Below are 111,967 nucleotides of genomic sequence, written 5' to 3'. Positions count from 1 at the left end.
GCGCGCAGTTCCAGCGGTTGGCGCCGGGCGGAGCCGCGTCGGGATGGGTCAGCCCGTAGCCGAAAGCGGCCAGATACGCCGACATCTCCGGACCTTCGCCGGACGCGTCGGACGCGACGCTGGTCGCCCATCCCGACGAACTGCCGGTGTCCACGATCGCGCGCGGCTGCCTGCCGTCCGGGGCGGGGGTGAGGCCCGCGCTGATGTAATCGGCGAGGGCCTGCTGGGTCGGTTCGATCTCCTCTTGTGCCTGCGCCATCCCGCCGCCGAGCGCGGTCGCCATTGTCACCCCTGCGATCACCGCGGCCCCGAGAATCGCCTGCCGAGCGTTGTGCATCATTGCCAACATCGAGTTCACTTTCATTCGCACCGAACGAACGCGACTCGGCGGTGCGTCGAGCACCGCCTCCGAATGTATCCCGCGCCACATTCGGAGGGAGATGTGATCGGGGCCATATCTATGAGCCGCTTTTCGAATGTAGGGCGCTCTCCGGGCCGGTGTCACTGCACCTAGAGGAGAAGATTCCCTCCGGAATATTGGCGCGCGAGCCAAAATTCGGGCGACCACGCCCATGGCCTTGCCGCTGTTTGTGTGGTCGGAAACAATCGGCCCATGTCCGTCGTGTTGTCCCCGGTGGCCGGAGACGCCCCGCTCGTCGCCCGGTTGCTGGCTCGCTGGCCCCAGATCGCCGAGCGCATGCTCGCCGCAGGTCTCGGCACCACCCCGCCGGCCGCCGACCTGCCGGAGGGCCACTTCACGGCCGAGGTGCTTCCGGCGATCTACGCCTGCGGCCGCGCGGTGCTCCAGGCGATCGGCGAACAGCGCAGCTTCACCCAGGCCGAGGTCGCGACGTTCGTCGCTCCGGTGGCCGAGCGGCACGCCGAGGACCGGCTCCCGTTGCCCGTGCTGATCGAGGCCATCCACGGCTCCGCGCAGACGGTGCTCCATGAGGCGGCCGCGCTGGCCTCCCGCGAAGAACTCGACGAACTCGTCCTGGTCGGCAGCAGACTGCTCGAGCTGCTCATGCGGATCAACATCACCGTCGTCGAGGCCTACACCGAGGTCGAGCAGTCCATCTACAACGCCGAACGAGAGGCGCGTCGCGCCCTGTGCTCGGCGCTGCTGCACGGGTTGCCCGCCGCCGAGCTGGCGGCGCGGGCGGACACCGCACTCGCCGAGCAATACACGGTGCTCGCGATCCACATCCGCCACCACGACCAGCCGAGCACGGTCGCCACGCTCGTCGGGCGGCGGCGCATCCGGCTGCTGCACCGCGCCTTGGACGCTCTCGCGGGCACCACCACACTGGTCACTTTCGACGGCTGGACCGGAATCGCGTTGCTGCCCAGCGCTTCCGACGCCGAACTCGACGACACCCGCTACCACCGGCTCGCCGAGGAACTGACCGAACACCTCGGGGCGCCGGTGTTCCTCGCCGAATACGCGTCCGTGCCGCAGGACGCCATCGCCCAGACGGCGAAGGAAGCCACCGACCTCGCCGAACTCGCGCGGCTGCTCGGCAAGCCCGCGGGCGTCTACCGGCTCGACGACCTGCTGCTGGAATACCAGCTCACCAGACCGGGTACCGCGCGCGCACGGCTGGCCGAGCGCATCTCCCCCATTCTGGACAGTCCGCACCTGCTCGAGGCGCTCGACGCGCACCTGCGCCACGGCTCCGACCGCAAAGCCGCGGCGGCCGAGATCCACGTGCACCCCAATACCTTCAGCTATCGCTTGCGCCGCGTCGCCGAACTCACCGGCGTCGATCCCACCGATCCGCGCGATTCACGGTTACTGGCGGCCGCGCTGACGATTCAGCGCCTGTATCCCGTCCGGCCGGCCGGTGAGGGCAGGTCCTAGCCGGGAACTCGCTCGCGCCGCGCGCCGGTCATGGCTACCGTCCGACGCATGGGAGACGAGCACGGGTCGATCGAAGGGGGCGGCTATCTGCTGACCGGTCGATCGCTGAGCGAATACCGGGCCATGTTCGCGCTCACCGACGACGACCTGCGTGGCGAGATCCTCGACTGCCCCGGAGGCGCCGCGAGCTTCGCGGTGGAGGCGGCGGCGCTCGGCGCGCGGGTGGTCGCTGTGGATCCGGTCTATCGACTGCCCGCCGCGGAGCTGATCGCTCTGGCGGCTGAGGAACTCGAGCACAGCACGTCCCACACGACAGCCGCCGCCGACCGCTACGTCTGGGATTTCTACGGGGATCTGGACGGCCATCGGCTTGTGCGAGAAGCCGCCGCGGCCCGGTTCGCCGAGGATCTGCGCGCCAACCCGGAGCGCTACCGCTTCGGCCTCCTGCCCGCGCTCGATTTTCCCGATCGCGCCTTCGACCTGGTGCTGAGTTCGCATCTGCTGTTCACCTACGCCGACCGCCTCGATTTCGACTTCCACTTGGCGACGCTGCGGGAACTGGCGCGATCGAGCCGTGGCGAGGTACGGGTGTTCCCACTCGTCGACCACGCGGGCGGGCCGCTGGACGACCTGCTCGATCGCCTCCGAAAGGCGTTGCACGCCGGAGGAATTCGAACGGATATCGCCGAAGTGGACTTCGAGTTCCAGCGCGGGGCGCGCTCGATGCTGCGATTGATCGCGACCTGACCGGGCCCGAGCAAGCCAGGATCGCCGACGCGCTCGCGGGCGTCGGCCGCAGCGCCGCCATCGCAGTCCTCACCGGCGCCGGGCTCATACGCGGGGCTGCGCCGTCGCCGCGTTCGCGATCCCACGTGAGCGCCACCCGACCTGGCCCGAGAGGGCGAACCTGTGTTAACTTCACTGTGAATCGCAGTTAACTTAACTGATCGGAGAGGGCTATGAGGTCCGCCGTCATCGTCGATGTCGTCCGTACACCGTCCGGTAAGGGCAAGGCAGGCGGCGGCCTGTCGGAAGTGCATCCGGCCACCCTGCTGGCGGGCGTGCTCGCCGAACTCGTCGCCCGCAACGACCTCGATCCCGCGCTGGTGGACGATGTGGTCGGCGGATGCGTCACGCAGAGCGGGGAGCAGGCGTTCAACATCAGCAGGACCGCCGCGCTGGCCGCCGGGTTCCCGGAGTCGGTGCCCGCCACCACGGTGGACCGGCAGTGCGGGTCCAGCCAGCAGGCGGCGCACTTCGCGGCGCAGGGTGTCATCGCGGGCGCCTACGACATCGCGATCGCCTGCGGTGTGGAGTCGATGAGCCGCGCGCCGATGTTCTCCAACGGCCAGGGCAAGGACGCCAACCGCGGCCCGCTCGCGCACCGGTACCCGGAGGGCTTGATCCAGCAGGGCATCGCGGCCGAGGTGATCAGCGCCCGATGGAAGTTCGATCGCGCCGCGCTCGACGAGTTCGCGGCCCGCTCACATCGGCTCGCCGCCGAGACCGCGGCGGCGGGCGGCTTCGACAACGAACTGGTGGCCGCGGGCACGCTGACGGCCGACGAGACCATCCGGCCCGCCACCACCGGCGAAAGCCTCGCGAAGCTGCGGCCCGCCTTCGTCGACGATCAGTACACAGCGCGCTTCCCCGAGATCGAGTGGTCGATCACCCCGGGCAACTCCTCGCCGCTGACCGACGGCGCCTCCGCCGCGCTGATCATGAGCGAGGAGGCGGCGGCGAAGCTCGGGTTGCGCCCGCGCGCCCGCTTCCACTCGTTCGCCGTGGTGGGCGACGATCCGCTGCTCATGCTCACGGCCGTCATCCCGGCCACGCGCAAGGTGCTGGATCGCGCCGGACTGAGCATCGACGACATCGACGCCTACGAGGTGAACGAAGCGTTCGCGCCCGTGCCGCTGGTCTGGCAGCAGGAGGTGAACGCCGATCCGGACAAGCTCAACCCCCGTGGCGGCGCCATCGCCCTCGGCCACCCGCTGGGCGCCTCCGGCACCCGCATCCTGTCGACCCTGGTCAACCACCTGGAGCAGACCGGCGGCCGCTTCGGCCTGCAGACGATGTGCGAGGCGGGCGGTCTGGCCAACGCGACGATCATCGAACGCCTCGGATGAGCGACCGCACGGCACTGGTAACCGGCGGGTCGCGCGGTATCGGCGCGGAGGTGGCGCGCCGCCTGGCGGGCGAGGGGTATCACCTGACCCTGGCCGCGCGAACGCCCGAAACCCTCGAGCAGACCGCGGCCCGCCTGCGCGAGGAGACGGGCGCCGAGGTGCACACCGTGGTCGCGCAGATGACCGACCTCGATCAGGTGCGCGCTCTGGCACAGGCACACGAGGAACGCTTCGGTGGGATGAACGTGCTGGTCCTGAGCGCGGGCACCGGCACGGCGGGCGCCGTGGCCGACCTGCCCGCGAAGGCGAACGAGCGCATGCTCGACGTGAATTTCCGCGCGCCGTTGACCCTGATCCAGGCGGCGCTTCCGCTGCTGCGCAAGAGCGCGAGCACCGACCGCGAGCGCGGCGCGAAGATCGTCGCGCTCGCGTCGATCACCGGCGTCGCGGGGGAAGCGGGCCTAGCCGCGTACGGCGCGACAAAGGCGGCGCTCATCTCGCTGTGCGAGACGGTTTCGCTGGAGGAGTCCGGGAACGGCGTCAGTGCGACGGCGGTGTCTCCCGGTTACGTCGACACCGATATGACCGCGTGGAAGCGGGAGGTGCTCGACCGGTCCGCCATGCTCACCACCGGTGACATCGCCGAAATGGTACTGGCGATCACCCGGTTGTCCCGCAACGCGGTGGTGCCGAACATCGTGCTGTCCCGTGCCGGTGACCAGCTGTGGCGCGCTTGAGCACCGTTACCGGACAGCGACCGAAGCGCGGGTCCGTCGCCGGAAGTAGCGCGCGAATCCGAGTTCGGTGAATTCCGATTCGGGTCGGACAATTCGACGCTGAATTGCCCGACTCGATTGTGGCGATTACGCGTAATCGCCGCCCGGCATTTACCGCCGAGAATTAGCCCGGCGCCTACCGAAACTCGGCGGTAGGCGCCGGTGGCGCATCAGAGGTAGGCGCCGCACACGGGCCAGGCGCCCGGACCCTGGGTCGCGAGCACGTTCTCGGCGACGCGGATCTGCTCTTCGCGGCTGGCGCTGGAGGGGCTGCCGGAGCCGCCGTTGGCCTCCCAGGTGCTCTGGGTGAACTGCAGGCCGCCGGCGAAGCCGTTACCGGTGTTGGTGGACCAGTTGCCACTGCTCTCGCACTGCGCGACGGCGTCCCAGTTATGGGCCGACGCGGTGGCGGTCGAGAGACCGAACGGCACGGCGACGAAAGCGCCGATGGCCGCGGTGAAGCCGAGAACACGAGTGGTGAATTTACGGTTATGCGACATGAGATTTCCCGCCTGCGCCCACCGGCTCGACGTATATCGCCGCGCCCCTGTCCCCAGGAAGGTTGTGGACACTCGAACCGCGGGACAGGGTTTCCGGCGTTCTGCGATTCGAGCTCGATCTCGGTGTTGCCCCGAGCCGTCACCGACGTTAGCGGAGATGTCGCGGCAGATCACGTTCGAATAACGCGCCGCGACATTTGACCCCTGGTCGAGACTCGCAGCCATTCCCGCAGGTCGATCGGTGGAAAATCCGCCATATAGAACGTGCGTAATGCTTCCGTTATGTGTTCGAGATCACGATTAGATCGTGAAACGAGTCGCATTTTCCCAGGTCCACGACTTGCGGTAGTAGGTAGACAACCGCCCTGCGGGGCGCGCGGGCGACTCCAGCGACCGACTCGTTATCTTCGATATCGACCACTTTCCCCGCCGCGCGCCCGATGCGACGACGGCGCGGCGCGGAAGCGATCCGTGACCTGGATACGGGCCTCCGCGCATGCGTCGCACGACCGCGGGCGCGCTCACGCCGACCTGGTAAAACGGCGCGGACCAGGCGTTATAGCGGTGGACCGCGGAGATGAGAGCGTCTTCGCCTCCGCGGCCCCCGCCTATCGACACACCAACGGTTCGCCACCCCGGCCACGACAGCGGCCGCAACCACTGCCGTGGGTAACGACTCGGACTACTTCCCGTGCGCCCGCAACTGGTAGAGCCCCTCGGTTTCCGCGACGACCACACCGTCGGCGTCGGTCACCACCGCACGCAATGTGAAGTCGGATTTGCCGTTCGCGGCCGCCTCTTCGCCGATGCGCGCGATCTCCTCCTCCGACAGCGTCGCCTCCGCGCGCACGTCGGTCTTGGCCGGCTTGCGGAAGAAGATGCGCAGGTCCTTCACCAGCGGATAGAACGCCGAGTTGTCGAAGGTCGCGACCGCGATCGCGCCGCCGAGGATCTCGGCGACGGTGAACAGCACACCGGCGTACATCACGCCGAAGTGGTTGCCGTTGCCCTCGGCGGGCACCGAGGTCGCCGCGAAACCGCGGCGCACCTCCACCGCCTGCACGCCCATCTTGTGCGCGATCGGGATGGTGAATTCCAGTGCCCCGTTGACGATGTCCTTGAACGGAGGAGTTTCGACGTCGCTCATCGCAATCGTCCCTTCACGCCGGAGGTGGCCAGCACCTCGTTGTCTCTGCCACGGCCACCTGGGTGGACCTCACCGAAGCGTAGGCCCCCGGGTCCGCGCACCGACAAGGTGTTGGCACTGCGCCAACACCGCCGGTCACCCGATCAGAGGCTGCGGGCGATGATCTCCTTCATGATCTCGTTGGTGCCGCCGTAGATCTTCTGCACCCGGCTGTCGGTCCACATCCGGGAGATCGGATATTCGGTCATGTAGCCGTAGCCGCCGTGCAGCTGGAGGCAGTCGTCGGCCACCGACATGGCGCGGTCGGTGGTCCACCACTTGGCCATGGCGACGGTCGGGATGTCCAGTTCCCCGCGCAGATGCCGCGCGATGCAGTCGTCCAAGAAGACGCGGGCCACCCTGGTCTCGGTGGCCGCCTCGGCGAGGGTGAACTTGGTGTTCTGGAACGCGAACAGCGGTTTGCCGAAGGCGTGCCGCTCCTTCGTGTAGCGCAGCGTCACCTCCAGCGCGGCCTCCATCCCGGCCACCGACCCGACGGCGATGATCAACCGCTCCTGCGGGAGCTGCTGCATCAACTGGACGAAGCCCTGGCCTTCCTGCGTGCCGAGCAGGTTCGACACCGGAACCCGGACGTCCTCGAAGAACAGTTCGGAGGTGTCCTGCCCCTTCTGACCGACCTTGTCCAGCACCCGGCCGCGCCGGAAGCCCGGCCGGTCGGCCTCGACCAGAACCAACGAGATGCCGCCCGCGCCCTCGCTGGTGTCGGTCTTGGCGACCACGATGATGAGGTCGGCCTGGCTGCCGTTGGTGATGAAGGTCTTGGACCCGTTCACCACGTACTCGTCGCCATCGCGGATCGCCTTGGTCTTCACGTTCTGCAGGTCCGACCCCGTGCCGGGCTCGGTCATGGCGATCGCGCCGACGACCTCACCGCTGGCCATCTTCGGCAGCCACTGCCGCTTCTGCTCTTCGGTGCCGTAGTGCAGCAAGTAGTGCGCGACGATGCCGCTGTGCAGCGTGGCGCCCCACGAGGTGTCGAACGCCTTGGCCTGCTCTTCGATGAGTACGGCCTCGTGCGCGAAGGTGCCGCCGCCCCCGCCGTACTCCTCCGGGATCGACGCGCACAGCAGGCCGAGCGCGCCCGCCTTGGTCCAGAAGTCACGGTCGACGTGGTGCTGCTCGATGAACTTGTCGATGTTCGGCGTCAACTCCTTCGCGAAGAACGAGCGGGCGAGCTCGCGCAGGGCGTCCAGGTCGTCGTCGAGCCAGGCGGACCGGTAGGTCGTCATCGGGTGTGTCCTTGCGAAAGTCTGATACCGACAGTTACGGGTACAGTGTGTACCAATCGACTGCCGGGTACAAGGTGTACCACCTGATCGGCCGACGGATACGCTGAGCCGCGTGGCACGACAACCCTGGGTGGACACCGCCGACGCGCGACGGTCCACCAGCAACCGGCCAGGCCGGGACGAGCGTCGCCGCGCCATCGTGCAAGCCGCGATCGCGGCGATCGAGGAGGACGGCCCGCACGCGCTCACCGGCCGGATCGCCGATCGGGCCGGATTGGCCCGCACGCACGTCTACCGGCACTTCGCCAGCAAAGAGGAACTCGACCTGGCGGTCGCTCGGCACGCGCACCGGGATCTCACCGAACGGATTCGCGCGCAACTGGCCGTGGACGGCACCCCGCTGGACATCATCCGCGCGCCGTTGGCCCAGCACGTGCGGTGGGCCGCCGAGCATCCCAATCTGTATCGCTTCCTGGTCGGACGCGACTACCGGCGCGGCCGCAACGAGCCGCGCGTCGGCGGAAGCGCTTTCGCCGCCGAGATCTCCGCGGCGGCGGCACGCTACCTGCCGGATTTCGGGGCCGACCCCTTGGCCGCGGACCGGGTGGTGGTCGCGCTGCTCGGCTTGGTCGACGCCTCGGTGCGCTGGTGGCTGGAGCACCACGACACCACCGAGACCGCCCTCGTCGACCGCCTGACCACCGAGTGCTGGTTGCTCATCGACAACCGCCTGCGCGACCTCGGCATCGCGATCGACCCGCGAAAACCACTGCCGGGCAACTGAACCGGCACGTCGCGCGAGATCGCCTGGTCACCGTGCGGCAGGGACCACTTCGCGCGTGATGGCGTGCACGAAATCGGGGAGATCACCGGGGTTGCGCGAGGTGAGCAGCGTCCACCCGTCCTCGGTGGAGCGCACCGCCGCTTCGTCGACCCAATCGCCGCCCGCGTTGACGATGTCGGCGCGAAGCGAGAAGTACGAGGTCAGTGTCTTACCCCGCACCAGCTCGGCGTTCACCAGCAGCCACGGGCCGTGACAGATCGCGGCGATCGGCTTGCCCGCGCGCGCGAACTCCTTGGCCAATTCGATCGCCCGGTCGGTGACCCGCAACTTGTCCGCGTTCACCGTGCCGCCGGGCACGACGAGTACGTCGAAATCGTCCACCGACACTTCGTGCAGCGACGTATCCGGTTGCACGACGGCGTCTTTCTCCGTGTCGTGCTGATACGTCTGCACCTCTTCCCGCTTCGGCGCGGCGTGGGTGACCCGCGCGCCGCGCTTGCGCAGTTCGTCGCGCGGCACCAACAGCTCGTCCCGCTCCACCCCCGTGTTCGACGTGATGATCAGCACGCGCGTTCCATCCAACTGATCGGTCATGAGCGACTCTCCTTTCGCCTCGGGTTGGTCCTCTTTCGGCATGCCGCGCGAAGGCCGGGCTAAACCTCGCCGGCGGCGCGGTCCGCGTCGTCTTCCGGCGGCAACAGCGTGCTGGAGAGATGCTCCTGCGCCAGCCTGCGCAGCGCGGCGAGCAGGGTGTCGCCCAGAATCGTTCCGACGATGGCGGTTTCGGTCATCCGCTCCAGGCCGGGTTGGTCGCGGACCAGGGCGATGTCGGTGGCGGCGATGGCTTCGCTCGCGCCCGCGTAGTCGTCCATCGCGGCGACCACGTCGTCGTGGCCGAGCAGGCGCAGGGCGGCACAGACGTCCACGAGGGTGCCACGCGCCGGGCTGTCGTCGTGGATCCGCCAGCCACGCCGGTCCAGCAGTGCCGCGACGTTCTGCGCGGCGGCCTCCCGCTGCTCGTCACCGACCTGCGATCTCCGCCCGCCCAGCGCATACTGCACATGGCCGAGCGACTCCCGCGCCGACAGGCTGCCGCTGTCGAGCGCCGCGAGCAGTTCCTTCGCCGCTTCGATGGACACACCGCCGATGTCAACCAGCGCCCGGATCAGCCGCAGCCTGCTGACGTGGACATCGCTGTATTCGGCCTGATTGCGATGGGTGCGCACACCGGAGGGCAACAGCCCCTCGCGCACGTAGTACTTGATCGTCGCGGAGGGGACGCCGCTTACGCGGCTGAGCTCGGCGATCCGCATCGGACTCCTCGGACTGGTTCGGCTTCTTGACAGTAGATAGTACAGCTATCCATAATCAGAACTGATAGTGCAACTATCGATAGTCTGAGTTCCTGAAAGGCCGACGTGTCGTGACCGCCCTCTTCCAGCGTTTCCCCGCTCTCTCCTGGCATCGGCCGCTGATGCTGCTGGCCGTGGCGATGGCCCTGCTGGTCGCCTGGTCGATCGGGGGGATGATCGTCGACGACCGCGCCCTGACCGGGCTGCCGATCTGGGCCAAATCCGCCAAGTTCGCCCTTTCGGTGCTGATCTATGCCGTGACCTGGGCGTGGTTGCTCGCCCAGCTCACTCGATGGCAGCGCATCGCCTGGTGGGCGGGGACGGTGGCGGCGCTCGGCTTGGCGGTGGAACTGATCGTCATCACCACCCAGATCGTGCGGGGGACGACCAGCCACTTCAATTTCACGACGCCGTTGAACGCGGCGCTGTGGAACGTCATGGGTTCATCCATCGTGGTGGTCTGGATCGCCACCCTCATCGCGTCGGCGGCGTTGTTCGCCGACCCGGCGGCCGACCCGGCCCGCAACACGGCGATCCGGTACGGCGCCGCGCTCTCGCTCGCGGGCGCCGCACTGGGGATGCTGATGGTGCGGGCAACGCCCGAGCAGCGAGCGGCGGGCGGTTCGATCAGCGGCGCCCACACCGTGGGGCTTGCCGACGGCGGCCCCGGACTACCCCTGCTCGGCTGGAGCACGGCGGGCGGCGATCTGCGTGTCCCGCATTTTCTCGGAATGCACGCCTTGCAGGCGATTCCGCTGGTGCTGCTCGCGCTCGAATTCGGATCGCGGCGGATCCCGGCCTTGCGCTCCGCGCAGACCAGGCGAACGCTCGTCGTAACCGCCGCGGCGACCTACGCGGCGCTGCTCACCGTGCTGACCTGGCAGGCGCTGCGCGGGCAGTCGGTGGTCCATCCCGACGCGGCCACCCTGGCGGCTTTCGCTGCGATCGCGCTCGGCGCGACGGCGTTCACGGCCACCGCGCTGCGACCGAAACACATTGCGGCGCAGCACTTCCCGGCAGGAGCGAGCCGATGACGGAACTGCTCTTCGACCTCACCTTCTGGTTCACGGCGCCGTTCTGGGCACTGATGATCCTCGCGCCGACATGGCGGAGGACCGCCGCGCTCGTCGCCTCGCCGCTCATCTGCCTCCCGCCGCTGATCATCTACGCGGCCCTGGTCGTGCCCGAGTTCGGCGCGTTCGCCGCGGCGCTGATCCGTCCTGAGCTGTCCGGCCTGCGGGCGGTACTCGGGGAAAGTTCCGGGGCAGCGGCGGCATGGGCGCACTTCGTGGCCTTCGACCTGTTCCTCGGGCGCTGGATCTTCTCCGACAGCCGCACCCGCGGCCTGCCATCGCTACTGATCAGCCCGCTGCTCGTGCTCACCATCCTCTTCGCGCCGCTCGGCGTCCTGCTCTACCTGCTCATCCGATTCACCACGACCCCGGCGCCCGGCCGGACCGTCCCCATGGAGGCATGATGGAAACCCTCATCGTTCTGCTGACCACCCTGCTCGCGCTGCGCACGGCGGGGGCCCTCGGCGCGCGCCGGTTCGCCGCCTGGCCCACCTGCGCCGCCTACTCCCTCGGCGTGATGCTGATCATGACCGGCACAACGCATTTCCTGCCGGAGGCGTTCGCCGACTCCCCGGTGCCCACCCACGGCGATCTGCTCCCGATGGTGCCGCCGGTCGTCCCGTTCCCCGGCGTGATGGTCTACCTGACCGGCGTCCTGGAACTGCTCGGCGCGGTGGGCCTGTTCCGCACCCGCACCCGCCGGGCCGCGGGGCTAGGGCTCACCGCCCTGTTCGTGGTGATGCTGCCCGCCAACATCTACGCGGCCGTCTCCGGCATCCCGTTCAACGGCGCACCCGCGACACCGCTGTGGGCACGTATTCCGGAGCAGGCGCTGTACATCGGCGCGGCGCTGTGGGCGGCCGGTGTCCTGCGGTCCACCCGACGAGGTGACCGCGGCCTTTCAGCAGGGAGCGCTCCGGAGCACACGGTGGCCTGACGGCACAGCGCCGAACCGGGAGACACAATCGATTGACGCGTCATCGAAAAGCGTTGCCTTTATGATGTTTCGACTCACAGTCGGCCGAGAAACGTTCCGGCGCAATGAGTGCCGTGTCCGCGGATGGGTACAACGGAATAGTGAGTGCTTCTAAATATTTGGGCGTGCTCGTCAGCGCGCTGGCGACCGCCGTCGCAGTGTCCGTCTTCGCCGTACAACCCGCCGCCGCCGAGGCGGCGCGCGCGCACGTGGTCGGGCAGGTTCCGCTCGGCGGCTCGGTATCGCAGATCGATGTCTATTCGCCGTCGATGGATCGGGTGGTCACCAATCGGGTGATCCGTGCGGCGGGGGGCGGTCCGGCGCCCACGCTGTATCTGCTCACCGGAATCGGCGGTGGCGTGGACGGGATCTCGTGGTGGGACGACACGGACGTGCGTGAGTTCTTCGCCGACAAGCGAGTCAATGTGGTGATGCCGGTCGGTGGCGCGTACAGCATGTACACCGACTGGCGCGCCGACGATCCGGCGGTCGGACGAAACCGGTGGCAGACCTATCTGACCCGGGAACTTCCGCCGACCCTCGACGCCGAACTCGGGACGACCGGACGCAACGCGATCGCCGGGGTGTCGATGAGCGCGGGCTCCGCGATCGACCTCGCGATCCAGGCGCCCGAGGTGTACGACGCCGTGGCGGCCTACAGCGGGTGCCCGTGGGCCGCGGACGCCGCGGGCGCGGCGATGGTCACCGCGCAGGTCATCCGTGGCGGGGGCAACCCGGGCAACATGTGGGGATCGCCGGGCGACGCGCTCTGGCGGGCACACGACGCCTTCGCCAATGCGAGTGCGCTGGCCGGGAAAACCATCTTCTTGTCCGCCGCTTCGGGCACTCCGGGAGCGATAGATCGCGGCCTGCCCTTCCCCCCGATCGAGGCGATCGCGGGTTCCTGCACGGCGGCCTTCGCCGACCGTCTCGAGGAACTCGGGCTACCGGCGATTCACGTCAACCGCTCGGAGGGCTCGCACACTTGGGGGCAATTCGAGACCGACCTGCACGAGTCCTGGCCGCACCTGGCCCCCACACTGGGCGCATAAGGGTTCTTTCAAGCCGTCGGGCGCTCCCCCCGCTACCCGCAGGGCGGAGCCCCGACGACCCCCGTCTTGCCGGACAGCACGCGAGGCCGAACCCCGTCAGGCCCCAGATCCGAGGGCGGGCGCCGTTGTCCGACAGCGTTATTCGCGGCGGTCTCGATGCCCGCCATCGAGCTTTCCGGCGTCCGATGGCCGGCGCGGACGAGAGCTGCGCACTCGTACCGCCAGAACCATCACCAGACCGCAGGTGACGAGAAGCGCTGCGACGGCGAAGGTCCACTGCGCACCACGTGCCACCTGCTCCGGTGCGGCGACGGTGACATCGCTCGCGCCGACCGCGAAGGCGAAGACCGCTCCCATGACCGAGGCTCCGGTGATGAGGCCCAGGTTGCGGGAAAGGTTCAGCATGCCCGACACCAGCCCGCGCTGGTGCGGTGCGACGTCGTTCATGACCATCGTGTTGTTGGCCGCCTGGAACAGTGCGTAGCCGCAGGTCGTGATCATCAGCGGCAGCACGTATCCGATGACACCGGCGGTGGTGGGCAGCATCGCGAGCGAGGTCGTGCCGCCGATCACGGCGCCGAGCCCGACCACCACCATCGGCCCGGCGCCGAAGCGATCGGTGGCGCGCCCCGCGGGCACACCGGTGAGGGCGGACACCGCCGGACCCGCCGACATCACCAACCCGACAACGGCGGGCGCGAGATGCAGAGCACGGGCGAGATGGAAGGGGCCCACGACAAGGGTGGTCATGACGACTGTCGAGACCAAGGCGCTCGTCGCCAGACCGGCGGCGAGGACAGGGTCGCGGAATATGCCGAAGGTGAGCAGCGGGGCCTCGACCCGGCGCTCGGCCACGACGAACAGACCGAGACACACCGCGCACGCGCCGAGCAACCCGATACCGAGCGGGCCGAACCTCCCCTCGATCGTCATGGCCGCGGCGTAAGCGCCCAAAGTGAGAGCCAGCAACAACGTGCCCAGGACGTCGAAACGCGACCGCCCGGGCTTCTTCTCCGGCGCGGACGCGGGCAGCGCGCGCATCGACAGGACGATCGTGAGCAGCCCGAGCGGCACGATGACCAGGAAGATGGCGCGCCAGCCGAAGGCGACGACGAGGACTCCGCCGAGCGAGGGACCCAGCGCGGTGCCCACCGCCGACATTGTCCCGAGCAGACCCATGGCGCTGCCGGTGCGGTTCTTCGGGACGGTTTCGCCGACGAGGGCTATCGTCAGCGCCATCATGGACGCGGCGCCGGCTCCTTGCAGCGCCCGAGCGGCGACCAGGACGGCCGGATTCGGGGCGAGACCGCACAGCAGCGTCGCGCCGGTGAACACGCCGATGCCGACGAGCAGCAGCCGTCGTCTACCTGTGATGTCACCGAGCCTGCCCGCGCCGACGATCAGCGACGTGGTGGCCAGCAGATAGGCGATCACCACCCACTGCACCTGGTGGAAGGAAGCGGCGAACGCCACCGCCATGGTGGGCAGCGCGACATTGGCGATGCTGATACTCAGCGACGGCAGCAGCATCGACAGCGAAAGCGCGAGCAGCGGCCGGGCCGAGGGTGCAGGGTGAACGGGCGATGTCCGCACGAGTGGTTGCGCTGGTTTCACGACGATGACCTCTTCGATCGGGGGTGTCTCCCTGGACGCTAGGTCCCGCCCCCACCTGGCGGAAGGCGCACAAATGGAAAGCCGATTGTGCACCGAACGCCATGTCACGAACGAGCTTGTGCGATCGTGTGCGCATGGCTCGGCCCGATCTGAACTTGCTGATCACTCTGGATGTCCTGCTCGAGGAGGGCAGCGTCACCCGGGCGGGCGAACGGCTCGCGCTCAGCCCATCGGCGATGAGCCGCCAGCTGGCGCGGCTGCGCCGAGCCACCGGTGACCCGCTGCTCGTGCGGTCGGGCCGCGGGCTCACGCCCACACCGCGCGCGGTGGAACTGCGCGACCGCGTACGCGACCTGGTCCGGGAGGCCGAAGAGGTGCTGCGGCCGGCCGGCACGCTGGACCTGGCCGGGCTGGCCAGGAACTTCACGGTGCGGAGCAGTGACGGCTTCGTGGAGCGGTTCGGCCCCGAATTGGTGGCCGAGGTCGGCCGCGCCGCCCCGGGCGTTCGGCTGCGCTTCGTGCAGAAGACGAAGAAGGACACCGGTCCCTTGCGCGATGGCAGCGTCGACCTGGAGGTCGGAGTGATCGAGCGCGCGCTGCCTCCGGATATCGCGAGCACGTCCCTGTTCGCCGACCGGTTCATCGGGGTGGTGCGCAGCGAGCATCCGCTGCGCACCGGGATGATCACGACGGCCCGCTATGCCTCCGCGCGGCACGTGCACGTCTCACGGCGCGGCCTGGACGAGGGCTTGGTCGACGAGGCTCTGCACCCCACCGGCCACCGGCGGGAGGTCGTGACGGTCGTGGACGGTTTCGGCGCCGCCTTGGCGCTGGCGAGATCCTCGGATCTGGTCGCGACGGTTCCGGAGCGCCACACCACGGTCCTGCGGCGCGGGATGCACTCGTTCGCCCTGCCCTTTCGCGCTCCCGAGGTGACGGTGTCGTTGCTGTGGCACGTCCGGTTCGAGGCGGACGCGGCGCACCGCTGGCTGCGCGGCCGTGTGCTCGAGGTGTGCCGGCGACCGGACGGCACGGGAGCGGAGAACGCAGTGCGCGAGGAAGCCTCGTCCTGATCGTCGTCACAGACCTTCGTCGCGGGGGTATCGCGGGGCGAGCGCGGCCCGGTCGCCGAGACCGAAGTTCATGACGAGATCGTCGGCGACCCGGACCAGCACGTCGCGTCCCTCGACCGCGGCCGCCCACTCCATCGGCAGTCCCGAGACGCCGTGCACGGCGCCGATCAGATTGCCCGCCACAGCACCGGTGGAATCGGAGTCGCCGGAGTGGTTCACCGACAGCAGCAGCGCCGCGCGCACATCGCCGGTCCTGGCCGCGTGCAGAGCGCAATAGACCGCGATGGCCAGGCACTCCTCCGCGACCCACCCCTCACCGACCTGCTCCACCTGTTCGGCGGAGACCGCCCCCTCGGACAACTCGACCGCCCGGGACAGTGCTTCCACGGTTTCCGCGCTCGCGGGATGGGCCCGAAGCTGATCGACCGTCTCGCGCACCGCGATCGGCAACTCGATACCGGTCACCACGCGATCGATCAGTGCAGCGAACGCGCCCGCGGCCAGATATCCGGTGGGATGTCCGTGGGTCAGCTGCGCGGCCCGTGCCGCTGTGGTGAACGCCTGGTCCGGCCCCACACCGGCCAGCCCGAACGGCGCGGACCGCATCACCGTGCCGCAGCCTTTCGAATGCGCGTTCACCGGACCGGGTTCGCCCAGCGGCGCCGGCGCGAGGTATCCCCGCGCTTGCTGGTTCAGACCGGACATACACGCGTTCCCCGGGGCGCGCGTCGCGTACAGGAAGGGCAGACTCGCCAGCCACCCGTCGACGTGTGGCGCGGGCTCCTCTTGACGCTGGGTCTGCAACCAGCGCAGATACGCTCGGCGCAGCGCGGGCACCGGATCGGCGCCCGGCTGCGACCGCAGCAATCCCTCCGCGGTGAACAGCGTCATCTGGGTGTCGTCGGTGATCTGCTGCGGTGCGTCCACGGCGTGCTGCGGCAGGAAGCCCGTCACCCCGTCGTCGCCGTAGCGCTGCCGAATCTGCTCCAGCCGCAGGAATTCGATGGGCCACCCCAGCGCGTCCCCCACCGCTCCGCCCAGCAGAGAACCGCGGACCCGATCGAAGATCGTCGTGTAATCCACCACGAGACATCATCTTCGCGCATGCGGCGCGCGGTCCACCACGGTGCGGGCCATGTCGGTCCGGCGCCGGGAAGGCGCGGACGGCCGGGACGCGCTGGTTGAAGAGCGGCATCCGCGACCGGCGCTCGCGTGCCTCCCCGAGAACCGCTCGGCCGCAACGAAATCCAGTCTTGACGGCACGGAACTCGACCTTTCGGTCGCCGTGGGTTCGCCGATCAAGCGCTCATCGAATCCGCGCGACGCGCCGCGAAGATCCGCCGTCCGAGCACGCCTTGCCGGGGCGCGAACAGATACACGGCCGTGAAGAACAGTCCCTGGACCACGACGACCATGCCGCCGGGAGCCGTGTCCAGGTGGTAGCTCAGGTACAGACCCGCCACCGCGCAGGTCACCGAGACGGTGGGGGCGATGACCAGCATCCGGCCGAAGCGGTCGGTGAGCAGGTAGGCCGTCGCGCCCGGGATGATGAGCATGGCGACCACGAGGACCACGCCGACCGCTTGCAGGGCGACCACGGCGGTGAGGGCCAGCAGGCCGAGCAGTGCCGTGCCGAGCAACCGGGGGCTGAGGCCGATGGCGTGCGCGTGCGTGGGGTCGAAGGCGTACAGGGTGAAGTCACGACGTTTGAGGACGAGCGCGGCGAGGGTGATCGCGGCCAGGATCACCACCTGGATCAGCTCGGCGCGGCTCACACCCAGCAGGTTGCCGAACACGATGTGGTTCAGGTCGGTTTGGCTCGGCGTCACCGAGACGAGCACCAGGCCGAACGCGAACAGTGTCGTGAAGACGATGCCGATGGCGGCGTCCTCCTTGATCCGGCTGGTGTCGCGCACCACGCCGATCAACGCCACCGCCAGGAACCCGAACACGATCGCGCCCACCGCGAACGGCAGCCCGAGGATGTAGGCCAGCACCACGCCGGGCAGCACGGCGTGCGAGACGGCGTCCCCCATCAGCGACCACCCGATCAGCACCAGCCAGCAGGACAGCACCGCGCACACCAGCGCCGCGGTCACGGTGGTGGCCAGCGCGCGCACCATGAACTCGTAACGCAAGGGGTCGGTCAAGATTTCGGTGAAGCTCATACGTCCGTCCCACACTCGGCCGGGCTCACACCCGGTTCATCACATCCAGGCCGAACGCCCTGGCCAGGTTCTCCGGGCGCAGCACCGCGTCGGGGCTGCCCTGGGCGAGCACCGTCCGCATCAGCAGCACCGCCTCGTCGGCGAGGCCGGGCAGGGCGTGCAGATCGTGCGTCGACACCAGGATGGTGGCCCCGCCGGCGGCGAGCTCGCGCAGCAGCGCGGTGATCGTGGCCTCCGAACGCTTGTCGACGCCCGCGAACGGCTCGTCGAGCAGCAGAACGGTCGCGCCCTGCGCCAGCCCGCGCGCCACGAAGGCGCGCTTGCGCTGCCCGCCGGACAACCGGCCGATCTGCCGGTCGGCGAGATCGGTCAGTTCCACCCGCTCCAGCGCCTGCGCGACGGCTTCCCGATCGGCCCTGCGCGCCCGGCGGGTGATACCGAGCCGCCCGTATCGCCCGGTCATCACCACATCCCGCACCGAAAGCGGGAAAGTCCAGTCGACGTCCTCGCTCTGCGGGACGTAACCGAGGATCCCCGCCCGGCGCGCCGTCACGGGGGCGCCGCCGTCGATCCGCACCGTCCCCCGGTCGGGCCGGGCGAGACCCATGATCGTCTTGAACAAGGTGGATTTGCCGGAGCCGTTCATCCCGATCAGACCGCACACCCGCCCCGCATCGACGGTCAGGTCGACATTCTCGAGCGCGGGGACCTCGCCGTAGCGGACAGTGACGCCGCGCACCTCGATCGCGGGCGTGCTCATGGGCGGTGCCCCGTCAGGGCGGAACCGATGGTTTGCGCGTCGTGCCTGATCAGCGCGAGGTAGGTCGGCACGGGCCCGTCTGCCTCCGACAGCGAATCGACGTACAGCACGCCCCCGAACGCCGCGCCGGTGGCTTCGACCACCCGGCGCATCGGCGCGTCCGACACCGTGGACTCACAGAACACCGCAGGCACCCGCTGCCCTCGGACGAAGTCGATGGCCGACGCGATCTGCTGGGGTGTGGCCTGCTGCTCGGCATTGACCGCCCAGATGTACTTCTCGGTGAGTCCGGCGTCGCGGGCCAGGTAGGAGAAGGCGCCCTCGCACGTGACCAGAGCGCGCTCGTTCGGCGGTAGGGCGTTCAAGGTGCCGGTCAATTCGTCGTGCACCTTGCGCAGCTCGGACTTGTACCGCTCCGCGTTGGCGCGGAAATCGGCCGCGTGGGCAGGTGCGAGTTCATCGAACGCGCGCACCATGTTGTCGACGTAGATCTGGGCGTTGTGCGGCGACATCCACGCGTGCGGGTTCGGTTTGCCCTGGTAGGCGTCCTCGCGGATCGGCAGCGCGTCGACGCCCTCGCTCACCACGACATGCTTCACCCGCAGGTCGGAGACGAACTGGGCGAACCACGCCTCCAGATTCAGCCCGTTGTCCAGGATGAGATCCGCTTTGGACGCCTTCTTGATGTCGCCCGGTGTCGGCTCGTAGCCGTGGATCTCCGCACCCGCTTTGGTGATCGACTCCACGGTCAAGTGCTCGCCCGCCACGTTCCGGGCGATGTCCGCGAGCACCGTGAACGTGGTGAGCACCACCGGCCGGTCGTCGGCGCCCGCCTCGGTCGCGGCGCAGGCGGTGAGGGCGCATGCCATGGCGCCCACCGCCATTGCCGCCACCCATCGACGCGGAGACCGAGCGAACACGCGGTGGAGCCGAACCTTCATGCACAGAGATGATAAGTTCGGCGAGCCTAACTTACAAGTTCGAGCGAATGAAACACCTCGCGCTTGTTCGCGTCCAGTGGTTGCCCGTGGCTCACAGCAGCGGCAAGGGCGGAGACTCCGGGAAGACGATCGGCAGAGCGGTCAGCGCTCGGTGGAACGGGCCCGGCCGCCAGGTCAGTTCACCGGGCTCTACCGCGAGGCGGATCTCCGGCAGGGCGTCGAGCAGTTGATCGATCGCGTCCTGGGCGATCAGATAGGCCAGCGAATTCGCCGGACACGCGTGCGGACCCCCGCCGAACGCGAGATGGGCACGATTGCCCGCGAATTGTCCGGCGCGGATCGCGGGATCGGTGTTGCAGGCGGCGATGCTGATCACGACCGGTTGATGAGCGGGCAACCAGACGTCGTCGATGAGGATCGGCTGCTTCGGGAAGCTGAAGCAGAAGTTCGCCATCGGCGGATCGTTGAACAGCACCTCGTCCAGAGCGTCCCGGGTGGACAGGCTGCCGCCGAGCACACTGCCGCCGAACCGCTCGTCGGTGAGGATCAGCAGCAGCGTGTTGACGATCAGATTCTGCTGGGGCTCGATGCCGGCGCCGTACAGCGTGCCCAGCTGGTGCACCATTTCGGTGTCGCTCAGCTCGGCCGGGTGCCGCAGCATGCGCGTGGTGATGTCGTCCCCGGGTTCGGCCCGTTTCAGCAGGGTCAGCTCCCCCAGCGAATCGATGAGCATCTTGTTCCCGCGCTCGGCCTCGACACCCTCGAAGATCGCGGCCATGCCGGTGGCGGCGCGCTGGGCGATCTCGGCCGGGCAACCCAGCATGGCGTTCAGCACCGCGAAGGAAAGCGGAAACGCGTACTGGCGCACCACATCCGCGGACCCGTCCGCGCAGAACGAGTTGATCAGCGGCGTCGCCAGCTGCGCGACCGTGTCGCGCAAGCCGTACAGGTCGATCTTCTCCAGCCCCGCGACGTTGGCCTGCCGGTAGCGGGCGTGCTCGGCCCCGGCATTCCGCAACGCGTTGGGCCGCCACTGCATCATCGGCAACACCGGGCAGTCGGCGGCGATGTCCTGCTGCCACGCGCGGGGGTCGGCCGGAAAGTGCTCCGGGTCGTTCACGATCCGCACGGCGGCGTGATAGCCGATCACCAACGTCGCCGGTATATCCGGCGCCAGTTCCACCGGCGCCAGCGAGCCGTACCGCGCCCGCATCTCGCGATAGGCAGCGTGCGGGTCCGCGGCGAATTCGGCGGAGTACAAAGGGATCCGCGGTCCGTCGGTATCGATCGGCGAACCATGCGGCGCGTGGCTGTGCGCGGAGGACGGGGACATCGTCATCGAAAGGGCTCCAGGCGGTCGGACAACAAGATCCGAAGCGTAGGCAGCTTGCCGAGCGTCCGTACGGCAAATGGCGAGAGATGACCGCCCAGTGCAATTTGCTATAGAATTGCCCGAGATTCGACGCGTAGACCTGATCGAAGGCGAATGCACCCGCTGTGCTGATAGCTCCGGTCGAGCGCAGGTGACACGGCGGCCGTGCGCGCTACTGCGACACGAGGACGGCACGCCATGACTGACGTCGACTTTTGCGTAATCGGCGGGGGATTCGCGGGAATGACGGCCGCGCTGCGGCTGAAACAAACGGGCCGATCGGTGGCGCTGCTGGAAGCGCGCGACCGGCTCGGGGGGCGCACATTCACCCGAGTGCGCGACGACGGGTCGTGGATCGATCTCGGCGGCGCCTGGATCGGGCCGGGTCAAGACCGCGTCCGGGCGCTGATGACCGAGTACGGGGTACCGAGCTACAAGCAGTACACCGACGGCGAGGCGATGATGGTCGTCGACGGCAAGCAGCACCGGTACACCGGCACCATCCCGTGGACCATGAGTCCGTGGGCGGCGATGAACCTCGGGGCGGTGTTCCTCGAGCTGGGGCATATGTGCAAGTCGGTTCCCCTGGAAGCGCCGTGGTCGGCGAAGAAGGCCGACAAGTGGGATCAGGTCAGCTTGGCGCACTGGCTGGAAGGCAATGTGCTGTCCAAGCCCGCGCACGATCTGCTCGAGACGGCCATAGCCGGCTGCTACACGTCAGCGGCCTCGGAGGTGTCATTGCTTTTCGTGCTGTACCAGATGGCGTCGGGCGGGGGGCCCAGCTTCGTCCTCGGCGTCAAGGACGCGGCGCAGGACGCGCGGCCGGTCGGTGGCATGGGCGCGATCTACCGGCCGATGGCGGCCGAACTCGGCGATTCGATCCACCTGTCGCAGCCGGTGCGCTGCATCCATCAGGACGACGAGGGGGTCATGGTCCGCGCGACCGATCTGACGGTGCGCGCGCGCCGGGCGATCGTGGCCGTCCCCCTCGCGATCGCAGGCCAGATCTCCTACCGGCCGATGTTGCCGGTAGACCGATCGTTCCTGCATCAGCGCATGCCGAGCGGCTCGATCATCAAGGTCTCCGCCGTGTACGACGAACCGTTCTGGCGCGACGACGGCCTGTCGGGACAGTCGGTAGCCCCGGGCTCGCCCGCCACGGTCACCATCGACGCGTGCACCGACACCGGACGCCCCGGGGTGCTGTGCGTGATCATCGAGGGGCCCATCGCACGACAGGTGGGCCGACTCGACGAGACCGAACGAAGAAGCGCGGTACTCGGCGCACTCGTCGAGCGGTTCGGCCGTAAGGCGGGCTCACCCGTCGACTACATCGAACAGGACTGGAGCGCCGAGCGGTACTCCGGCGGCGGGATGCTCAGCCACGCGCCGACCGGCGTGCTCACGCAATTCGGCCACGCGCTGCGCGAGCCGTGCGGGCGCATCCACTGGGCGGGCACGGAGAGTTCCGCGGTGATGTGCGGCTGGATCGACGGGGCCATCCGCTCCGGCGAACGCGCGGCCAGCGAAGTCATGGAACACGAGACCGCCGTGGTGGGCTGACGGGAAGTGGGTGCGGTATGCGAACCGATGGAGACGTCTGGGACATCGTCAGTAGCGTCGGGCTCACCGCGTTGGGTGTGGCGACGTTCCGTGCGCTGGAGGCGGCCTCTCCCGATCCCTTGATCCAGGACAATTACGCACCGCTGTTCGTGGCGGCCGCGGGTCATCCGCATTTCACCGGGCTGCTGGCCGATCCCTCCCCGCTCGCGGACACGCCGCTGGTCCCCGGCTTCATGGGCTTCCGTACCAAGTTCTTCGACGAGTTCTTCCTGTCGGCCGTCGCGGACGGCGTTCGGCAAGCCGTGATCGTCGCGGCGGGATTGGACGCGCGAGCGTATCGTCTCGACTGGCCCTCGGCGACCACGTTGTTCGAGATCGATCAGCCCAAAGTCCTGGAGTTCAAGGAGAAGGTGCTCACCGAGAACGGCGCACGACCGAAGGCCCGGCGGCGCACGGTGCCGGTGGACCTGCGCGAGGACTGGCCGGCCGCCCTGCGCGGCGCGGGCTTCCACCCCGATGAGCCCACCGCATGGTCGGCCGAGGGGCTGCTGCCCTATCTGCCCGGCGCGGCGCAGGACAGATTGTTCGAGCACATCGACGAGCTGTCCGCACCCGGCAGCCACCTCGCCGTGGAGAGCTTCGTGACGGGCGTCGACGTCAAACGCTTCGCGAGCATCGAGACGAAGTACTTCGACCGCTACAACCCGTTCGGGGACATCGACCCGGCCGAACTGTTCTACGACGACGAGCGGGCCGATCCCGCGCAGTGGCTGTCCGGCCACGGCTGGTCGGTGCGCTGCTTCAGCCCGAGCGAGCTGGCCGCGTCCTACGGGCGATCGGTGCCGGACCTCCCCGAGGAACTCGACAACCTGTGGCGGCAGCCCCGGCTGCTGACCGCGGTGCGTTGACCGGCCCTACATCTTGGCGCTACGGGCCATGACGAAGCTGTAGAGCCCGTAGGTGATGATGCCCAGCCCGGCGATGAGAAGCAGGGCCACGCCGAAGGGTTGCGCGCCGAGCGTCTTCAAGGCTCCGTCCAGTCCGGCGGACTTGTTCGGATCGTCTTTCGTCGCGGCGAGGATGACCAGCAACCCGACCGCGGCGACGGCAAGCCCCTTCGCGATGTACCCCACGGTGCCGAGCCGCCGCACGAAGGCGCCCTGGGTCCCCCGGAGGTCGTCGAGGAAGTTCCGGCTCGCTCCCTTGTACACGTGGTAGCCGCCCACCCCGATGATGATCAACCCGCCCACGACCAGCGCGACCGTGCCCGCCGTGTGCTGCATCAGCCGCGCGGTGAGCCCGACGCTCTGACTGCTGCTCGACTGTCCGCCGCCCCGCGCGAAGCGGAAAGCGGTGATCGCGAACGCGAGGTAGACCACCGACAGCGAGAGCGCCTTGACCCGGTCGAACGCCTCGGACTTCAAGCTGCCGGAGCCCGGCTCGGACGCTTTACCGAAGACCGCCTCCGCCAGCCGCCACAGCGCCATCAGCACGAACGCGACCACGCCGATCCACAGGGTGACCACCCCACCCGGTTTAGCGGCCAGTTCGGCCATCGCCCCCGACTGATCGGCGCTACCCCCGCCACCGAGCGCGAGCCGGATGGCGATGTAGCCGATCAGCAGATGAACCAGGCCGGACATGACGTAGCCCGCCCGGGCGAACCGCGCGAACATGTCGTTCTGGGCGATCCGACCGGCAGTGTCGGAAAGACCGGTGTGGGTCATATTGCTCCTCCATCCAGATACCACGGCGCGAAGCCCCGCAGGACATCGAGCGGATACCCAAGTCTTCGGAGAAAGCACCTCTCCACCTCGATGCCCTGGGACCAGAAGCGGCGGTCTCATTCGCCGTAGCGGTTGCGCACCGGGGGTCACCGGCCCGGTGTTCGTCGAGCGAACGCCGGTGCGCGCTTCGGGCGAATGCCCTCGCCGCGGAGGCAGGCGGATCGACCACCCGAGCACTGGCGGAGACGGCACGGACGCTGTGTCTTGCAGGTGGCCTCCGGGCGGAGGTCGTCGGATGCTGTCAAGGTTCGATGCTTCGGAGCGCGTTCTTGTGAACTTTCCCGGACGCTGTAGCTGACCAGTAGGGACTGCACCAGTCAACGTAGCCCGCTCCGTTTCAGGAGCGGGCTGCTGGGCGTTGCGGAGACTTCGGTTTGTACCCGTCGGCGCGGCCGATTCGACTGTGTGGTGAGCTCTCGCGGTAGCGCGCCAGAACCTGCTTCACGGCATCCGTGACCGGTGGCTCTTCGGCCAGGCTGGTCCAGGTGTACGCGTCGTGTTCGGTCAGTTCCACGGGCTCGGCATGGCCGACCTCGACGGTGAAGTTGAACTGTCGGCTCTTCTTGCCGCTGCCGGACTGGTAATCGAACTCGCCGAGGTAGTTCGTGATGGCGGTGACCTCGAGGCCGGTCTCTTCCTTGACTTCCCGAATGAGGGCTTGGTCGATGGCTTCGCCGGGATCGACTTTGCCACTCGGAAGTTCCCAGATCCCACCCATGAAGTCGTCGGCGGGGCGTTGCAGTAGAAGGACTTTGCCGCCGTGGTGGACGACGGCACCGACGACGAGTTGTTGCACTTCGTCCCGGTCGGCTTCCCACGTCAACTTCTTCAGCAGTGTGGTCTCGATCATCGAGTTCTATCCTTTCAGGTCGGCGCGGTGGGTGATCACTTTGTGCAGTGCTTCGATGTAGCGGTCGACGAGCGGCAGGTCCTCGTCTCGATGCCAAACGGGGAGCTTGAGCGTGGCGTGGTGCAGCGCTTCCGCCCGCGGGTAGTCACCGGGGGCGTAGGCCAGTTTGCCGGTGAAGGCCGGGAACAGTGAACCTGGATCTTGGAACAGCGGCAGGAGATTGAGGGGGCAGGTTGATCCGGGTCGGTCGAACTCGCTGCAGCCCTCGGCCTGCAATGCGGCGTGGAAGCGCTCCACCGGCACGTCATCGAAGAATTCATCGTGGTAGACGATCGTGAGTCCGTACCAGGCTGGTCGGGTGTGCGGTTCGTGCCAGGTGATGGTCAGGCCGGGCTCGCGCTGGAGTTGGTCGTGGATGTGCTTGAACCGTCACGAGTTGGGGACCGCTTCTTCCTAGAGGAAGATGGTTCCCATCCTGTCGAAGCGTTACCCGCCCGAGGTTCGTGAGAAGGCTGTGCGTCTGGCTCTCGAGCGCCTCGATGAGTACGGCACCTCATCCGACTAATAATGCGGTATTCGTGGGATCAAAACTGGGTACGGATGGCGATCGCTACGGCTGGGACGTGGAGAACCCGGCAAATTCGCTCAGGATTGCGGGCGAGTTCCTCGAGCTCGAGATCCAGGTTCTCGAAGGCGCTAGTGTCGAATTCGCCTCCCGGATCGAGGTCTTGATTACCGAGTGCCGCTGATCTGCGGGCTGATCTTGTGAACGTCCTATATTGCCGCGTGCCGCGCTGTTCGAACCGGCCAGGAGTGGACCCGGTCTGGGCGTGCACTTTCGGCTGATTCGAGGGGTTTCCCCCTCGTTAGAGCGAATAGTGCACGCCCAGGCCGGATCACACCGCGACAGCACCTCAGCGCACGAGTATCCGCTCTTGCCGAGGACCGTGCTGGAACTAGATCAAGGCTGGGTGCAGGCATGTTCGCGATTGAACGAGCCGACGCTTCCGGTGCCGGTGGGGAGGTTGCGGGTGGCGTCTGCGTATGCCTCCCCCGGCGTCGCCCCCTTGCCGAAGCCCACGATCGGGAACCCTGCGACGATCGCGAGCGGACTCGTCACGACTGCACCGCAGCCGTTCGCGAACGTCACCATCATCCGGCAGTCGATGATGCCTTGACCCTTGCACGCTCGGTCGGCGGCTCGAATGGCGTCGGCTTCCGTCGGGTGGTTGACCGAAAACGCGTAGACGTTGCCCCACACGCTGAGGGAAACGGCGCCCCAGTTGACCGGGTCGGCGGCGGCGGGCGGTGCCGAAAGAACGGCAGCGGCGCTCACCGAGAGCGCGGCGGCCGCAAAGGATTTTTTGAACATGTGGCGTGCTTCCTCTGCGCGCCGACCAGGGTGCGGCGATCGCATGGAAGATACCGCAGCGCATGGACTCAAGATCGCCCCAAGTCTTGGGGGCACGGCTAAGACCATCACGGACTGCGGTGTTCGTGACGGATCTGCCGAAACCGATCTGGTCGCCCTTGGCTGCGGGAGCGCCCTCGTCGGCGGCCATCGCCTCGCGCAGCGACGGACGCGGTCAACTATGACGACGTGTGACTCCGGCGAGAGCCGTGGCTGCGGCGGATTCGGTCCTTGCCGATCTCCGGGTACACACCGACGCGACAGTCGATGTGTATTGGACCGAGTCCGGGCGACCACTGCGGATTTCCGTCAGCTCCGCCGGTGCAGAAGAGGTTTCGGAGGCCCTCGACGAGGTCGCCTGCCGAACACACTCTTCTGCCGCGTATCGCGCGGCTACAAGCGGCCGCACAGCGCCCAATAGACCAACACTCCGAGATCACCTCGGACTGTTGCCATGAGTGCTGTCGGTCAGCCTCGACAAGGACTCGCGGTTCACCGCCGGCAACCAATGGCGTGAGTCCGGGCTGGTTTTTACGACGAAACTCGGGCGTCCCATCGAGCCGCGCAATGTCAATCGCATGTTCAAGCGGCTGCGCGAGAAGGCATGTGTTCCACAGGTCCGGGTGCAGGATCTTCGCCATTCGTGCGCGACGCTGCTGTTCACGAAGGGTGTGGAGGCCGCGACGGTGCGGAAGATCCTCCGACACAGCTCGATCACCGTGACGACCGGCATCTACTTGGAGGCGATCGAGGCGGTGAGGCGCGACGCGCTGGATTCGATGGCAACCCTGTTCGACTCCTCCGACGACACCGCGATCTGAACTGTCGTCAGTCGTGTCGTAAGCCCGAGATTCGAGAGCTGCCGGAACAACAAAGACCAGGCCCGGAAACTCGCCGGACCTGGTCTTTTGTTCGAGTGGAGCTAAGGGGACTCGAACCCCTGACCCCCACACTGCCAGTGTGGTGCGCTACCAGCTGCGCCATAGCCCCTGGTTGGTTGCGCTCCGGCTTCCCGGCCGCGCTTGAATGAAGTTACACCAACGGTATGTCGGCGACCAAATCGCCTCGATTCGGGGGGTGACAGAGGGGGCGAATGGGCTTAGTATCGAACACGTGTTCGAATCGAATTTCGATCAGGGCGTAGGGCGATAGCCGGTTGGACGCTCGGAACGGCCAGAGCAGATGGGGTTGCTGGTTTGTTCGTCTCGAGTGTCCAGCTCCCCGACGGGAGTCGGAGCGGATGTGAGACACCTCGAGGTGCGGTCTAGGGACAGGGGGCCGGATCGCGCCGTCGAGTGCGCGGGCCGGGCAGCGGCAGGTGGAGCCACTGCCCGGCCCCAGGCCAACTGAAAACTCGGCGAGCGGCGACCTCGGGGGCTGGGGATGTCGGGTCGTGCCGTCGAGTGGGCCGGGGCGTCGATTTGGTGGAGTCGGCGTTCCGGCCCTTCCGTTCGCCGGAAAAGCTGCCGGATCACAAGGAACTCGACTACATTGCCGGGTCGGCATCCGGCCATGGAGCCCGCCGGAAGGACAAGATCACCGGCCTTGCCTGGTACGAGCTGGGCCTGAGTCGGTTACCGCGCCCATCCCCTCTCCCCATGAGCGGCCGAGGATGCCGCCAGCACCCGTTGATGCAGCTAGTGAAGGTCCGCTGTGTCTGAGGTCGGGACGTGCTCGGCGGATGTCGGCCCTACACTCGCCCGCAGCGACTACGGTCCCACTCAACCGGCGAGCGAAACCACCCAGTTCTCGTCGTTGGTGTCGACCTTGGTCGTGCCGTCGAACACCGCGGGGGTGGCCGCGGAGCCGCCCAGCGCTTCGCCGAGCGCCGCGGTCTGCGCCATCGCGGTGCTGCGCGCGGAGTCGACCTCGGCACCGGTCGCGATGCATTGCCGCACGGGCTCGGCGGCTCCGGCGTCGCCCGCGATCGCGGCGAGTTCCTCGTTGCTCAGGTCGGCGCCGCCTTCACTAGGACGCTTCGTGGTGAACAGTTCGGTGTGGAACTTGGAGTAGACCGGCCCCGAACCCGCTTCGGCCACACACTGGTTCGCGGCGACGGCGCGAGTCGAGTAGTCCTTGCTCCGGGAGCGGGCGTCGAGGAAGTTCACCAGGCGATAGCGCACGGCCAGCGCGCCCGCATCGATCTGCTGCGCGATCTCTTGGCCGTAGATGCGCTCCAGGCTGCCGCAGCCGGGGCACAGCGGGTCCTCGAAGATGTCGATGGTCTTCTTCGCGTCCGGGCGGCCGAGCAGGATCGAGCCGTTCTGCTCGAGCACCGAGTGCACCGCGGGGTCCCGCACCGAACCGTAGCCGTCGTTGCGGACGGCCACGTCGTCCCGCCCCCAGCGGATCGCCGCGATGACGATGAGCACGATCAGCACGAGCGCGACCGCACCGAGCGCGTAGGTGGTCGCACTGGACATCGGCCGCGGAGTGTAGTTCGAACGCGATTCGCTCACATTGACACTTTGCCGCAACGAACCACCGTTCCCCCCGCCGGGCCACTGATCCGACGGCCGCCTACCGCGCAGCTACTAGAATGCTCGCCGGGAATCCGGTGCCGCTTCCGGGTAGCTCAGCGCTTGCGGCGGGCACGCCGCTCCGGTCGCCGACGTTTGCCGCGGGACATCGGGCGCCCCGGCGGATATTCCGCCTCGTCCGAGTCGACAACCGCGGTGCCCGGCGCGGTCCGCACGGGTCTGTCGGCTACCGCACCGCGGCGATCGCCGATCCCGGCCGGGGGACAGCTCGTCGGTCCGTCGGACTCCGCCACCGTCCGGACACCGTCCGCCGCCGACTCGCGCCGATCGACCACGGTCTGCGGATCTGCCGAGCCCTCTCCCGGAACCGCCGCGGATTCGGCCACCACGGGCACCGGACTGTCGGCGACCGGCGCGCCGGACACTTCGTTCAGCGCACGGTCGATCCGCGCCGATTGCCGCTCGGCGTCGTCCGCTCCCGCGGAGCGTTCGGACGGCATCTCCGAGTGAGCGGGAGACCCCCGCCGCAGCGGCTCGGGCACGACAGTCCAGACGAGGGCCGCAACCGCGAGCAGGGCGCCGGTCACACCGAGCGCGAGCCCGTAGGACATCTGCTGGGCGAGGGCTCCGACGGCGACCGGCCCGATGACGGTGCCGAGGTCGGCGGCCATCTGGAAACCGGCCAGCACCGGCCCACCGCGCGCCTTGGGGCCGATGATGTCGGCGACGGCCGCCTGCTGGGTGGGGGTGAACATGCCGGAACCGAGCCCGGCCAGGAACGAGGTGGCGAGCAGCCAGGGAAGGTCGGTGGCCAGGCCGAGGCCCGCCGTGCCGACCGCGCACACCAGCGAGCCGCTGATCACGAACGGTTTCCGTCCCCACCGGTCGGACAGCCGCCCCGCGGCGAACAGCACCGTGACGTTGCCCGCGGCGAATACCGTCAACGCGACACCGGCCATACCCGGCGCTTGGTGCAGCACCTCGACGACGAGCAGCGGCACCAGAGCCATCCGGACACCGAACACGGCGGCTCCGTTGGCGAAGTTCGACAGCAGCACCGCCCGGTACTCCGGCCGCGCCCAACCCTCGCGGAAGGACATCATGCGGGCGCCGCCGACCGGCTCCGGCGCGGCCAACTCCGAATTGCGCAGGCTGAAGTACACCACGACGCTGACGACGAACAACGCCACGGCGTAGATGACGAACGGCCAGCGCAGCCCGAGCCCGGACAACCCGCCGCCCACCAGCGGCCCGCTCACCGAGCCGACCAGGAAGCTGGTCGACCACAGTCCCGAGACCCGGCCGCGCTGTTCGGGCGGCGACATCCGGATGACCAGCGCCAGCGACGACACGGTGAACATGGTCGAGCCGATGCCGCCGAGCGACCGCAGCACCATGAGCTGCCAATAGCTCTGGGCCAGGGCGCTCGCGCCGGTGGACGCCGCGACGATCAGCAGCCCGCCGAGGTAGACCGAGCGCTCCCCCAGCCGCTGCACCAGCCGCCCGCTCACCGGTGCGAACAGCAACCGCATCAGCGCGAACGCGGAGACGATGGCCGAGGCGGCCGCCACGCCGACGCCGAATCCGCGCGCGAACTGCGGCAGCACCGGGGCGACCAGGCCGAACCCGATGGCGATGACGAACGCGCCCCCGACCAGCACCCAGATCTCGCTGGGCAGGGGCTTGGATCTACCGGTCACCGGACAGCGCCTGCCCCACCAATTCCTCCGCGGCCGTCTGCACCTCGGCGAGGTGATCGGGTCCGTGGAACGACTCCGCGTAGATCTTGTACTTGTCCTCGGTGCCGGAGGGGCGCGCGGCGAACCACGCGTTCTCGGTGGTCACCTTCAGGCCGCCCAGTGGCGCGCCGTTGCCCCGCGCCCTGGTGAGCACGGCGGTGACGGGCTCCCCGGCGATCTCCTTCGTCGTGATCATGTCCGGAGTCAACTTCGCGAGCAGCTCTTTCTGTTCCACGGTGGCGGGTGCGTCGATCCGCGCGTAGGCGGGGCTGCCGTAGCGGCGCTCGAGTTCGACGTAGCGCGCCGACGGGCTCTGGCCGGTGACCGCGGCGATCTCGCCGGCCAGCAGCGCGAGCAGGATGCCGTCCTTGTCGGTGGTCCAGACCGTGCCGTCCATCCGCAGGAACGACGCGCCCGCGCTCTCCTCCCCGCCGAATGCCAAGCTGCCGCTGAACAATCCGGGAACGAAGAACTTGAATCCGACGGGCACCTCGTGCACGTCGCGCCCGAGTACGGAGACGACGCGGTCGATCATCGACGAGGTCACCGCGGTCTTGCCGATCTTGGTCAGCGCGTCCCACCCCATCCGGTTGGCGACCAGGTATTCGATGGCCACCGCGAGGAAGTGGTTCGGATTCATCAACCCGCCGTCGGGCGTGACGATGCCGTGCCGGTCGGCGTCGGCGTCGTTGCCGGTGGAGATGTCGTAGTCGTCCTTGATCCCGATCAGCGAAGCCATCGCGTAGCGGGAGGACGGGTCCATCCGGATCTTGCCGTCGCTGTCGAGGGTCATGAACCGCCAGGTGGGATCCACGAACGGGTTGACCACCTCGAGCTCGAGATCGTAGCGCTGACCGATCTCCTCCCAGTAGTCGACGCTGGCGCCGCCCATCGGGTCGGCGCCGAGCCGGATGCCCGCACCGCGGATCGCGTCCAGGTTCAGCACGTTGGGCAGGTCATCGATGTAGTTGTCGAGGTAGTCGTAGCGTTCCACGCCCTCGGCCAGCGCGCGCTGCAATGTGGTGCGCTTGACCCCGGTGAGCCCGTCACGCAGCAGTTCGTTCGCGCGCGCGGCGATGGCGTCGGTGGCCGTGTTGTCCGCCGGGCCGCCGTGCGGCGGGTTGTATTTGAAGCCGCCGTCGCGAGGTGGGTTGTGCGACGGGGTGACCACGATGCCGTCGGCCTGATGCTTGGCGCCGCCCCGATTGTGGCGCAGCACTGCGTGACTCAGCGCGGGCGTGGGGGTGTAGCGGTCGCGCGCATCGATCACCGCGGTGACGTCGTTGGCGGCGAGCACCTCGAGCGCGGTGGTCCATGCGGGCTCGGACAGAGCGTGGGTATCCCTGGCGAGATAGACCGGGCCGGTGATGCCCCGGGTGGCGCGGTACTCCACGATCGACTGCGTGATCGCGAGGATGTGCGCCTCGTTGAAGGCGCCGTCCAAGCTGGAGCCGCGATGTCCCGACGTTCCGAACGCCACCCGCTGGGCCGGATCCGCCGCGTCCGGAACACGGCTGTAGTACGCCGTCACCAGGTGCGCGATGTCTTCCAGATCGGTGGGACGTGCGGAACGCCCGGCTCGATCGTGGGCCATGCTCGGGTCTCCCTTCCGTATCGGCTGCGCCCGGCTCGTCATGAGGATCATGTCCACGACCGCCCGACCACCGCCGACCCCACGGCCACGTCGTTCACGACGGCCACCCGCCGGAACATCTCGTAGCCGTACATGTTGAACGTGGTCGGCACGGTGCGGAAGCCTGCTTCCGCGGCGGCGAGCGGCCGATGGCCCCCCGACGCGCCGCTCAGATCGCCGAGCCGCGCCGAACCGACAATGGTAACGGCCGCCGCGTGTGACAGCGGCGGCGAGGTGAAACCCGCTGCGGCCACAGGGGCTACGGCGGAGCCGGCGGGCTTGCCGCGTCTGGTCATCGCTCACCTTCCTGCCACTGGTCCACCGGCACCAAGGTGACGTTGACCGAAGCGAACAGCTCGGCATTCCGCTCGACGAAGGCGCGCAAGCGTCCCGGCTCGTCGACCAGCATCAGCATTAGCGGAAGGTGGCCGGCGACGTCGAGGATCCGGGTGGTGTGCACGTGCGAGGACGCACCGTAGCCCTCGATGCCACGCCACACGCTGGCTCCCGCCAGGCCGGTATCCCTGGCCCGGCGCACGATCTCGTGATACAGGGGCGTGTGCCGCCACTTGTCGTCCTCGTCGAGCAGCACGGTGAGCCGTGCGGCGGGCCGCCATCGTCCCGCCGTGGCAGCGCCCGTTTGCGAACCACTCATTGCCTGCCCCCTTCCGTCGTGCCGTTCCCGTCGATCGCCGAAGCCGAACCAGGTACCCACCGTGCCATGCCCGCCGGGCTCCGCCGTCCCGGCCGCACCACCGCCACTCCCCGAGGCGGCCGAGCGCGGGGAGTGCCGCGCCCGGTCCGAGGAGTCTACGAACCCCGCGGGTGGGGTGGAGAGGGTGGTGCGACCGCCGGGTGCGCCGATGCCGAGAAGGGTGCGCAGCAGTCTCTTGGCTACCCATGCGTGAGCGGCCGGAATCCTCGCGGATTCCGATGCGCAAAGCATCCCATGATATTTACCGCGTAGGTCGGAAAGGGGACCGCTCACGGCACAGCCCGCCGCATTTACTTACCTTGTATTTTGCACCGATAACGGTGATTCTGGAGCACCTTGCCTGCCCGGCGGACGGGTGGCGCGGGTCCGCGCGACACCGAGCGGCACCGCGGACAACCCTGATTCGGATGGCGGCGGCGGACGGAAGGGTTCATCATCGCCACGGCACTCGCACGCCGGGAGCGGCCGATTGGCAATCGCGGAGCACAGATTCGGCTCGGGTACGACGCGTGCACCTCCGCGCTCACCGACGAAGCGGATCGCGCGCCGTGCGGTCCGACGACGACGGCCGCCGCCCCTGCGACGATGTCGCGGGAGCGGCGGCTGTGCGGTACGGAACCGGATAGGCGGTGGCGCACTCGGCTCAGTGCGCGAGTACCGGTTCTCCCTCGGCGGGCACCGGCACCGTGCTCGGCATCAGCACCGCGGTGAGGATGCCGCCCGCCACGAAGATCGCCGTGGCCCACCAGAAACTGGTGGTGTAGCTCTCGATCGCGGCCTGGGCGACGGACAGCGGGTCCGGTGTACGGGTGGACAGGTAGTCGGTGGCCGCGGACGCCGCGATCGTGCTCAGCAACGCCGTGCCGATCGACCCGCCGACCTGCTGGCTGGTGTTGATCATGGCCGAGGCCACGCCCGCGTCCTCGTGCTGCACGCCCGAGGTGGCGCCCTGGAAGGCGGTCGACATCGCGCCGCCGAGGCCGAGACCGAGCAGGATCAGGGCGGGCAGGATGTGGCTGGCGTAGCCGGTGTCCAAGCCGATCCGGGTCAGCCAGGCCATGCCCGCCGCCGCGATCAGGAAGCCGCCGCTGACCACGATCTTCGGGCCGAGCTTCGGCAGCAGCAGCGACGGCGCGGTGGTCGAGGAGGCCACCATGGCGGCGACCATCGGCAGGAACGCGACGCCGGTCATGATCGGCGAGTAGCCCAGGGTGAGCTGCATGTAGTACGTGAGGAACAGGAAGATCGCGAACATCCCGATGCCCATGACGAACACCGTCAGGTAGGAGGTGCCGCGCATCCGGTCGAGCACGATCCGCATCGGAAGCAGCGGGTGCGCGACCCGGGTCTCCAGCCAGGCGAACACCGCGATCAGCGCCGCGCCGCCGAGCAGGAACGCGAGGGTGACGCCGTTGGTCCACCCGTCCGACTCCGCGTGCGAGAACCCGTAGACGATGCCGAACAGACCGGCGGTGACCACGAGCGTGCCGGGGATGTCGAGCTTGGGCCGCTCGGTGCTCGCGTGCTTGGCCAGCAGCAGCACCGCGCCGACCAGAGCGACCGCCGCGAAGGCGAGGTTGACGAACATCACCCAGCGCCACGAGGCCCATTCGGTGAGCGCGCCGCCGAGCAGCAGCCCGATCGCGCCGCCGGTGCCTGCGACGGCACCGAAGATGCCGAACGCCTTCGCCCGCTCGGACGGCTCGGTGAAGGTCACCGTGAGCAGCGAGAGAGCGGCGGGCGCCAGCAGCGCGCCGAAGACACCCTGCCCCACCCGGGCGGCGACCAGCATCTCGAAGCTGGTGGCCGCGCCACCGATGGCGGAGGCGACCGCGAAGCCGACCAGGCCGATGATGAAGGTGTTGCGCCTGCCGAACAGGTCGCTGAGACGCCCGCCGAGCAGCAGCAGGCTGCCGAACGCCAGCGCGTAGCCGGTGACCACCCAGGAGCGGTCGCCGTCGCTGAAGCCGAGATCCGCCTGCGCGGCGGGCAGCGCGATGTTCACCACGGTCGCGTCGAGCACGACCATCAGCTGGGCGACACCGAGGACGGCGAGCACCCACCAGCGCAGGGCGTGCGAGCCGCGCCGCTCGCTTCCCGTCTGCTCAGGGGCGGGGGCCCCACGGTCGATGACGGTAGTCATGTGTCCCCTTTGTCTCTAACCTTGATCCGGAGGAAACTCCTCCGCTTGCCTGAAGAAGCTATCACGATAACGGAGACAACGCCTCCGGTTAATCCCCGAGGTTGGTAGAATGGCGGTGTGAATCACGCCACGGTCGCCTCTCCACCCCGGCGTCTGCGGGCCGATGCCGCACGCAATCAGCAGCGCATCATCGCCGCGGCGCGGGAACTGTTCGCCGACCACGGACTCGAGATCACACTCGACGACGTGGCCGAACGCGCGGGCGTGGGTGTCGGTACGGTCTATCGCCGCTTCGCGAACAAGAAGGAACTGATCGTCGAGGTCTTCGACCAGAACCTGAACGATTTCGCCGACGCGGCCGACGCCGCCTACCGACATCCCGACCCCTGGTTCGGACTCGTGGAATTCTTCGAGTACGCGTGCAGACACATGGCCACCAACCGAGGCTTCAGCGAGGTCATGCTCGAACTCGAGGACGACGAGACCGACCGGTTCGCGGTCGTGCGCGATCGCATCAAGCCCACCGTGACCGCCATCTGCGCTCGCGCGCGCGACGCGGGCGTGCTCGCCGACGGCATCGAGCCCTCGGACTTCTTCGCACTCGTGCACATGGTCGACGGGCTCGCCGAGTTCGCCAAGCCGGTCAATCCCGATGTCTGGCAGCGATATATGGCCATCATGTTGAACGGCCTGCGGGGCGACGGCACGCCGCGCAGGCATCTCGACGTCCCCCCGCTGACCGACGCCGAGGTCGAGCACGCCAAGCAGCATCTGACCTGCGGCTGGCGCAAGCGGTAGCGAAATCGCACCGTAAGTAGCGCGCGTCACGTTCGCTCCCGTAAAGTTGGTCACATGACCAACTCGTGGGTGAACTGGGCAGGCGATCAACAGTGTGCGCCCGCGATCATCGCCACACCGCGCTCCGTCGAGGAAGTGGTCGGCCTGCTCGCCGACGCCGAAGCCGCCGGCCGGACCGTGCGCGTCGCCGGCACCGGTCATTCGTTCACCGACGCCGTCCTGACCGATGGCACGCTGCTGAGCCTGGCGAAGCTGAACCGCGTCCTCGATGTCGACCGGGCGAGCGGCCTGGTGCGGGTGGAAGCGGGCATCAGCCTGAACGCGGCCAGCACCGCCGTGCACGAGCACGGCCTCGCCTTCCCGAACCTGGGCGACATCGATGTGCAGACCGTCGCGGGCGCCATCGCCACCGCCACCCACGGCACGGGCGCCACCTTGCAGAACCTCTCCGCCGCGGTGCATTCGCTGGAATTGACGCAGGCGGACGGCACCCGGGTGGAACTGAACGAGCACACCGATCCCGACGGCTGGCGGGCGGCGCGGGTCGGCATCGGAGCACTGGGTGTCGTCACCGCCGTGACCCTGCGGATGGCGCCGTCGTTCGTGCTGGAGGGCGTCGAACGGCCGATCCCGGTGGAGGAGGTGCTGGCGGACCTGGATTCGTTCGTCGACGGCAACGACCATTTCGAGTTCTACATGTTCGCGCACAGTCCGCTGGCCATGACCAAGCGCAACAATCGCGTGACCCTGCCCGAGCAGCCGCGCCCCAAGGCGGTGGACTGGTTCGCCGACATCCTGATGTCCAATCACCTGTTCGACGCGCTGTGCAGACTGAGCCGCAGGCGACCGCGCCTGGTCCCCTTCATCCAGCGCAGCGCCGCCTACGCGGGCAGCTACCGGCGTCAGGTGGACCGCTCCTACCGGGTGTTCGCCTCGCCCCGCCTGATCCGCTTCACCGAGATGGAGTACGCCATCCCGCGCGCGCATTCCGTCGACGCGATCCGCGAGATCAAGGAACTGACCACTCGTTTCGACACCCCGATGCCCATCGAGGTGCGATGGGTCGCAGCCGACGACGCATTCCTGTCCCCGGCGGCCGGTCGCGACACCTGCTACATCGCGGTGCACCAATACCGGGGCATGGACTTCGAGCCGTACTTCCGCGCCTGCGAAGCGGTGTTCGACCGCTACCAGGGCCGCCCGCACTGGGGCAAACGCCACTTCCAGACCGCGGCGACCCTGCGGGATCGCTATCCCGACTGGGATCGGTTCGCCGAGGTGCGGCGGCGCTTCGACCCGAAGGGGCGTTTCGCCAATCCCTACCTCGACCGGGTGCTCGGGCCGGTCGGCTGAACCCGGCTCACCGCACGCCCGCCGCCGCGGTCACGCGGCGAGAATCTCCGCGACCAGGCGGGGCACGGCCGTGCCGATGGGTTCGCGGATGATCTCGGTGGCCATGTCGTCGTAGGGCGTCGGCTCGGCGTTCACGATGACCAGATCCGCGCCGTTCTCCACCGCGACGGAGCACATCGACGCGGCGGGCTCGACCTGCAACGACGTTCCGATCGCCAGGAATACGTCGCTCGTCTGCGCGGTGAGCGCGGCCTTGGTCATGGTGCGGCGGTCCATCTGCTGACCGAACATCACGGTGGCCGACTTGAGGATGCCGCCGCAGCCGGGGCACGGCGGGTCGGGCTCACCCGCGGCCACCCGTTCCAAGGTGGCGGACATCGAGGTCTGGTAGTCGCACTCGATGCAGACCACCTCGAACATGTTGCCGTGGATCTCGATCACCCGCTCCGGCGAAGACCCTGCTCGCTGATGCAGGCGATCGATGTTCTGGGTGATGATGGTGACCGCCCGCCCGGCCCGCTCCAGGTCGGCGAGGGCGTTGTGCGCGGCGTTGGGTACGGCCTGCCAGGCCGGATTGTCCCGTCTGGCGAGCCACGCGCGTTCCCGCAAGCCGGGGTCGGCCACATAGTTCTGATAGGTCGACAGCAATTCGGCGATCGGATCCTTCGTCCACACCCCGCGCGGGCCGCGGAAATCCGGGATGCCGGAATCGGTGGAGATGCCCGCGCCCGTGAGCACCCCGATCCGGCCGCCACGACTGCGCCACTCGGTCGTCATATCCGCACAGCCTAGGGGCAGCGCGGAGATCGCCGATCATGGATAGACGATGAGAGACTTGTAGGGTTATCATCTCATTGTATTGAGTTCGGCCGATCAAGGGAGATCACGATGACCGCGTCCGTCGCACGCGAATCCACCGGCGCGCGAACGCTGCCGCCCCGCCGCCCGATCGAACCGGGGACACAGATGTGGGAGCAGACCGGTCTGGTCACCTTCTCCCTCACGGCGGGCTCGGCCTTCCTGCTGCAAACCATGGAGCCGACCATCTCCGCGGTGGTGGACGAGTACTCCACCTTCCGCACCGATCCCATGGGCCGCGCGATGCGCAGCCTGGCGTCGGTGATGATGTGGGTCTACGGCGGCGAGGAAGCGCTCGCCGAGGCCGACCGCCTGCGCGAACTGCACGCGTCGCTGAACACCACCGACGCCAACGGCGTCCGGCACACCGCGCTGTCCAGCGCCCCGTGGGCCTGGGTGCTGCACACCGGAACCTTCGCCTTCACCGAGAGCGCCAAGTACTTCGCCAAGCGACCGCTCACCGCGGCGGACAAAGAGGCGTACTTCCAGGAGACGTTGCAGCTGTTGCGCAATTTCTCGGTGGCGCCCAAGGAGATCCCCGCGAACTACACCGAGTTCGAGAAGTTCTTCGAAGACACCGTCGCCAACCACCTGGTCGCCACCGACACCGCGCGCGACTACCTGCGGGTGATCCGCTCCGTCGCTCCGCCGAAGCAGCTGCCGCGCGCGCTGCATCCCGCCTGGAAGGCGGCGGTGGGGCCGATCGGCTGGCTCCAGTACTTCGTGACGGTCGGCACCACGCCCGAGGTCGCGCGGCGCAAGCTCGGGCTGACCTGGACCGCGGCCGACGAACGCAAGCTGCGCGTGCTCGGCTGGCTGATCGCGCGACTGGTCCCGCTGCTGCCGGAGCGCCTGCGCTACTTCCCGATCGCCTACGAAGCACGCCGCCTGGAACGCGACCGGCAGCGGCTGCGCAAGATGATCGACCTGCGTCCGATCTGACCCGTGCCCGGAAACCGCTTCCGGGTGACCACGGTCGGTGGGGCGGGGTGACCCGATCCCATTCGCCGACACTGCCCGTACCCCGGTCGACCCGCGTCGACCGGGGTACGCGTGTTGGAGGCGCGAACTCGGAGCCGGTCTTTCGCGACGCGACATAGCGGTCGAACCGCGCCGCACCGACCGCGCCGAACGCGCCGCGTATTCCTCAGCAGCGCAGCGCGGCGCATCGATGCGAGGCGTTGCCCTGCGAGTGGCGGAAAGTCCGCGTACGACAGCCGCTGCGACCCGCGGATCGTGGCGGCGCGCTTTCCGGTCGCGCCTTGCCGTACGCCCTCGTCGCACAACCGTCCAGTCCGCTCCCGTGCTCCGGCAGCCCGAGGCGTCGCAAAAGCTGCGTGATAACGGATTCGGGCCTGTGACCTGCGGTCGCCGTACGCGCGCACCCGCGAGAGCACGTCGCGCCGTAACGCTTCGCGGCGCGCTGGTATACGTATCTCGTACGCTAGGAAAGCGTTTCGGTTCACCGCGGCCGGACGGCCAGCACACTTATGCTCCACCTTGCACATCGAAAGGCGTTCCCATGTCCCACAAGCCCAGTGTGCTGTTCGTCTGCGAGCACAACGCGGGCCGCTCGCAGATGGCTGCCGGATTCCTCACCGCCCTCGCGGGTGACCGGTTCGACGTGCGATCGGCGGGCAGCGCGCCGGCCGAGGCCCTGAACGCCACGGTGGTGGACGCCATGGCCGAGATCGGCATCGATATCTCCGGCCACGCCCCCAAGCCGCTCACGATGGACGCGATCGGCATCTCCGACGTGGTGGTCACCATGGGCGCGGGCGACGCCTGCCCGTTCTTCCCCGGCATCAGCTACCGCGACTGGATGCTGCCGGACCCCGCGGACCAGTCCCTCGACGTGGTGCGCACCATCCGCGACCACATCCGCATCCTGGTGGAGAACCTCATCGCCGAATTGGTCCCCGCGCCCGCACGCTAGGCGCTGTCCGATTCGTTCAAGACGCGCCCCCGCGCCGCTGCCTACGCTGCCGGTATGACACCACAACTCGACGTCATCGGCATCGTCGTCAGCGATATGGCCGCCTCGGTGGCCTTCTACCGCCGCCTCGGGCTCGCCTTCCCGGAGGGCTCCGAGCAGGAAGGGCATGCCGAGGCGGCGCTGCCCAACGGCATGCGGCTCACACTGGACACCGAAGCCGTCATCGAGTCGTTCCACACCGGGTGGCGGCCCCCGACCGGCGCGGGCCGTCTCGCAGTCGCTTTTCGCTGCGCCGATCCCACGGAAGTCGACGCCGTGTACGCAGAACTCGTGGATGCCGGGTACCACGGCGAGCTGAAACCGTGGGACGCGTTCTGGGGGCAGCGCTACGCGGTGGTGCAGGATCCGGATGGCAACGGCGTCGACCTGTACGCCGCTCTTCCGGCCGCAAGCAGCTGAACCATATCCACCCGCACGGCGCGAGACGGAGCCGGACACGCTGCCCGACGGAATCCGCCGCGTACGCCGTCGCGACCGGTCGGATGCGTCCCGGGACAGCGACCAGCCCGCGCGCATCGACGTGGTCAAGACTTGGCGAGCAGGCCGCCCAACGGAAGTCCCGCCAGCGCGCGCACCTCGCGGGAGAGGTGCGCTTGGTCGGCGAATCCGGCCCGCATCGCGGTGTCGGCCAGCGGCACGCCGCTGCGTGCCGCTGCCAGCGCGCGTTGCAGACGCAATACCCTCGCAAGGGTTTTCGGGCCGTAGCCGAAGGCGTCCAGGGAACGGCGGTGCAAGGTCCGTTCCCCCAGTCCGGCCGCGTCGGCGACCGCCGCCACCGGCCATCCGGCGTCGAGCGCGCCGACCACCTTCCGGATGAGCGGATCGGCCGGCTCGGTCTCGGCCGCGCGCCACCGCACGACGCGTTCCAGCGCTGCCGCCTGATCGTCGGCGGCCGCGATCCGATCGACCAGCGGCCGGACCACAGCCGATGGCCACAGCTGAGCCAACTCGACCCGCCGGTTCCGCAACTCGCGCGCCGGAACGCCCAGCCACGCCGGCGCGGTACCCGGAAAGAACCGGATGCCGACGTACCGATCACCCGGGATTCCACCGGGGTGGTGGGCGCGGGTGTCCGGCCCCGCGACGACCAACCGGCCGTCCATCCAGATCAGATCCATGCAGCCGTCGGGTAGCACCGGCAGCGCCGCGCCACCGCCGTCGACGGTCTTGATCCACAGCACGGCGCCGTCGTACCGCGATGGCCGCTCACGGTAGGCGGCATCGTTCATGACACCGACGCTACCCTCCGGACCGCCGACCACACGCGCGGCGTCTCAAAAATATCGTCTCAAAATAAGCCGTTATTTGAGATAGCGATAGAGCGTCGCCCGGGAGACACCCAGCTCCCTGGCGATTTCGGCGACGCCGCGTCCCTGCACGTCGTGCCGCCGCCTAGCGAGTTCGACCTGCTGCGGGGTCAGTGCCACCGGCCGCCCCCTGGACGCGGCTGCGGGCGGCGTCCAGTCCGTGGGCGCCAGCAACAGACGCACACCTTCCAGCACCTCCGTACGCAACTGGTCGACCGGAGCCTCGGCGTACAGCACCACCGGGTCACTGAGCCCCGCCACCGCCTGGGTGGCGCGAACGCGCTCGGCGAAGCTGGCATCCGGGCCCGCGACCAGGATGTTCGCCTGCATCATGACCTTGCTGAACCGCTCGAAGATGCTACCGGGAGCGGCCAGCGCCAGATCGCGGACGTTGAGCCGCAGCAGGTAGCGATGGTCGAGGAAGACGTCGAGCAATCCTTCGATCACCCGGCGGCGCGACTCGCACGGATCGGGATCACCCGCCTCGGCGACCGTGCGCTCCATCGCCGCGAGGAACGGCTCCGCCAAGCCCGCGAGGATGTCGTACTTGCTCGGATAGTGATAGAGCACGCCCGCCTTGGAAATGCCCAGTTGCTCGGCGATCGCGCGCACCGAGGTGCGGTGATAACCATGCGCCCCGAACAGGTCCATGGCCACCTCGAGGATGCGCGCACGGGTCGTCGTCTCGTCGCTCACGCCTCGGATCCTACCCGTTGACTGACCGTTGGTCAGTGTCTTACATTCGTGACTGACCAACGGTCAGTCGATACAACGGAGGCATCCATGGCCAACGATCCCCGCATTCTCATCTCCGGCGCGAGCATCGCCGGACCGACGCTCGCGTACTGGCTGGTGCGCAACGGCTTCCAGCCCACCGTGGTCGAGCGCAGCCCGGCGCTGCGCCCAGGCGGCAACGGCGTCGACATCCGGGGGTCCTCGGTACGGATCGCGGAGCGAATGGGCGTACTGCCGCGGTTGCGCGAACGGGCCACCGACATCCGGGAGCTGACGTTCGTCGACGCGGCCGATCGCCGCGTCGCTGGGATGAGCACGCGCGTCTTCAACGCCGACGATGACATCGAGATCATGCGCGGCGACCTTGCCCAGGTGCTGTACGAGGCGACCGCCGACGACGTCGAGTTCACCTTCGGCGATTCGATCGCCGCGATCACCCAGCGCCCGGACGCCGTGGAGGTGACCTTCGACAGCGGCGAGCAGGCCGAGTTCGACCTGGTCATCGGCGCCGACGGATTGCATTCGCGGACCAGGAATCTGGCCGTCACACCGGAGGCCGACGCGCTGCATCACCTCGGCGTGTACTTCGCCACCGCCCGCGTCGACGCCGGTCTCGGACGCCCGCACGCGGTGACGCTCTACAACACGCCGGGAAAGGTGGCGGGCGTCTACCGATCGGGGGCGCACGACGGCGCCACGGCGTTCTTCGCCTTCCGGGAGGCTCGCGTGCTGGATGTCGACCACCGCGACGAGAACGCCCAGAAAGCCCTGCTGAGCGCGTATTTCGACGACCGAGCCTGGCAGGTGCCCGCGTTGCTCGATCAGGCCACCGCCGACGACGGCTTCTACTTCGACGCGGTGAGCCAGGTCCGCTTGCCGGCCTGGTCGAGCGGACGGGTCGCCCTGGTCGGTGACGCCGGGTACTGCGCGACCCTGCTGTCCGGCGCGGGCGCGGCACTGGCCATCGAAGGCGCACACCTGCTCGCGACGGAACTCGCCGCAGCGGGCGGCGACCATCGGACCGCCTTCCACCGCTATGAACAAGCCCTGCGGCCCACGGTACTGCGGGCACAGCGCTCGGTACGGGCGAGCAGTTCCATGCTGATCCCGGCCACGGGCGGCCACATCTGGTTGCGCAACCAGCTGACCCGCCTGATGGTGCTCCAGACCCTGGCGTCCCGGGTCTACCGGCCGGTCGCGGTGCGCGCCGCCTGAGGGGGCGGCCCGCGGGATCAGCGCTGCGGCGGAGCGATCGGGACGATCACGCGCGGCACGACGCGCAGGTACGGCTCACGATGGTCCGCGGCGATCTTCGATTCCGGGTCCCGGCAGCCCACGGTGACGTCGCTGTTCGGCACGGAGGAGAACGTCCACACCGTCACCCACTCCTTCCCGCCGAACGTCTCGGTCTTCTTCGCGTCGGAAGAGCGCAGATCTTCATTCCGACCGGAACTGTCGGTCACCGTGCAGCGAATCCCGTTGGCAGCCTGCCCCCATGCGACAGGCGCTCGAATATCGAGCACCATATCGGGCGGCACCGGAACTTTCTTCGATTCGCCCAGCAATATCCGGATACCGCCGTCCGCCACCTCCTCGTCGCGCGCCCCGGTCGTCGTCGCCGGAACACTCGGGGCGGCGACGGTACTCGTCGCGGTCGCCGCCTCACTCGCCGAAGTATCGTCGGAACATCCGGACACAGCGGCGACCAGCGCGGGAATCACCATCCAGCTCAGTTTCACAGTCGGACCTCTCGTCGCGCCCACTCATCAGGCGGTTGGTTCGGAGCAGCCAGGCACTGAGCATGACAACGGGAAAGAGGAAAAGCTCGGATACACGCCGGTAAATCGGCAATTAGACCGCAAATGTCCGAAAGCGCCCGCCGGAGAAAGAAATAGGGTTGAATTTCAGATTCCCCGCCATGAGCCTATGCCGACATTCGGGCAATCGGCGCGCATCCGAGGACGTGCTCGAAGTTCGTCGCACTCGCACCACTGGCCGCGATCGGCGACCGCAGCGGCGGACCGCTCGCACTGCGGACCGCTCGCACTGCGGACCGCGGCGATCTCCGGCGGTCGGATCGTCGCGGCGGCGATCCGACCGCCCGCGTCCCCGCGACGGGCATCGCCGCGGAACCGTTCCACGCCGCCGATCAGGACGCGTCCCGGTCGCGCATCGGATCGCACGGCCCGAAGCCGCCGGCTACCCGGGTCTCTCCAAGTCCGTGAGCTACGGCACGCAGCACGGCTTCCCCATCTGCGAATCGACCCTCTCGCACAACGACGCCGACGCGTGACTCCTCCGCGACCGTTCGCGCTCCCGGCCCGATCACTTCGGCGACGAAGGAATAAGACAAGATTCGTCCGATGTTTGCCGTAGGGCGCCGTTGGTCTGTGACGCCTTGGTTCGTGCCGCCTACCGGCTGGTTTCGAAAAGGTGTTTCCCCTGGACCAGGGGGGCCGCATAGTGTGTTCGGTAGGCGATCATGTGGAGGACCACCATGGCGAAGCTGTCGTGGGTGACGGAGCGCGAGGGTAGGGCGGAGCTCGATCGTGCCTGACGGTCAGCGAACCTCCAGCTCGCGCACGCTGCGCGCCACCACACTCGGCGGCTACCGGGCAGCCGCCTTCACCACCACTCCCGGCACGCGCGCCGCACTGATCACGATGGCACTGCTGATCGCGGTGATCCTGGCCTACGAGTCGAACACGACCTCGCGAGAGGGCGCCGACCACGGGTGGTTCGTCGGGGTCGCGCTGTCCGGAGTGTTCGTCGCGCGCGGACTGCACCTGCGCAGGCCGATCACGCTTCCGCACGTCACCGCCGCGGTGCTGGTGCTCGCCGTCGCGCATCTCGCCTACCGCGCCGAGCACACCGACGCCGGATTCGTCCTGCTGGCCGCCACCGGATTCGTCGTGGTGCTGCCGCGCACCGGTAGACCGCAGCCAGGCGAGGTGTATCGGGTGGCCGAACTGGTCGGCCGCACCGAGGGCGACCCGCTGGCTCCTTTCGCCCTGCACTCGTCCAAAGCCTATTTCTTCAACACGTCCTCGACCGCCGCCATCGGCTACCGCACCCGCTTCGGCATCGCCGTCGTCGCGGGCGATCCGATCGGCGATCGCGCGGCATTCCCCGAACTGGTCGCGGCGTTCTCCGACTTCGCGGTCAACCATGGCTGGCGCGTCGCCGTGCTGGGCGCGAGCCCGGAACTGGCCGAGCTGTGGCAGGTGTGGGCACTGGAGCATCGCGGGCTGCGCGCGGTGCCAATCGGCCGCGACGTGGCGATCGACGTGGAGGAGTTCAACCTCGTCGGACGCAAGTACCGCAACCTGCGCCAAGCCGTGAGCCGCACCAGGAATTTCGGGGTCACCACCGAGGTGGTGTACGAGTCCGCCCTCACCCCTGCGCGGCGCGAGGAATTGCTGGCCATCGTCGACGAATGGCGCCGCGGCAGGCAGACCCGTGGCTATTCGATGATCCTGGACCATCTGCTCGACGGGCGGAATCCGAACATGCTGGTGGTCATCGCCAACGACGCGGACGGCAGTCCCGTCGGCTTCCAGCGCTACGGCATTTCCGGGCGCGGGCGGGAACTGAGCCTGGACGTCCCGTGGCGGCGCAAGGACGCGCCCAACGGCCTGGATGAACGCATGATCGTCGACTTGGTCGACTACGCCGCGACGCATGACATCCAGCGGATCTCCCTGGCCTTCGCGCCGTTCCCGGAGTTGTTCGCCGAAAAGGACAAATCGCGCACGGCCACCCTGTTCTATGTGCTGGCACACCTGGCCGATCCGCTGATCCGGCTGGAATCGCTCTACCGCTTCCTGCGGAAGTTCCACGCGCTGTCCGATCAGCGCTACGTCCTGGTCCGCTGGCGGGAGGTGGTGATCGCGGCCGCCGCCCTGCTCACCCTGGAGTTCGTCCCGCATCGCCGCGAGTACTGAGCGGCGGCGCACGACCATGCCCCGAGGAGCCACGTGGAACTGACCCATAGCGACGTGAAGGCCGCCGCCGCACGCGTGAGCGGACTGGTCAGGCCGGTGGCGGTGGCGCAGGCCGACCAGACGGGCGAACTGTGGTTCGCACTGGAGTTCCTCCAGCACACCGGGAGCTTCAAGGCCCGCGGCGCGCTCAACTTCTTGCTCGCGCATCGCGAGAGCGGCACGCTCCCGCGGGTGGGCGTGACGATCGCCTCGGGCGGCAACGCCGGACTCGCCTGTGCGTGGGCGGCCCGCAGTCAGGGGATTCCGGCCACGGTGTTCCTGCCGACCACCGCCCCGCGGGTCAAGGTGGACCGGCTCAACTCCTACGGCGCCGACGTCCATCTGGTGGGGACGCAATACGCCGACGCGCTCGCGGCCAGTCGCGAATTCGCCGACACCACCGGCGCCCTGCTCTCCCATGCCTACGACCACCCGCTCATCGCCGCAGGCGCGGGCACGCTCATGACGGAGATCCGCGAGCGGATCCCGGATCTGGGGGCCGTCGTGGTCGCCGTCGGCGGCGGCGGGCTGTTCTCGGGTGTGGCCACCGCCGCCGATCACTACGGTGTCCGGACCGTCGCCGTGGAGCCCGCCCGTTGCCGCGCGCTGCATGCCGCGATCGCGGCCGGGAAGGTCGTCGACGTGGCGGTCGACTCGGTGGCCGCCGACTCGCTCGGCGCCCGGCGGGCCTCGGAACTGGCGCTGGCGGCCGCGCGACACTACGACGTGGCGTCGGTGCTCGTGGAGGACGCCGCGATCGTCGCAGCGCGCCGCGAGCTGTGGGAGGAGCGCCGCATCGCCGTCGAGCACGGTGCGGCGACCGCCGTGGCGGCGATCCTCGGCGACGAGCCCGCGTTCCGGCCTCGCCCGGGCCAACGCGTATGCGTGGTGCTGTGCGGAGCGAACACCGATCCGTCCGATCTGACCGGTTCGGACGGCCGCCACGCCGACTGACGGCTCAGCGGCGTATTTCCGACGAATCGGACGACTCGGGGTTAGGCTCCCGCTGTCCTCTGCGATCCCGACGGAAGGCACACCATGGCGCATACCTCAAACATGGTCCCCATCGGCACAGCGCTACCCGACTTCTCGCTTCCCGACCTCGACCAGCGGATCTACTCCCGGGACGATTTCGCGGACGGCCCCGGACTGCTGGTCGTCTTCGCGTGCAACCACTGCCCCTACGTCAAGCACATCGAGGCGGCGCTCGGCGAACTGGTCGATTCCCTGCCGTCCATACCCACCGTGGCGATCTGCACCAACGACGCGTCCGCCTATCCGGACGACGCACCGCTTCGGCTGCGCGACCAAGCGATCCGCGCGGGCTGGACCTTCCCCTATCTCGTCGACGAGCAGCAGCACGTGGGCCGGGCCTTTCGCGCCGCGTGCACTCCCGACTTCTTCCTCTACGACGCGAACCTCCGGCTCGCCTACCGCGGCGCCTTCGACGAATCGACGCCCGGAAACGGGAAGCCGCTGACCGGAAACGACCTGCGCACGGCCGTCGAAGCCGTGCTGGCAGGCAGGCCCGCCCCCGAACCGCACCGACCGAGCATGGGTTGCTCGATCAAGTGGCGGGACGCCTGAGCACCTTCCCGCGTGCGCGCACCCGACGGATCGCACTGCGCCACGCCAGCTGCGGCACGGCGGCCGACAATCTGGCGAATTCTCCGAAGTTCCCCGGTTCCACCACGGTCCGGGCCTGCTGGGCGGTGGCGGCCAGCCGCACGGCGCGCGATGCTTTGCCGACGTGACCCGCGTCGTATGGCGGTTGCGGGTCGTACTCGATGATCAATTGGGCGGTTTGCGCCTGCTCGGCACCGAAGACTTCCCCGACCAGCCACAGCGCCAGATCGATACCCGCGGAGACCCCCGCGGCGGTGGTGATTCTCCCGTCCCGCACGATCCGTTCGTCCGGCCGAGCGTCCGCTCCGAGTGCGCGCAGTGCCGGCTGCGCCAGCCAATGGGTCGTGGCGGGCCGTCCGTCCAGCAGCCCGGCCGCGGCCAGCACCAGCGCACCCGTGCAGACCGAGGTCGTCCACACGGTGTTTTGGTGCGCTCGGCGCAGCCAGGCCAGCAGCGCGTCATCGACGGCGGCTGCCGCCGAACCGGGGCCACCGGGAACGAGCAGGATCTCGGGTGCGGGCGTCTCGTCGAACGAATGCGTGGCGCCCAGCACCAGCACCCCGCTGTCGGTCATGATCGGCCCCGGCTCGTGCCAGACGAAGCGAATCTCCGCGCCCGGCGCGAAACGCAGCACCTCGTATGGGCCGATCGCGTCGAGCGCCGTCATCCCCGGATAGGTCACGATCGCGATCCGCACAGTCGTCCCCGGTCCGCACCCCTCGGATCTGGTCATCGTCGCCCCATTTCCGACTATGAGTCAAAGAAAGAATCAGCGTTTCATTGCACTGACCGGGTGTCAATCGTCGCCGGGAGCGCCATGGTGTGCGCAGTGGAACGACCCTGCTTCCCGCTCGGCCGGCAGTTCGGGATCAATCCCCCACGTCTTTCGATTCCCGGGCCGCCGAACTCGAGCCGTTCGGTCTCGCCAATTCGATTGCGCCACTCGACAAGCGATTCACACGCGGCGCCGCCCGAAGGAAGACCCGTGCTGACGATCAGGCCGCGATGAGGGACACTGTTCGGCGACACCGGGGATCGGAAGGGGTGGGGACATTGGCGACGATCGTCCTTGTACACGGCATCGCGCAGGAACAGGAATCGGCCGACACCTTGGAGGCGCGCTGGTTACCCGGACTCGCGGGAGGCGTCCGCAACCACGGCGCCCCGGAGCTGGCGGACCGCTTGTGGCGCAACGGTTCTCCGGGCGACTTGTCGACCCGGATGGCCTTCTACGGCAATCGTTTCCTGGTCGAGGGCGCTCAGGGCGCGGGGATCGAACCCGACGACGCCCAGCTCGACCTGATGGAACAGCTCGCCGCCGAGTGGCTGGCGACGGCCGCCGCGCACGCGGGCGACGAGCGTGATCGGGCGACGGCCCGTCGCCTCGGCACTCCCCCGCCGCCGGACGCGGTGGCGCAAGGAGCGCAGGCGAGACTGCGGCCCGCGCTCAACGCGCTGATGCGGTTGCGTTGGTTCGCGCCGTTCGGTTTCGGATTGGCGCAGAAGTTCGTCATCCGCGCCCTGTCCCAGGTCGCCCGGTATTTCACCGACGACGACGTGCGGGAATATGCCCAGCGGCAGGTGCTCGACCAGGTCGGTCCCGACACCCGCCTGGTCGTCGCGCACTCGCTGGGCAGCGTGGTGGCCTACGAGGCGCTGCACCGCACCGACCATCCGGTGACCCTGCTGACCATGGGCTCGCCGCTCGGGTTGCGCTCGGTGGTGTACGACCGGCTGCGCCCCCAGCCGAGCACCGTGCCGAAATCGGTGACGGAATGGCACAACTTGGTCGACGAGGACGACCTCGTGGCGGCACACCTCGACCTCACTTCGTTCTTTCCGCCGTACCCCGGCAGCGCCGTCATCCCGGTCACCGAACAGCATTTCGACAACGGCGCGTCGCCACACGACTCGACCAGCTATCTCATCAAAGCAGTCACGGGGGGAATCGTCGCGAAAGCGCTGGGGCACTAGGGGCTTCACCACGACGGTCCGACCGGACGGCGACGACGCCTACTGAACGCTCTGCGACAGATGGGCTTTCGCGTCGTCGTAGGACGCGGTGGACGCGGCCTCGTCGCGGGTGTAGACTAGATGCAGCACGCCGGTGGGGAAGGTCTCCGAGGACAGCAGGCGCAGCGGGACCGTGGCCGCGCCGTCCTGGAACAGGCGATCGCCCTTCCCGACCGCGATCGGATGCACCAGCAGGTGCAACTCGTCCAGCAGACCGGCGGCCAGGAGCTGACGAACCACCGAGACCGAGCCGCTCATGCCGATGTCGCCGCCGGGCTCGTTCTTCAGCGCCGTCACCGCGTCGATCAGATCGCCGTCGATCACTTCGGAGTTGCGCCAGGTGAAGTCGAGATCCTGCCGGGTAACCACGATCTTGCGCGCGTCGCCCAATTTCTTCGCGAACGCCGCGTCCGTGCCGCCCGCCGCTTCGCGCTCCGGCCAGGCGCCCGCGAAGCTGTCATAGGTCTTGCGGCCGAGCAACAGGGTGTCGGCGGCGCCGAGCTGGGCGTCGACCGCCGCGCCCATGGCGTCGTCGAAGTAGGGGAAGTGCCAGTCCTGCGGGTCCTCGATGACGCCGTCGAGGGCGATGAAAAGGCCGGCGGTGATTTTCCTCATGTGCGTTGCTCCTGGATCGGCGTTGCGATGTCGCTTGATCCGACGGGACGGCGCGCGAGAACTCATCGGTCGGCGCGGCCGCCGTCACCGCGCCCCATCCGGCACGGCCCCGCGCTAGCCGGACAGGTTCGCATCGGAGCCGTGAAATGCCGCGCGATAGTTGTGCGGACTCGTCCCGACCACTCGCTTGAAGCGGTCGCGGAACGCGGTGGGCGAGCCGAAACCGACCTGGCCCGCGATCCGGTCGACCGGGTGGCTTGTGGCTTCGAGCAGATGCTGGGCCTGCCGGATTCGCGCGCGCAGCAGCCACTGAAGGGGCGTGGTCCCGGTGTGCTCGCGGAACCGCCGGTTGAGCGTGCGGGTGCTCATCCCGGCCTGGGCGGCGATGTCGTCGAGGGTGAGATCCCGCGCGGAGTTGTCCTGGATCCACCGCAGCACCGGCTCCAGCGCCGAGCCGCGCGGCGTCGGCGGCTGGTCGTGCACGATGAACTGCGCCTGCCCCCCTTCCCGCTCCAGCGGGACGACCGACTTCCTGGCCGCGTCGGCCGCGACCGCCGAGCCGTAGTCCCGGCGGATCATGTGCAGGCACAGATCGATTCCGGCCGCGGCGCCCGCCGAGGTGAGCAGCGAGCCGTTGTCCACGTACAGCACGTCGGGATCCACGTCGATGTCCGGGTAGCGGGCCGCGAGGTCCGCGGCGGCGAGCCAGTGCGTGGTCGCGCGGTGCCCGTTCAGCAATCCGGTCGCCGCCAGGATGAAGGCGCCGGAACAGATCGACGCGAGACGGGTGCCCGCGGCCGCGGCGCGGCGCAGCGCCTCGAGCACCTCGTCCGGCACCGGAAGGGCCGGATCGGCGCAGCCGGGCAGCACGATCGTGTCGGCTTCGCCCAGCGCGTCGAGCCCGCGCGGGGCCCGCATCGTGAACAGCCCCGCGTCGACCGTCGGGGTGCCCGCGCAGACCAGCACGCGATAGGCGGGCCTGCCATCGGGGAGGCAGGTACGCCCGAACACTTCCACCGGCGTGGCCAGATCGAACGCGATCACCTGGTCCAGCGCGAGGACGACCACGGTGTGCATGGCGATAGTTTAGGCGTCCGGCTGATTCCAGCCAATGCGCCGAACTGGCTTCTGCTGAATATCCGCATTTCACGGCCCTTGGCGAGAAACGAGCGGTATATGGCACTTTCGCCAATTTCGCCCGCGCCAGATCCTGGCTAGTGTCGACCGCCGTGACGAAGTTCCTGCTCTCGGTCCACGTGCTCGCCGTGATCATCGCCGTCGGCCCGGTGACGGTGGCGGCCAGCATGTTTCCCGCCACCACCCGCCGCGCCCTCGCCGCCACCGCGACCGGGCACGACCCGGCCGTCCTCGGCACGCTGCATCGCATCTGCCGCGTCTATGCCCTGCTCGGCGTGGCGGTCCCGGCTTTCGGCGTACTCACCGCGCTCGCTCTCGGCGTGCTCGGCGACACCTGGCTGGTGGTGTCGATCGGATTGACCGCGGCCGCGGCGGGCGTGCTCGCACTGCTCGTGCTGCCCGGGCAGCAGAAGGTCCTCGCCGACCTCACCGGCACCACTCCGGCGCTGATCCGCCGTCTCGCCATGGACACGGGAGTGTTCAACCTGCTGTGGGCGGCGGTCACCGTTCTGATGATCGTGCGGCCGGGCTCGACGACCGGAGTGTGAGGCTCAGTCGGGCAGGTAGCGGACCGCCATCGAGACATCGCGAACGATCATGATGGGGCACGCCACCGACAGCAGCAGTGCCTGACTGGTCGAACCGAACAGCATGCCGGCGAACCCGCCTCGACCGCGGCTGCCCACCACCAGCAACTGGGCCTGCCCGGAACGTTCCAGCAGGCAGCGCTCGGGCCGGTCGGTCACGATCTCGCGCCGGATCTCGACATCGGGAAAACGCTCCTGCCACCCGGCGAGGCTTTCCGCCAGCACGATCTGCTTCTCGGTATCCACCGCGAGTTCAGCACTCACCGACGGCAGTTCGACGCCCGTCCACACATGCAGGGCCAGCAGGGGCACACCCCGCGCCGAGGCCTCGTGCAGCGCCGCTTCGATAGCGGGTTCGCTGATCTCGGTGCCGTCTACGCCGACGACGATCAGCTTCTTCCTGGCACCCCCGGTGAGCGGGGCGCCCTCCCGGACCACGACCACCGGGCAGCGCGCCCGTCGCGCCAGCGCCGCGCTGACCGATCCCAGCAGAGCACGCTGTACGGTCCCGCGACCGCGGGTGCCGACCACCATCATCCGCGCGCCGCCGGTGCGGTCGAGCAGCGCCGGACCGACCGGCTCGTGCACCAGCTCGGTGCTGATCTCGATGTCGTGCAGCGCCCGGACCGCGATGCGCGCCTCCTCGGCCGCGGTGTCCAGCACCCAGCGACCGTGCCCCTCCAATCGGGCGTAGTCGGTGCTGGTGAGCGGTTCGGTGACACCGGGCCCGTAGTCGGCGACCGGATCCACCACGTGCGCCAGACGCAACGGCGCCCGATGCTGCGCGGCGGCCTGTGCTCCCCACGCGACCGCCACCGCCGACCCGGCGGACCCGTCCACACCGACGATGATCGGCCCGTTGCTTCGCATGCTCATTCCTTCCCGCCGAAGAGATCGAGCTCGGACCGCCGATCACCGGTGCGGCGGACGTCGCCGTCAACCGCCGCGGACGACGCACGCGTTGCCCAGGCGGATGCCTTCGCCGACCGGGAGGTCGATACTCGCCACATACGGCGCGTCCGGCTCCTGCACGGCACTGATGGTGTGCGGTCCCTGCGTGGCGGGCACCCAGTCGATCAGCGCGACGCCGCCGGACGGCCGGACCACACCGAACGGAATGCCGTTGTCGTAGAACACCACCGGTGCGACGACGTCGGTCACGGTGGCTCGCGCGGTATACGTGCAGCCCGTCCCGTAATTGGTCACCAACCCGAAATTGAGGCCGGGATACATCCCCACCTGGGTCACCGTGGCCCCGGCCGAGGCCGGGTCGGCCATCGTGACCGCCGCGACGGCTCCGAGCGCCGCCGCTGTCGCACCGATTCGTCTCCGCATTCGGGTGGTCCTATCGGTCGTGAGTCGCTCCTCGTCGAACGGACGCCGGCCGCGCGCACCGACGCGATAACTAGATCCTCACTCCCGCACGGCTTCGACGGGGTGCGAACCGCGGAAATCGGCTCGCACCGGCGCACCGAGATCCGTCGGCGCACGTGCTCCTCGGTGGCTCGCTCGAACGGGTCCGTTCCGTCGTGTCGACGCGGCGCGACAACGACCGCACCACAGCCGCTCACCTCACCGGCGGCGTGCGGCGCGGCCCGGCCCGGCCCGGCCCGGCGAGGGGATCTCGTGCCGCCTGACGATCGTGTCGTCCCCTCGTGGTTGTGTATCCGAGGGTCTTCCCGGGGAGCGACGGAGGTGCTGGTGTGGTAGCGATCGACTTCGAGCGGATGGTGCGCGGCGCGAGGCCGTTGTCGGTACGACGCAGGGTCGCCGCGCAGGGGCTCGGTGGTGTGCCGCCGACGGCGCTGGTGCTGGCGGGCATCGTCAGCGTGCAGGTGGGCGCGGCGGTGGCCACCCAGCTGTTCGCGGCGACCGGCGCGGCCGGAGCGGTCATGCTGCGGCTGGTCTTCGCCGGGATCGTCCTGCTGGTGATCTGGCGTTCGTCGCTACGGGTGGGGCGTGGTGCGCTGCCGGTCGTGCTCGGGTACGGGGCGGTGCTCGCGCTGATGAACCTCTCGTTCTACGAGGCGATCGACCGGATCCCCCTCGGCATGGCGGTGACCATCGAGTTCCTGGGACCGCTCACCGTCGCGCTGGCCGGATCGCGGCGCTGGATCGACCCGCTGTGGGCGGTGCTGGCCGGGGCCGGGGTGCTGCTGCTGACCCGGGCGGACGGGGACGTGGACTGGGTGGGGGTGATGTTCGCGCTGGCCGCGGCGGCGTGCTGGGCGGGTTACATCTTGCTCAGCGCCGCGCTGGGCGAACGGACGAGCGGCGGGGGCGGGTTGGCGCTCGCCATGGCATTCGGCGGACTTGTGATGCTGCCGGTCGGCGTGATCGATGCGGGCGCCGCGCTGTTGCAGCCCGCCGTGCTCGCCGCCGGATTCGCGGTCGCGATGCTGTCATCGGTGTTGCCGTATTCGGTGGAGCTGGAAGCGCTGCGGCGCATTCCGCCCCGCGTTTTCGGCGTGCTGATGAGCTTGGAGCCCGCGGTCGCGGCGATCGCGGGCTTGGTCGTCCTCGGTCAGGTCATGAACCTCGGACAGTGGGCGGGCGTCGGGTGTGTGGTGGCGGCGTCGGCGGGGGCGACCCGGACCGAAACGATGGATTGACTCGGCCGATCGGCGCCGGACTCGCTCAGCGCTGCGGCCGAGACGTACCGGCGTCGCGGCGCTCGGCACCGGTCGTTTTCCCGTCGTCCGCGATCAAACTGCCGAGCAGGGCCAGCGATCGCTCCGAGGACGATCCCGGTTCCGCGTGGTAGGCGATGAGTATCTGGCCCGGTGCGCCGTTGACGCTGAACGTCTCGTAGGACAACGTGAGGTCCCCGACCATGGGGTTGCGGAAGTGTTTGACGCCCGCGGTCTTCACCCGGACGTCGTGGCGCGCCCACAGTTGCCGGAATTCCTCGCTCTTCAGCGAAAGCTCCCCGACCAGCTCGGTCAATCGCGGATCGTCCAGGTCCGCGCCCGCGGTCGCCCGCAGGCTGGCGACCGTATCGGCCGCGATGGTCGGCCAGTCGCCGTAGAGATCGCGCGCCTCGGGATCGAGAAAGACCATCCGCACCTGATTGACGCCCGGCACCGAGCACGAATTGACGGCCGCGGCCAGCGGATTCGCCGCCAGGACGTCCAGGTATCTGCCGAGCACCACCGCGGGCGTATGCGGCCACGCCTCCATCAGGCGCAGTAGCCCCGGCGCCACCCGTTCGGGCCGTCGCGGCGCCCGCGATCGCGCGGCCGTCGGCCGCGCCAACGCCCGCAGATGCGCCGTGCCCTCTTCGTCCAGCGCGAACACCCGCGCCAGCGCGGCGATCACCTGTTCGGAGGGATGCCGGTCGCGTCCCTGCTCCAGCCGTACGTAATAGTCGGCGCTCACCCCCGCGAGCAGGGCGATCTCCTCCCGGCGCAGTCCGGCGACCCGCCGCTGACCACCACCGGACATCCCGAAATCCTCCGGTCGCACCAGCTCGCGGCGCGCACGCAGGAAAGCGCCCAGTCGATTGTCGGAGTCCATGATCCGAGCCTAGGTGAGCCGACGTGAGCCTGGGTGGTCCCGCGACTACCAGGAGGACCGCAGCCTGTCAGGCGGCCGCGCGGGCGCGCAACGTTGTGGACATGACGAACAACATCACCGGCCGCGTGGCGGTCGTCACCGGAGCATCCAGTGGAATCGGCGCAGCGACCGCGCGGCAGCTCGCGCGGGGCGGCGCGAAGGTCGCCCTGCTCGGCAGGCGCAAGGATCGCATCGAGGAACTCGCCGCCGAGATCGGCGGGGACGCGCTCGCGGTGGTCGCCGACGTCGCCGACCAGCAGTCCATGCGAGACGCCGCGGCCACCGTGCGGGCGGCATTCGGTTCCGTCGACCTGGTCGTCGCGAACGCGGGCGTCATGCTCGCCGCACCGTTCGAGTCCGCGCTCACCGACGAGTGGGACCAGATGGTCGGCACCAACATCACCGGCCTGCTCTATACCGCGAGAGCGTTCATCGACGACCTGCTCGCGGCCGCGGAACGGGGCGCGCGAGCGGATCTGGTGCTGGTCGGCTCGATCGGCGGCCACACGGTGTTCCCCAACTACGCCGTCTACACCGCCACCAAGGCCGCGGTCGCGCACCTGACCCGCAACCTGCGCGCCGAATTCGGGCCGCGCGGCGTGCGGGTCAAGAACATCGAACCCGGCTTCGTCGGCACCGAACTCGGCGCGGGGATGCAGGACGAACAACAGCGCGCCGGGCTGGAGCAGTGGCGCACCGCGATCGAGATCCTGCGACCCCGCGACATCGCCGACGCGATCGCCTACGCGGTCGGCCTGCCCGAGCACGTCAATATCGCCGAACTCGTCGTCGTCCCGACTCAGCAGGGCTGATCACCCGCTTGCCGGCCGGCGGAGAAGACACCTTCGGTTGCGGCGTCGTGGGCGGACTAGTCGAGGTCCGCCCACTCGGGCCACGGCCGCATGCCCTCGTCGCCGCGGATGTAGGCGAGGCGGCGCAGCGCCTGCCGCTGATAGGTGGAGTCGACGGTGGCGGCGCGCATCGACTGCAAGGCCATCCGGAACTCCTGGATGTCGCGCAGCAGGTAGAAGCCGTCCCAGCGCATCACGTCGCGGCCGTAACCGGCGCAGAATTCCGCGTACTGCGAAGCGGTGAGCTCGCCCGCGGTCCAGCACTCGATCGCCGTGTGCACCAGGTCCCACTCCGGCGGGCCGATCATCGCCTGCCCCAAGCCGGCCAGGATGACGTCGCCGTCGTCGCCGACCACCACGCCGTCCTCCCAACCGCCACCCTGGACCACCGACCAGGGCAGGCCCTTCGGCAGCGCCTTCCAGCGGCCGCGCAGTTCCTCCAAGTGTTTGCCCAGCCAGCGCCGGTCGTCCTCGGTCACCGTGTGCGCGGCGGCGATCTCCTCCTCCACCCCGGCCAGGGGCGACATCCGGCGTAGTTCGAAGCCCGGCAGTGGTAGCCGGTGCAGCTGTCCCAGCGCCCTGGCGACCTCACCGGGCGTGCCCGGGTGATGCGGCGGCAGCTCCTGCCAGAAGGTCACCGGGCGTCCGTCGACCACTACCGGCTGCGGAATGTCCGCGACGACGCGCGCCGCGGACACCCCGCAGGTCTCCAGCCATCGAGCGACCGCGACTTCCCGCCCGGTCGCGAGTTTCTGTCCCCGCTCGCCGATCCGCACGACGAGCCCGCCGCGCAACCGGTAGACCCCTTGCGACCCCACCGGTTCGGCATCGCTCGCATCTATCCCGGCGCTCACACAGGCGGCACGCAGGATCGACCGCATCCCGTTACCCGCGATTCCCGCAGTCATGTCAGCCTCCCAAGCCCCCCGCTCCCGTCTCGGGAGAAGTTGCGAATCTCGGCTTCGAGCTTCATGGCAGCCATCCAGATACCGGGGGGCAAACACCCCATTTTCCCTGCTCAGTGGACATTACCCCGGCAATTCCACCACAGTCAGCAACCAAACAGAATCCGCCCGTTTTCCCCGCTTTGCCGTTTTCGGCCCACGGAAGGCGGGTGCGAGACCCCGGCTGAGAGGAAGTAGCCGGTCACCGATGAGTTCCGCGAGCGGGCGGGGTCTACACCTACAGCCCTCGAGCTATGAACCCGGACAGGGAGGACCCTATGAGCACCCAAGCACTGCCGCCCGTCGTCGACGCCGATACCTGGCAGCGCGAACTCGACGCGCTGCGCGTCCGGGAGAAGGCCGCGACCAGGGAACTGGACGCGATCGCCGCTCAGCGCCGCCGCCTGCCGATGGTCGCGATGCCCGGCTACACCCTCGAGGGCGAGGAGGGACCGGTCCAGCTCGCCGACCTCTTCGGCGGAATGTCGCAACTGATCGTCTACAACCACATGTGGTTTCCGGGCGAGCAGTGGCAGTGCGGGGGCTGCACCGGATTCACCTCGCAGTTCACCCGGCTGGAGTTCCTGAGCAATTACGACGCCCGGTTCGTCATCGTCACCCAAGGCCCGATCCGAGAGGCACTCGCCTACAAGCGGCGAGTCGGCAACAAGATGGCTTGGTATTCCACCGCGAACAGTTCCTTCGGCGCCGATGTCGGCGCACCGCCCGGCGCAGGGTTCGCGGTCAACGTATTCCTCCGCGACGGCGACACCGTCTACCGCACCTGGCACACCAACGGCCGCGGCACAGAACAGCTCAGCCACTCCTTCGCCCTGATCGACCTACTGCCCTACGGCAGGCAGGAGGACTGGCAGGACTCCCCCGACGGCTGGCCACAGTCGCCCACCTACAGCCGGTGGAGCAGTTCCCAGGACATCGCCGCAACCTACGGCGAGCCGAATGCGTGAACCCAGGGGTTGATCAACCGCCCCACCGCCTCGTCAACAGTTCCAGCAGGAGCGGGTCGCAGCTCCGCAACTCCCACGGCAGTAGCCGCACCGTCGAAGGGGTGGGCGACGATCGTCCGAGCGAGCCCTTCGCCGACCCGACCACGCTGCCGTAACGCGCATGGCCTGCGCCGATGCCCGCCCCAGGAAAGAGAAAGGCGGTCCTACCGTCCCCGAGGTCCTTGTGGACTCCGGTTCGAGTAAGACCGCCGTCGTGGAGCTGCCGGGAATCGAACCCGGGTCCTCCGCCGCGTCTCCAGGGCTTCTCCGTGTGCAGTCCGCTGTGCCTCTACTCGGATCTCCGGGTCCCGCGAACAAGCCCGGATGACGATCCCAGTCGCTGTTCGATGTCCCGTCCTACTCCGCGACCGAGTAGGACGGTTAGCCCTCTAGCTGATGCCGGCACCGGAGCCGAGGGCATGCCCCGGGCCGACAGAGACGCTTCGCTGGTTAGGCAGCGAGAGCGTACTCGCGCTGATGAGAATCGGCGCTTAATTGGTTGCAACGACGCTTACGGTGGTCTCTTGCCTGCACCGACACGCTTCCCCTAGATCTACGTACGCAGTCGAAACCGTTCAGCCCCGTACGCCCCGGCGCCTTGCCGGGCTGTTCATGTTAACACCGGCGAGAGGCCGGATCATCCCGATATCGGGTCGCGGTGGACCCCACGCCCGGCAGCGTCGGCCGGGCCGCTGACGCGGGTGAGGTAGGTGGGCACCGCGGGTCGGAGGAAGCCTTCGAAGTGGCCGTGTTCCCGGACCGGAACCTCCGAACTCCCCACTCTCGGGCGGTGTCGAGAACGCACCGTGTTCTCTGTTCCTCCGATATGGTCCGGGGGTTACGGCACGCAGCTCAACCGGATCCCCGTCACCGCCCGCTCGAACACCCCATCCTTCCCGGATGCTGGTAGCCGGTTCTCCGGGCCCGGCGAGGAACCCGACTTACACTGCACGAGCCGTACGATCGGCTCTGAGCAGCGGATCTCGATTTCAGACTAAGGAAACACTTTGGCAGTTCGCACCATTCGGGACAGGTTGCTGCGCCTGTCCGCCCTCACCGCCATCGCCGGACTCGTCCTGACCGGGTGCTCTGTGCTGGGTGACAAGTCGGCCGCCGCGTCCGAACCCGGGGTCACCTCCGACCCGTGTCCGAACGCGGTCGACTCCCGCAAGGGGTGTATCTACCTGGGCGTGCTGTCCGATCTCACCAGCGGGCCGTTCGCCGCGCTGGGCAAGGACATTCACAACGGCCAGCTGGCGTTCTGGAAGGCGGTGAACGAAGCGGGCGGCATCGGCGGCAAATACGAGGTGGACATCGCCACCTACACCGAGGACACGAACTACGATCTGCAGAAGCACGCCGAGGCGTACCGGCGAATCGAGCCGCACGTCCTCGCGCTCTCCATGAGTTTCGGCACCGTGCAGACGCAGAAGGTACTTCCCGAGATGGACGCGGCGAACATGATCGCCATTGCCGGAACCCTCTGGTCGGGTTGGCAATTCGAGAACAGCGACAAGGGTCTGTTGCTGGAGTCCGGCTACTCCTATTGTTCCGAGGCGATCATCGCCCTGGACTGGATCGCCGAGCGCCAAGCGAAGCCGTCTTCGATCGCCACGGTCAGCTATCAGGGTGACTACGGCGGCGACTACGCCACCGGCGCCAAAAAATGGGCCTCCGCCAACCGCGTCGACATGGTGGCGCAGATCGACACCGAGCCGAACACTCAAATCGGCAACCAGGACGCCGCCGTCGCCAAGATCCTCAATGCCAGAGCGGATCTCGTGCTCTTGGCCACCGGCCCCGCGGAGGCGGGCGAGATCATGGGCAAGGCGGCGCTGGCCGGCTATCCGGGCAGGTTTCTCGGCTCGGGCCCGACCTGGAACGGCGGCATGTTGAAAAGCCCTGCGGCATCCGCGATCACGACGCGCTACAACATGACCTCGCCGCTGGACGGCTGGGACGGCATCAGCGCCGGCGCCAAGAAGGCCAGGGCCTCGGCGACTCGCGAGCCCTCCACCTGGGGCTACAGCGCCGGGTGGATGTTCTCCTATCCGATGAAGGCGCTGCTCACCCGAGCGGTCAACGAAGGCAAGCTGACCCGCAAGGGCGTCCGCCAAGCCGTACACGGCCTGCGCGTCGACTACGAGGGCGCGATACCCGAATACACCTACGGCGCGGCGAAACCCGACCTCACCCGGCAGCGAGCGGTCATCGAAGCGCCGGATCAGACCGCGCCGCTGGGCGCGAAAACCCTGGCGACCGATTATCACGGCCCGACCCAGGACCGCGTCACCCTCACCGAGCCCTGCGTGCAGCCGTAAGCGAGCAAGACATGCCTTTCCACCGTAATCTCCGTCGGCTGCTGCGTCTCGTGGCCGCCCCCCTCGCGCTCGGGCTCGTCCTGACCGGCGGCTGTTCGGCTTCCGAGTCCGCCGCTGCCCCGGGCGTCACCCGAGAAGCGTGCCCGCACGCGATCCACCGCGACAAGGGCTGTATCTATCTGGGTGTTCTGTCGGACCTGAACAACGGCCCCTTCGCTCCGCTCGGAAAGTCGCTGCAGGACGGGCAACTCGCGTTCTGGAACGAGGTGAACAAGCAGGGCGGTATCGGCGGCTACGAGATCGACATCGCGACTTACACGCGTGACACCGCCTACGATCCGCGCAGGCACGTCACGGAATTCGAGAACATAGCCCCCCATGTGCTGGCCCTCGCGATGAGCTTCGGGACCGCGCAGACCCTGGCCGTCCTGGGCGAGATGGACGACGCGGACCTGGTCACCGGGGCGGGCACCCTCTGGTCCGGCTGGCAGTACCGCTCCACCGACCGAGACCTGGTGCTGGACGACGGCTTCTCGTACTGCACGGAAGCCGTGCTGGGTCTGGACTGGTTCGCGCAGAACCACTACCAGCCGCGCACGCTCGGCGTGGTCGCCTACCGCGGCAACTACGGCGGTGACTACGCCAGCGGGGCGCTCAAGTGGGCACTGGACAACGGCGCGAGCATCACCGCTCGGATCGACACCGGGCCCAACCCCGAAGTCGGCAACCAGGATTACCCGGTCGCCGAGATCATGGCCGATCCGCCCGACGTGGTCCTGCTGGCCACCGGACCGGCCGAAGCCGCCGAGATCGTCGGCAAACTGGCGAAATCCGGTTACACGGGCCGGTTCCTCGGATCGACACCGACCTGGAACAGCGCACTGCTCAAGACCCCGGCCGCGCCCGCGCTGATGTCGCTCTACAACTACACCTCGCCGTTCGACGGTTGGGACGGCGTGAGCCTCGGCGCCCAGCGGGCCAGGAACGCCGCGCCGAGCGAACCGACGAATTTCGGCTACAACCTGGGCTGGGCGATCTCCTATCCGATGAAGGCGCTGCTGACCAAGGCAGCCGAGACCGGCGGACTGGACCGGCCGACCCTGCGCAAGACCCTTGCCGGGCTCACCGTCGACTCCGAGGGAATGGCGGCGCAGCAGATCTACGGGCGGGACGAACCCGACGTCGCGGCGCAGCGCGCGGTGGTCAACGTGCCCGATCCGTCCACGTCATTGGGGTCGCGCACCGTGGTCGCCGACTACCGCAGTCCGACCTTGAAACGGATATCGCTGCGCGAACCGTGCACGCGATGAGCCGCGCGATCGGCCGGAGTCGGCCTGGGCGGTCGAACCTGCGCAGCCGCTCGGTGGACTCAGGCCGCGGCGATGAGGGCGACCGAAGCCAACGCCAGGACCAGGCCTGCCTGCTGCTGCCGGTGGACCCGCTCGCCGAGCAGAACCATCGCCAGCAGCACGGTCACGGCCGGATAGAGCGAGCCGATGACGCTCACCAGCGACAGCAGCGAGCCGTGGAAGGCATACAGCAGCGCGGCGTTGCTGATGACGTCCAGCACGCTGATATAGCAGGCCAGTCGTAGGGGCTCGCCCCGCAGCCGCCCGAAATCGCGGGCGGTCAGCGCGGTGAGCCACACCACCGCGGTGGCCGCGAGGCGCTGCATGAGCAGCGGCCACAGTCCGGACTGGGCCGATGTCTCGTGCAAGAAGACGAAGGCGAATCCGTACGCGACGCCTGATCCGATGGTCAGCGCGGCGACCTTGCGGGTGAACCGCAGTTCGCGTCCCCCGGTGATCTCCTCCGTCACCTCGTCCGGCGACTCCCGGCTCACCAGAAGTACCGCGACCAGCGCGAACACGATGCCCGCGAAGGCGAGCGGGCCGGGGCGCTCGCCGGTCGCCAGCCCGGCGAGTACCGGAATGCCCGCGACCAGCACCGCCGTCAGCGGTGAGACCACTGCCATCGGACCGCCTGCCAGCGCGGCGTAGAACCACCACACCGCGACACCGCTGGCGACACCCGCCGCCGCGCCCCACCACAGGGAGGCGGCGTCCGCGCTCCCGGACACGAACGGAAGCAGCGCGAGCACCAGCAGCACCGAGAACGGATAGGAATAGATGACGACGCGCAGTGCGGTCACCCGCCGCGACGCCACGCCGCCGTAGAAATCGCTCACGCCGTAACCCACCGCGGCTACCAGCGCGAGCAAGACGGCAGTCACCGCATGCCTTTGACCCGCCGTCCTAGTTCACGGGTGACCTCTCGCTCGGCCGTGCGCCGGGCCAAGTCCTGGCGCTTGTCGTAGTCCTGCTTACCCTTGGCCAGCGCCAACTCGACCTTCACCTTGCCGTCGGAGAAGTACATCGACAGCGGGACCAGCGTCTGGTTGCCCTCCCGCGACTTGCCGACCAACCGCTCGATCTCACGCTTGTGCAGCAGCAGCTTGCGCACCCGGCGCGGCGCGTGATTGGTCCAGGTACCGTGGCTGAACTCGGGGATGTGCAGCCCACGCAGCCACACTTCGCCGTTGTCCACCGTCGCGAACGCGTCCACCAGCGAGGCCTTGCCCTCGCGCAGGCTCTTCACCTCGGTGCCGACCAGCGCGATTCCGGCCTCGTAGATGTCCAGAATCGTGTAGTTGTGCCGCGCCCGGCGGTTGGTCGCGATGACCTTGCGCCCCTTCTCCTTCATAACGGTCCACTCTAAGTGACCCGGCAACCGGTTTATTCCCGCAGGTCGCGCAGGCCCTAACCACCCTGATGCAGCACCACGTAGAGCGTGAGGACGGCGAGGAACGCGGCGAGCAGCGCCACCGTCGACATTCGCGGCAGGCCGGGGCGCGGTGGCGGTGGTTGACGCCGCAGCCATACGTTCTCCACCGCCGGATCGGTTCTGCTGCGGACGTACGGCGGCGCGTCCGGAGTCTCGCCGCCCACCGAGCCGGTAGAGATGTCATCGCCCGCGTCACTGGAACCCTCACCCGGTGCCATAGCCAGAACGGTAGCCGCCACGACGGCGACCCGCCGCAATTCCCGCGCGGCGCAACCCAGTTGGAACTCAGGCCAGGCGCCGCCGGAACGCCTCGGCGGACGCGCCGGTCGTCAGGTCGACGGTGTGGACGCCCAGTTCGACTCCGTCCTCGTTGAGCTCGAGCACCATGAAGCCCAGCTCGTGATAGTTCTCGTACAGCGCGCTGTGGCCCGCGCTCGCGGTGAGCCGCGGCTCGGACCCGACCGTCTTGGCGGCCGCGCCGGACACGATCTGCCTGGTTCCCTTCGTCGCCGCCGTGGGTTCGAGCACCTGGAGCGAATGGTCGTGCCCGGACAGGATGAACTGGCAGCGGCCGATCACATGGTCTTCGATGAACCTCTTCACGTGCACGCCGTTGATCGGCTCCAGCGACAAGCCCTCGTAGCGGCCCGCGTCCCCGTGCGGGCCGTTGTTCAGATACGGGTGGTGGGTGCAGGCGATTTTCCACGTGGCGGGCGATTCGGTGAGGGCGTGATCGAGCCAGTCGCGCTGCTCGTTCATGAACTGTCCGTCGACCGCCCAATAGGGTGTGAAGGCCGGCGGCAGGTAGGCGGCGAGCGGGTTGACGTCGAGGACGAAGAATTCGACGACAGGGTTCTGCGCGGGAATGCGCACCGAGTAGTAGCGGCTCGGCATCCACCAGCGCCTGGAGCCGGCATAGTATTCCACCTCGGCGTTGCCGCGCAGCAGCCACCCGCCGTCACCGCCGAGCACCGAGCTGTTGTCGTGGTTGCCCAACACCATCAGCCAAGGGAAATCCAAACCGATATTGGGATTTTCGAACTTGTCGGCGAACTGTTGGTCGGCGGCGCCGTCGGGTCCGTGTTCGTAGATGTTGTCGCCGAGGCCGAGTGCCAGCGAGACGGGTTCGCGGCCGTGCAGCGCGCGTATGGCGTCGGCGACCGCCCACTGGGTGCGGGTACCGGTGCCCGCGTCGCCGGTCACCAGCACCCGCACCCGGCGCTCGGCCGGGAAGGGAAACTTCGTGACCCCCTCGGCGACGGGTACCGCGTGCGCCGGAGTGCGGCCGACCACAGTGGCCCCGGCCGCGAGAGTGGCCGCACCGGCCAGGAACTCCCGGCGCCCGATCGTCTCGCTCCGACTCACGCTGTCCTCCACAGTCCTCGACGGTCTCGCCCGGTGGCCATCCTCACCCCTCGTATCCCGCGTGACGGTAGCGGCTCATTCGGCGCCGAGCACTTCGAGCACCTGTTCGCCGTATTTGGCGAGTTTGTTCTCGCCGACGCCGTTGACGCCGCCGAGCTGCGCGAGGCTGGCGGGTTTGCGTGCCGCTATCTCGCGCAAGGTGGCGTCGTGGAAGACGACGTAGGCGGGCACGCCCTGCTCCTTCGCGGTGGCCGCGCGCCATTCGCGCAGCTTCTCGAACAGCGGCAGGTCTGTGGGCGGCAGCTCGGCCGAGGCCGCTTTGGCGGCCTTCGCGGCCCGCGCGGGCTTCGTGGCGCGTTCGGGCTCGCGGCGCAGCAGTACTCGCCGTCCGTCGAACAGCACCTCGCTGCTGGCCTCGGTCAGCGTCAGCACCCCGTAGTCTCCGTGGACGGCCAGCAGCCCGTGGGCCAGCAACTGCCGCACCACGCCGCGCCACTCCGTATCGCGCAGGTCGGTGCCGACACCGAACACCTTCAGCTCGTGGTGGTCGTACTGCAGAACCTTCGGATTCTTCTTGCCGAGCAGGATGTCGACGATGTGACCGGCGCCGAAGCTCTGGCCACGTTCCCGCTTGAGCCGCAGCACCGTGGACAGCAGCTTCTGCGCGGCCACCGTGCCGTCCCAGGATTGCGGTGGGGACAGGCAGGTATCGCAGTTGCCGCAGGGCAATCCGGGCTCGCCGAAGTAGGCCAGCAATTGGGTGCGCCTGCAGCCCACCGTCTCACACAGCGCGAGCATCGCGTCCAGGTGCAGCTGGAGTTGGCGACGGTGGGCGGCGTCGCCCTCGGAGGAGTCGATCAGCTTGCGCTGCTGCACCACGTCGTTGAGACCGTAGACCATCCACGCCGTGGAGGGCAGCCCGTCGCGGCCGGCGCGCCCGGTCTCCTGGTAGTACCCCTCGACCGATTTCGGCAGGTCGAGATGGGCGACGAAGCGCACATCGGGCTTGTCGATGCCCATGCCGAAGGCGATGGTCGCCACGACGACCAGTCCGTCCTCGCGCAGGAAGCGCGACTGGTTCGCCGCGCGGGTGCGATTGTCCAAGCCCGCGTGGTAGGGCACCGCGGTGACGCCGTTCTCGGTGAGGAAGGCCGCGGTCTTCTCCACCGAGTTGCGGGACAGGCAGTAGACGATGCCCGCGTCTCCCGCATGCTCGTTGCGGACGAATTCCAGCAACTGACGCTCGGGGCGGTTCTTCGGCTCGATCCGGTACTGGATGTTGGGACGGTCGAAGCTGGACACGAACCGGCGGGCGGTGCCGAGGTCGAGACGCTGGATGATCTCGTCGCGCGTCTTCTCGGTGGCGGTCGCGGTCAGCGCGATCCGGGGTACGTCCGGCCAGCGCTCGTGCAGCATGGAAAGACCCAGGTAGTCGGGGCGGAAGTCGTGACCCCACTGGGAGACACAGTGCGCCTCGTCGATGGCGAACAGCGCGACCTTGCCGCGATCCAGCAGCTGCCCGGTGGAGTCGAGGCGCAACCGCTCCGGCGCCAGGTACAGCAGATCGAGTTCGCCCGCGACGAATTGCGCCTCGACGGTCCGGCGCTCGTCGGGGTACTGCGTGGAGTTGAGGAAGCCGGCACGCACGCCCAATGCGCTGAGCGCGTCCACCTGATCCTGCATGAGGGCGATCAGCGGGGAGACCACCACCCCGACGCCGGGACGCACCAGTGCGGGGACCTGATAGCAAAGCGACTTGCCTCCGCCGGTCGGCATGAGCACCAGCGCGTCGCCACCGTCGATCACGTGCTGGACGATCGCCTGCTGATCGCCGCGGAAGCTGTCGTAACCGAAGACTCGGCGTAGGACCTGTTGCGCCGCAACGGATCCGGCGTCCGATCCGGACGCGACACCGGTCGCTACAGCCGCGAAATCATCGGGGGAAGTCACCCGGCCCATCCTACGAGCGCCAGGGCGGGGCGGTACCGGCACGGTTCGGCGTTCACCCTGGTGGGCGCCCGAGTTGTGCACATGGGGACAACCCGGATCCGGCGCCTTCGCCGCGGCGCACCGACCTCGGGTTTTCTCCACTCCAGCGGAAATCTCGAGGCTTTCCGCTCGGTTCGGCGCTGTTATGTTGTCGCTCATGGCAAAAGGGACAGGGATCCGGGTGCGCGCCGCGGTACTGAGCGCCGTCGCCGTGGTCGCCGGGCTCACCACGGCGATGCCGCCAGCACAGGCGGAGACATTTCCCGCCATGTGCTCGGACGGCTGGGAGACCACGACCATCGTCGAAGGAGTCGGCAATCTCGAGAATCTCGATTCCGACGGACGCGGCGGTTTCTACGTCACCGGCCTGATGGACGGTTACCTGGCGCACGTCGACGACGCCGGGCGAATGACGAAGCTGGTCACCGATCTGCACCGCCCGGCGGGGGTGCGCGTCGCCGGGCGCTATGTCTACTTCCTCACCGGGGACGGCCTCAGCGAACCGCCGGGCACGCTCCAGCGCTACGACATCGAGACCGGCGCGGTGCACGTCCTGCTGACCGGGCTGAACGGGCCGAACGGCCTGTTGCTGCTGCCGGATGGCAGCCTGCTGTTCACCACCATCGGCCTGAGCGGTCCGAGCGGCATCTCCCGCTACTGGCCCGAGACGAGTGAGTACGAGCGGGATTGGGCGGCGCTGCCGCCGTCCAACGGCCTCGCGCTGGCCGCCGACGGCGAATCGGTCTTCGTCGACACCATGACGCTGCAGATCCTGCGCGTGCGGCTCGACGATCCGGCGCATCCCGCCGTCGTCTCCGGCATCCCGGACCTGGTCGCGCTGCCCGACGATATGGAGGCCACCCGGGCGGGCGCGCTGTTCGTCGCCGATCACATACTCGGCGCCGTCTACCGGGTGGATACCACGACCGGCGCCACCTGCGCGATCATCACGGGCCTGATCAAGCCAGGCCCGTTGCGCAATCCGCCGGACGGCGCCACGTCGGTGCGCATCGACCGCGACGGCGATGCGTGGGCGCTCTACGTCACGAGCATGGACGGCACCCTGCGCCGCCTGCGCCCACCCCCGGGGATCGATCTCACCCCGGCGAACCCGGCGCGGGCCGGATAGCTCGAGCGCCTTCCGGCATGCGGAGGTCGCCGCGTTGTCCACATCCGAGGGGGGAAGCCGTGGTCGAAGCCGCATCCACGGTGGCGGCCGCCCGGCGACGCCGAGGACATAGCCGAGGACATAGTGGAGGCGACGGCAGAACAACTCAGCCGCGCAGGCGGTCGAGGACCTTCTCGTGCAGCAGGCCATTGGTGGCGATCGCGTCGCCACCGTGCGGACCGGGTGCGCCGTCCAGCGCGGAGAAACGTCCACCCGCTTCGCGGACGAGAATGTCCAGGGCGGCCAGGTCCCACAGCGAGACCTCCGGTTCGGTGGCGATGTCGACGGCGCCTTCGGCGAGCAGGCAGTAACTGAGGAAATCGCCGTAGCCGCGCACGCGCCACACGTCGTCGGTCAGGGCGATGAACTGTTCGCGCAGGCCGCGCTCGCGCCAGCCGGACAGACTGGAGAACGCCAGGCTGGCCGAACCCAGCTCGCCGACGGCGGAGACCGAGATCGGCTCGGCCGCCTGCCCGTCGAAGCTCGACCACGCGCCCGACCCCGCGGCCGCCCACCAGCGCCGTACCAGGGACGGCGCGCTCACCACGCCGACAACCGGTTCGCCGTCCTCCAGCAGCGCGATCAGCGTCGCCCAGATGGGCACCCCGCGCACGAAATTCTTCGTGCCGTCGATCGGGTCGACCACCCATTGCCTTCCGCTGAATTCGGCGTCGCCGCCGAACTCCTCGCCGAGCACCGCGTCGTCCGGTCGTTGCTCGGACAGCACCTGCCGGATCGCCTGCTCCACGGCCAGATCGGCGTCCGACACCGGCGTCAGATCCGGCTTCGCGTCGACCTTCAGGTCCAGCGCACCGAAGCGAGCCCGGGTGATCGCGTCGGCGGCATCGGCCAGCCGCAGGGCGAGTTCGAGATCGGAGGAGTACACAGCCACGCTCCGCACCCTATCGGTCCGCCCGGCCGCCGCCGTTCCCGTCCGGCGCTCACCCCACCGGTTCCAGCGACCGTGCCGCGGCCAACGCGCTCGCCCACCAGTGCAGCTGGTCGAGCATCGCCGTCGCGACGGCCGCGGGCTCTTCCGGCTCCCGCAACCGTCCCTCGTCGTCGAACAGCAGGTAGTAGCGCGGGAAGGACACGTAGTGACGAACGGTGTGCGCGTTGAGTTCGTTGAAGATCTGCCGCAGGTGCTCGATGGCGAGCAGGCCGCCGGAGGCTCCGCTGTAGCCGACGAAGCCGATCGCCTTCGCGTCCCACTGGGTGAAGTGCCAATCGATGACGGCTTTGAGGGAGGCGGGGATGCTGCGGTTGTAGTCGGGCGTGACGATGACGAAGGCGTCGGCCGCCGCGAGCCTGCGCGTGAGGTCGGTCATGCCTTCGGGCCGCTGCGGGTTCGGGTCCATCGCCGGAGGCACCGCGGGCAACTCCAGGGGAATGTGCGCCTCCGCCAGGTCGATGACGTCCACCTCGAACCCACCGTGCCGCCGCGCCTGCTCGCTGAACCAGGTCGCCACCACGGGCCCGAAGCGGCCCTCCCGGACACTGCCGATGATCACCGCGAGCTTCAAGGGAGCGTTGGACATGCTGTTCCTCCTCGGATCACGAAGCGGCCCGGCTCGGGCCGCCCACTCAATCTGCTGCCCGGCGCGCAGAGCAGGGAGACCGCCGTAAGAGTGGTAGTGACAGGGACACCCTCCGGGCCGCGCGCCTTGTTAGCTTCGAGAGGTGAGCGACAACGAACTCGGGCTCTTCCTGCGCAGCCGCCGTGAAGCGGTGACACCCGCGCAGGTCGGCCTGCCCACCGGCCCGCGGCGGCGTACCCCGGGCTTGCGGCGCGCCGAGCTGGCCACCTCGGCCGGGGTCAGCGTGGAGTACGTCACGCGCCTCGAGCAGGGGCGTGATCGGCATCCCTCGGCCCCGGTGCTGTCCGCGCTCGCGGACGCGCTGCGGTTGAGCCCCGCCGAGCGCATCCACCTGCACCGATTGAGCAAGTCGGTGGACAGCGGGTTCACCTGCATGGGCGACGCGCAGCCGCTGCGCGAGGTGCGGCCGACGGTGCGCGCGATCCTGGATCGGCTCGAACCCGCGCCCGCCGTCGTGGTCAACCGCCTCACCGAAGTGCTCGCCTACACCGGCGGCTACCACCGGCTGATGGCGCCGACCGGACTGTTCGACGGCCCGCACACCCCGCCCAACCTGGCGCGTTTCGTCTTCTGCCTGCCCGGCGCCCAGAACCTCTACCCGGACTGGGAGCACATCGCCGACGCGACGGTCGCCACGTTGAAACAGGGACCGTTCCGAGCCGACCCGCATATCGCCGCCCTTGCCGACGAACTCACCGTCACCGTGGGCCCGGCGTTCGCCGACCGGGTCGAGACGGTGCCGAGTCTGGCCGCCGCCACCGGCATCACTCGTCTCGCCCACCCCGAGGCCGGTTCGCTGCGCTTGGCCTACGAATCCCTCGAACTCTCCGCCGACGACGACCAGCGGGTGATCGTCTACCTGCCCGCCGACGACGCCACCGCCGCCGCCCTCGACACGCTCAACGGACGCCGTCCCGGCGGACTGCACGCGGTCTCGGGCTGACGGTCGGTATCGCGGCGCGGGCGGAGCACGAACTTCACCCACAGGCGGAAGCAGTGGAGTTCGACACACCGCCCGGCCGGGCCCGGTCCGTCGGTCCGACAAGACGAACGATCGGCCGCGACGGCCTCTCACCGCGCGACAGAACGGTCATCGACCCCACGAATTCCAATCACCAACTGCGCCAAGCGCGGTCGCCGTTTAGGGTGGAAACCCATGAGGCGTCCGTCACAGCGCACCCGTGCCGCGGGGAGCCGGGAACGTGCGTGTGACGTCCCGGCGACCCGACCGGCCGTCCCGCGCACGACGGCGCCCACCCCCGGCGACGCCGTCCCCGGTCGTCCCGCGCGCACTCGTGTGCTGCCGTCACAGAGGGGCAGCTAGGCTTGACGATCGTGCATCCTGACGTTTCCGCTGATCTCGCCGAACTCGACGCCACCCTGAAGACGGTCGAATCGGTCCTCGACATCGACGAGCTGCGCCGTCGTATCGACGAGCTCGAGCATCAGGCCGCCGACCCCGACCTGTGGAACGACCAGGACCACGCCCAGCAGGTCACCAGTGAGCTGTCGCACGCCCAGGGTGAACTGCGCCGGGTGGAGGAGCTGCGTCAGCGGCTCGACGATCTGCCGGTGCTCTACGAACTGGCCGAGGAGGAAGAGGGCGAGGCCAGGACCAGCGCGCTCGCCGAGGCCGACGCCGAGCGGGTCGCGCTGCACAGCGACGTCGAGGCGATGGAGGTCCGCACGCTGCTGTCGGGCGAGTACGACAAGCGCGACGCGCTGGTCAACATCCGCTCCGGCGCCGGTGGCGTGGACGCCGCCGACTGGGCCGAGATGCTGATGCGCATGTACATCCGCTGGGCCGACCGGCACAAGTACGGGGTCGAGGTCTACGACACCTCCTACGCCGAGGAAGCGGGCATCAAGAGCGCCACCTTCGCGGTGAAGACGCCCTATGCCTACGGCACGCTGTCGGTCGAGATGGGCACCCACCGGCTCGTTCGGATCAGCCCGTTCGACAACCAGGGTCGCCGCCAGACCTCCTTCGCCGAGGTCGAGGTGCTACCCGTGGTCGAGACCACCGACCACATCGAGGTGCCGGAGACGGAGATCCGCGTCGACGTGTACCGCTCGTCGGGCCCGGGTGGCCAGAGCGTCAACACCACCGACTCCGCGGTCCGCATCACCCACCTGCCCACCGGCATCGTGGTCACCTGCCAGAACGAGAAATCGCAGCTGCAGAACAAGATCTCGGCCATGCGCGTGCTGCAGGCCAAGCTCCTGGAGCGCAAGCGGCAGGAAGAGCGTGCCGAGATGGACGCGCTGAAGACCAACGAGGGTGCGTCCTGGGGCAATCAGATGCGCTCCTACGTACTGCACCCCTACCAGATGGTCAAGGACCTGCGGACGAACTACGAGGTCAACAATCCATCGGCGGTGCTCGACGGCGACATCGACGGGTTCATCGAGTCGGGTATCCGCTGGCGAATGCGAGAGCAGGCGAGCTAGATGAATGTCGCGGGCATCCAGGCGATCGCTTCCACCGGTTTCACCACGTGGCTACGCGGCGCCGGCCTGGAGATCGTGCTGCTCATCCTCGGTGCCATCCTGTTCAGCCGGTTCGCCACCTACCTGAGGGACCGGGTCACCCGCCGGATCGACGCCGGATTCCACAGCAGCGACGCCCTGGTGCGCACCGAGGCGGCCAAGCATCGGCACGCGCTGGCCCAGGTGATCACCTGGGTGGTGCTGACCATCGTCTACGTGCTGATCACCATGGAGGTGCTGCGGCGGCTCGGCTTCGCCGTCACCGGATTGGTCGCGCCCGCAGCGGTGCTCGGCGCCGCGCTCGGTTTCGGCGCCCAGCGCATCGTGCAGGACATCCTCGCCGGATTCTTCCTGATCACCGAGCGGCAGTACGGGTTCGGCGATGTGGTCCGCATCGCGGTGACTGGAGCCGCGGAGCAGGCGGAAGGTACGGTCGAGGACGTCACGCTGCGGATCACCACGTTGCGCAACGCCGACGGTGAAGTGATCACGGTGCCCAACGGCCAGATCGTGAAGGTCACGAACCTGTCGAAGGACTGGGCACGCGCCGCGATCGACGTCCCGGTGGCCGCCAGCGCTGACATCACCAGGGTCAACGAGATCCTGCACGAGGTCGGTACAAAGGCGTACGAAGACGCTCGTCTGAAGCCGTTGCTGCTCGACGAGCCCACCGTCATGGGTGTGGAAGACCTCACCGTCGACCAGATGAACATCCGAATGGTTGCCCGGACGTTGCCGGGTAAACAGTTCGAAGTCGGACGCGAGCTGCGGGTGCGAGTCGCCGCGGCGCTGCGCCGGGAGGGAATCAGTGAGACCACGTAGATCCACGGCGATTTTGTTGGCAACCTGGGTCGCCACGTTCGTGCTGTACGTCTTCGTCAAACCCGACGAAACCACCACCGCTCCGGCCACCCTGGTCAACGCTGTTCCCGCAGCGGTGATCACGGAACCGCCGGGCCGCTGAGCCGAGCGCGACGGCCCGCCGCCACGCTGTCACCCATGGTTGACGACGCAGGCCGCGACCGGTTGCTGGTTACACTGGCTCCCCGTGATCACCATGCGGAACGTGACCAAGTCGTACAAGACCTCGACGCGACCCGCGCTGGACGACATCACCGTCGATGTGGGCAAGGGCGAGTTCGTCTTCATCATCGGACCGTCCGGCTCGGGCAAATCGACCTTCATGCGATTGCTGCTGAAGGAGGAGGCGCCGACGGCGGGCGAGATCAGAGTCGCCGATTTCCGGGTCGACCGGTTACCCGGCCGCAAGGTGCCCAAGTTGCGCCAGCGCATCGGGTGCGTGTTCCAGGACTTCCGGCTGCTGCAGCAGAAGACGGTGTACCAGAACGTCGCATTCGCGCTGGAGGTGATCGGCAAGCGGCGCCAGTTCATCGACCGCACCGTTCCCGAGGTGCTCGACATGGTGGGGCTCGGCGGCAAGGCCGACCGGCTGCCGACCGAGCTTTCCGGCGGTGAACAGCAGCGCGTCGCGATCGCGCGGGCGTTCGTGAACCGGCCGCTGGTCCTGCTGGCCGACGAACCGACCGGCAATCTCGATCCCGACACCAGCGCCGACATCATGATGCTGCTGGAGCGGATCAACCGCGTCGGCACCACGGTGGTGATGGCCACCCACGACAACCACATCGTCGACGCGATGCGCAGGCGGGTGGTCGAGCTCGACCACGGGCGCCTGGTGCGAGACGAGGCCACGGGCGTGTACGGGGTGGGCCGGTAATGCGCGCGAGCTTCTTGTTCGGCGAGGTCTTCGCGGGCCTGCGCCGCAACGTCACGATGACCATCGCGATGATCCTGACCACGGCGGTCTCACTCACCATGCTCGGCGGCGGTCTGCTCGCGGTCCGCATCGCGGACAAGACCGAGCAGTACTTCCTGGACCGGCTGGAGGTGCGGCTGTACCTCACCGAGGACGTCTCGGCCAACGACCCGGACTGCTCGCAGGACCCGTGCCGGTCGCTCATGGCGGACCTGAAGGCCACCGGCGGCGTCGAGTCGGTCCAGTTCCTCAATCGGGAGGAAGCCGTCCGCGAGGCCAAGGAGAAGACCTTCAAGGACCAGCCCGAGCTGGCCAAATACGTCAGCGAGACGCCGCTGCCCGCGTCACTGCGGGTGAAGATGGAGGACGCGGAGCTCTACCCCACGATCTACGAGAAGTTCTACGATCGCCCCGGCGTCGGCATGGTGCGCAACGACAAGGACATCGTGGACCGGCTGGTCAGCCTGTTCGACGGGTTGCGCAACGCGGCCTTCGGCCTGGCCGTGCTGCAAGCGCTGGCCGCGGTGATGCTGATCGCCAACATGGTGCAGATCGCCGCGTTCACGCGGCGCACCGAGGTCGGCATCATGCGGTTGGTCGGCGCGACCCGCTGGTACACCCAGTTGCCGTTCCTGCTCGAGGCCATGGTCGCCGCGCTGGCCGGCTCGGTGCTCGCGGTGCTGGGTCTGCTCATCGCCCGCCCGCTGGTGATCGACCGCGCCCTCGGCGACCTGTTCGCCAGCAAGGTCTTCCCCCGCATCACCGGCGACGACATCGCGATGACCGCGCTGGTCATCGCCCCGGTCGGCATCGTCTTCGCGGCGATCACGGCCTACGCGACACTGCGCTACTACGTGCGCGAGTGAGCGCCGGAGCCGGTGGCCACCGCGCCACCGGCTCGACCGAGCCCGGGCCGGGCCTTCCCATGTGCGAACGTCACAGCACGAGGTCGGTCAACTGATCCCAGTCGAGCTGGATCCGGATCGGCAGGTCGACGGCGAACGCGGTCTGCGGCTTCAGGACGCGGGCGAGCCGGTAGTGGCCGACGCTGTGGTCGAGACCATAGGTCTCGATGGCGGTCACCTCGGTGTCCGACACACTGACCAGCCAGTACCACGGGATTCCGGCAGCCGCGTACTCGCCCATTTTCTCGAGCCGGTCCGTTTTGACATGACTGGGTGAGATGACCTCGACGGCGATCTTCAGATAGCGTGCGGGCACCGGTCGCACGTCCGCCGGTACGCACTCGAACAGGGCGATATCGGGACGTCGAATCGTCGCGCGGGGCACTTCCCAGAGCACCACGTCGAAGTCGTGGTTGGCGTCCAGACATGACGAGGGATCTTCGGCCATATATTCGCGGCCCGCCGCTTCCAGCATCGCCAGCAGCCGATGAACGGCTTTCTGGTGTGCCCTGGTCGGGGATTCGCATCGCACCGCGTCCCCGTTCACCACCTCTACCAAGCGGCAGAACTCGTCGGGAAGCTCGCGCCAGATGTCGACCGTGATCGGCTCCGGCTGCACGTTGTCCGGCCGGGCCCAGTCGAAGATCGCTGACATGCGTCGGATTGTAATCACGGCGGCACTGTCGACCGGCCGCGCCGACCACATCTCACTACGCCGCCACCAGGACGTTCACGGCATATCGCAGCACCGCCGTTTCATCCGTGCGACGGACTCCCGGCGCCGGTCGGTCCCGAACAGGCTCGTCCCTTCCCCGTGCGGCGGTCGGGCTGGGAGTTCCGGTAACGAATCAGGATCGATCGCCGCTCTCGCCTTGGGACAGTGCGGATCGGTGTCGGCCGCTCGGACCGCGCGGCCCGAGCGCTCCTCGGGCCGGCCGGAAAGTGCAGCTCACCGCCCCGTCAGGGCGTCCTGCCGCGCCCGGTGCGGACGACGGTCGACCGCCGGCTACCCAGCTTTGGGCACTCGTCCAGCAAAGCGCGGATTCCCCGCGTATTCTGCCTCTCGACGCGGTTCTTACTCAGCAGTAAGATAGCCTTACTCTGGAGTAAGATAGCCGGAGACAGACCGCACCAAAACGTCCGAGAAAACAGGTGATGATGAGCACTCGAGACAGCGCAACGAAGCGACGTCCAGACACGTCCGCGGTCGGCCTGACCCAACCCAAGCGGGATTGGATGGGCGCGGCGATGCGGGTCATGACGACTCTCACCGGGTCGGAACTCGCCGAGAAATACAACCTGCGCAAGCCGATCGAGCGCGTCACCTACGAGGGCACCAAGACCGGCTTCCGCACGCTCGGCGCGGCGACCCGCGCGTTCGCCAGGGTGGCGGGCAGCGGCGCGCCGAAGCGCCTGGCCACCAACGAGGCGAAGAACAAGGACTTCTTCGACCTGACGCCGTCCGACGAACAGCAGATGATCGTCGAGACGGTGCGGGAGTTCGCCGCCGAGATCCTGCGCCCGGCCGCCTACGAGGCCGACAACGCCGCCAAGGCGCCCCGCGACCTGCTCGAGCGCGCCGCCGAACTCGGCATCACCCTGATCAACGTGCCCGAGGAACTCGAGGGTGCGGCCTCCGAGCGCGGTGCGGTGACCAACTCACTGGTCGCCGAGGCGCTCGCGCACGGCGACATGGGTCTGGCCCTGCCCATCCTGGCACCCAGCGGCGTCGCGGTCGCGCTCTCGCAGTGGGGCAGTGACGCGCAGCAGAAGACCTACCTGCCGTCCTTCACCGGCGAGAACGTGCCGCAGGCCTCCGTGGTGATCAGCGAGCCGCGCGCCCTGTTCGATCCGTTCGCCCTGGACACTAAGGCGGTGCGCTCGCCGAGCGGCTACCGCATCTCGGGCGTGAAGAGCCTGGTGCCCGCCGCGGCCGATGCCGAGCTGTTCCTCGTCGCCGCGGAGCTGGACGGCCGTCCCGCGCTGTTCATCGTCGAGTCGGACGCGCAGGGCCTGGTGGTGGAGGCCGACCCGAGCATGGGTCTGCGCGCCGCGGGCCTGGGCCGCCTGATCCTGGACAACGTCGCGGTCGGCACCGACGCCATCCTGGGCGATGGTGACGCGGCGACCCGCGCCGAGGAGTACGCCGACGCCGTGCGCCTGGCCCGCCTCGGCTGGGCTTCGCTCGCCGCGGGCACCGGTAAGGCCGTGCTGGACTACGTGATCCCGTACGTGAACGAGCGCGAAGCGTTCGGCGAGCCGATCTCGCACCGTCAGGCGGTCGCCTTCATGGTCGCCAACATCGCCATCGAACTCGACGGCCTGCGGCTGGTGACGCTGCGCGGCGCTTCGCGCGCGGAGCAGGGCCTGTCCTTCGGCCGCGAGGCGGCGCTGGCCCGCAAGCTCGCCACCGACAAGGGCATGCAGATCGGCCTCGACGGCGTGCAGTTGCTCGGCGGTCACGGCTTCACCAAGGAACACCCGGTCGAGCGCTGGTACCGCGACCTGCGGGCCATCGGCATCGCCGAAGGTGTCGTGCTCATCTAACCGGCCCGTTCCGTTTTCCAGGAGACCTCACCCATGATCAATCTCGAACTCCCCAAGAAGCTGCGGGCCAGCGCGAACCAGGCGCACCAGGTCGCGCAGGAGATCTTCCGCCCGATCTCGCGCAAGTACGACCTCGCCGAGCACGACTACCCGGTCGAGCTGGACACCATGGCCGCCATGGTCGAGGGTCTGGCCGACTCCGGCACCCAGAAGATCGGCGGCGCCGCCGGTGGCCGTTCCGACGACGGCGACACCGACCGTCACGCCACCGAGCTGCTCGGCAACACCAACGGCGGCAACATGTCCGCGCTGCTGAACGCGCTGGAGACCTCGTGGGGCGACGTCGGCCTCATGCTGTCGATTCCCTACCAGGGCCTGGGCAACGCGGCCATCGCCGCCGTGGCCACCGACGAGCAGTTGAAGCGCTTCGGCAAGGTGTGGGCCTCGATGGCGATCACCGAGCCGTCGTTCGGCTCCGACTCCGCCGCCGTGTCCACCACCGCCGTGCTCGACGGCGACGAGTGGGTGCTCAACGGCGAGAAGATCTTCGTCACCGCGGGCCAGCGCTCGACCCACATCGTGGTCTGGGCGACGGTGGACAAGAGCCTCGGCCGCGCGGCGATCAAGTCGTTCGTCGTGCCGCGCGACGCTCCCGGCCTCTCGGTGGCCCGGCTCGAGCACAAGCTCGGCATCAAGGCCTCCGACACCGCCGTGCTGCTGTTGCAGGACTGCCGGATTCCGAAGGACAACATCCTCGGCAGCCCGGAAGTCAACGTGGAGAAGGGTTTTGCCGGGGTCATGCAGACCTTCGACAACACCCGTCCGCTCGTCGCCGCGATGGCGATCGGCGTCGCCCGCGCCGCGCTCGAAGAGCTGCGCTCGATCCTGACCGGCGCCGGCGTGGAGATCTCCTACGACACCCCGGCCAACAACCAGCACGCCGCCGCCGCCGAATTCCTGCGGATGGAAGCCGATTACGAGGCCGCCTACCTGCTCGCCCTGCGCGCCGCGTGGATGGCCGACAACAAGAAGCCCAACTCGCTCGAGGCCTCCATGTCCAAGGCGAAGGCGGGCCGCACCGGCACCGACGTCACCTTGAAGGCCGTCGAATTGGCCGGGGCCATCGGCTACTCCCAGCGCACCCTGCTGGAGAAGTGGGGCCGTGACTCGAAGATCCTGGACATCTTCGAAGGCACCCAACAGATCCAGCAGCTCATCGTGGCCCGCCGCGTCCTCGGCAAGACCAGCGCCGAGCTGAAGTGATACCGGCGTAGACGATCCGGGTAGTGAAATCCGGTGCGAGCTTCTCGGACTCGCACCGGATTTTCCGTTTCCAGGTCATCGAGCAGAACGAATGACGTGTCCACCGAGCAGATTTGGTGATCAGGCGTCTATGGCTTCCGGACCGGATGTTCCGTATTCTTCGCGCACATGTGGAGCATTGTTCTCATTTCGATTTGTCAGTTGTTTCGTGATCGCCGCTGGTTTCGCGTGGGGGTTGCCCGGCGACTGAGGCAGCTCAGGATCGGGTTCGGTCCGGCGGGGCGGCACTCCGGCGCGCGAGCTGCGCGGCGGTGAGGTCGGCCGTCCAGAGGGGCTGGAGCATGTGCCAGTCGGCGGGGTGGGCGGCGATACCGGCGGCGAAGCGATCGGCCAGCGCCTGGGTGGTCTCGCCCACTCCACGGCTGGTGTCGAGCGGGGGATCGACGTGGACTCCCCAACCGTCCGGGGTGAACCAGCAGTGCACGGGAAGCAGCGGCGCGCCGGTGTCGATTGCCAGCCGGGCCGGACCGGCAGGCAGCCGAGCAGGCTCACCGAAGAAGGTGACTGGTACGCCCGTACCGGACAGGTCACGTTCACCGAGCAGTCCGACTATCCGTCCCTGCCGGATCCTGGCGAGCAGCTGCGGGAACGCCGGCGTCGCGGTGCCGGTGAGCGGGATGATCTCGAAACCCAGACGTTCACGGAAACGGACGAAGCGCCGGAACAATGATTCCGGCGCGAGCCGCTCCGCGACCACAGTCGGTGAGCCGACGCGCTGCACCAGCCAGACTCCGGCCAGGTCCCAATTACCGCTGTGCGGCAGGGCGAGCACCGCGCCGGTGCCGCGTTCGACCGCCTGGTGGATGTGTTCCAGTCCGGTCGCCGAGGATTCGATGGTGTCGGCCAGCCGCACCGGGTCCATCGACGGCAGCCGAAAGGCTTCGCGCCAGTACCGGGCATAGGAGCGCAGGCTCGCCCGGACCAGCGCATGCGGCACCTCGTCCGGCGCGGTGCCCAGGACACGGGAGAGATTGCGGCGCAACTGGTTCGGTCCACCGTCGCGGGCCGCGCGTTCGGCTCCCGCGTCGAAGAGGCGGACGGCCAGCGATTCCGGCAGGGCGCGCACCAGCCGCCAGCCGGCGGCGTAACCCAGGTCCCAAAACCGGCCGGCCGGATGCACTAATCGCCGCCGGAGTCGACCGGTCCCGCTTCGTCGGTCGCCGCGGACGGCGTCGCGGCGGCGACGTCGCTGAATACGGGCACGGGAACGCCGGCCGCAGGCGCGCCGACCTCGGCGGGCTCACTCGGATGGCTGAACAAAGGTGACCGGTTACTTCGATGCATTTTCTGGATTCTCCGCTCATTCGCGATCGATGACGCCCGATTGGGTGGCACACCGTACAGATACGGTCACCGCCGCCGCGGATTCGGCGGTCGCCTCGAAACCCACACTACCCTCGGCCAGACCATACGGAACGGTTTATCGAGGATGCGCCCCCGCACGCCCCCGGTCGGCAGCCACATCGGTTGACGCCATGATGTCCACGAGCGGGCATCCGAACGCGTCGGTGGCCCGTTTCGCAGCGGCCTCGCGCGGCGCGGAAACCGCTGCGCCCCTGGGATCCATCGCGCTCGGCCCGCTGACGAGCACGTCGCTGCGTCGATGAGTCAACGACACGATCACGCCATTCGACGTTCACCCCTGGACAGGCGGCGCACCGACCAGGCAGCCTATCGCCCTGAGTCGCTGGATCGACGAATCAGCGGACGTATTTTCACTCGAGCTGTACCAGAAAACTTCGAGGAGAACTGGTTATGCAACGACTGAGTCTTACGCGTCGCCTCGCCACCGCCTTCGCCGCCTCCGCGGTGCTGGTAGCGCCCTTCGCCGGGCACGCCGCCGCGCAGCCGGCCACGATGGACTGGACTGCCGCCGCGCAGCAACTGCGTGCCGCCGCGGCCGGGAACGCGGCAGCCGAGCAGGCGGTGGATCGGCTGATCGCCTCCGGGCAGCTGGCCGAGGCCGAGCAGGTGGCCTTGCCCGCGCAACCGTTCCAGATTCCCGCGCAGTCGGATATCGGACGAGGTGAGGGTCCTGGCGTATACGGATCGGGAATCGCTCTCGGGGTCGACGGATTCCGTCTAGGGTTCTTCGGCGGACCCGGCACCATCTCGCCGAACCAAGGCGGCGCGAAGCTCGAAGTGCTGTGGATCAACCTGGCCAACGGACGCAGCGGCACCGAACTTCTCTACGAGCACAACGATGTTCCGGTGGACACCACCATTCGCACCCGCGCCCTGGACACCGGCGCGGGCCCGGTCGTCGCCGCGGTGTACGGATCGCTGTGGCACCGCTGGTCGGTGCCCGTGAGCGACGAGAATCCGGACGGATACGCCTACCGGCTGGGCACGATCTCGGTCCCGTCGTTCGGCGCCGTCTACAACTGAGATCGCGGGCTCCGGCTCCCGCCGCCCGCGGGACCGGAGCCCTCGGTTTGTCGGAGAATACGTACTTCCGTAACTTTTGGATTCGTGAGTCTGGAAGACCGAGTCGCCGAGCTGGAGCGGCGGCTCAGCGCGCTGGAAGAGAATGTACGGCCGGAGAGCCTTCCTCCGGTCACCGCGGAGTGGGCGGTGGCTCGCCTACAGGAGGAGTTCGCGGCGGCCGACGAGCCCAACGGCGGCGTCGTCTTCGCCGGGTCGGTCCGCCTGCCCAACGACCAGCAGCGCGCATGGCAGGCCAGGTTCACCACCGGCGACCTCATCGAGGACGACTGGGCCGAGACCGCCGAATGCCTTGCCGCACTGGGCAGCCCGGTCCGGCTGCGTCTGCTGCGCGAGATCATGGGCGGGCGCAGAACCGCGGCCGAACTCGCCGGGGTGGACGGTGTCGGCGACTCCGGCCAGATCTATCACCATCTGCGGCAGCTGGCCGCGGTGGGTTGGCTGCACACCGCGGGCCGCGGCCGGTTCGAGGTGCCGGCCGCCAGGGTGGTTCCGTTACTGGTCGCCCTCGCCAGCGCCAGGCGCTGATCCGGGTGCCGCCCCGGCGGCGACGTATCCGGCGGTGGCGAGCACCGCGCCCATCTGCTCGTAGGCCGCGCGTTCCCGGGGCGCGATCGTGGCGAGGCCGTCGACGTAGCGGTTGAACATGCAGAACGCGGCCGCTACCAGTACCGCGTCGTGGATGTCCTCGTCTTTCGCGCCCGCCGCGCGCGCCTGCTCGACGTCCTCGGGGGTCACCGCCAGTCCCGACTGCCGCACCTTGTCCGCGATCCGCAGCAGCGCACGGAGTTTCGGATCGATCGCGGCGGACTCCACGTCTTCGATGACGGCATCGATCACGTCGCGACCGCCGTCCACCAGCACCGCCGCCGTCGCCGCGTGCGACTGTGTGCAGAAATAGGTCTCGTTGCGCGAGGACACGTACGCGGCGATCGTCTCGCGCTCCCCCGGCGTCAGCGGAGACGACCCACGCAACAAGGTTTGCGCGAACTCGCTCAGCGCCGCGCCGGTTTCGGGTTTGAACGCGAACAGACTCCGGATGCCGGGCAGATCGCCGGGCACATCGATGAACGGTTGGCGGTCCTGCGGAGCGGACATCGGCCGCATCTCCCTTCGAGCGGGCTCGGGACGTTGCGAGAGTAGCGCTACCGACCGGTAGCCACTAGCCGAAACCCGGAATCGGGCCGCGCACCCCTCCTACCAGCGGCGGACGCTACCGATCCGAGACTGATTTGTCCGGTTCAATTGTGACCTGTCACACTCCGCACTGCTACGGTGGCAAGTCAACACGCCGTACCGGTTCGCTAGGTCGAGGACCGACGCGAGGGTTTTGTGGAGGTAATTCGACATGAACTTGGCCCACACGCTGGAGGCCGTGAAGGCACTGGGTGTGCTGCGCTCCCGGGGTGTCACCGATCCCCGGAAGCCACTGGAAACGCTGCGGACGATGAAGGAATCGCGCATTCTCGGCCCCCAGGCCACCTTGATCAGGCACTCCGCGCGGGTGGCGCCGGACGCGCCCGGCATCGTGGACGAGGCAGGCGCCTTGACCTACCGCGAACTGGACGACCGGTCCACGGCCGTCGCCCGCGGACTGCAGGCAGCGGGCATCACCGAGGGCATGGTGATCGGCCTGCTCGCGCGCGACCACCGCGGCCTGATCATCGCCATGGCCGCCGCGGGCAAGCTCGGCGTCCGGGTGGCACTGATGAACACCGGGTTCGCCAAGCCGCAGTTCGCCGAGGTGTGCCAGCGCGAGAAGGTCAGGGCGGTGCTGCACGACAGCGAGTTCCTCGGCCTGCTCGACGCGCTGCCCACCGACCTGCCGCGCTACCTCACCTGGGTCGACGAGGGCACCGCACTGCCCGAGGGCGCGCAGACCATCGACGATCTGGTCGCCGCCAATTCCGCCGATCCGCTGCCCGCGCCGAGCAAGCCCGGTGGCTTCATCATCCTGACCAGTGGCACCACCGGCCTGCCGAAGGGCGCGCCGCGCACCAAGGTCACTCCGCTGTCCACCGCGCAGATGGTCGATCGCATCCCGTTCCCGCAGCGCGGCACCCAGGTGATCGTCTCGCCGATCTTCCACAGCACCGGCCTGGCCACCTGGCTGGTCGGCGCGGCCCTGTCCAACAAGGTGGTGGTGCGCCGCCGGTTCGACGCCGAGGCGACGCTCGCCCTGGTCGCCGAGCACAAGGCCGACATGCTCGTGGCGGTGCCCACGATGCTGCACCGGATGGTCGAGCTCGATCCGGCGATCCGGGCGAAGTACGACACGTCCTCCCTGAAGGCGATCGTGCTGGCCGGTTCGGCGCTGTCGCCCGAACTCACCATCAAGGCCACCGAGGCGTTCGGCCCGGTGCTCTACAACCTCTACGGCTCCACCGAGTGCGCCGTCGCGACCGTGGCGAATCCGGAGGATCTCGCACTCGCGCCCGGCACCGTCGGGCGCGCGCCGATCACCTGTGAAGTGCGGCTCTACGACGAGAACGACCAGCGCGTCACCGCCATCAACACCACGGGGCGGATCTTCATCCGCAGCGGCGCGCCGTTCGAGGGCTACACCGACGGCAGGCACAAACAGATCATCGACGGCTACATGTCCAGCGGCGACGTCGGCCACTTCGATGAGAACGGCCTGCTCATGGTGGACGGCCGCGACGACGACATGATCGTGTCCGGCGGCGAGAACGTCTTCCCGCAGGAGGTGGAGAACCTGCTGCTGGAGCGGCCCGACGTCTTCGACGTGGCGGTGGTCGGCGTGGACGACGTGGAGTTCGGAAAGCGTCTGCGCGCCTTCGTCGTCCCCGAGCCGGGCCACGCCCCCGACGGCGAGGAGATCAAGGCGTACGTGAAGAACAACCTGGCGCGGTACAAGGTGCCGCGCGAGGTGGTGTTCCTCGACGACCTGCCGCGCAACGCGACCGGCAAGCTGCTGCGCCGCGTGCTGGTGGACTACGAGGTCCAGGCCTGATCCGCAGCGGGCCGGGCTTCCCCGCCCGGCCCGCTACCAGCGGGTAGCGCCCGCTGAGATACATGACACAGCCGGTTACACGAGCTTGCTACTGTTAGCGCCAGCACTGGGTATCGAAATTGCGGTCCGCACCACCCGGAGGACCACCGGGTGACACCGCCGGAAGGTTGTCGTCGATGTCTCTTTCCCTCCCCGCGCTGGGCGGCACCGCCCGCAAGGCGGGCGATCTGGCCCTTGGCGTGAACGTGATGGTCAAGCGGCGGCTGTTCAATCCGCTGCGCCCCGACCACGCCGCGCGGTCGGCGTTCAATATCTTGAAGTTCGGCCCGTTCGCCGGGGTCGTCATGCACGCCGCGCAGACCAGGCCGCACGCCGTGGCCATCGTCGACGAAGGCGGGGAGCTGACCTTCGGCCAGCTCGACGAGCAGTCGAACGCCCTCGCCCGCGGATTGCAGAACAAAGGCATCAATCCCGGTGACGTGGTGGCGATCCTGGCCCGCGACCACCGCGGCATGGTGCTGAGCCTGCTGGCCACCGGCAAGCTCGGCGTGCGCGGGGTGCTGATGAACACCGGGTTCGCCAAGCCGCAGTTCGCCGACGTGGCCGAGCGGGAGAACGTCAAGGCGGTGCTGCACGACAGCGAGTTCATCGACCTGATGAGCGCCATTCCCGCCGCGATCCCGCGCATCCTCACCTGGGTGGACGAGAAGGACAACGCCGATCCCGCGATACCGACCATCGACTCGCTGATCACCGGGCAGTCCGGCGCCGCGCTGCCCGCGCCCGCCAAGCCGGGCGGCATGGTCATCCTGACCAGCGGCACGACCGGCACCCCCAAGGGCGCGCCGCGCGACCGGGTCAGCCCCTTCGCCTCGGCTCAGTTCGTCGACCGGGTGCCGCTGCCCAACAACGGCACCATGCTCATGGCGGCGCCGATCTTCCACGGCACCGGCCTGTCCCAGTTCACCCTCGGTCTCGCGCTGGGCAATCGAGTGGTCTTCCAGCAGCGCCGTTTCGATCCCGAGCAGACGCTGGCGAATATCCAGACCTACAAGGCGGATTCGCTGGTCGTGGTCCCGACCATGTTGCAACGCATCCTCGACCTGGATGCGGACGTGCTGGCGAAGTACGACGTCAGCAGCGTCAAGGTGATCTTCGCGGCGGGCTCGGCCATCGCGCCCGACGTGGTGACCCGCACGCTGGACCACTTCAACGACAGCCTCTACAACCTGTACGGCTCCACCGAGTGCGCCGTCATGACGGTCGCCACCCCCGAGGATCTGCGCAAGGCGCCGACCACCGCGGGCAAGGCGCCGGTCGGCATCCGGATCGTGCTGCTGGACGAGAACCGCAAGCCGATCACCGAGCCGAACGTCACCGGAACCATCTTCGTGGACAACGGTTTCGCCTTCACCGGCTACACCGACGGCCGCACAAAGGAGGTCGTCGACGGCATGATGTCCAGCGGCGACGTGGGACATTTCGACTCCGACGGCCTGCTCTACATCGACGGCCGCGACGACGACATGATCGTCTCCGGCGGCGAGAACGTCTTCCCGCTCGAGGTGGAGAACCTCATCGCGGGCCGCGACGACGTCTTCGAAGCCGCGGTCGTCGGCGTGGACGACCGTGAGTTCGGCAAGCGGCTGCGCGCCTTCGTCGTTCCCGGCCCCGACTCCAAGCGCGACCCGCAGGAGATCAAGGACTACGTCAAGGCGAACCTCGCCCGCTACAAGGTCCCGCGCGAGGTGGTCTTCCTCGACGAGCTGCCCCGCAACGCGACCGGCAAGCTGCTGCGCAAGCCGCTGATCGAGATGGAGGTCGAGGCGGGCTGACCGGCGCGCCTCCAGGGTCTTCCGGGCAGCGGCTCCCCGCCTGCCCGGAAGGCCGTGGAATCTTTTACGCGGAACCGCACGTCGAGCCGCTGTCGGGGCGGCCCGACGCGGTCGAACGCGTGCAATCGGTCCGCTATCATCAGCGGGTGAGTTACGAGTACCGGTCCGCCGCGGGACGTCGCGGCGCCGTCGCGCGGGTGCGCGGTGGTTCGGCCGGTGCGATCTCGGGGGCGATTTCGGTAGCGGCGCACGGCTGGGCTTCCGGCGGCATGCTGCCGGACACCACCTCGCTGGCGCTGCTCGCCGCCGCGTCCGCCGTGATCGGCGCGCTGGTGGCAGGCCTGGCCCCGCTGCGCGATACGTCGGCCGGGCTGGTCGCGGCACTGGTCCTCGGACAACTTCTCGGGCACTGCACGATGGGGATCGGCTCAGGGCATCTGCATCACGGTGATGCCCAGCTGACTCCGGCGATGCTGGCCGCGCACCTGTGCGCGGCGTTCGCGGCGGCCATCGTGATCCACGGCGCGGAGGCCGCGTACCGGATCGGGACCGCTGTGGTACGCCGTGTGCTCCCGTTGCGCCATACCCCGCCCGTCGTCGCTGAGCGCGCTCCGCTGCGCACGGTCCATCGCGATCGGGTCGTCCTTCGCGTGTTCGCCGCCGAGGCGCTGCGCACGCGGGCTCCGCCCCTCGCGGTCGTTCTCTGAATTCTTCCCATACCCGGCGCACGTAGTGCCGTGGCGCAAGCGCCGCTCGCCTCGCACCCTCGTGCCCACGCCTGAGCGTGCCTACGCGCTGCGTCGTCCGGGGTCGCGAATCTTCCTTCCGCACGCGGCGGTACGGCCGCGCTCGCACGACTGAGCGCGTTCGCCGTCGACTGGGCGTTCGCCCTTCTGGTTTCCGCGACACGTGTCCGTGAGAACGCGCTGTCGCCGTGCCGGTCTGTGCCCGCCCGGAAGTGATTCGCGCCCGAACCGGGTTCCGCCGTCAGAAACGAAACGACCGTGAGTACAACAGAAACAACTTCCGACGCCGACTTATCGGAGCCGTCGGACTCCCCCGGCCCACGCCGGACCACCGCGCGAAACAACCTGTACGCGCTGACCATGCGGCTGCACTTCTACGCAGGAGTGTTCGTCGGGCCGTTCATCTTGATAGCGGCCGTCACCGGCGCGCTCTACGCGATCTCGCCGACTCTGGAGTCGATCGTGTCGCGTGATCTGCTGACGGTCACGCAGGCCGGAACACCGAAGCCGCTGTCGGAGCAGGTCGGCGCGGCCGTGGCCGTCCGGCCGGACCTGCGACTCGTCGCGGTCGCCCCGGCCGCGGGCGCCGAAGACACCACCCGCGTGCTGTTCAGCGACCCGTCGCTGGGCGAATCCGAGCGGCGGGCGGTGTTCGTGAACCCGTACACCGCGCAGCCTGTGGGCGACGCCGTCGTGTACGGCAGCTCGGGGGCGCTGCCGATGCGCACCTGGATCGATCGTTTGCACCGCGACCTGCATCTGGGCGAGCCCGGCCGGCTCTACAGCGAACTCGCCGCGTCCTGGCTGTGGATCGTCGCGCTGGCCGGTCTGGTCATCTGGGTGCGCCGGGTGCGGAGCCGCCGGGCCCGCAACGGCTGGGGATGGCTCTGGGCGGCCGATCGCTCACAGCGTGCGCGGGGCCGCACCCTGAACTGGCACGGCGCGGTGGGGCTGTGGGTGCTTCCGCTCGCGCTGCTGCTGTCGGCCACCGGCATGACCTGGTCGACCTACGCGGGCGAGCACATCACCGAATTGCGTGAGCAGCTCAGCTGGACCACACCCGCGGTCGGCACCGCCTTGCCGGGAGCGGTTGCGTCCGAGCATGATTCGGGCTCCGAGCACCACGGCGGCGGCCACGCGGAGCACGCGCCCGCCGACCCGGCCGAGCGGATCGCCCAGCTGGATCGGGTGTACGCGAGCGCCCGCGCCGAAGGCATCACGCAGGCGGCCGAGATCGCCGTCCCGGCCGCGCCGGGCAAGGCGTTCGCGGTGAAGGAACGCCGGATGTCCGGCGTCTACACCGTCGACTCGGTGGCCGTCGACGGCGCGACCGGCGCGGTCACCGATCGACTGCCCTATGCCGAGTGGCCGCTGATGGCCAAGCTCACCAATTGGGGCATCCAGTTCCACATGGGACTGATGTTCGGGCTGCTCAATCAGGTGTTGCTGCTCGCGGCGATGATCGGCCTGATCACCGTGATCGTGCGCGGCTATCTGATGTGGTGGCGCAGACGGCCGACCCGGGATGCGGGCCGGTTCGCCCTCGGCCGGGCTCCGCGACGCGGCGCGCTGCGCAAGTCCTCGCTGTGGCTGGTCATCCCACTGGCGGCCGCCGCGCTGGTGGTGGGGTGGTTCGTCCCGCTGGTCGGATGGAGCCTGCTCGTCTTCCTGGCGATCGACGTGCTGATCGGCGTCGCCGGACGCAGGCGCGCCACCGCCTGAACCCACATATCCACGGGCGAACGCCCGTTCTTCCACGACCTACCGAACCTCACAAGGTATGGCCGTCGCTTCGCCATGCCTCCGAAACCAAGGATTTCCATGCACATCACGAAACTCGCCCTGGCCGCCGCGTTCACGACCGCTGCCGTGAGCATCTGCGCGGGCACGAGTTCCGCCGCGCCCGCCGTACCCGCGGACACCGCGTCCACGGAGGCCACGTCGACGGAGCCCAGGTCGACGGAGCCCACGTCCACAGAGGCCACTTCTACCTCGACCGCCGCCGCGGGTGTCGGCTTCACCGCGCACGCCACCGAGACCTCCAGCATCATCACCACCGACTCCGGCTCGCTGGTGGTCGAGGACCAGGTGCTGAAGCTGAAGGCCGCCGACGGCACCGTCGTCGCGGGCGCACCGTTGACCTTCCACCTCGACGAGTTCGAATTCCCCATCGCCGCCGAGATCTCCGACCGCACCGCGACGCTGACGCCACAGTTCGACCTGGCGCACGCGACCTACAAGCCGGTCGCCCTGCCGTTCGAGGACAAGGCGCCGTGGAAGACCGAGTACGACCGGGAGCAGGCCGCCTGGTCCCGTCTGACCAGCACCGTCTCCATGGGTGCCACCATCGGCACGCTGGTCGGCGGGATCGGCGGCGCCTCGGTCGGCTGCATTCTCGGCGGCATCGCCGGAGCGACCGTCGCCGCCGCCACCATCGTCGGCATGTTCGGCCCGTTCATCCCGGCCGCCGCCGTCGGCTGCCTCGGCGGCATCGTCGCCGTCGGCGCCCTCGGCACGGTCGCGGGCCAGATCCTGGTGACGGCCCCGGTGGCCGTCGGCGCGGCCATCATGTACTTCAGCACGATCAACTCGCCCATGCCCAAGGCACCCGAACCCCAGAAGTAAACCCTTTCGACCCCGGCCCCGGCCCCGGCCCCAGTGCCGGGGCCGGGGCTTCGGCGTGAGCCAGGGAGGGAGGGCACTGTTCAATTCCGACCCGATATCGGCCTATTTCTCTCCAGGCAGAATCAGAGAGCCCGCGCGCAGTAGCGCTTCGCCGATTCGATGCGGCCGAGTAGCAAGCGGAGGGGCGCGGCAGCGCCGATGGTTGGGGGAGAAATCCGACCGCGAATACGAAAATTTCTCATACCCGACACCTATCGACAATGCTCAGGTTGCAGGTGAAAGATTATACGCGACGGTCACTGTCGCCCGTCCGGGGGAAATCCAACAACATCGTCCGATGATTGGACTTCCAATGTTTATCAAGAAATTGGTGGCTACCGCCCTGTTGGCCGTCGCGTCAACGGGCATAGCAATGGCCACAGCACACGGTGAGGGCACCCTGGCAGACCTCACGATGAACGGGGTGGATGGGCCTATCTCCTACACGACAACGCTCGCGGCGGATCACCGCACGGCTACGGTCGACCTGGCTTCGGGACGGTTCGAAGTCACACCGGCAGCGGTCAACGTGCTCTCCGACGAGGGCGCGATCGTCGGTGCGATCCCGACGACACTGCGTATGGAGACCGGTCAGAACTTCAGCGTCATACCATCGGTCGACCCGTCGGCTAGGACACTGACGCTGACACCGGCGGCCGGTGTGCCGTCACCCGGCGCGGTGGCACCCGAGGTGCAGGGCTTGATGCACGACGCCCTGTTCGGCGGCGCCGTGCTCGGCGCGGCGATCGGTTGCGCGATCGGCATTGCCATCGGCATCTGGTTCTTCGTCGTCGGCGCCGTGGTCGGCTGCGCGGTCGGCGCTGCCATCGGTGCCTGGATCGGCTTCTTCTTCACGCCGTTCTGATCGATACGGAGGACCGAATTCCAAGTATCTACACGAGCCGGGCGGGTCACGAACCCACCCGGCTTTCTCTGTGCGAAGCGCGCCGAGGGCTCCGATACGCGGCGGGCGACGTCATGCCGTCGCTATCGCGAGGTCGGCGAGCAGGGCGCGCACATGGCGTTCGATCTGGTCGCGGATGGCACGCACGGTGTCGTGATCTTGTCCGGCGGGGTCGTCCAGTTTCCAGTCGAGATAACGTTTTCCCGGATAGTAAGGACAGGCGTCACCGCAACCCATGGTGATCACGACATCGGAGGCCTCGACGGCTTCGGGGGTGAGAATCTTCGGTTTCCGGTCGGTGATATCTATGCCGATCTCGCGCATGACATCGGCGACAACGGGATTGATGCGGTCGGCGGGCGCGGAGCCCGCCGAGCGGACTTCGACTCGGTCGTGCGCGAGGTGAGCGAGCAATGCGGCGGCCATTTGGGAACGCCCGGCGTTATGGACGCACACGAATAGCACGGTCGGTTTGGCTGACATTCGGCTCGGTGTCTTTCAGTGGGTTGCGGTGGTGTCGGCGGGAACGACGGCACTGTCGGCGGCTGTCGCCGTGGTGGCCGGGTAGAGGAGGGTGATGAGCGCGAGGCCGATCAGCGCGCCGATGATCTGGGCTGCGATGTAGCCGGGCGCGGAGGCGGGGGCGATTCCTGCGAAGGTGTCGGAGAAGACGCGGCCGATGGTCACGGCGGGGTTGGCGAAAGACGTGGAGCTGGTGAACCAGTAGGCCGCCCCGATGTAAGCGGCGACCGCGGCTGCCGACAGCGCGGCCCGTCCGGATCGCGCCAGGGCGAAGACGACCGCGACGAGTCCGGCCGTGGCGACGACTTCCGCGATGAGGTGTCCGCTGGTGATGCGGTGCTGCGTCGAGATCTGCACTGCCGGTCGGTCGAACATGACGTTCGCCAGAATCGCGCCGGTGCTGCCGCCCGCGAGCTGGGCGGCGACGTAACCGGCGAGATCTCCGCGAGGTAGACCGGTCCCGTGGCGGCGTCCCAGGAGCCAGTCCGCGAGGGAGACGACCGGGTTGAAGTGAGCACCGGAGACAGGCCCGAAGACCAGGATCAACACCGCGAGTCCGAGCACAGTCGCGGTGGAGTTCTCGAGCAATCGCAAGCCGCTGTCGTTCGGGGACAGCTGCTGGGCGGCGATGCCGGAGCCGACCACGACGGTGACCAGTAGCGCGGTGCCGAGATATTCGGCCAGCAGCCTGCGCGTCAGCTCGGTCATCGCGCGGGCCCTTCGGGAGCGGTGATATCCAATAATTGGGACAACTGCCGCAGCGCGGCGGGTTCGACGCGGTAATACACCCACGAGCCGCGCCGCTCGCTGCTGAGCAGTCCGGCTTCGCGCAGCACTTTCAGGTGGTGGGAAATGGTGGGCTGGCCGACATCGAAGCCCTCCGCGAGTTCGCAGACGCACGCTTCCCGCCCCGCGCGGCTGGCGACCATCGACAGCAGCCGCAACCGGACCGGATCCGACAGGGCTTTGAACATGCCGGCCAGCTCCGCGGCCGCGCTGGTGGTCAGCGGTCGGCGGACCAGCGGCGTGACCTCACACGACGGTGAGGTCACGCCGATCAGCTGTAACTCGGATTTCGACACCTATCGATATTGATGTGTATCGAATCCGCAGGCAAGCGAACATCCGGTGAACTGACTGCCGCGAGCCGTGCCGGATCAGTTGCAACAGGTGGCGCCGGAGGCGACCGCCGTCCTCTTCGCGTTCGAGCCGCAGCACGCGCCCTCGACGGCGGCTTCCTCGGCGGTGCCGCAGCACGCCTGGACCGCCTCGGCGTCGGACTGCTCGGACGCGCTCTCGGGTTCGGGCGCTACGCCGAAGGTGTCGCTGTCGGCGAGGACGGTGTAGACCTCCCAGCGTTCGGCGTCCGGGGCGGCGACCCAGACCTTGTCCTGGGTGGCGAAGCAACAGGTGGTGGCGATCTGCTCTTCGGTGAACAATCCCGCTTCCGAGAGGCGCGCGATCTCGGCGTGCACCTGGCCGGAGGTCTCGACCTCGACACCGAGGTGGTTGACACTGCCGCCGTGGCCGGGGTTCTCGATCAGCACCAGTTTCAGCGGCGGTTCGTCGATGGCGAAATTGGCGTAGCCGGGCTTGCGCTTGGCGGGCTCGGCGGCGAAGAGGATCGAGTAGAACTGCACGGCCCGGTCGATGTCGTCGACGTTGAGGGCGAGTTGGATGCGGGACATGACTACCTCCACTTGTGTTACATATATCGAAGAACTTCTCCGGTGCCGAGTCTGCCACCTTTTCGACATATGTCAACAGAGCCGGTAGTGTTGATCGCATGCCCAAGACGCTGCCCGTGATCGACATGTCCGCCCCGGTCTGCTGCCCGCCGGTCGCCGCCGGTCCGGTCGACGACGCTGCCGCACTGGAGGTGGCCCTGCGCCTGAAGGCGATCGCCGACCCGGTGCGCGTGAAGCTCTTGTCGCTGCTGCTGACCAGCCCTCCCGGCGAGGAGAACGGCGGCGACCTCGCCGCAGCGGTCGGAGTGTCGGAATCGACGGTCAGCCACCACCTCGGCCAACTTCGCAAAGCCGGTCTCGTGGACTCCGAACGTCGCGGCATGAACACCCTCCACCGCGCCCGACGCGACGCCCTGGCAGCTCTCTGCGTAGTCCTCGACCCCAACTGCTGCCGCTGAACGCCTTCGCCGTCTGCGTCACGATCAACGGCACATGGTGGAGCGACTCCTCGCGAAGTGCCGCGGTCACGTGCCGTTGATCATGAGAATCGCCGGAGAGGTTACTTCGGGAGGGTGGACACACACTCGTACATGTGGTTGTCGTAGGAGGCCCTGGATGCGAAGGAGGGCAATCCCGCAACGCTCCACAGCATTCGGATGTCTTCGGTGGCGGGGATGTACGTTTCGCTGCCGTCGCAGTTGCAGTAACTGAACGAGGTTCCGCCGAAGTTCTTGCCCGAGGAGTTCAGCGAGCCGGACATCGCTTCCACGAACGCGGAGAATCGCGCCGAGTCACTGGACTCCTCCTCCGCTATCCTGGCGGCATTTTGCGACCAGCCATCGTATTGCTGGATCAACGAGCCGGAAGGCGCCGGTGTACCGGCTGGGAAAGCGATGGCCTCGTAGACACGAGGGCGGTCGCTGAATCCCGTCATCGTCCAATAGATCGATGAGGCATCGCCACGATCGGTGGTGTTGTTGCCGTCCGCCGTGTGGAGGACGCCGCACGCGTGGACGTCCAAGTTCAAGCCGAGGCGGCTCAGCCAGCCCGGCAGCGCGTCCGCGAACTGCTGGACACATGCGTTGTCGTCGCTGCCGTTCTCTTCCGCCCCGGTGGCCGCAATCAAGCAGGCGAACCGAAACGTGTCGAACGCGTCGGCCCGGCCCCCGTTGGAGGCCTGCATGCGATTCTTCAGTGCCTCGGGATTCCGCATCTCGCTCCGGGTCGGCATCTCGAGAATATCGACCTTCTTCATTCGAACCCTCCTCGACTCGATGGTCATGTGCAGTCGCCATTACGAAAGCGGTCACTGCCGCGTCCACAAGAATGGCGCAGCGCGTTCTCGGGTGTCCTCGCACATTTCGGGTGGTCCTCGCACCTGGCCCGAGGTGGCCGCGCGAAGGGCGTCAAGAGGTGTGCCGGTTGACGAGGAGGGGGATCAAGAGGTCGAGCGGAGACAGGTCGGGGGCCGCGTTGTCGACAGGGTGATCGAGAAGGGGGGCGGCGTAGAGGCGGCCGGTATCGGGTCCGGCCACCATTCGGGCACTGGCGATCAATTCGTAGAGCACGATCGCGACCACGTGAGCGCGTTGATCGCTGGGGTGGCGGCCCCGGCACGCGGCGACCGTCAGTGCCGCGTCGACCGCGACGATGACGTCGGTGAGAACGGCTATCTCGGCTTCGGCGCGTTCGTCGTAGATCATGCGGTCGCCCCTGGGTCGCGCTGGTGGTCGTCGACCGCGGCGGGGCGACGGAGCGTCCCCATCAGGAATGTTCTGCACTGACAGGCCCTTCGCGATCGTCGGTCGAGCCGGGACCGGGGACGTAACGCCAGCCGGCACGAGGTGGCGTGCACGATTCGGATGTCCCGTCACACAGGGTTCGGTTGTGCGACAAGGTTTCCCGGTTCCAGGTACACAGGCCACAATGCCGGGGCAAAATGCCTGGTGGAAGGCAACGGACACGCAAGTTCGAGCAATCGGCAGCAACAACCGTTCAGCGGGCCGAGGGGGAACCGTGGCAGAAGTGACGATGTGGACCGGCACGGATGTGAAGACGCTCCGCCACGCGTGCAGGTTGACGCAGAGCGAACTCGCGGAGCTGCTGCGTTGCGGTCAACGGACGGTGAGCTTCTGGGAGAGCCGGCCGAACCGCCACGTCGGTATCGGCCATCAAGCGCGGCTGGACAGGGTGTTGAAAGATGCGGACCCTGGGGCGCAGAAGCGTTTCCGGGCGTTGATCGGAGACCTGGACGTGAACCGGCGACACTTCATCGCCGCCACCAGCGCGGTCATCGGCGTGGCGACGATGAGCGGAAGCGGTGGTTGTCCAACCGTCACGTCCGACGCGATCGGCCATCTGCGCAACACCGTGCACTCCGCACAACTTCTGGACGACCAGCTGGGGTCGGATGCGGCGCGACCGATCATCGAAGCCCAAGCGCAGACATGCGTGTCGCTGCTGCGCGACTGTCCGCCGAGTCTGCGCCCGGCACTGCAATCGCTGACCGCGGAGGCCATGGCCAGCAGCGCGTGGTCCGCGTGGGATCAGGGCGATCTGGATAACGCGGACAAGCGGTTTCGAATCGCCTATCGGCACGCGGACGAATCCGGTGACCCCCATATCGCGACCGGCATCCTCTGTCACCGGACCCAACTGGCGGTCCACATGCGCGAATTCCGAACTGCCGCCGCCCTCGCGGACGGAATGCTGCGGCCGCAGGTGAAGGACGGTCGCGTCGACGACTTTCGCAAGCTGTGCGCCGCGCAGGCATTCGCCTCCGCCGGACGGAACTTCGACGCGTGGCGACAGCTGCTTCGAGTACGCGACGAATTCACCGAGCAGACGACTCCGGACCAGTCGTACTGCTACTACCAGAGCGCGTGGACGACCGGCGCCATGACCGCCCGCTGCCTGGAAACGGGTGGCGAGTTCGAAGCGGCGGCCGACACGATCGACGGCGTGCTGGGACTGATTCCGGCCCATGCGGCCCGCGACCGGGCCTTGTGGAATCTCAGCCTCGCACAACTGACCGTGCCAGGTGACGTCGACCGTGCGTGCGCGGCCGCCAGGCATGCCCTCGACCTGGCCGCGCGGAACACCTCGCCGCGGCTGCGCCGGGCGTACACGGAAACCCGGGCGCGATTCGAACCGTGGGCCACGACACAACCGGTCCGGGAGCTGGACTTTTACGCGGCGACCGTATTGGTGTAGGCCTCGCCCTGTTTGTCCTCCCAACCCTCGGGTAAGCGATGAATGTCCCGAGTCGCCCCCAAGGGAGCGCTTGTCAACCGAAAGACGCCCGTCCACGCGAGATGGTGTGGGTGGGCGAGGAAAGGGGTAGCAAGTGAGCACAATGGCCGCCACGGTGGACGTCGAGGTTCCGGTTCGTACCGCCTACAACCAGTGGACGCAGTTCGAGTCGTTTCCGCATTTCATGGAGGGTGTCGAAGCAGTGAACCAGCTCGACGACCGGCACACGCACTGGCGTGTCCATGTCGGCCCGTCGACGCGTGAGTTCGACGCGACGATCACCGAGCAGCATCCCGACGAACGGATCGCCTGGAAGTCCGACAGCGGACCCAAACACGCGGGCGTCGTCACTTTCCATCGGCTCGACGACACCCACACCCGGGTGACCGCGCAGATGGACGTCGACCCCGAAGGGTTCGTGGAGAACGTCGCCGACAAGCTCGGGGTGCTGAAGCACCGCGTGAGCGGTGACCTCGAGCGCTTCAAGCACTTCGTCGAAGAACGAGGCCGCGAAACAGGCGCTTGGCGCGGTGATATTCCGCGTCCGGGTGCCGCGGACACCGCCACGGAGCGCGGCGCGGCTCCCCGCCCCGGCGCCGGCCAGACCGGCACCCCTGGTGTCGGCGGGACCGGCGCACCGGGAATGGGCGGAACCGGCACGCCGGGCGTCGGTGGTACGCCGGGCACCGGAGGAACCGGCACCTGGCCCGGCGGAACCACCCGGCCCTGACGCCTGATCCTCGCGACAACCAGTGCCCCCCGGGTTTTCCCGGGGGGCACCGTCGTGTCAGTCGGAGTCGCGCTCCTCATCGGCGTCGTCCGCCGGGCGCGGTTCGGGCGGCACCTGGACCGGGCGCAGCAAGACCCAAGCCACGAAGGCGAGCGCCACGGCCCCCATACCGAGCCCGGCCCAGAGGTTCACGTTGATCCCGCCGGTCTTGGCCTGCTCCGCCGCGGTGTCGTGCACCAGGCCGGTGACGACGAGAACGCCCGCGTAGCACCCGAGCAACGCGCCGACGATGGTGCGGATATCGAAAAGCATTGTGGCGGCTCCTTATCCGACGACAACGTTGAGCGCGATGACGAGCGCGAGCGCGATGCCCGCCAGCAGGACCGGGCGCTGATACCAGGGCAGCGTGCCTGCCTCGGGATCGGTGCGGACCTCCTTGGGCGTCTCCGAGTACACCAGCCCGACCAGTTCGGACGCCGGCTTCGGCCGCGTCACCTGGGTGACGAGGACGCTGACCACGATGTCGACCACGAAGGCCACACCGGCGGCGACGAAACTCGCGCCTTGCCCGGACAACTCGAACACGCCCGTCTCGTGCAGCAGGAAAACCAGGATGGCCGAACCGGTTCCACAGACCAGCCCCATCCAGCCCGCGGTCGGCGTCATCCGTTTCCAGAACATGCCGAGGATGAACGTGGCGAACAGCGGCGCGTTGAAGAAGCTGAACAGGGTTTGCAGGTAGTCCATCATATTGCTGAAACCGGAGGCGATGAACGCGGTGAAGATCGCCGCCACGGTCGCTCCGATGGTGGCCAACCGGCCCACGCCGAGGTAGTAGCCGTCCGGGCGGTCGCGGCGCACGTACTGCTGCCACAGGTCGTAGCTGAACACCGTGTTGAAGGCGGAGATGTTGGCCGCCATGCCCGCCATGAACGCCGCGAGCAGGCCGGCCAGCCCCACCCCGAGCAGGCCGTTGGGCAGCACGTCTTTCATCAGGTACAGCAACGCCTGGTTGTAGGTGGTGTCGCTCTCGAAGTCCGGGTTCGCGGTCACCGCCGCCTTGTACTCCGACATCTGCGGCACCAGCACCGCGCTGATCATGCCGGGGATCACGACGATCAACGGGATGAACATCTTCGGGTAGGCGCCGATGATCGGGGTGCGCCGCGCCGCCGAGATGGAATGCGTCGCCATGGCGCGCTGCACTTCGACGAAGTTCGTGGTCCAGTATCCGAACGACAGCACGAAACCCAGTCCGAACACGATGCCGAGAATCGACAGGAAGTCGTTGCCGAACCCGCTGAGGGCGTTGCCCGGCCAGGATTCCCACTGCTGCGCTCCGCCCGGTGACGCGCCGATCTTGTCGCGCAGGCCGTCCCAGCCGCCGACCTTGTGCAGGCCGACCAGGGTGAGCGGCAGCAGCGCGGCCACGATCACGAAGAACTGGAGCACCTCGTTGTAGATCGCGGCCGACAGACCGCCGAGGGTGATGTAGGACAGCACGATCACCGCGGCCACGATCACCGAGACCCACAGCGGCCAGCCCAGCAGCACGTTCACGATGGACCCGAGTAGATACAGGTTGACCCCGGCGATGAGGATCTGCGCGACGGCGAAACTCAGCGCGTTCACCAGGTGGGCGCCGGTGCCGAAGCGGCGGCGCATGAACTCCGGCACGCTGCGCACCTTGGAGCCGTAGTAGAACGGCATCATCACCACGCCGAGGAACAGCATGGCCGGTACCGCGCCGATCCAGAAGTAGTGGAAGGTCGGGAACCCGTACTCCGCGCCATTGGCGGACATACCCATGATCTCCACCGCGCCGAGGTTGGCGGAGATGAACGCCAGGCCGGTCACCCACGCGGGCAGCGAGCGCCCGGACAGGAAGAAGTCGATGCTGGAGGACACGCGCTGCCTGGCCAGCAGGCCGATGCCGATCACGAACACGAAATACAGGGCGACCAGCGCGTAATCGACCGGCTGCGCGTCCAACCGGAGGGTCTCGGCGGCTACCAGGTGCGGGGGCGGGGCGGCCGGGTGCAGGTCGGACACGATCGGCACGGCGGCGAGAACGGACGGATCGGCGAGCGGCACAGCGTTCCTCCTGGCGGTGAAACCGGGGCGGCGAGTGAGATCGTCCGTCGTGCGAGAGCATGCGTCGTGCTGGTCCTGCCCGGCGTCGCGCGACCTCCTCGTCGCCCGCCGAATGGTGTCGGCTGACACCACTCTGTGTGATCATGCCCTACCGGCGCGGCACATTCGCGCACAATCAGGTCGGTCGCTCAGCGGGCTCGGTGCGCTCCGGCGGCGGCAACCACCGCGAAGGTGCGCGGAGCAGCCAGACCCGCGTCGGCGAAACGCCGCCGCACCGCCGCCACCACCGCCTCGGTGCCCTCCCGGTCGACGAGCGCGATGGCGCTTCCGCCGAACCCGCCGCCGACCATGCGCCCGCCGTGCGCTCCCGCCGCCACCGCGGCCTCGACCGCCGCGTCGAGTGCCGGGGTGGACACCTCGAAGTCGTCGCGTAGCGAGGCGTGCCCCGCGGTGAGTATCGGCCCGATTCCCCGGGGGTCGACACCTTCTCGCAATTTCTCGGCAACCGCGAGCACCCTGGCGTTCTCCGTCACCACGTGCCTGGCGCGGCGGCGCAGCACGTCGTCGGCGATCAGGTCGACGTCGGCCGCCGCCACATCGCGCAAAGCGGTGACGCCCAGCGCCTCGGCCGCCGCGGCGCACTGGTCGCGTCGCTCGGCGTAGCGGCCGTCCACGAGTTCGTGCGGCTGCCCGGTATCGATCACCAGCAGTTCGAGTCCGAACGCGGCGAGGTCGAAGGGGATCTGTTCGTGCCCGGTCCCGCGCGGCGCGGCGGTGTCGGCGGCGAATGCGCGCACGTCCAGCAAGAGCGCGTGCCCCGCCGTGCACAGCAGCGCGGCCGACTGGTCGAGCAAGCCGGTCGGCGCGCCGACGTAGTCGTTCTCGGCGGCACGGGCCATGTCGATCAACATCCGGTCGGTCAGGCCGGGCGCGAACAGGTCACGCAGCGCGACGGCCACCGCGCAGGACAGCGCCGCCGAGGACGACAGCCCCGCACCGATCGGCACCGCGCCGTCGAGGTCGAGGTCCACGCCGGGAATCCGGTGCCCGCGCCGGGTGAACTCGGCGACCACGCCGAGCGGATAGCGCGCCCACCCGGGCACCAGTGCCCGCTGCCGGTCGAGATCGGATACCGCGACGAGCACCGGCGCGCCGGGCCGCTGCCGCGAGCCCACCCGCACCAGCCCGTCGGTGCGCGCCGCCGCCGCGCACCGCACCACCAGCGGCAACGCGATCGGCAGGACGTAACCGTCGTTGTAGTCGGTGTGCTCACCGATGATGTTGACCCGCCCCGGCGCCACCCATGTCCGCAAGCTCGTCCCTCGCTGTCCTCGTCGGTCGTGTCAGGGTACGAGACACCCCGCCCGACCGTTGTTCGCGCCGCGCGATCGCGCTCGTCACGCACAGTCGATTCCGACGCAAGACCGGCCTGCGAATTCGGTGGCCGCGTCGGACCGGGAGGGCATCATGATGCACGACACCCGCGCGGCGATTTCATCGCACGGCCGGTGCCGCATCCCGAGGAGTTTCGCGCCGAGATGGTGGACCCGCGCGTGCAGGAGTACGTGGGGCACACGGTTTCACTCTTGTTGCGCCAACTGCCCGCGAGGGGGCGGCATTCCATGCCATGATCAAATCAGTTGTCCAGGGCATTGGTCGCCGAGCGCGCTGCGGTCGGTTGGGACATCTGCTCGTACAACAACACTCGGTTCTCGTTCGCCGACAGCATCCGGCAGTGCTCGACGAACAGGCGAACGTCGAAGTCGCGGTGGAGGATTCCCAGATCTGTTACGCGGCCCGGTACACCGGGGATGGAGCGACCAAGGGGGGCTGATGACACCCAGTGAACAGCCACAGCCCGGCTGCCGGCGCGGGATCGGATCGGGCTGGTACGCGGTGCTTCTCGGGGGAGGCGCGGCCGCGATCGCGGTCCACCTGACGCTCGACTCGCAGGTGGTGGCGTTCGCCACGATGGCCGTCATCGTCGGCGAGACCCTCGCCATGATCGCCGTCGGCGTGTACATCCACCGGCCCGCGCACCCGTTGCCGTGGTATCTGCTGTCCGGCTCGGCGGTGCTGTTCGCCACCGGCACCACGCTGCGTGACATCGGCGACCATGCGCTGCATCCGCTCGACGACGCGTTCACCCTGCTCGGCTATCTCGGTGTGGGGCTCGCCGCGCTGATCTGGTTTTGGCCGCGCCACGTGCACGGCAACTACGATCTGCTGCTGGACTCCGCCCTCATCGGGCTCGGCGCGCTGCTGGCTTCCTGGACCTTCCTCATCTCCCCGATTCTCCAGTCCACCGAGACCGGGCTCGACGCGGTGGTGGCGGCGACCTACCCGGTGCTCGACGCACTGCTGCTCACGTTGGTGGCGCACTCGATGGCCACCTCCACGCGCGCGGAGACTTCGCTGTGGCTGTTGCACGCCGGGCTGATCGCGGTGCTGCTCGGCGACTTGGGCTACAGCCTGGAGACCGCGGGCGCGACCGCGTTCGGGCGCGAGGTGCTGCTTGCTCCCCTGCTCGCCGCCTACGCCACCGTGGGCGTCGCGGCGCTGCACCCGACCATGGCCGCGCTCGGCATGCCGCGGCGCATCCACCCGCACCACTCCCGACAGCGCGCCAGCCTCATCGCGATCGCGCTCATCGTGGCCTCGCTGGTGCCGGTGGTCGGGTCCAGCCTGCGCCCGCTCGACCGCGTGGTGGTGTCGTCGTTGTTCGCACTGTTGCTGATCGGGATGCTGGTGCGCAGCGAGCGCGCGATCGTGCGCAGTGCCCGCAGCGAGCGGCGCGCGCAGTACCAGGCCGACCACGACATGCTCACCGGATTGCTGAACCGGGCCGCGCTGCTGCGCGCGCTGCGGCAGCGCGGCGAACAATGGGCCGAGCGACCGATCTGCCTGCTGTTCATCGACCTCGACGGCTTCAAGCGGGTCAACGACAGCTACGGCCACGCCGTCGGCGATGAGCTGATCGCGACGGCGGCGAGCCGGATCCGGCGGGTCGTGCGCCAGGAGGACGTGGTGACCCGCTACGGCGGCGACGAGTTCGTCGTGCTCGCCCCGCTCGCCCGGCCGGAGGCCGCGGTGCTGGCCGAACGGCTGCTCGGCGCGTTCGTCCGGCCGTTCGGGCTGAGCGCGGGCGAGATCCCGATCACCGCGAGTGTCGGCGTGGCGTGCGTGGGTCCGCGCAGCTCGAACACCGACGCGCACAGCCTGTTGCGGGACGCGGACGCGGCCATGTACCACGCGAAGCAGTACTCGCTCGGCTATGCGTTCCACGACGACGTGCGGCGCGAGACTCCCGGCGCCGAGCGCCGGCTCTGGCGCGCGGCCGCCCGATCCGCCAGTCCCGCGGTGTGACTCAATCGCTCAGCTCGTCCAGCAGGCGCTTGGCCTCCTCGAGCTCGGCCTGTAACTGCTGCACCTTGGCCTCCTGCACACCGCGCAACGCGTCCAGGACCCCGGCGACCACCTCGGCCACCTCCGGATGCAGGATCTTCGCGGCCTGCGCCACGGTGGATCCGGCCACCGGAAGGCCGCGCAGGGTGCGCTTCTTTCCGCTGACCACGTCGATCGACCACTCGCCGTCGGCGGTGCCGGTGAGCGTCACGGTGACCTCGGGCGCCTTGGTCTTGCGGGCGGCGGGCGTTTTGGCGGGCTTGGGCGCCGTCGCCGCCGCGGCTTGCTTGCCCGCGCTCTCGGCACGGCTCGCGGCCGCGGTGGTCTCCGCGGGCTTCGGGCCTGCCGACGGCTGGGGTGCGCTCGCCTGCGCGGGCTGAGTCGCGGTGCTCGTCGTGGTCGACGACTGGGTCACAGGGTTTTCCTTCCTAGGGGTCGACTTCGGCTGGGCGGTGGCGCCCGCCGCCCCTCGCGGCGGCTTGGTCAAGGTCACCTCGATGGGAGAGAAGGACAGTACATCCTTCGATCCGGTCGGGCGGACCTGCAGGAAGTCACCGTCGGCAGGGTCGCCGAGGGCGATCACCTTGCCCGAGCGCCCCTCCGGAACGCCGACCGCGGCGGCGGTGAACCACACCATGGGCGGGCGGCCACCGGCGATGTCCGTGGCGATCTGCTGAATCTCGCTGTCCGACAATGGTTGCGGCTTGGTTCGTGGGGAGGGCATGGTGACTCCGAGCGATTTCGTGGTTGGCTGCGTGCACAGATGATGCCCCACGCCGCCGACAGATTTGCGGGCCACCGTCGGATCGAGGCCGCGGATAGTCCGATCCGAGCAACCAGCGAATATTCGGCAACAGATTCCGGGCTGCGCGAGCGGCGACTCGGCAGTCGACTCCGGTACCCCATGCGCGACATGATCCGCTCCGGCGAATCGGTATGCAGCACCGGCGATCAGGCGCCGCTCCCCTCGAACCGGTATCCGGCGACGGGCGACATCAGCGATGCCCGGCATACGACGATGCTCGCGGCAGCGCCACCGCACACCGAATTCCCCTCGGCGCGGTCAGCTCGACGCCGTCGGTGGGCGCAGCGCGGGGAACCAGATGTCGGTGAGCACCTCGACGGCTTGGTCCGCCGAGACGTCGATGGTGCCCTGCATCGCCCAGCGGGTGAAGAATCGTTCCAGTTGCGCGACAAGCAATTCCACTCGCAACCTCGCTTCGTCGCGCCGATCGGCGGGCCACGCGGCGAGATAGGCGGTCATCGCGTTGGGCAGCGCGAGAATACCGTTGCGGGCGATTTCGCGGAACTCCGGCTCCAGTGCGGTCGCCTCGTCCCAGGCGGGCAGCATGTCCTTGTACTCGTGGAACCACTCGATCGCGCGGGTCATCCAGCCGGCGAACTCGGCGCGCGAACCGGTCTCCAGCACCCGGTCGAGGTCCTGGTAGAAGTGCAGCGCGGTGGGCGCGGTGCCCTGCTCGGCGATCGCGCGCAGGATCTCCAGCTTGCCCGCGAAGTGCAGGTAGAACGTGGCGCGGCTGCAACCGACCGCGGCGGCGATCTCGTCCACCCGCACGGCCGCGTAGCCACGGGTGGCGAACAGCTCCTTGGCGGCCTCCAGCAGGCGAGCCCTGGTCTGCTGCTTCTGCTCCTCCCGCAGGTTCGTGTTCGCGTTCGTCCGCATGGTGAACCGGTACCTCGTCTCCGTAAAGCCGGGCTGACGTGCTGCTTCCGCTGACCGAGTCTACGCATGGACGGTCTTGATAGACAGTGCGTCATTCACTGGACGCAATGTCTAGCGAGTGTTATTTTGTTGCCTACGTCACTCCGGCGCCACCCGCGCCGGATTGTTCGGCCGTCATCGACGACGGCCCCCCAGCACGAGGACAGTGAATGACGTCAACCGCACTCCCCCGCGTCTGCGTGATCGGGGCGGGCCCCTCCGGGATCACCGCCGCCAAACGGCTGAACGACCACGGCATCCCCTTCGACTGCTACGAGGCGTCCGACGAAGTCGGGGGCAACTGGTACTTCAAGAACCCCAACGGCATGTCGGCCTGCTATCAGAGCCTGCACATCGACACGTCGAAGTTTCGCTTGGCCTTCGAGGACTATCCGGCGCCCGACGAGTGGCCGGACTTCCCGCATCATTCGCAGCTGTTCCAGTACTTCCGCGACTACGTCGACCATTTCGGCATCCGCGACCGGATCGTGTTCAGCACGAAGGTGACCGCCGCCGAGCGCGGGGCGGACGGTCGCTGGCTGATCACGACGAGCGACGGGCGCACCGAGGACTACGACGCGCTCGTCGTCTGCAACGGGCACCATTGGGATCCGCGCTTGCCGGACTACCCGGGAGAATTCGACGGCACGCTGCTGCACAGCCACGCCTACAACGACCCGTTCGACCCCGTCGACATGCGTGGCAAGCGGGTCGTGGTGGTCGGCATGGGCAATTCGGGACTGGATATCGCCTCCGAGCTGTCGCAGCGATTCATCGCCGCGAAGCTCTACGTCTCCGCCCGGCGCGGGGTCTGGGTGTTGCCGAAGTACGTCAACGGCAAGGTCGGCGACAAGCGCTCGATGCCTCGATGGATGCCGCCGAAGCTCGGTCTCAAGCTCAAGCAGCGATTCGTCCGGAAGTTCCGCGGCAATATGCGGGACTACGGCCTGCCCGAGCCGGACCATCTGCCGTTCGAGGCCCATCCCTCCGCGAGCGAGGAATTCCTGCACCGCGCGGGCTGCGGCGACATCGCCTTCAAGCCCGCGATCACCGCGCTGGAAGGCTCGCGGGTGCGCTTCGCCGACGACAGCGTCGAAGAGGTGGACGTGATCGTCTGCGCCACCGGCTACCGCATCTCCTTCCCGTTCTTCTCCGACCCCGAGCTGCTGCCCGATCGCGACAACCGTTTCCCGCTGTTCAAGCAGATGATCAAGCCCGGCGTCGACAATCTGTTCTTCCTCGGGCTGGCCCAGCCGCTGCCCACGCTGGTGAACTTCGCCGAGCAGCAGAGCAAGCTGGTCGCCGCCTACCTCACCGGCCGCTATCACCTGCCATCGGAGGAGGAGATGCGAGCGGCCATCCGGTCCGCGGAATCGGCCAGGACGGGCCGCTACTACGACTCGCCCCGGCACACCATCCAGATCGAATTCGAACCGTACGTGCGGGACTTGCGGCGGGAACTCGCGCGCGGCACGAAACGCGCCACCGCCGCGGGAAACGCGTTGCCGGTGCAGGCCCGGGCACTCGAACAGGTGTGAGGCGGCGATGACCATTACCACGGGAACCGCCACATCGGGCTTCTGCGCCGAGCGATTCGCGCAGGTCCGAACGGAACTGGAGACCCGGCTCGCTTCCGGTGACGAACTCGGCGCCTCGATCTGCGTCACCGTCGACGGCGAACCGGTCGTCGACCTCTGGGGCGGGTACCGCGACCCCGGACGCACGGCGCCGTGGACCGAGGACACCTTGGTCAACGTCTTCTCCCTCACCAAGACCATGACGGCGCTGTGCGCCCTGCTGCTGGTCGAGCGCGGCGAGCTGGACGTGTACGCGAAGGTGGCCGACTACTGGCCGGAGTTCGCGGCGAACGGCAAGGGAGACATCGAGATTCGTCATCTGCTGGCGCACACCTCGGGCGTCTCGGGGTGGCAGCCGCCGATCGAACTCGCCGACATCTACGACGTGGAAGCGTCCGCCGCCCGCCTGGCGAGCCAACCGCCGTGGTGGGAGCCGGGCACCGCCTCGGGGTACCACGCGCTCGCCTACGGCCACCTGATCGGCGCGGTGATCCGCCGCGTCACCGGACGCTCGCTGGGCGAGTTCTTCGCCGCGGAACTCGCCGGGCCGCTGGGCGCGGACTTCCACATCGGCACCGCGCCAGAGCACCACGGGCGGATCGCCACCTTGGTCCCGCCCACCATGCCGGAGTTCGACATGGCCGCGCTCGACCAGGACAGCGTGCTGGTCAAGACGCTCACCAGCCCGCTGCTCGACATCGCCGAGACCACGAGCGCGGCATGGCGGCAAGCCGAGATCGGCGCGGTGAATGGTCACGGCAACGCGCGTTCGGTGGCCCGAGTGCAATCACTGGTCTCCTGCGGCGGCGAACTCGGCGGACGGCGGCTGCTGTCGGAGGACACGATCGAGCTGATCTTCCGGCAGCAGTCCGACGGCGTGGATCTCGCGCTCGCGACGCCGCTGCGGTTCGGCATCGGCTACGGTCTGCCGCAGCGGCAGACCGCCCCTGAGGTGCCCGACGGCCGGGTGTGCTGGTGGGCCGGGTACGGAGGCGCGATGGTGGTCAACGACCTCGAGCACCGCACCACGTTCGCCTACACCATGAACCGGATGGCGCCGGGCCTGATCGGCTCCGAGCGTGCCGACACCTATCTGCGCGCGACGTTCGCGGCGGTACGCGGATGATGCGGGCACTGCAGCTCACCGACCCCGGCGTGCTGGAACTGCGCGAGGTGCCCATTCCGGAGATCGGTCCCACCGATCTATTGCTGCGCGTGGGCGCGGCCGGCATCTGCCATTCGGACCTGCACGTGCTGCACATCCCGTTCCGGATGCGCGAGGAGCCGTTGACCCTGGGCCACGAGATCGCGGGCACCATCGAGGCCGTCGGCGACGGGGTGGACGGCCGCAGGACCGGCGAGCGCGGCATCGTGTATCTGTGCTGGTCGTGCGGGGCCTGCCGGGAGTGCGCGGGCGGCAACGAGAACGTCTGCCGCGCCGCGGGCCGCACCGCCATGCCGCCGTGCCCCGGTCTCGGGCCGGACGGCGGGATGGCCGACTACATCCGGGTGCCCGCGAGTTCCTTCGTGCCGATCGGCGACCTCGATTTCGCCCAGGCCGCGCCGCTGGCCGACGCCGCGCTGTCGAGTTATCACGCCATCCGCGGCGCTCGCGAGCACCTCGGTCCCGGGTCGGTGGCAGTGGTCATCGGGATCGGCGGGCTCGGTCACGTCGCGGTGCAGATCCTCGCCGCGACCACGGCCGCCCGGGTGCTGGCCGTGGACGCGAGCGCCGACAAACTCGAACTCGCCGCGCGCTGTGGAGCGGCGGAGGGATTCGTCGCGGGCGACGACACCGCCGGCGAGATCCTCGACCGGACCGCAGGCCGCGGCGCCGACGCGGTGTTCGACTTCGTCGGCGTCGAGACCACCGCGCGGCTCGCGGTGGAGTCGGTGGCGCCCAACGGGGCATACCGCATGATCGGCCTCGGCGGCGGCGCGCCGGAGATCACCGCGGCGCCGGCCGACGGCACCGGTTGGCCGTGGGGCGCGTCGATCCGGAAGACCTACGGCGGCACCAGATCCGACTTGATCGACTCCGTGGCGCTGGCCACGTCGGGCAAGCTACGCGTCGAGGTGGAGCGCTACCCCCTCGCCGAGGGTCGCGCTGCCCTGGACCGGCTGGAACGCGGCCTGGTCACCGGCCGAGCGGTCCTGATCCCCGAGCCGTGACGAATCGACCCACGAGGAAGTACCCGATATGACGAAGCCCTTCGACCAGCAGGCGTTCGTGGCGGAGGCCGCGGGCCGGCTCACCGGACCCGGCGGTCGATTCGAGATGGTGGTCGAGGACGTGCTCGGCGCACCGATGCCGGTGGTACGCCACCGCAAGTCCTCGCTGCGCGAGGTACTCGTCGCCGGGTCGGCGCACGGCGACCGGGACTACCTGGTCACCGCGGACCGCCGAATATCGTTCACCGAGCACGCTGCCGCGGTCGCGGCGCTGGCCACGGCCCTGCGCGACCGATTCGGCGTCGGAAAGGGCGACCGCGTCGGCATTCTCGCGGCGAACACACCCGAGTGGGTCATCACCTTCTGGGCGGCCCAGACGCTCGGCGCGATCGCGGTGGGTTACAACGCGTGGTGGGCGCCGCGCGAGATCGCCTACGGCCTCGAGCACACCAGCCCCACCGTGCTCGTCGCCGACGCGAAGCGCGCCGCGACGGTGGCGGAACTGGACATCCGGATTCCCCTGCTCACCATGGAGCACGACGTACCAGCGCTCATCGCCGAACACCGGACCGGCGAGTTGCCGCAAGCCGATATCGACGAAGACGACCCCGCGGTGATCCTCTACACCAGCGGCACCAGCGGACGTCCCAAGGGGGCGGTGCACTCGCACCGGAACCTGGTGGCTGTCACCGATTACCACCTCTTCAACGACGCGCTGGCCGCCGCGCTCACCGGCGCGACCGAGCTGCCCAGCGGGCGACGCTTCCTGCTCACCTCGCCGCTGTTCCACATCGCCAGCCTGCACAACCTGGTGGTCCCCCGGCTGGTCACCGGCGACGCGGCGGTGATCCACCAAGGGTCGTTCGACGCCGACCGAGTACTGCGACTGATCGAGACCGAACGGGTCACCAACTGGGGCGCCATGCCGACCATGGCCACCAGGATGCTGGAGCTCGACCTGTCCGGCTACGACCTGTCCTCGCTGGCCTCGTTCTCACTGAACTCGGCGCCGTCGTCGGCCGCGCTGCAACAGAAGCTGCGCGATCAACTGCCCGTCGCCCGCAACGCGCTGGTGACCAGCTACGGGCTCACCGAATGCAGCACCGCCGCGACGCTGGCGAGTCCGGCCGAGCTGGCGGCGTTCCCGGACACCGTGGGACGACCGGTCGTCGGGGTCACGCTGGAAATCCGGGACAGCGCGGGCAACGCCGTCCCCGACGGCGCGGAAGGCGAGATCTGGGTGCGCAGCCCCTACGTGATGCTGGGGTACTGGCAGGACGAGACGGCGACCGCGGCGGCGCTCACCGCGGATCGCTGGTTGCGCACCGGCGATATCGGGATGCTGGAGGACGGCAGACTGCGGTTGTCCGGGCGCCGTTCGGATCTCATCCTGCGCGGCGGGGAGAACGTCTATCCCACCGAGATCGAGCAGTGCCTCGAGGAGCATCCCGCGGTGCGCGAATGCGCGGTCCTCGGCGTGCCCGACGCCGACCTCGGTCAGCAGGTCGCCGCGTTGGTCGTGGTCGACAACAGCACGGCCATCAGCGAAGACGAGCTCCGCGCGTTCACCGCCGAGCGGCTCGCCTACTACAAAGTGCCCGCCCGCTGGCGGCTCACCACCACCGCACTCCCCCGCAATGCGACCGGCAAGGTCGTACGCGCCCGACTCGAGGTGTGAATCCATGTACGACACCATCATCGCGAACGGCCGCTGGTTCGACGGCACCGGCGCGCCCTCGGCGATCAGGCACCTCGGCATCCACGACGGGCGGATCACGACCATCTCGGCCGAGCCGATCGACGACCCGGCCTGCCCGAACGTCGTGGACGCCACCGGGAAGTGGGTGATCCCGGGGATGCTCGACATCCACACCCATTACGACGTGGAGGTGCTCCAGCATCCGGCGCTGACCGAATCGCTGCGGCACGGCATCACCACGGTGCTGCTGGGCTCGTGTTCGTTGTCGACGGTGCACGTCGACGCCTCCGACGCGGGCGACCTGTTCGCGCGGGTCGAGGCGATTCCGCGCAAGCACGTCGTCACGGCGGTGGACGAGCACAAGACCTGGCGCTCGGCGCACGAGTACGCGGCCGCCCTGGACCGGCTGCCCTTGGGCCCGAATGTCGCCGCGTTCATCGGGCATTCGGATATTCGTGCCGCCGAACTCGGTCTGGAGCGCGCCACCCGCAAGGACGTCCGGCCCGATGCCGCCGAACTGGCCGGGATGGAGGCGAAACTGACCGAAGCGCTGGACGCGGGATTCGTCGGCATGTCCTCTCAGCAGTTGTTGTTCGACAAGCTCGACGGCGAGGTGTGCCGGTCGCGCACGCTGCCCTCCACCTACGCGACGCTGCGGGAACGGCACCGGCTCAACGCCGTGCTGCGACGGCGCGGCGGGGCGTTGCAGGGCGGGCCGGACGTGTCCCGGCCGCACAGCCTGATCACCATGGCGGCCAGCAGCCTCGGCCTGTTCCGCAGGCCGCTGAAGGTCAGCCTGCTCTCGGCCGCCGACATCAAGGCGATTCCCGCTGTCGTGCACCTGTTTCCGCTGATCGCCCGGGTGTTGAACAAGCTGGGCGGCAATTTCCGCTGGCAGCACCTTCCGGTGCCCTTCGAGGTCTACGCCGACGGCATCGACCTGGTGGTATTCGAGGAGTTCGGCTCCGGCGCCGAAGCGCTGCACTTGGCCGATCAGGTGGACGAACGACGGGAACTGCTGCGCGACGAGAACTATCGGCGCCGCTTCCGCGCGGATTACGACAAGAAGTTCGGTCCACGGGTATGGCACCGCGACTTCTTCGACGCGCAGATCGTCGAATGCCCCGACCCCACCGTGATCGGCAAGACCTTCGGCCAGGTGGGCTCCGAGCGCGGCGGCGCGCATCCGGTGGACGCGTTCCTCGACCTCGTGGTGGAGCACGGCAACAAGGTGCGCTGGCGTACGACGATCTCCAATCATCGACCGGAGGTGCTCGATCGGCTCGCCGCCGACCCGGGCGTGCAACTGGGCTTCTCCGATGCGGGGGCGCATCTGCGCAACATGGCGTTCTACAACTTCGGGCTCCGCTTCCTGCGCCGCGTGCGTGACGCCGCGGACGCCGGTCGCCCGTTCCTGTCGGTGGAGCAGGCGGTGCACCGGCTCACCGGCGAACTCGCGGACTGGTACGGCTTGGACGCCGGGCATCTGAGGGCGGGCGACCGAGCCGACGTCGTCGTCCTCGATCCGGCGCGCCTGGACGATTCGCTCGACGCCTACCAGGAATCGCCGATCGCCCCGTTCGACAACCTGCCGCGCATGGTGAACCGCAACGACGACACGGTCACCGCGGTCTTCGTCGGAGGCGTGCGGGTCTTCGGTGACGGCGCTCCCGCCGCGGTCCTCGGCACCCGCCGGACCGGCCGGTTCCTGCGCGCGACGACCGCCGTCCGGTGATCGGAGCGCCCCTGCGTGGCCGTGCCCGCCGGTAAAATCGCGGGGACCGGCGGCTCGGTCGCCGGTCGTTCCCAGGGAGTCGGCGTGGACGTTTTCGAACATCGGGGCAGGGCCGTCGTCTACGACCGCGTGGGCAGCGGGTCTCCGATCGTGTTCCTGCACAACGCGGGAACGCAACGCCGGATCTGGGACGACCAGGTCGCCGCACTGCGCGACGAGCACGAGGTCTTCGCGATCGACCTGCCCGGCTACGGGCAATCCGACCAGCCCGCCACGGGCTACCGCCTCACCGATTACGTCGACATGCTCGCGGCGTTCCTGGACGCCCACCGGCGCACCGACGTGGTGCTGATCGGCAACTGCCTCGGCAGCGCCACCTCGCTGCGCTACACCATGGGTCATCCTGAGCGGGTGCGCGCGCTCGTGCTGATGAATCCGCTCACCCTGGACACCGTCAGTTCGGGACAATCGGCCGGCCTGGCTCGACTCGACGCGCGGCTGCCGCTGGCGCCGCTGGCCCGCCGGATCAGGCTGCCGGACCCGGTTGTGTCGCTGATCGTCGGCAATCAGCTCGGCCCCCGCGGCCGAGGCCGGAACATCCGGCACGAGCCACGCGTGCGGGCGCATTGGACGGATCGGGGGAGGCTGCTGGCCCTGCACGGCTTGGTCCAGGATTTCCCGTCCTACCGCGCGCTGGACACGTTCGATCCGCCTGCCGGCTTCCCGCCGATCTGCACGATCTGGGGGCGGCGCAATCGCATTCTGTCGGCGAAGGCGGGCGGGCGGCTCAACCACAGGCTGCGCCCGCACACGGCGGTGGAGCTACCCGACTGTGGTCATCTCCCGATGGTGGAGGCACCGGAGCAGGTGACTGCGATCATCACCGGCTTCCTCGCCGATACCGGCGCGCGGGAGCGGGCGGGCGAGCGCTGAGCCGCGCTCAGAGCGGAGCCGCGGTCGGGCAGAGTTCGGCGAAACTGTC

Annotated in this window: 110 protein-coding genes, 1 tRNA gene, 1 other RNA gene and 2 pseudogenes (1 of these 114 running past the window's edge); 57 read left to right on the top strand and 57 right to left on the bottom strand. The window is 68.6% G+C overall.

Annotated features, from left to right (window positions below; all coding sequences use genetic code 11):
• Nucleotides 1–340 carry the 5' end (the start) of an esterase/lipase family protein gene (locus tag ACGF7Y_RS01090; RefSeq protein ID WP_393230843.1) on the bottom strand. Its footprint begins 800 nt before the window's first position, so the window shows 340 of its 1,140 coding nt (coding positions 1–340); the start codon lies at nt 338–340; its stop codon lies off the left edge, out of view.
• Between the two features lie 273 nt (nt 341–613).
• Here ACGF7Y_RS01090 and ACGF7Y_RS01085 point away from each other — a divergent pair, with 273 nt between their 5' ends.
• The 4 genes from ACGF7Y_RS01085 to ACGF7Y_RS01070 all read left to right on the top strand — a co-directional run bounded on the left by ACGF7Y_RS01085 (nt 614) and on the right by ACGF7Y_RS01070 (nt 4,727).
• A complete protein-coding gene (locus ACGF7Y_RS01085) occupies nt 614–1,861 on the top strand; it encodes a PucR family transcriptional regulator (protein WP_393228063.1) in 1,248 nt (415 codons plus the stop codon).
• A 48-nt stretch (nt 1,862–1,909) separates the two neighbouring features.
• Entirely contained in the window at nt 1,910–2,608 is a 699-nt protein-coding gene (locus tag ACGF7Y_RS01080) for a hypothetical protein (RefSeq protein WP_393228061.1), read from the top strand.
• Nucleotides 2,609–2,820: 212 nt separating this feature from the next.
• Entirely contained in the window at nt 2,821–3,990 is a 1,170-nt protein-coding gene (locus ACGF7Y_RS01075) for a thiolase family protein (protein ID WP_393228059.1), read from the top strand.
• Nucleotides 3,987–4,727, top strand: a complete 741-nt coding sequence (locus ACGF7Y_RS01070) for an SDR family NAD(P)-dependent oxidoreductase (protein ID WP_393228057.1) — start codon at nt 3,987–3,989, stop codon at nt 4,725–4,727. Before ACGF7Y_RS01075 ends, ACGF7Y_RS01070 begins: the two co-directional genes overlap by 4 nt.
• 209 nt (nt 4,728–4,936) lie before the next feature.
• Here the strand turns inward: ACGF7Y_RS01070 and ACGF7Y_RS01065 are convergent, their stop codons facing one another.
• The 3 genes from ACGF7Y_RS01065 to ACGF7Y_RS01055 all read right to left on the bottom strand — a co-directional run bounded on the left by ACGF7Y_RS01065 (nt 4,937) and on the right by ACGF7Y_RS01055 (nt 7,702).
• Entirely contained in the window at nt 4,937–5,266 is a 330-nt protein-coding gene (locus ACGF7Y_RS01065; protein ID WP_062969504.1) for a transglycosylase family protein, read from the bottom strand.
• 682 nt (nt 5,267–5,948) lie between these two features.
• Nucleotides 5,949–6,413 carry a PaaI family thioesterase gene (locus ACGF7Y_RS01060; RefSeq protein ID WP_391465965.1) on the bottom strand — a complete coding sequence of 155 codons (465 nt, stop codon included), beginning with the start codon at nt 6,411–6,413 and terminating at the stop codon, nt 5,949–5,951.
• 143 nt (nt 6,414–6,556) lie between these two features.
• Nucleotides 6,557–7,702 (bottom strand): acyl-CoA dehydrogenase family protein, encoded by a 1,146-nt coding sequence (locus tag ACGF7Y_RS01055; protein ID WP_357116715.1) that lies wholly within the window; start codon nt 7,700–7,702, stop codon nt 6,557–6,559.
• 112 nt (nt 7,703–7,814) lie between these two features.
• Between ACGF7Y_RS01055 and ACGF7Y_RS01050 the strand changes: the two genes are divergently transcribed.
• Complete coding sequence (locus ACGF7Y_RS01050; protein WP_062969500.1) at nt 7,815–8,486, top strand: TetR/AcrR family transcriptional regulator; 672 nt, start codon at nt 7,815–7,817, stop codon at nt 8,484–8,486.
• A gap of 27 nt (nt 8,487–8,513) precedes the next feature.
• Here ACGF7Y_RS01050 and ACGF7Y_RS01045 read toward each other — a convergent pair whose 3' ends face one another.
• Both ACGF7Y_RS01045 and ACGF7Y_RS01040 read right to left on the bottom strand, forming a co-directional pair.
• Complete coding sequence (locus ACGF7Y_RS01045; RefSeq protein ID WP_393228054.1) at nt 8,514–9,080, bottom strand: type 1 glutamine amidotransferase domain-containing protein; 567 nt, start codon at nt 9,078–9,080, stop codon at nt 8,514–8,516.
• Between the two features lie 59 nt (nt 9,081–9,139).
• On the bottom strand, nt 9,140–9,799 hold the full coding sequence (locus ACGF7Y_RS01040) for a MerR family transcriptional regulator (RefSeq protein WP_393228052.1): 660 nt from the start codon (nt 9,797–9,799) through the stop codon (nt 9,140–9,142).
• A gap of 110 nt (nt 9,800–9,909) precedes the next feature.
• Between ACGF7Y_RS01040 and ACGF7Y_RS01035 the strand changes: the two genes are divergently transcribed.
• From ACGF7Y_RS01035 to ACGF7Y_RS01020, 4 genes are all read left to right on the top strand, one after another.
• Nucleotides 9,910–10,872: a hypothetical protein gene (locus ACGF7Y_RS01035; RefSeq protein WP_393228050.1), complete on the top strand. Its 963-nt coding sequence runs from the start codon at nt 9,910–9,912 to the stop codon at nt 10,870–10,872.
• On the top strand, nt 10,869–11,315 hold the full coding sequence (locus ACGF7Y_RS01030; protein WP_393228048.1) for an ABA4-like family protein: 447 nt from the start codon (nt 10,869–10,871) through the stop codon (nt 11,313–11,315). Before ACGF7Y_RS01035 ends, ACGF7Y_RS01030 begins: the two co-directional genes overlap by 4 nt.
• Complete coding sequence (locus tag ACGF7Y_RS01025; RefSeq protein ID WP_393228047.1) at nt 11,312–11,848, top strand: hypothetical protein; 537 nt, start codon at nt 11,312–11,314, stop codon at nt 11,846–11,848. Before ACGF7Y_RS01030 ends, ACGF7Y_RS01025 begins: the two co-directional genes overlap by 4 nt.
• 140 nt (nt 11,849–11,988) lie before the next feature.
• The gene (locus ACGF7Y_RS01020) at nt 11,989–12,939 is read left to right on the top strand and encodes an alpha/beta hydrolase (protein ID WP_393228045.1); all 951 of its coding nucleotides are present in this window, start codon (nt 11,989–11,991) and stop codon (nt 12,937–12,939) included.
• A 138-nt stretch (nt 12,940–13,077) separates the two neighbouring features.
• Here the strand turns inward: ACGF7Y_RS01020 and ACGF7Y_RS01015 are convergent, their stop codons facing one another.
• Entirely contained in the window at nt 13,078–14,553 is a 1,476-nt protein-coding gene (locus ACGF7Y_RS01015; RefSeq protein ID WP_393228043.1) for an MFS transporter, read from the bottom strand.
• Between the two features lie 134 nt (nt 14,554–14,687).
• On the opposite strand from ACGF7Y_RS01015, the gene ACGF7Y_RS01010 reads away from it, so the two are divergent.
• Nucleotides 14,688–15,626, top strand: coding sequence for a LysR family transcriptional regulator (locus ACGF7Y_RS01010; RefSeq protein WP_393228041.1), 939 nt, complete (start codon nt 14,688–14,690; stop codon nt 15,624–15,626).
• A 6-nt stretch (nt 15,627–15,632) separates the two neighbouring features.
• Here ACGF7Y_RS01010 and ACGF7Y_RS01005 read toward each other — a convergent pair whose 3' ends face one another.
• The 5 genes from ACGF7Y_RS01005 to ACGF7Y_RS00985 all read right to left on the bottom strand — a co-directional run bounded on the left by ACGF7Y_RS01005 (nt 15,633) and on the right by ACGF7Y_RS00985 (nt 20,834).
• Entirely contained in the window at nt 15,633–16,709 is a 1,077-nt protein-coding gene (locus ACGF7Y_RS01005) for an ADP-ribosylglycohydrolase family protein (RefSeq protein WP_393228040.1), read from the bottom strand.
• 215 nt (nt 16,710–16,924) lie between these two features.
• The gene (locus ACGF7Y_RS01000; RefSeq protein ID WP_393228038.1) at nt 16,925–17,794 is read right to left on the bottom strand and encodes a metal ABC transporter permease; all 870 of its coding nucleotides are present in this window, start codon (nt 17,792–17,794) and stop codon (nt 16,925–16,927) included.
• 25 nt (nt 17,795–17,819) lie between these two features.
• Nucleotides 17,820–18,554 carry a metal ABC transporter ATP-binding protein gene (locus tag ACGF7Y_RS00995; protein WP_393228036.1) on the bottom strand — a complete coding sequence of 245 codons (735 nt, stop codon included), beginning with the start codon at nt 18,552–18,554 and terminating at the stop codon, nt 17,820–17,822.
• Entirely contained in the window at nt 18,551–19,423 is an 873-nt protein-coding gene (locus ACGF7Y_RS00990; RefSeq protein ID WP_393230841.1) for a metal ABC transporter substrate-binding protein, read from the bottom strand. The genes ACGF7Y_RS00995 and ACGF7Y_RS00990 overlap by 4 nt, the downstream gene beginning before the upstream one ends.
• A gap of 163 nt (nt 19,424–19,586) precedes the next feature.
• Nucleotides 19,587–20,834 carry a cytochrome P450 gene (locus tag ACGF7Y_RS00985; protein WP_393228034.1) on the bottom strand — a complete coding sequence of 416 codons (1,248 nt, stop codon included), beginning with the start codon at nt 20,832–20,834 and terminating at the stop codon, nt 19,587–19,589.
• Nucleotides 20,835–21,065: 231 nt separating this feature from the next.
• Here ACGF7Y_RS00985 and ACGF7Y_RS00980 point away from each other — a divergent pair, with 231 nt between their 5' ends.
• Together ACGF7Y_RS00980 and ACGF7Y_RS00975 are read left to right on the top strand one after the other, a co-directional pair.
• A complete protein-coding gene (locus ACGF7Y_RS00980; protein ID WP_393228033.1) occupies nt 21,066–22,430 on the top strand; it encodes a flavin monoamine oxidase family protein in 1,365 nt (454 codons plus the stop codon).
• Between the two features lie 17 nt (nt 22,431–22,447).
• Nucleotides 22,448–23,338: a class I SAM-dependent methyltransferase gene (locus tag ACGF7Y_RS00975; protein ID WP_393228031.1), complete on the top strand. Its 891-nt coding sequence runs from the start codon at nt 22,448–22,450 to the stop codon at nt 23,336–23,338.
• Between the two features lie 6 nt (nt 23,339–23,344).
• Here the strand turns inward: ACGF7Y_RS00975 and ACGF7Y_RS00970 are convergent, their stop codons facing one another.
• From ACGF7Y_RS00970 to ACGF7Y_RS00960, 3 genes are all read right to left on the bottom strand, one after another.
• Complete coding sequence (locus ACGF7Y_RS00970; protein ID WP_393228029.1) at nt 23,345–24,157, bottom strand: DUF1206 domain-containing protein; 813 nt, start codon at nt 24,155–24,157, stop codon at nt 23,345–23,347.
• Nucleotides 24,158–24,554: 397 nt separating this feature from the next.
• Entirely contained in the window at nt 24,555–25,067 is a 513-nt protein-coding gene (locus ACGF7Y_RS00965) for an NUDIX hydrolase (RefSeq protein WP_393228027.1), read from the bottom strand.
• A gap of 6 nt (nt 25,068–25,073) precedes the next feature.
• Nucleotides 25,074–25,370: a hypothetical protein gene (locus ACGF7Y_RS00960; protein ID WP_393228025.1), complete on the bottom strand. Its 297-nt coding sequence runs from the start codon at nt 25,368–25,370 to the stop codon at nt 25,074–25,076.
• Between the two features lie 275 nt (nt 25,371–25,645).
• Between ACGF7Y_RS00960 and ACGF7Y_RS00955 the strand changes: the two genes are divergently transcribed.
• On the top strand, nt 25,646–25,816 hold the full coding sequence (locus ACGF7Y_RS00955) for a hypothetical protein (protein ID WP_393228024.1): 171 nt from the start codon (nt 25,646–25,648) through the stop codon (nt 25,814–25,816).
• A gap of 212 nt (nt 25,817–26,028) precedes the next feature.
• On the opposite strand, the gene ACGF7Y_RS00950 is transcribed toward ACGF7Y_RS00955, so the two are convergent.
• Nucleotides 26,029–26,439 carry a DUF4189 domain-containing protein gene (locus tag ACGF7Y_RS00950; RefSeq protein ID WP_393228022.1) on the bottom strand — a complete coding sequence of 137 codons (411 nt, stop codon included), beginning with the start codon at nt 26,437–26,439 and terminating at the stop codon, nt 26,029–26,031.
• 497 nt (nt 26,440–26,936) lie between these two features.
• Between ACGF7Y_RS00950 and ACGF7Y_RS00945 the strand changes: the two genes are divergently transcribed.
• Nucleotides 26,937–27,299: a tyrosine-type recombinase/integrase gene (locus ACGF7Y_RS00945; protein WP_393228020.1), complete on the top strand. Its 363-nt coding sequence runs from the start codon at nt 26,937–26,939 to the stop codon at nt 27,297–27,299.
• A gap of 96 nt (nt 27,300–27,395) precedes the next feature.
• Here ACGF7Y_RS00945 and ACGF7Y_RS00940 read toward each other — a convergent pair.
• The 7 genes and pseudogenes from ACGF7Y_RS00940 to ACGF7Y_RS00910 form a co-directional block, all read right to left on the bottom strand.
• Nucleotides 27,396–27,468: transfer RNA gene (locus ACGF7Y_RS00940), tRNA-Ala, on the bottom strand.
• A gap of 731 nt (nt 27,469–28,199) precedes the next feature.
• Nucleotides 28,200–28,901, bottom strand: a complete 702-nt coding sequence (locus ACGF7Y_RS00935; protein WP_393228019.1) for a DsbA family protein — start codon at nt 28,899–28,901, stop codon at nt 28,200–28,202.
• A gap of 575 nt (nt 28,902–29,476) precedes the next feature.
• Nucleotides 29,477–30,658, bottom strand: a pseudogene (locus ACGF7Y_RS00930) (MFS transporter); the annotation flags it as partial.
• Nucleotides 30,648–32,291, bottom strand: a complete 1,644-nt coding sequence (gene pgm, locus ACGF7Y_RS00925; protein WP_393228017.1) for a phosphoglucomutase (alpha-D-glucose-1,6-bisphosphate-dependent) — start codon at nt 32,289–32,291, stop codon at nt 30,648–30,650. The gene pgm and the pseudogene ACGF7Y_RS00930, both read right to left, overlap by 11 nt.
• 47 nt (nt 32,292–32,338) lie before the next feature.
• Entirely contained in the window at nt 32,339–32,626 is a 288-nt protein-coding gene (locus tag ACGF7Y_RS00920) for a hypothetical protein (RefSeq protein ID WP_393228015.1), read from the bottom strand.
• Nucleotides 32,623–32,985, bottom strand: a complete 363-nt coding sequence (locus ACGF7Y_RS00915) for a DUF190 domain-containing protein (RefSeq protein ID WP_393228013.1) — start codon at nt 32,983–32,985, stop codon at nt 32,623–32,625. Before ACGF7Y_RS00915 ends, ACGF7Y_RS00920 begins: the two co-directional genes overlap by 4 nt.
• Before the next feature lie 703 nt (nt 32,986–33,688).
• A complete protein-coding gene (locus ACGF7Y_RS00910; RefSeq protein ID WP_393228011.1) occupies nt 33,689–35,188 on the bottom strand; it encodes an MFS transporter in 1,500 nt (499 codons plus the stop codon).
• A gap of 117 nt (nt 35,189–35,305) precedes the next feature.
• Between ACGF7Y_RS00910 and ACGF7Y_RS00905 the strand changes: the two genes are divergently transcribed.
• On the top strand, nt 35,306–35,986 hold the full coding sequence (locus tag ACGF7Y_RS00905) for a TetR/AcrR family transcriptional regulator (RefSeq protein ID WP_357116757.1): 681 nt from the start codon (nt 35,306–35,308) through the stop codon (nt 35,984–35,986).
• Nucleotides 35,987–36,040: 54 nt separating this feature from the next.
• Nucleotides 36,041–37,339: a D-arabinono-1,4-lactone oxidase gene (locus ACGF7Y_RS00900; RefSeq protein WP_393228009.1), complete on the top strand. Its 1,299-nt coding sequence runs from the start codon at nt 36,041–36,043 to the stop codon at nt 37,337–37,339.
• A gap of 30 nt (nt 37,340–37,369) precedes the next feature.
• Here ACGF7Y_RS00900 and ACGF7Y_RS00895 read toward each other — a convergent pair whose 3' ends face one another.
• Entirely contained in the window at nt 37,370–38,116 is a 747-nt protein-coding gene (locus ACGF7Y_RS00895) for an NAD-dependent deacetylase (protein ID WP_393228008.1), read from the bottom strand.
• A 111-nt stretch (nt 38,117–38,227) separates the two neighbouring features.
• Between ACGF7Y_RS00895 and ACGF7Y_RS00890 the strand changes: the two genes are divergently transcribed.
• The 3 genes from ACGF7Y_RS00890 to ACGF7Y_RS00880 all read left to right on the top strand — a co-directional run bounded on the left by ACGF7Y_RS00890 (nt 38,228) and on the right by ACGF7Y_RS00880 (nt 40,592).
• The gene (locus tag ACGF7Y_RS00890) at nt 38,228–39,139 is read left to right on the top strand and encodes an oxygenase MpaB family protein (RefSeq protein WP_393228006.1); all 912 of its coding nucleotides are present in this window, start codon (nt 38,228–38,230) and stop codon (nt 39,137–39,139) included.
• A gap of 580 nt (nt 39,140–39,719) precedes the next feature.
• The gene (locus ACGF7Y_RS00885) at nt 39,720–40,133 is read left to right on the top strand and encodes an arsenate reductase ArsC (RefSeq protein WP_040868829.1); all 414 of its coding nucleotides are present in this window, start codon (nt 39,720–39,722) and stop codon (nt 40,131–40,133) included.
• A gap of 54 nt (nt 40,134–40,187) precedes the next feature.
• Entirely contained in the window at nt 40,188–40,592 is a 405-nt protein-coding gene (locus ACGF7Y_RS00880; RefSeq protein WP_062969476.1) for a VOC family protein, read from the top strand.
• A 125-nt stretch (nt 40,593–40,717) separates the two neighbouring features.
• Here ACGF7Y_RS00880 and ACGF7Y_RS00875 read toward each other — a convergent pair whose 3' ends face one another.
• Together ACGF7Y_RS00875 and ACGF7Y_RS00870 are read right to left on the bottom strand one after the other, a co-directional pair.
• On the bottom strand, nt 40,718–41,422 hold the full coding sequence (locus ACGF7Y_RS00875; protein ID WP_393228004.1) for a helix-turn-helix domain-containing protein: 705 nt from the start codon (nt 41,420–41,422) through the stop codon (nt 40,718–40,720).
• 72 nt (nt 41,423–41,494) lie between these two features.
• Complete coding sequence (locus tag ACGF7Y_RS00870) at nt 41,495–42,196, bottom strand: TetR family transcriptional regulator (protein ID WP_393228002.1); 702 nt, start codon at nt 42,194–42,196, stop codon at nt 41,495–41,497.
• An 87-nt stretch (nt 42,197–42,283) separates the two neighbouring features.
• On the opposite strand from ACGF7Y_RS00870, the gene ACGF7Y_RS00865 reads away from it, so the two are divergent.
• Nucleotides 42,284–43,450 carry an FAD-dependent monooxygenase gene (locus ACGF7Y_RS00865; protein WP_393228000.1) on the top strand — a complete coding sequence of 389 codons (1,167 nt, stop codon included), beginning with the start codon at nt 42,284–42,286 and terminating at the stop codon, nt 43,448–43,450.
• A 17-nt stretch (nt 43,451–43,467) separates the two neighbouring features.
• Here ACGF7Y_RS00865 and ACGF7Y_RS00860 read toward each other — a convergent pair whose 3' ends face one another.
• A complete protein-coding gene (locus ACGF7Y_RS00860) occupies nt 43,468–43,974 on the bottom strand; it encodes a hypothetical protein (RefSeq protein ID WP_393227998.1) in 507 nt (168 codons plus the stop codon).
• 810 nt (nt 43,975–44,784) lie between these two features.
• Here ACGF7Y_RS00860 and ACGF7Y_RS00855 point away from each other — a divergent pair.
• From ACGF7Y_RS00855 to ACGF7Y_RS00845, 3 genes are all read left to right on the top strand, one after another.
• Nucleotides 44,785–46,179 carry a bifunctional lysylphosphatidylglycerol flippase/synthetase MprF gene (locus tag ACGF7Y_RS00855; RefSeq protein WP_393227996.1) on the top strand — a complete coding sequence of 465 codons (1,395 nt, stop codon included), beginning with the start codon at nt 44,785–44,787 and terminating at the stop codon, nt 46,177–46,179.
• A gap of 33 nt (nt 46,180–46,212) precedes the next feature.
• Nucleotides 46,213–47,172: a serine/threonine dehydratase gene (locus ACGF7Y_RS00850; RefSeq protein ID WP_393227994.1), complete on the top strand. Its 960-nt coding sequence runs from the start codon at nt 46,213–46,215 to the stop codon at nt 47,170–47,172.
• A gap of 84 nt (nt 47,173–47,256) precedes the next feature.
• On the top strand, nt 47,257–47,805 hold the full coding sequence (locus tag ACGF7Y_RS00845) for a thioredoxin family protein (RefSeq protein ID WP_393227992.1): 549 nt from the start codon (nt 47,257–47,259) through the stop codon (nt 47,803–47,805).
• On the opposite strand, the gene ACGF7Y_RS00840 is transcribed toward ACGF7Y_RS00845, so the two are convergent.
• Complete coding sequence (locus tag ACGF7Y_RS00840) at nt 47,786–48,577, bottom strand: DJ-1/PfpI family protein (RefSeq protein ID WP_393227990.1); 792 nt, start codon at nt 48,575–48,577, stop codon at nt 47,786–47,788. The genes ACGF7Y_RS00845 and ACGF7Y_RS00840 overlap by 20 nt on opposite strands.
• Nucleotides 48,578–48,888: 311 nt before the next feature.
• On the opposite strand from ACGF7Y_RS00840, the gene ACGF7Y_RS00835 reads away from it, so the two are divergent.
• Entirely contained in the window at nt 48,889–49,818 is a 930-nt protein-coding gene (locus ACGF7Y_RS00835) for a hypothetical protein (protein ID WP_393227988.1), read from the top strand.
• A 39-nt stretch (nt 49,819–49,857) separates the two neighbouring features.
• On the opposite strand, the gene ACGF7Y_RS00830 is transcribed toward ACGF7Y_RS00835, so the two are convergent.
• Both ACGF7Y_RS00830 and ACGF7Y_RS00825 read right to left on the bottom strand, forming a co-directional pair.
• Nucleotides 49,858–50,472 (bottom strand): dihydrofolate reductase family protein, encoded by a 615-nt coding sequence (locus ACGF7Y_RS00830; protein WP_393227986.1) that lies wholly within the window; start codon nt 50,470–50,472, stop codon nt 49,858–49,860.
• 114 nt (nt 50,473–50,586) lie between these two features.
• A complete protein-coding gene (locus tag ACGF7Y_RS00825) occupies nt 50,587–51,549 on the bottom strand; it encodes a GlxA family transcriptional regulator (protein WP_393227984.1) in 963 nt (320 codons plus the stop codon).
• A gap of 152 nt (nt 51,550–51,701) precedes the next feature.
• On the opposite strand from ACGF7Y_RS00825, the gene ACGF7Y_RS00820 reads away from it, so the two are divergent.
• Nucleotides 51,702–52,157, top strand: coding sequence for a hypothetical protein (locus ACGF7Y_RS00820; RefSeq protein WP_357033133.1), 456 nt, complete (start codon nt 51,702–51,704; stop codon nt 52,155–52,157).
• 3 nt (nt 52,158–52,160) lie between these two features.
• Here the strand turns inward: ACGF7Y_RS00820 and ACGF7Y_RS00815 are convergent, their stop codons facing one another.
• A complete protein-coding gene (locus tag ACGF7Y_RS00815) occupies nt 52,161–53,066 on the bottom strand; it encodes a universal stress protein (protein ID WP_393227982.1) in 906 nt (301 codons plus the stop codon).
• Nucleotides 53,067–53,132: 66 nt separating this feature from the next.
• Nucleotides 53,133–53,531, bottom strand: coding sequence for a hypothetical protein (locus tag ACGF7Y_RS00810; RefSeq protein WP_393227980.1), 399 nt, complete (start codon nt 53,529–53,531; stop codon nt 53,133–53,135).
• A 368-nt stretch (nt 53,532–53,899) separates the two neighbouring features.
• On the opposite strand from ACGF7Y_RS00810, the gene ACGF7Y_RS00805 reads away from it, so the two are divergent.
• Complete coding sequence (locus ACGF7Y_RS00805) at nt 53,900–54,808, top strand: DMT family transporter (RefSeq protein WP_393227978.1); 909 nt, start codon at nt 53,900–53,902, stop codon at nt 54,806–54,808.
• Nucleotides 54,809–54,833: 25 nt separating this feature from the next.
• Here the strand turns inward: ACGF7Y_RS00805 and ACGF7Y_RS00800 are convergent, their stop codons facing one another.
• Nucleotides 54,834–55,712, bottom strand: a complete 879-nt coding sequence (locus ACGF7Y_RS00800; protein ID WP_393227976.1) for a helix-turn-helix transcriptional regulator — start codon at nt 55,710–55,712, stop codon at nt 54,834–54,836.
• Between the two features lie 101 nt (nt 55,713–55,813).
• On the opposite strand from ACGF7Y_RS00800, the gene ACGF7Y_RS00795 reads away from it, so the two are divergent.
• Entirely contained in the window at nt 55,814–56,563 is a 750-nt protein-coding gene (locus tag ACGF7Y_RS00795; protein ID WP_393227974.1) for an SDR family oxidoreductase, read from the top strand.
• A gap of 56 nt (nt 56,564–56,619) precedes the next feature.
• On the opposite strand, the gene ACGF7Y_RS00790 is transcribed toward ACGF7Y_RS00795, so the two are convergent.
• Nucleotides 56,620–57,510, bottom strand: coding sequence for a phosphotransferase (locus ACGF7Y_RS00790; protein ID WP_393227972.1), 891 nt, complete (start codon nt 57,508–57,510; stop codon nt 56,620–56,622).
• A gap of 314 nt (nt 57,511–57,824) precedes the next feature.
• Between ACGF7Y_RS00790 and ACGF7Y_RS00785 the strand changes: the two genes are divergently transcribed.
• Nucleotides 57,825–58,514, top strand: coding sequence for a DUF899 domain-containing protein (locus ACGF7Y_RS00785; protein WP_393227970.1), 690 nt, complete (start codon nt 57,825–57,827; stop codon nt 58,512–58,514).
• 251 nt (nt 58,515–58,765) lie between these two features.
• On the opposite strand, the gene ssrA is transcribed toward ACGF7Y_RS00785, so the two are convergent.
• Nucleotides 58,766–59,136: a transfer-messenger RNA gene (gene ssrA / locus ACGF7Y_RS00780) on the bottom strand.
• Between the two features lie 424 nt (nt 59,137–59,560).
• Here ssrA and ACGF7Y_RS00775 point away from each other — a divergent pair.
• Complete coding sequence (locus ACGF7Y_RS00775) at nt 59,561–60,874, top strand: ABC transporter substrate-binding protein (RefSeq protein WP_393227968.1); 1,314 nt, start codon at nt 59,561–59,563, stop codon at nt 60,872–60,874.
• An 11-nt stretch (nt 60,875–60,885) separates the two neighbouring features.
• Nucleotides 60,886–62,184 carry an ABC transporter substrate-binding protein gene (locus ACGF7Y_RS00770; RefSeq protein ID WP_393227966.1) on the top strand — a complete coding sequence of 433 codons (1,299 nt, stop codon included), beginning with the start codon at nt 60,886–60,888 and terminating at the stop codon, nt 62,182–62,184.
• A gap of 59 nt (nt 62,185–62,243) precedes the next feature.
• On the opposite strand, the gene ACGF7Y_RS00765 is transcribed toward ACGF7Y_RS00770, so the two are convergent.
• The 5 genes from ACGF7Y_RS00765 to recQ form a co-directional block, all read right to left on the bottom strand.
• Nucleotides 62,244–63,107 (bottom strand): EamA family transporter, encoded by an 864-nt coding sequence (locus ACGF7Y_RS00765; protein WP_393227964.1) that lies wholly within the window; start codon nt 63,105–63,107, stop codon nt 62,244–62,246.
• Complete coding sequence (smpB, locus tag ACGF7Y_RS00760; protein ID WP_062969387.1) at nt 63,104–63,577, bottom strand: SsrA-binding protein SmpB; 474 nt, start codon at nt 63,575–63,577, stop codon at nt 63,104–63,106. Before smpB ends, ACGF7Y_RS00765 begins: the two co-directional genes overlap by 4 nt.
• 56 nt (nt 63,578–63,633) lie before the next feature.
• Nucleotides 63,634–63,876, bottom strand: coding sequence for a hypothetical protein (locus ACGF7Y_RS00755; RefSeq protein ID WP_393227962.1), 243 nt, complete (start codon nt 63,874–63,876; stop codon nt 63,634–63,636).
• Nucleotides 63,877–63,943: 67 nt separating this feature from the next.
• Nucleotides 63,944–65,023, bottom strand: a complete 1,080-nt coding sequence (locus tag ACGF7Y_RS00750) for a metallophosphoesterase (protein ID WP_393227960.1) — start codon at nt 65,021–65,023, stop codon at nt 63,944–63,946.
• 75 nt (nt 65,024–65,098) lie between these two features.
• A complete protein-coding gene (gene recQ / locus ACGF7Y_RS00745) occupies nt 65,099–66,982 on the bottom strand; it encodes a DNA helicase RecQ (protein WP_393227958.1) in 1,884 nt (627 codons plus the stop codon).
• A gap of 187 nt (nt 66,983–67,169) precedes the next feature.
• Between recQ and ACGF7Y_RS00740 the strand changes: the two genes are divergently transcribed.
• Complete coding sequence (locus ACGF7Y_RS00740) at nt 67,170–68,141, top strand: hypothetical protein (RefSeq protein WP_393227956.1); 972 nt, start codon at nt 67,170–67,172, stop codon at nt 68,139–68,141.
• Between the two features lie 145 nt (nt 68,142–68,286).
• On the opposite strand, the gene hisN is transcribed toward ACGF7Y_RS00740, so the two are convergent.
• A complete protein-coding gene (gene hisN / locus ACGF7Y_RS00735; RefSeq protein ID WP_393227954.1) occupies nt 68,287–69,072 on the bottom strand; it encodes a histidinol-phosphatase in 786 nt (261 codons plus the stop codon).
• A 49-nt stretch (nt 69,073–69,121) separates the two neighbouring features.
• A complete protein-coding gene (locus ACGF7Y_RS00730) occupies nt 69,122–69,718 on the bottom strand; it encodes an NAD(P)H-dependent oxidoreductase (protein ID WP_357116832.1) in 597 nt (198 codons plus the stop codon).
• A gap of 142 nt (nt 69,719–69,860) precedes the next feature.
• On the opposite strand from ACGF7Y_RS00730, the gene ACGF7Y_RS00725 reads away from it, so the two are divergent.
• The 6 genes from ACGF7Y_RS00725 to ftsX all read left to right on the top strand — a co-directional run bounded on the left by ACGF7Y_RS00725 (nt 69,861) and on the right by ftsX (nt 74,911).
• A complete protein-coding gene (locus tag ACGF7Y_RS00725) occupies nt 69,861–70,721 on the top strand; it encodes a helix-turn-helix transcriptional regulator (RefSeq protein ID WP_393227951.1) in 861 nt (286 codons plus the stop codon).
• A gap of 392 nt (nt 70,722–71,113) precedes the next feature.
• Entirely contained in the window at nt 71,114–72,229 is a 1,116-nt protein-coding gene (prfB, locus tag ACGF7Y_RS00720; RefSeq protein ID WP_062969587.1) for a peptide chain release factor 2, read from the top strand.
• The gene (locus tag ACGF7Y_RS00715) at nt 72,230–73,090 is read left to right on the top strand and encodes a mechanosensitive ion channel family protein (RefSeq protein WP_062969381.1); all 861 of its coding nucleotides are present in this window, start codon (nt 72,230–72,232) and stop codon (nt 73,088–73,090) included.
• Nucleotides 73,091–73,106: 16 nt separating this feature from the next.
• Nucleotides 73,107–73,232: a hypothetical protein gene (locus ACGF7Y_RS00710; RefSeq protein ID WP_357808226.1), complete on the top strand. Its 126-nt coding sequence runs from the start codon at nt 73,107–73,109 to the stop codon at nt 73,230–73,232.
• Nucleotides 73,233–73,316: 84 nt separating this feature from the next.
• Entirely contained in the window at nt 73,317–74,006 is a 690-nt protein-coding gene (gene ftsE / locus ACGF7Y_RS00705; protein ID WP_040868868.1) for a cell division ATP-binding protein FtsE, read from the top strand.
• Nucleotides 74,006–74,911 (top strand): permease-like cell division protein FtsX, encoded by a 906-nt coding sequence (ftsX, locus tag ACGF7Y_RS00700; protein WP_062969379.1) that lies wholly within the window; start codon nt 74,006–74,008, stop codon nt 74,909–74,911. The genes ftsE and ftsX overlap by 1 nt, the downstream gene beginning before the upstream one ends.
• A 70-nt stretch (nt 74,912–74,981) precedes the next feature.
• Here the strand turns inward: ftsX and ACGF7Y_RS00695 are convergent, their stop codons facing one another.
• Entirely contained in the window at nt 74,982–75,605 is a 624-nt protein-coding gene (locus ACGF7Y_RS00695; RefSeq protein ID WP_393227948.1) for a Uma2 family endonuclease, read from the bottom strand.
• A 497-nt stretch (nt 75,606–76,102) separates the two neighbouring features.
• Between ACGF7Y_RS00695 and ACGF7Y_RS00690 the strand changes: the two genes are divergently transcribed.
• Nucleotides 76,103–77,497, top strand: a complete 1,395-nt coding sequence (locus ACGF7Y_RS00690) for an acyl-CoA dehydrogenase family protein (RefSeq protein ID WP_393227946.1) — start codon at nt 76,103–76,105, stop codon at nt 77,495–77,497.
• 33 nt (nt 77,498–77,530) lie between these two features.
• On the top strand, nt 77,531–78,760 hold the full coding sequence (locus ACGF7Y_RS00685) for an acyl-CoA dehydrogenase family protein (RefSeq protein ID WP_393227944.1): 1,230 nt from the start codon (nt 77,531–77,533) through the stop codon (nt 78,758–78,760).
• 256 nt (nt 78,761–79,016) lie between these two features.
• Here the strand turns inward: ACGF7Y_RS00685 and ACGF7Y_RS00680 are convergent, their stop codons facing one another.
• Together ACGF7Y_RS00680 and ACGF7Y_RS00675 are read right to left on the bottom strand one after the other, a co-directional pair.
• Complete coding sequence (locus tag ACGF7Y_RS00680; protein ID WP_393227942.1) at nt 79,017–79,940, bottom strand: phosphatidylinositol mannoside acyltransferase; 924 nt, start codon at nt 79,938–79,940, stop codon at nt 79,017–79,019.
• The gene (locus ACGF7Y_RS00675) at nt 79,940–80,104 is read right to left on the bottom strand and encodes a hypothetical protein (protein WP_393227940.1); all 165 of its coding nucleotides are present in this window, start codon (nt 80,102–80,104) and stop codon (nt 79,940–79,942) included. Before ACGF7Y_RS00675 ends, ACGF7Y_RS00680 begins: the two co-directional genes overlap by 1 nt.
• Nucleotides 80,105–80,575: 471 nt before the next feature.
• Between ACGF7Y_RS00675 and ACGF7Y_RS00670 the strand changes: the two genes are divergently transcribed.
• Together ACGF7Y_RS00670 and ACGF7Y_RS00665 are read left to right on the top strand one after the other, a co-directional pair.
• Nucleotides 80,576–81,208, top strand: coding sequence for a hypothetical protein (locus ACGF7Y_RS00670; RefSeq protein ID WP_393227938.1), 633 nt, complete (start codon nt 80,576–80,578; stop codon nt 81,206–81,208).
• An 84-nt stretch (nt 81,209–81,292) separates the two neighbouring features.
• Nucleotides 81,293–81,793, top strand: a complete 501-nt coding sequence (locus ACGF7Y_RS00665; protein WP_040868881.1) for a helix-turn-helix transcriptional regulator — start codon at nt 81,293–81,295, stop codon at nt 81,791–81,793.
• Here ACGF7Y_RS00665 and ACGF7Y_RS00660 read toward each other — a convergent pair.
• Nucleotides 81,761–82,363: a carboxymuconolactone decarboxylase family protein gene (locus tag ACGF7Y_RS00660; RefSeq protein WP_393227936.1), complete on the bottom strand. Its 603-nt coding sequence runs from the start codon at nt 82,361–82,363 to the stop codon at nt 81,761–81,763. The two genes, ACGF7Y_RS00665 and ACGF7Y_RS00660, sit on opposite strands and share 33 nt — an antisense overlap.
• Nucleotides 82,364–82,613: 250 nt before the next feature.
• Between ACGF7Y_RS00660 and ACGF7Y_RS00655 the strand changes: the two genes are divergently transcribed.
• The 6 genes from ACGF7Y_RS00655 to ACGF7Y_RS00630 all read left to right on the top strand — a co-directional run bounded on the left by ACGF7Y_RS00655 (nt 82,614) and on the right by ACGF7Y_RS00630 (nt 90,349).
• Nucleotides 82,614–84,239: an acyl-CoA synthetase gene (locus tag ACGF7Y_RS00655; protein ID WP_393227934.1), complete on the top strand. Its 1,626-nt coding sequence runs from the start codon at nt 82,614–82,616 to the stop codon at nt 84,237–84,239.
• A 176-nt stretch (nt 84,240–84,415) separates the two neighbouring features.
• Nucleotides 84,416–86,074: an acyl-CoA synthetase gene (locus ACGF7Y_RS00650; protein ID WP_393227932.1), complete on the top strand. Its 1,659-nt coding sequence runs from the start codon at nt 84,416–84,418 to the stop codon at nt 86,072–86,074.
• A 146-nt stretch (nt 86,075–86,220) separates the two neighbouring features.
• Nucleotides 86,221–86,781, top strand: a complete 561-nt coding sequence (locus ACGF7Y_RS00645; RefSeq protein WP_393227930.1) for a hypothetical protein — start codon at nt 86,221–86,223, stop codon at nt 86,779–86,781.
• Nucleotides 86,782–87,078: 297 nt separating this feature from the next.
• Nucleotides 87,079–88,542 (top strand): PepSY-associated TM helix domain-containing protein, encoded by a 1,464-nt coding sequence (locus tag ACGF7Y_RS00640; RefSeq protein WP_393227928.1) that lies wholly within the window; start codon nt 87,079–87,081, stop codon nt 88,540–88,542.
• Nucleotides 88,543–88,641: 99 nt separating this feature from the next.
• A complete protein-coding gene (locus ACGF7Y_RS00635) occupies nt 88,642–89,445 on the top strand; it encodes a hypothetical protein (protein ID WP_393227926.1) in 804 nt (267 codons plus the stop codon).
• A 202-nt stretch (nt 89,446–89,647) separates the two neighbouring features.
• Nucleotides 89,648–90,349: a hypothetical protein gene (locus ACGF7Y_RS00630; protein ID WP_393227924.1), complete on the top strand. Its 702-nt coding sequence runs from the start codon at nt 89,648–89,650 to the stop codon at nt 90,347–90,349.
• Between the two features lie 111 nt (nt 90,350–90,460).
• Here ACGF7Y_RS00630 and ACGF7Y_RS00625 read toward each other — a convergent pair whose 3' ends face one another.
• The 4 genes from ACGF7Y_RS00625 to ACGF7Y_RS00610 all read right to left on the bottom strand — a co-directional run bounded on the left by ACGF7Y_RS00625 (nt 90,461) and on the right by ACGF7Y_RS00610 (nt 92,598).
• Entirely contained in the window at nt 90,461–90,871 is a 411-nt protein-coding gene (locus tag ACGF7Y_RS00625; protein ID WP_393227922.1) for an arsenate reductase ArsC, read from the bottom strand.
• Nucleotides 90,872–90,886: 15 nt separating this feature from the next.
• Nucleotides 90,887–91,618 (bottom strand): aquaporin, encoded by a 732-nt coding sequence (locus tag ACGF7Y_RS00620; RefSeq protein WP_393227921.1) that lies wholly within the window; start codon nt 91,616–91,618, stop codon nt 90,887–90,889.
• Nucleotides 91,615–91,992, bottom strand: a complete 378-nt coding sequence (locus ACGF7Y_RS00615) for an ArsR/SmtB family transcription factor (RefSeq protein ID WP_393227919.1) — start codon at nt 91,990–91,992, stop codon at nt 91,615–91,617. Before ACGF7Y_RS00615 ends, ACGF7Y_RS00620 begins: the two co-directional genes overlap by 4 nt.
• Nucleotides 91,993–92,067: 75 nt before the next feature.
• Nucleotides 92,068–92,598 carry an ArsI/CadI family heavy metal resistance metalloenzyme gene (locus tag ACGF7Y_RS00610; RefSeq protein WP_393227917.1) on the bottom strand — a complete coding sequence of 177 codons (531 nt, stop codon included), beginning with the start codon at nt 92,596–92,598 and terminating at the stop codon, nt 92,068–92,070.
• A 98-nt stretch (nt 92,599–92,696) separates the two neighbouring features.
• Between ACGF7Y_RS00610 and ACGF7Y_RS00605 the strand changes: the two genes are divergently transcribed.
• The gene (locus tag ACGF7Y_RS00605) at nt 92,697–93,056 is read left to right on the top strand and encodes an Rv2640c family ArsR-like transcriptional regulator (RefSeq protein ID WP_393227915.1); all 360 of its coding nucleotides are present in this window, start codon (nt 92,697–92,699) and stop codon (nt 93,054–93,056) included.
• A 101-nt stretch (nt 93,057–93,157) separates the two neighbouring features.
• Here ACGF7Y_RS00605 and ACGF7Y_RS00600 read toward each other — a convergent pair whose 3' ends face one another.
• Nucleotides 93,158–93,853, bottom strand: coding sequence for a hypothetical protein (locus ACGF7Y_RS00600; RefSeq protein ID WP_393227913.1), 696 nt, complete (start codon nt 93,851–93,853; stop codon nt 93,158–93,160).
• 151 nt (nt 93,854–94,004) lie between these two features.
• Nucleotides 94,005–94,301, bottom strand: coding sequence for a hypothetical protein (locus ACGF7Y_RS00595; RefSeq protein WP_393227911.1), 297 nt, complete (start codon nt 94,299–94,301; stop codon nt 94,005–94,007).
• A gap of 313 nt (nt 94,302–94,614) precedes the next feature.
• Between ACGF7Y_RS00595 and ACGF7Y_RS00590 the strand changes: the two genes are divergently transcribed.
• Nucleotides 94,615–95,811, top strand: coding sequence for a helix-turn-helix domain-containing protein (locus tag ACGF7Y_RS00590; RefSeq protein WP_393227909.1), 1,197 nt, complete (start codon nt 94,615–94,617; stop codon nt 95,809–95,811).
• A gap of 133 nt (nt 95,812–95,944) precedes the next feature.
• Nucleotides 95,945–96,403: pseudogene (locus ACGF7Y_RS00585) on the top strand (SRPBCC family protein); the annotation flags it as partial.
• Nucleotides 96,404–96,637: 234 nt separating this feature from the next.
• On the opposite strand, the gene ACGF7Y_RS00580 reads toward ACGF7Y_RS00585, so the two are convergent.
• From ACGF7Y_RS00580 to galK, 3 genes are all read right to left on the bottom strand, one after another.
• Nucleotides 96,638–96,892, bottom strand: coding sequence for a hypothetical protein (locus tag ACGF7Y_RS00580; RefSeq protein ID WP_393227907.1), 255 nt, complete (start codon nt 96,890–96,892; stop codon nt 96,638–96,640).
• Between the two features lie 12 nt (nt 96,893–96,904).
• Nucleotides 96,905–98,596, bottom strand: a complete 1,692-nt coding sequence (locus tag ACGF7Y_RS00575) for a sodium:solute symporter family protein (protein ID WP_357963143.1) — start codon at nt 98,594–98,596, stop codon at nt 96,905–96,907.
• Nucleotides 98,597–98,862: 266 nt separating this feature from the next.
• Nucleotides 98,863–99,987: a galactokinase gene (galK, locus tag ACGF7Y_RS00570; protein ID WP_393227905.1), complete on the bottom strand. Its 1,125-nt coding sequence runs from the start codon at nt 99,985–99,987 to the stop codon at nt 98,863–98,865.
• A gap of 520 nt (nt 99,988–100,507) precedes the next feature.
• On the opposite strand from galK, the gene ACGF7Y_RS00565 reads away from it, so the two are divergent.
• Nucleotides 100,508–102,040 carry a diguanylate cyclase domain-containing protein gene (locus tag ACGF7Y_RS00565; protein WP_393227903.1) on the top strand — a complete coding sequence of 511 codons (1,533 nt, stop codon included), beginning with the start codon at nt 100,508–100,510 and terminating at the stop codon, nt 102,038–102,040.
• Between the two features lies 1 nt (nt 102,041).
• Here the strand turns inward: ACGF7Y_RS00565 and ACGF7Y_RS00560 are convergent, their stop codons facing one another.
• Together ACGF7Y_RS00560 and ACGF7Y_RS00555 are read right to left on the bottom strand one after the other, a co-directional pair.
• A complete protein-coding gene (locus ACGF7Y_RS00560; RefSeq protein WP_393227901.1) occupies nt 102,042–102,803 on the bottom strand; it encodes a DUF6319 family protein in 762 nt (253 codons plus the stop codon).
• A gap of 339 nt (nt 102,804–103,142) precedes the next feature.
• Complete coding sequence (locus ACGF7Y_RS00555; RefSeq protein ID WP_393227899.1) at nt 103,143–103,763, bottom strand: TetR/AcrR family transcriptional regulator; 621 nt, start codon at nt 103,761–103,763, stop codon at nt 103,143–103,145.
• Between the two features lie 209 nt (nt 103,764–103,972).
• Between ACGF7Y_RS00555 and ACGF7Y_RS00550 the strand changes: the two genes are divergently transcribed.
• The 6 genes from ACGF7Y_RS00550 to ACGF7Y_RS00525 all read left to right on the top strand — a co-directional run bounded on the left by ACGF7Y_RS00550 (nt 103,973) and on the right by ACGF7Y_RS00525 (nt 111,918).
• On the top strand, nt 103,973–105,340 hold the full coding sequence (locus tag ACGF7Y_RS00550) for a flavin-containing monooxygenase (RefSeq protein WP_393227897.1): 1,368 nt from the start codon (nt 103,973–103,975) through the stop codon (nt 105,338–105,340).
• A 7-nt stretch (nt 105,341–105,347) separates the two neighbouring features.
• On the top strand, nt 105,348–106,505 hold the full coding sequence (locus tag ACGF7Y_RS00545; protein ID WP_393227895.1) for a serine hydrolase domain-containing protein: 1,158 nt from the start codon (nt 105,348–105,350) through the stop codon (nt 106,503–106,505).
• Nucleotides 106,505–107,551, top strand: a complete 1,047-nt coding sequence (locus tag ACGF7Y_RS00540) for an NAD(P)-dependent alcohol dehydrogenase (RefSeq protein WP_393230838.1) — start codon at nt 106,505–106,507, stop codon at nt 107,549–107,551. Before ACGF7Y_RS00545 ends, ACGF7Y_RS00540 begins: the two co-directional genes overlap by 1 nt.
• A gap of 28 nt (nt 107,552–107,579) precedes the next feature.
• Entirely contained in the window at nt 107,580–109,229 is a 1,650-nt protein-coding gene (locus ACGF7Y_RS00535; RefSeq protein WP_393227893.1) for a class I adenylate-forming enzyme family protein, read from the top strand.
• Nucleotides 109,230–109,233: 4 nt separating this feature from the next.
• Complete coding sequence (locus ACGF7Y_RS00530; protein WP_393227891.1) at nt 109,234–110,985, top strand: amidohydrolase family protein; 1,752 nt, start codon at nt 109,234–109,236, stop codon at nt 110,983–110,985.
• 84 nt (nt 110,986–111,069) lie between these two features.
• Nucleotides 111,070–111,918 carry an alpha/beta fold hydrolase gene (locus tag ACGF7Y_RS00525; RefSeq protein WP_393227889.1) on the top strand — a complete coding sequence of 283 codons (849 nt, stop codon included), beginning with the start codon at nt 111,070–111,072 and terminating at the stop codon, nt 111,916–111,918.
• Nucleotides 111,919–111,967: the final 49 nt, after the last annotated feature.

The organism is Nocardia sp. NPDC047654, from assembly GCF_043205035.1.
Classification (GTDB): domain Bacteria; phylum Actinomycetota; class Actinomycetes; order Mycobacteriales; family Mycobacteriaceae; genus Nocardia.
Note: the sequence above shows the minus strand (reverse complement) of the source record. Positions and strands in the feature narration are given on the sequence as shown.

Excerpts from the sequence above, each read along its gene's own strand:
- ACGF7Y_RS01085 (WP_393228063.1), top strand. The coding sequence starts at position 614 with ATGTCCGTCGTGTTGTCCCCGGTGGCCGGAGACGCCCCGCTCGTCGCC.
- ACGF7Y_RS01080 (WP_393228061.1), top strand. The coding sequence starts at position 1,910 with ATGGGAGACGAGCACGGGTCGATCGAAGGGGGCGGCTATCTGCTGACC.
- ACGF7Y_RS01075 (WP_393228059.1), top strand. The coding sequence starts at position 2,821 with ATGAGGTCCGCCGTCATCGTCGATGTCGTCCGTACACCGTCCGGTAAG.
- ACGF7Y_RS01070 (WP_393228057.1), top strand. The coding sequence starts at position 3,987 with ATGAGCGACCGCACGGCACTGGTAACCGGCGGGTCGCGCGGTATCGGC.
- ACGF7Y_RS01065 (WP_062969504.1), bottom strand. The coding sequence starts at position 5,266 with ATGTCGCATAACCGTAAATTCACCACTCGTGTTCTCGGCTTCACCGCG.
- ACGF7Y_RS01060 (WP_391465965.1), bottom strand. The coding sequence starts at position 6,413 with ATGAGCGACGTCGAAACTCCTCCGTTCAAGGACATCGTCAACGGGGCA.
- ACGF7Y_RS01055 (WP_357116715.1), bottom strand. The coding sequence starts at position 7,702 with ATGACGACCTACCGGTCCGCCTGGCTCGACGACGACCTGGACGCCCTG.
- ACGF7Y_RS01045 (WP_393228054.1), bottom strand. The coding sequence starts at position 9,080 with ATGACCGATCAGTTGGATGGAACGCGCGTGCTGATCATCACGTCGAAC.
- ACGF7Y_RS01040 (WP_393228052.1), bottom strand. The coding sequence starts at position 9,799 with ATGCGGATCGCCGAGCTCAGCCGCGTAAGCGGCGTCCCCTCCGCGACG.
- ACGF7Y_RS01030 (WP_393228048.1), top strand. The coding sequence starts at position 10,869 with ATGACGGAACTGCTCTTCGACCTCACCTTCTGGTTCACGGCGCCGTTC.
- ACGF7Y_RS01025 (WP_393228047.1), top strand. The coding sequence starts at position 11,312 with ATGATGGAAACCCTCATCGTTCTGCTGACCACCCTGCTCGCGCTGCGC.
- ACGF7Y_RS01010 (WP_393228041.1), top strand. The coding sequence starts at position 14,688 with ATGGCTCGGCCCGATCTGAACTTGCTGATCACTCTGGATGTCCTGCTC.
- ACGF7Y_RS01000 (WP_393228038.1), bottom strand. The coding sequence starts at position 17,794 with ATGAGCTTCACCGAAATCTTGACCGACCCCTTGCGTTACGAGTTCATG.
- ACGF7Y_RS00995 (WP_393228036.1), bottom strand. The coding sequence starts at position 18,554 with ATGAGCACGCCCGCGATCGAGGTGCGCGGCGTCACTGTCCGCTACGGC.
- ACGF7Y_RS00990 (WP_393230841.1), bottom strand. The coding sequence starts at position 19,423 with ATGGCATGCGCCCTCACCGCCTGCGCCGCGACCGAGGCGGGCGCCGAC.
- ACGF7Y_RS00985 (WP_393228034.1), bottom strand. The coding sequence starts at position 20,834 with ATGACGATGTCCCCGTCCTCCGCGCACAGCCACGCGCCGCATGGTTCG.
- ACGF7Y_RS00980 (WP_393228033.1), top strand. The coding sequence starts at position 21,066 with ATGACTGACGTCGACTTTTGCGTAATCGGCGGGGGATTCGCGGGAATG.
- ACGF7Y_RS00975 (WP_393228031.1), top strand. The coding sequence starts at position 22,448 with ATGCGAACCGATGGAGACGTCTGGGACATCGTCAGTAGCGTCGGGCTC.
- ACGF7Y_RS00970 (WP_393228029.1), bottom strand. The coding sequence starts at position 24,157 with ATGACCCACACCGGTCTTTCCGACACTGCCGGTCGGATCGCCCAGAAC.
- ACGF7Y_RS00965 (WP_393228027.1), bottom strand. The coding sequence starts at position 25,067 with ATGATCGAGACCACACTGCTGAAGAAGTTGACGTGGGAAGCCGACCGG.
- ACGF7Y_RS00950 (WP_393228022.1), bottom strand. The coding sequence starts at position 26,439 with ATGTTCAAAAAATCCTTTGCGGCCGCCGCGCTCTCGGTGAGCGCCGCT.
- ACGF7Y_RS00935 (WP_393228019.1), bottom strand. The coding sequence starts at position 28,901 with ATGTCCAGTGCGACCACCTACGCGCTCGGTGCGGTCGCGCTCGTGCTG.
- pgm (WP_393228017.1), bottom strand. The coding sequence starts at position 32,291 with ATGGCCCACGATCGAGCCGGGCGTTCCGCACGTCCCACCGATCTGGAA.
- ACGF7Y_RS00920 (WP_393228015.1), bottom strand. The coding sequence starts at position 32,626 with ATGACCAGACGCGGCAAGCCCGCCGGCTCCGCCGTAGCCCCTGTGGCC.
- ACGF7Y_RS00915 (WP_393228013.1), bottom strand. The coding sequence starts at position 32,985 with ATGAGTGGTTCGCAAACGGGCGCTGCCACGGCGGGACGATGGCGGCCC.
- ACGF7Y_RS00910 (WP_393228011.1), bottom strand. The coding sequence starts at position 35,188 with ATGACTACCGTCATCGACCGTGGGGCCCCCGCCCCTGAGCAGACGGGA.
- ACGF7Y_RS00900 (WP_393228009.1), top strand. The coding sequence starts at position 36,041 with ATGACCAACTCGTGGGTGAACTGGGCAGGCGATCAACAGTGTGCGCCC.
- ACGF7Y_RS00895 (WP_393228008.1), bottom strand. The coding sequence starts at position 38,116 with ATGACGACCGAGTGGCGCAGTCGTGGCGGCCGGATCGGGGTGCTCACG.
- ACGF7Y_RS00890 (WP_393228006.1), top strand. The coding sequence starts at position 38,228 with ATGACCGCGTCCGTCGCACGCGAATCCACCGGCGCGCGAACGCTGCCG.
- ACGF7Y_RS00885 (WP_040868829.1), top strand. The coding sequence starts at position 39,720 with ATGTCCCACAAGCCCAGTGTGCTGTTCGTCTGCGAGCACAACGCGGGC.
- ACGF7Y_RS00880 (WP_062969476.1), top strand. The coding sequence starts at position 40,188 with ATGACACCACAACTCGACGTCATCGGCATCGTCGTCAGCGATATGGCC.
- ACGF7Y_RS00875 (WP_393228004.1), bottom strand. The coding sequence starts at position 41,422 with ATGAACGATGCCGCCTACCGTGAGCGGCCATCGCGGTACGACGGCGCC.
- ACGF7Y_RS00865 (WP_393228000.1), top strand. The coding sequence starts at position 42,284 with ATGGCCAACGATCCCCGCATTCTCATCTCCGGCGCGAGCATCGCCGGA.
- ACGF7Y_RS00845 (WP_393227992.1), top strand. The coding sequence starts at position 47,257 with ATGGCGCATACCTCAAACATGGTCCCCATCGGCACAGCGCTACCCGAC.
- ACGF7Y_RS00840 (WP_393227990.1), bottom strand. The coding sequence starts at position 48,577 with ATGACCAGATCCGAGGGGTGCGGACCGGGGACGACTGTGCGGATCGCG.
- ACGF7Y_RS00830 (WP_393227986.1), bottom strand. The coding sequence starts at position 50,472 with ATGAGGAAAATCACCGCCGGCCTTTTCATCGCCCTCGACGGCGTCATC.
- ACGF7Y_RS00825 (WP_393227984.1), bottom strand. The coding sequence starts at position 51,549 with ATGCACACCGTGGTCGTCCTCGCGCTGGACCAGGTGATCGCGTTCGAT.
- ACGF7Y_RS00815 (WP_393227982.1), bottom strand. The coding sequence starts at position 53,066 with ATGCGAAGCAACGGGCCGATCATCGTCGGTGTGGACGGGTCCGCCGGG.
- ACGF7Y_RS00810 (WP_393227980.1), bottom strand. The coding sequence starts at position 53,531 with ATGCGGAGACGAATCGGTGCGACAGCGGCGGCGCTCGGAGCCGTCGCG.
- ACGF7Y_RS00800 (WP_393227976.1), bottom strand. The coding sequence starts at position 55,712 with ATGGACTCCGACAATCGACTGGGCGCTTTCCTGCGTGCGCGCCGCGAG.
- ACGF7Y_RS00795 (WP_393227974.1), top strand. The coding sequence starts at position 55,814 with ATGACGAACAACATCACCGGCCGCGTGGCGGTCGTCACCGGAGCATCC.
- ACGF7Y_RS00790 (WP_393227972.1), bottom strand. The coding sequence starts at position 57,510 with ATGACTGCGGGAATCGCGGGTAACGGGATGCGGTCGATCCTGCGTGCC.
- ACGF7Y_RS00785 (WP_393227970.1), top strand. The coding sequence starts at position 57,825 with ATGAGCACCCAAGCACTGCCGCCCGTCGTCGACGCCGATACCTGGCAG.
- ACGF7Y_RS00770 (WP_393227966.1), top strand. The coding sequence starts at position 60,886 with ATGCCTTTCCACCGTAATCTCCGTCGGCTGCTGCGTCTCGTGGCCGCC.
- smpB (WP_062969387.1), bottom strand. The coding sequence starts at position 63,577 with ATGAAGGAGAAGGGGCGCAAGGTCATCGCGACCAACCGCCGGGCGCGG.
- ACGF7Y_RS00755 (WP_393227962.1), bottom strand. The coding sequence starts at position 63,876 with ATGGCACCGGGTGAGGGTTCCAGTGACGCGGGCGATGACATCTCTACC.
- recQ (WP_393227958.1), bottom strand. The coding sequence starts at position 66,982 with ATGGGCCGGGTGACTTCCCCCGATGATTTCGCGGCTGTAGCGACCGGT.
- ACGF7Y_RS00740 (WP_393227956.1), top strand. The coding sequence starts at position 67,170 with ATGGCAAAAGGGACAGGGATCCGGGTGCGCGCCGCGGTACTGAGCGCC.
- ACGF7Y_RS00730 (WP_357116832.1), bottom strand. The coding sequence starts at position 69,718 with ATGTCCAACGCTCCCTTGAAGCTCGCGGTGATCATCGGCAGTGTCCGG.
- ACGF7Y_RS00715 (WP_062969381.1), top strand. The coding sequence starts at position 72,230 with ATGAATGTCGCGGGCATCCAGGCGATCGCTTCCACCGGTTTCACCACG.
- ftsX (WP_062969379.1), top strand. The coding sequence starts at position 74,006 with ATGCGCGCGAGCTTCTTGTTCGGCGAGGTCTTCGCGGGCCTGCGCCGC.
- ACGF7Y_RS00695 (WP_393227948.1), bottom strand. The coding sequence starts at position 75,605 with ATGTCAGCGATCTTCGACTGGGCCCGGCCGGACAACGTGCAGCCGGAG.
- ACGF7Y_RS00685 (WP_393227944.1), top strand. The coding sequence starts at position 77,531 with ATGATCAATCTCGAACTCCCCAAGAAGCTGCGGGCCAGCGCGAACCAG.
- ACGF7Y_RS00675 (WP_393227940.1), bottom strand. The coding sequence starts at position 80,104 with ATGCATCGAAGTAACCGGTCACCTTTGTTCAGCCATCCGAGTGAGCCC.
- ACGF7Y_RS00670 (WP_393227938.1), top strand. The coding sequence starts at position 80,576 with ATGCAACGACTGAGTCTTACGCGTCGCCTCGCCACCGCCTTCGCCGCC.
- ACGF7Y_RS00660 (WP_393227936.1), bottom strand. The coding sequence starts at position 82,363 with ATGTCCGCTCCGCAGGACCGCCAACCGTTCATCGATGTGCCCGGCGAT.
- ACGF7Y_RS00655 (WP_393227934.1), top strand. The coding sequence starts at position 82,614 with ATGAACTTGGCCCACACGCTGGAGGCCGTGAAGGCACTGGGTGTGCTG.
- ACGF7Y_RS00650 (WP_393227932.1), top strand. The coding sequence starts at position 84,416 with ATGTCTCTTTCCCTCCCCGCGCTGGGCGGCACCGCCCGCAAGGCGGGC.
- ACGF7Y_RS00635 (WP_393227926.1), top strand. The coding sequence starts at position 88,642 with ATGCACATCACGAAACTCGCCCTGGCCGCCGCGTTCACGACCGCTGCC.
- ACGF7Y_RS00625 (WP_393227922.1), bottom strand. The coding sequence starts at position 90,871 with ATGTCAGCCAAACCGACCGTGCTATTCGTGTGCGTCCATAACGCCGGG.
- ACGF7Y_RS00620 (WP_393227921.1), bottom strand. The coding sequence starts at position 91,618 with ATGACCGAGCTGACGCGCAGGCTGCTGGCCGAATATCTCGGCACCGCG.
- ACGF7Y_RS00610 (WP_393227917.1), bottom strand. The coding sequence starts at position 92,598 with ATGTCCCGCATCCAACTCGCCCTCAACGTCGACGACATCGACCGGGCC.
- ACGF7Y_RS00605 (WP_393227915.1), top strand. The coding sequence starts at position 92,697 with ATGCCCAAGACGCTGCCCGTGATCGACATGTCCGCCCCGGTCTGCTGC.
- ACGF7Y_RS00600 (WP_393227913.1), bottom strand. The coding sequence starts at position 93,853 with ATGAAGAAGGTCGATATTCTCGAGATGCCGACCCGGAGCGAGATGCGG.
- ACGF7Y_RS00595 (WP_393227911.1), bottom strand. The coding sequence starts at position 94,301 with ATGATCTACGACGAACGCGCCGAAGCCGAGATAGCCGTTCTCACCGAC.
- ACGF7Y_RS00580 (WP_393227907.1), bottom strand. The coding sequence starts at position 96,892 with ATGCTTTTCGATATCCGCACCATCGTCGGCGCGTTGCTCGGGTGCTAC.
- ACGF7Y_RS00565 (WP_393227903.1), top strand. The coding sequence starts at position 100,508 with ATGACACCCAGTGAACAGCCACAGCCCGGCTGCCGGCGCGGGATCGGA.
- ACGF7Y_RS00560 (WP_393227901.1), bottom strand. The coding sequence starts at position 102,803 with ATGCCCTCCCCACGAACCAAGCCGCAACCATTGTCGGACAGCGAGATT.
- ACGF7Y_RS00555 (WP_393227899.1), bottom strand. The coding sequence starts at position 103,763 with ATGCGGACGAACGCGAACACGAACCTGCGGGAGGAGCAGAAGCAGCAG.
- ACGF7Y_RS00550 (WP_393227897.1), top strand. The coding sequence starts at position 103,973 with ATGACGTCAACCGCACTCCCCCGCGTCTGCGTGATCGGGGCGGGCCCC.
- ACGF7Y_RS00545 (WP_393227895.1), top strand. The coding sequence starts at position 105,348 with ATGACCATTACCACGGGAACCGCCACATCGGGCTTCTGCGCCGAGCGA.
- ACGF7Y_RS00540 (WP_393230838.1), top strand. The coding sequence starts at position 106,505 with ATGCGGGCACTGCAGCTCACCGACCCCGGCGTGCTGGAACTGCGCGAG.
- ACGF7Y_RS00535 (WP_393227893.1), top strand. The coding sequence starts at position 107,580 with ATGACGAAGCCCTTCGACCAGCAGGCGTTCGTGGCGGAGGCCGCGGGC.
- ACGF7Y_RS00530 (WP_393227891.1), top strand. The coding sequence starts at position 109,234 with ATGTACGACACCATCATCGCGAACGGCCGCTGGTTCGACGGCACCGGC.